At 71.1% G+C, this 111,902-nt stretch carries 114 protein-coding genes, 2 pseudogenes and 2 riboswitches (2 of these 118 running past the window's edge); of the genes and pseudogenes, 45 read left to right on the top strand and 71 right to left on the bottom strand.

Annotation, left to right across the window (positions count from 1 at the left end):
- Positions 1-41, bottom strand: partial view of a ferredoxin gene (locus ABGB18_RS22235; RefSeq protein ID WP_347697477.1) — the start only. 151 nt of this gene lie to the left of the window's left edge; 41 of the gene's 192 nt are visible here — the first part of the coding sequence; it begins with the start codon at positions 39-41; its stop codon lies off the left edge, out of view.
- Positions 42-47: 6 nt separating this feature from the next.
- Positions 48-1,235 (bottom strand): cytochrome P450, encoded by a 1,188-nt coding sequence (locus ABGB18_RS22230; RefSeq protein WP_347697476.1) that lies wholly within the window; start codon positions 1,233-1,235, stop codon positions 48-50.
- A gap of 95 nt (positions 1,236-1,330) precedes the next feature.
- Between ABGB18_RS22230 and ABGB18_RS22225 the strand changes: the two genes are divergently transcribed.
- Positions 1,331-1,936 carry a helix-turn-helix domain-containing protein gene (locus ABGB18_RS22225; RefSeq protein WP_347697475.1) on the top strand — a complete coding sequence of 202 codons (606 nt, stop codon included), beginning with the start codon at positions 1,331-1,333 and terminating at the stop codon, positions 1,934-1,936.
- A gap of 23 nt (positions 1,937-1,959) precedes the next feature.
- Complete coding sequence (locus ABGB18_RS22220) at positions 1,960-2,511, top strand: hypothetical protein (protein ID WP_347697474.1); 552 nt, start codon at positions 1,960-1,962, stop codon at positions 2,509-2,511.
- Positions 2,512-2,681: 170 nt separating this feature from the next.
- On the opposite strand, the gene ABGB18_RS22215 is transcribed toward ABGB18_RS22220, so the two are convergent.
- Entirely contained in the window at positions 2,682-3,506 is an 825-nt protein-coding gene (locus ABGB18_RS22215; RefSeq protein ID WP_347697473.1) for a L,D-transpeptidase family protein, read from the bottom strand.
- A 120-nt stretch (positions 3,507-3,626) separates the two neighbouring features.
- Here ABGB18_RS22215 and ABGB18_RS22210 point away from each other — a divergent pair, with 120 nt between their 5' ends.
- The 5 genes from ABGB18_RS22210 to alc all read left to right on the top strand — a co-directional run bounded on the left by ABGB18_RS22210 (position 3,627) and on the right by alc (position 8,387).
- Positions 3,627-4,103 carry a YbaK/EbsC family protein gene (locus tag ABGB18_RS22210; protein WP_347697472.1) on the top strand — a complete coding sequence of 159 codons (477 nt, stop codon included), beginning with the start codon at positions 3,627-3,629 and terminating at the stop codon, positions 4,101-4,103.
- Between the two features lie 10 nt (positions 4,104-4,113).
- Entirely contained in the window at positions 4,114-4,689 is a 576-nt protein-coding gene (locus ABGB18_RS22205; protein ID WP_347697471.1) for a GNAT family N-acetyltransferase, read from the top strand.
- 278 nt (positions 4,690-4,967) lie between these two features.
- Positions 4,968-6,137, top strand: a complete 1,170-nt coding sequence (locus tag ABGB18_RS22200) for a glycerate kinase (protein WP_347697470.1) — start codon at positions 4,968-4,970, stop codon at positions 6,135-6,137.
- Positions 6,138-7,442, top strand: coding sequence for an allantoinase AllB (gene allB / locus ABGB18_RS22195; RefSeq protein WP_347697469.1), 1,305 nt, complete (start codon positions 6,138-6,140; stop codon positions 7,440-7,442).
- Positions 7,443-8,387, top strand: coding sequence for an allantoicase (alc, locus tag ABGB18_RS22190; RefSeq protein WP_347697468.1), 945 nt, complete (start codon positions 7,443-7,445; stop codon positions 8,385-8,387). It abuts the gene before it with no gap.
- Between the two features lie 12 nt (positions 8,388-8,399).
- Here the strand turns inward: alc and pknB are convergent, their stop codons facing one another.
- From pknB to ABGB18_RS22170, 4 genes are all read right to left on the bottom strand, one after another.
- A complete protein-coding gene (gene pknB / locus ABGB18_RS22185) occupies positions 8,400-10,343 on the bottom strand; it encodes a Stk1 family PASTA domain-containing Ser/Thr kinase (protein ID WP_347697467.1) in 1,944 nt (647 codons plus the stop codon).
- A gap of 162 nt (positions 10,344-10,505) precedes the next feature.
- A complete protein-coding gene (locus ABGB18_RS22180; protein ID WP_347697466.1) occupies positions 10,506-11,261 on the bottom strand; it encodes a thiazole synthase in 756 nt (251 codons plus the stop codon).
- On the bottom strand, positions 11,254-11,454 hold the full coding sequence (gene thiS, locus ABGB18_RS22175) for a sulfur carrier protein ThiS (protein WP_347697465.1): 201 nt from the start codon (positions 11,452-11,454) through the stop codon (positions 11,254-11,256). The genes ABGB18_RS22180 and thiS overlap by 8 nt, the downstream gene beginning before the upstream one ends.
- A complete protein-coding gene (locus tag ABGB18_RS22170; RefSeq protein WP_347697464.1) occupies positions 11,451-12,779 on the bottom strand; it encodes an FAD-dependent oxidoreductase in 1,329 nt (442 codons plus the stop codon). The genes thiS and ABGB18_RS22170 overlap by 4 nt, the downstream gene beginning before the upstream one ends.
- Positions 12,769-12,885: riboswitch (TPP riboswitch) on the bottom strand. (Overlaps the previous gene by 11 nt.)
- 52 nt (positions 12,886-12,937) lie before the next feature.
- On the opposite strand from ABGB18_RS22170, the gene ABGB18_RS22165 reads away from it, so the two are divergent.
- The 3 genes from ABGB18_RS22165 to thiE are packed head-to-tail and all read left to right on the top strand — an operon-like array spanning position 12,938 to position 15,128.
- Positions 12,938-14,107, top strand: a complete 1,170-nt coding sequence (locus ABGB18_RS22165) for an FAD-dependent oxidoreductase (RefSeq protein WP_347697463.1) — start codon at positions 12,938-12,940, stop codon at positions 14,105-14,107.
- A gap of 30 nt (positions 14,108-14,137) precedes the next feature.
- Entirely contained in the window at positions 14,138-14,512 is a 375-nt protein-coding gene (locus ABGB18_RS22160; RefSeq protein ID WP_347697462.1) for an Rv2175c family DNA-binding protein, read from the top strand.
- Positions 14,490-15,128: a thiamine phosphate synthase gene (gene thiE, locus ABGB18_RS22155; RefSeq protein ID WP_347697461.1), complete on the top strand. Its 639-nt coding sequence runs from the start codon at positions 14,490-14,492 to the stop codon at positions 15,126-15,128. The genes ABGB18_RS22160 and thiE overlap by 23 nt, the downstream gene beginning before the upstream one ends.
- 153 nt (positions 15,129-15,281) lie before the next feature.
- On the opposite strand, the gene ABGB18_RS22150 is transcribed toward thiE, so the two are convergent.
- On the bottom strand, positions 15,282-16,349 hold the full coding sequence (locus tag ABGB18_RS22150; RefSeq protein WP_347697460.1) for a polyprenyl synthetase family protein: 1,068 nt from the start codon (positions 16,347-16,349) through the stop codon (positions 15,282-15,284).
- Positions 16,350-16,532: 183 nt separating this feature from the next.
- On the opposite strand from ABGB18_RS22150, the gene metF reads away from it, so the two are divergent.
- The gene (metF, locus tag ABGB18_RS22145) at positions 16,533-17,399 is read left to right on the top strand and encodes a methylenetetrahydrofolate reductase [NAD(P)H] (protein WP_347697459.1); all 867 of its coding nucleotides are present in this window, start codon (positions 16,533-16,535) and stop codon (positions 17,397-17,399) included.
- 145 nt (positions 17,400-17,544) lie between these two features.
- Here the strand turns inward: metF and ABGB18_RS22140 are convergent, their stop codons facing one another.
- The 8 genes from ABGB18_RS22140 to ABGB18_RS22105 all read right to left on the bottom strand — a co-directional run bounded on the left by ABGB18_RS22140 (position 17,545) and on the right by ABGB18_RS22105 (position 23,371).
- Positions 17,545-17,757: an EF-hand domain-containing protein gene (locus ABGB18_RS22140; RefSeq protein WP_347697458.1), complete on the bottom strand. Its 213-nt coding sequence runs from the start codon at positions 17,755-17,757 to the stop codon at positions 17,545-17,547.
- A gap of 74 nt (positions 17,758-17,831) precedes the next feature.
- Entirely contained in the window at positions 17,832-19,196 is a 1,365-nt protein-coding gene (locus ABGB18_RS22135; protein WP_347697457.1) for an 8-oxoguanine deaminase, read from the bottom strand.
- Complete coding sequence (locus tag ABGB18_RS22130) at positions 19,193-19,663, bottom strand: (2Fe-2S)-binding protein (RefSeq protein ID WP_347697456.1); 471 nt, start codon at positions 19,661-19,663, stop codon at positions 19,193-19,195. The genes ABGB18_RS22135 and ABGB18_RS22130 overlap by 4 nt, the downstream gene beginning before the upstream one ends.
- Positions 19,663-20,523, bottom strand: a complete 861-nt coding sequence (locus tag ABGB18_RS22125) for an FAD binding domain-containing protein (protein WP_347697455.1) — start codon at positions 20,521-20,523, stop codon at positions 19,663-19,665. Before ABGB18_RS22125 ends, ABGB18_RS22130 begins: the two co-directional genes overlap by 1 nt.
- A gap of 5 nt (positions 20,524-20,528) precedes the next feature.
- Positions 20,529-21,392 carry a factor-independent urate hydroxylase gene (pucL, locus tag ABGB18_RS22120; protein WP_347697454.1) on the bottom strand — a complete coding sequence of 288 codons (864 nt, stop codon included), beginning with the start codon at positions 21,390-21,392 and terminating at the stop codon, positions 20,529-20,531.
- Complete coding sequence (gene uraH / locus ABGB18_RS22115; RefSeq protein ID WP_347697453.1) at positions 21,393-21,692, bottom strand: hydroxyisourate hydrolase; 300 nt, start codon at positions 21,690-21,692, stop codon at positions 21,393-21,395.
- Positions 21,689-22,252, bottom strand: a complete 564-nt coding sequence (locus tag ABGB18_RS22110) for a 2-oxo-4-hydroxy-4-carboxy-5-ureidoimidazoline decarboxylase (RefSeq protein WP_347697452.1) — start codon at positions 22,250-22,252, stop codon at positions 21,689-21,691. Before ABGB18_RS22110 ends, uraH begins: the two co-directional genes overlap by 4 nt.
- A gap of 174 nt (positions 22,253-22,426) precedes the next feature.
- Complete coding sequence (locus tag ABGB18_RS22105; RefSeq protein ID WP_347697451.1) at positions 22,427-23,371, bottom strand: NADP-dependent oxidoreductase; 945 nt, start codon at positions 23,369-23,371, stop codon at positions 22,427-22,429.
- 162 nt (positions 23,372-23,533) lie between these two features.
- On the opposite strand from ABGB18_RS22105, the gene ABGB18_RS22100 reads away from it, so the two are divergent.
- Entirely contained in the window at positions 23,534-24,397 is an 864-nt protein-coding gene (locus ABGB18_RS22100; RefSeq protein ID WP_347697450.1) for a deoxyribonuclease IV, read from the top strand.
- A 340-nt stretch (positions 24,398-24,737) separates the two neighbouring features.
- Here the strand turns inward: ABGB18_RS22100 and ABGB18_RS22095 are convergent, their stop codons facing one another.
- The 5 genes from ABGB18_RS22095 to ABGB18_RS22075 form a co-directional block, all read right to left on the bottom strand.
- Positions 24,738-26,231: a cation acetate symporter gene (locus ABGB18_RS22095; protein ID WP_347697449.1), complete on the bottom strand. Its 1,494-nt coding sequence runs from the start codon at positions 26,229-26,231 to the stop codon at positions 24,738-24,740.
- The gene (locus tag ABGB18_RS22090; protein WP_347697448.1) at positions 26,228-26,515 is read right to left on the bottom strand and encodes a hypothetical protein; all 288 of its coding nucleotides are present in this window, start codon (positions 26,513-26,515) and stop codon (positions 26,228-26,230) included. The genes ABGB18_RS22095 and ABGB18_RS22090 overlap by 4 nt, the downstream gene beginning before the upstream one ends.
- Positions 26,516-26,537: 22 nt before the next feature.
- On the bottom strand, positions 26,538-27,278 hold the full coding sequence (locus ABGB18_RS22085) for a LytTR family DNA-binding domain-containing protein (protein ID WP_347697447.1): 741 nt from the start codon (positions 27,276-27,278) through the stop codon (positions 26,538-26,540).
- A gap of 66 nt (positions 27,279-27,344) precedes the next feature.
- Positions 27,345-28,502, bottom strand: a complete 1,158-nt coding sequence (locus tag ABGB18_RS22080) for a histidine kinase (RefSeq protein WP_347697446.1) — start codon at positions 28,500-28,502, stop codon at positions 27,345-27,347.
- Positions 28,503-28,557: 55 nt separating this feature from the next.
- The gene (locus ABGB18_RS22075) at positions 28,558-29,169 is read right to left on the bottom strand and encodes a molybdopterin-dependent oxidoreductase (RefSeq protein ID WP_347697586.1); all 612 of its coding nucleotides are present in this window, start codon (positions 29,167-29,169) and stop codon (positions 28,558-28,560) included.
- A 226-nt stretch (positions 29,170-29,395) separates the two neighbouring features.
- On the opposite strand from ABGB18_RS22075, the gene aroF reads away from it, so the two are divergent.
- On the top strand, positions 29,396-30,439 hold the full coding sequence (aroF, locus tag ABGB18_RS22070; protein WP_347697445.1) for a 3-deoxy-7-phosphoheptulonate synthase: 1,044 nt from the start codon (positions 29,396-29,398) through the stop codon (positions 30,437-30,439).
- A gap of 88 nt (positions 30,440-30,527) precedes the next feature.
- Here aroF and thiI read toward each other — a convergent pair whose 3' ends face one another.
- Entirely contained in the window at positions 30,528-31,724 is a 1,197-nt protein-coding gene (gene thiI / locus ABGB18_RS22065; protein WP_347697444.1) for a tRNA uracil 4-sulfurtransferase ThiI, read from the bottom strand.
- A 263-nt stretch (positions 31,725-31,987) separates the two neighbouring features.
- Between thiI and ABGB18_RS22060 the strand changes: the two genes are divergently transcribed.
- The gene (locus ABGB18_RS22060; RefSeq protein ID WP_347697443.1) at positions 31,988-32,857 is read left to right on the top strand and encodes an MHYT domain-containing protein; all 870 of its coding nucleotides are present in this window, start codon (positions 31,988-31,990) and stop codon (positions 32,855-32,857) included.
- 178 nt (positions 32,858-33,035) lie between these two features.
- Entirely contained in the window at positions 33,036-33,779 is a 744-nt protein-coding gene (locus ABGB18_RS22055) for an MHYT domain-containing protein (RefSeq protein WP_347697442.1), read from the top strand.
- Positions 33,780-33,916: 137 nt separating this feature from the next.
- On the opposite strand, the gene ABGB18_RS22050 is transcribed toward ABGB18_RS22055, so the two are convergent.
- Positions 33,917-34,942 (bottom strand): 6-phosphofructokinase, encoded by a 1,026-nt coding sequence (locus ABGB18_RS22050; RefSeq protein WP_347697441.1) that lies wholly within the window; start codon positions 34,940-34,942, stop codon positions 33,917-33,919.
- A 430-nt stretch (positions 34,943-35,372) separates the two neighbouring features.
- Here ABGB18_RS22050 and ABGB18_RS22045 point away from each other — a divergent pair, with 430 nt between their 5' ends.
- Positions 35,373-36,143: a Clp protease N-terminal domain-containing protein gene (locus ABGB18_RS22045; RefSeq protein WP_347697440.1), complete on the top strand. Its 771-nt coding sequence runs from the start codon at positions 35,373-35,375 to the stop codon at positions 36,141-36,143.
- Positions 36,144-36,261: 118 nt separating this feature from the next.
- Here the strand turns inward: ABGB18_RS22045 and ABGB18_RS22040 are convergent, their stop codons facing one another.
- Both ABGB18_RS22040 and ABGB18_RS22035 read right to left on the bottom strand, forming a co-directional pair.
- Positions 36,262-37,605, bottom strand: a complete 1,344-nt coding sequence (locus tag ABGB18_RS22040; RefSeq protein WP_347697439.1) for a N,N-dimethylformamidase beta subunit family domain-containing protein — start codon at positions 37,603-37,605, stop codon at positions 36,262-36,264.
- A gap of 52 nt (positions 37,606-37,657) precedes the next feature.
- Positions 37,658-38,563: a beta-propeller fold lactonase family protein gene (locus tag ABGB18_RS22035; protein WP_347697438.1), complete on the bottom strand. Its 906-nt coding sequence runs from the start codon at positions 38,561-38,563 to the stop codon at positions 37,658-37,660.
- A gap of 103 nt (positions 38,564-38,666) precedes the next feature.
- On the opposite strand from ABGB18_RS22035, the gene ABGB18_RS22030 reads away from it, so the two are divergent.
- Positions 38,667-39,509, top strand: a complete 843-nt coding sequence (locus tag ABGB18_RS22030; protein WP_347697437.1) for a helix-turn-helix domain-containing GNAT family N-acetyltransferase — start codon at positions 38,667-38,669, stop codon at positions 39,507-39,509.
- Here ABGB18_RS22030 and ABGB18_RS22025 read toward each other — a convergent pair.
- The gene (locus tag ABGB18_RS22025; protein ID WP_347697436.1) at positions 39,478-41,670 is read right to left on the bottom strand and encodes an MMPL family transporter; all 2,193 of its coding nucleotides are present in this window, start codon (positions 41,668-41,670) and stop codon (positions 39,478-39,480) included. The two genes, ABGB18_RS22030 and ABGB18_RS22025, sit on opposite strands and share 32 nt — an antisense overlap.
- Positions 41,671-41,765: 95 nt before the next feature.
- Between ABGB18_RS22025 and ABGB18_RS22020 the strand changes: the two genes are divergently transcribed.
- A complete protein-coding gene (locus ABGB18_RS22020) occupies positions 41,766-42,359 on the top strand; it encodes a TetR/AcrR family transcriptional regulator (protein WP_347697435.1) in 594 nt (197 codons plus the stop codon).
- Between the two features lie 63 nt (positions 42,360-42,422).
- On the opposite strand, the gene ABGB18_RS22015 is transcribed toward ABGB18_RS22020, so the two are convergent.
- Complete coding sequence (locus ABGB18_RS22015) at positions 42,423-43,445, bottom strand: alkaline phosphatase PhoX (protein ID WP_347697434.1); 1,023 nt, start codon at positions 43,443-43,445, stop codon at positions 42,423-42,425.
- A 483-nt stretch (positions 43,446-43,928) separates the two neighbouring features.
- A complete protein-coding gene (locus ABGB18_RS22010; protein ID WP_347697433.1) occupies positions 43,929-44,396 on the bottom strand; it encodes a DNA starvation/stationary phase protection protein in 468 nt (155 codons plus the stop codon).
- Positions 44,397-44,534: 138 nt separating this feature from the next.
- Between ABGB18_RS22010 and ABGB18_RS22005 the strand changes: the two genes are divergently transcribed.
- The 4 genes from ABGB18_RS22005 to mmuM all read left to right on the top strand — a co-directional run bounded on the left by ABGB18_RS22005 (position 44,535) and on the right by mmuM (position 49,424).
- Positions 44,535-45,332, top strand: coding sequence for a helix-turn-helix domain-containing protein (locus tag ABGB18_RS22005; protein ID WP_347697432.1), 798 nt, complete (start codon positions 44,535-44,537; stop codon positions 45,330-45,332).
- Positions 45,329-47,743, top strand: coding sequence for a VIT domain-containing protein (locus ABGB18_RS22000; RefSeq protein ID WP_347697431.1), 2,415 nt, complete (start codon positions 45,329-45,331; stop codon positions 47,741-47,743). Before ABGB18_RS22005 ends, ABGB18_RS22000 begins: the two co-directional genes overlap by 4 nt.
- Before the next feature lie 121 nt (positions 47,744-47,864).
- Positions 47,865-48,557, top strand: a complete 693-nt coding sequence (otsB, locus tag ABGB18_RS21995) for a trehalose-phosphatase (protein WP_347697430.1) — start codon at positions 47,865-47,867, stop codon at positions 48,555-48,557.
- Positions 48,558-49,424: a homocysteine S-methyltransferase gene (mmuM, locus tag ABGB18_RS21990; RefSeq protein WP_347697429.1), complete on the top strand. Its 867-nt coding sequence runs from the start codon at positions 48,558-48,560 to the stop codon at positions 49,422-49,424.
- Between the two features lie 7 nt (positions 49,425-49,431).
- On the opposite strand, the gene ABGB18_RS21985 is transcribed toward mmuM, so the two are convergent.
- A complete protein-coding gene (locus ABGB18_RS21985) occupies positions 49,432-49,860 on the bottom strand; it encodes a DoxX family protein (protein WP_347697428.1) in 429 nt (142 codons plus the stop codon).
- 83 nt (positions 49,861-49,943) lie between these two features.
- Here ABGB18_RS21985 and ABGB18_RS21980 point away from each other — a divergent pair, with 83 nt between their 5' ends.
- Positions 49,944-50,405, top strand: coding sequence for a MarR family transcriptional regulator (locus tag ABGB18_RS21980; RefSeq protein ID WP_347697427.1), 462 nt, complete (start codon positions 49,944-49,946; stop codon positions 50,403-50,405).
- Positions 50,406-50,448: 43 nt separating this feature from the next.
- On the opposite strand, the gene ABGB18_RS21975 is transcribed toward ABGB18_RS21980, so the two are convergent.
- Complete coding sequence (locus ABGB18_RS21975; protein ID WP_347697426.1) at positions 50,449-51,159, bottom strand: lysophospholipid acyltransferase family protein; 711 nt, start codon at positions 51,157-51,159, stop codon at positions 50,449-50,451.
- Between the two features lie 161 nt (positions 51,160-51,320).
- On the opposite strand from ABGB18_RS21975, the gene ABGB18_RS21970 reads away from it, so the two are divergent.
- Complete coding sequence (locus tag ABGB18_RS21970) at positions 51,321-52,079, top strand: alpha/beta fold hydrolase (RefSeq protein ID WP_347697425.1); 759 nt, start codon at positions 51,321-51,323, stop codon at positions 52,077-52,079.
- A gap of 46 nt (positions 52,080-52,125) precedes the next feature.
- Positions 52,126-52,590, top strand: a complete 465-nt coding sequence (locus ABGB18_RS21965; RefSeq protein ID WP_347697424.1) for a hypothetical protein — start codon at positions 52,126-52,128, stop codon at positions 52,588-52,590.
- Positions 52,591-52,677: 87 nt separating this feature from the next.
- Here ABGB18_RS21965 and ABGB18_RS21960 read toward each other — a convergent pair whose 3' ends face one another.
- The 7 genes from ABGB18_RS21960 to ABGB18_RS21930 form a co-directional block, all read right to left on the bottom strand.
- Positions 52,678-53,790, bottom strand: a complete 1,113-nt coding sequence (locus ABGB18_RS21960; protein WP_347697423.1) for a hypothetical protein — start codon at positions 53,788-53,790, stop codon at positions 52,678-52,680.
- A 37-nt stretch (positions 53,791-53,827) separates the two neighbouring features.
- Entirely contained in the window at positions 53,828-54,523 is a 696-nt protein-coding gene (locus ABGB18_RS21955) for an endonuclease/exonuclease/phosphatase family protein (RefSeq protein WP_347697422.1), read from the bottom strand.
- An 11-nt stretch (positions 54,524-54,534) separates the two neighbouring features.
- Entirely contained in the window at positions 54,535-55,467 is a 933-nt protein-coding gene (locus ABGB18_RS21950; protein ID WP_347697421.1) for an ROK family glucokinase, read from the bottom strand.
- A 15-nt stretch (positions 55,468-55,482) separates the two neighbouring features.
- The gene (locus ABGB18_RS21945) at positions 55,483-55,881 is read right to left on the bottom strand and encodes a DUF5304 family protein (protein ID WP_347697420.1); all 399 of its coding nucleotides are present in this window, start codon (positions 55,879-55,881) and stop codon (positions 55,483-55,485) included.
- A gap of 39 nt (positions 55,882-55,920) precedes the next feature.
- Complete coding sequence (locus tag ABGB18_RS21940; protein ID WP_347697419.1) at positions 55,921-57,129, bottom strand: ArsA family ATPase; 1,209 nt, start codon at positions 57,127-57,129, stop codon at positions 55,921-55,923.
- Between the two features lies 1 nt (position 57,130).
- A complete protein-coding gene (locus tag ABGB18_RS21935; protein WP_347697418.1) occupies positions 57,131-57,568 on the bottom strand; it encodes an SRPBCC family protein in 438 nt (145 codons plus the stop codon).
- A gap of 63 nt (positions 57,569-57,631) precedes the next feature.
- Entirely contained in the window at positions 57,632-58,399 is a 768-nt protein-coding gene (locus tag ABGB18_RS21930; protein ID WP_347697417.1) for a metallophosphoesterase, read from the bottom strand.
- A gap of 147 nt (positions 58,400-58,546) precedes the next feature.
- Between ABGB18_RS21930 and ABGB18_RS21925 the strand changes: the two genes are divergently transcribed.
- Positions 58,547-60,295: an AMP-dependent synthetase/ligase gene (locus tag ABGB18_RS21925; protein ID WP_347697416.1), complete on the top strand. Its 1,749-nt coding sequence runs from the start codon at positions 58,547-58,549 to the stop codon at positions 60,293-60,295.
- Between the two features lie 365 nt (positions 60,296-60,660).
- Positions 60,661-61,086, top strand: coding sequence for a hypothetical protein (locus ABGB18_RS21920; RefSeq protein ID WP_347697415.1), 426 nt, complete (start codon positions 60,661-60,663; stop codon positions 61,084-61,086).
- Between the two features lie 75 nt (positions 61,087-61,161).
- Here ABGB18_RS21920 and ABGB18_RS21915 read toward each other — a convergent pair.
- Positions 61,162-61,326, bottom strand: a pseudogene (locus tag ABGB18_RS21915) (DeoR family transcriptional regulator); the annotation flags it as partial.
- A gap of 92 nt (positions 61,327-61,418) precedes the next feature.
- Between ABGB18_RS21915 and ABGB18_RS21910 the strand changes: the two are divergent.
- Genes ABGB18_RS21910 through ABGB18_RS21900 form a run of 3 tightly spaced genes read left to right on the top strand, consistent with a single transcriptional unit; the run spans position 61,419 to position 64,491 of the window.
- Positions 61,419-62,705 carry an ABC transporter substrate-binding protein gene (locus ABGB18_RS21910; RefSeq protein ID WP_347697414.1) on the top strand — a complete coding sequence of 429 codons (1,287 nt, stop codon included), beginning with the start codon at positions 61,419-61,421 and terminating at the stop codon, positions 62,703-62,705.
- On the top strand, positions 62,705-63,577 hold the full coding sequence (locus ABGB18_RS21905) for a sugar ABC transporter permease (RefSeq protein WP_347697413.1): 873 nt from the start codon (positions 62,705-62,707) through the stop codon (positions 63,575-63,577). The genes ABGB18_RS21910 and ABGB18_RS21905 overlap by 1 nt, the downstream gene beginning before the upstream one ends.
- Entirely contained in the window at positions 63,574-64,491 is a 918-nt protein-coding gene (locus tag ABGB18_RS21900; RefSeq protein ID WP_347697412.1) for a carbohydrate ABC transporter permease, read from the top strand. The genes ABGB18_RS21905 and ABGB18_RS21900 overlap by 4 nt, the downstream gene beginning before the upstream one ends.
- 11 nt (positions 64,492-64,502) lie before the next feature.
- On the opposite strand, the gene ABGB18_RS21895 is transcribed toward ABGB18_RS21900, so the two are convergent.
- The 7 genes and pseudogenes from ABGB18_RS21895 to ABGB18_RS21865 all read right to left on the bottom strand — a co-directional run.
- Positions 64,503-65,600 carry a glycosyltransferase family 4 protein gene (locus tag ABGB18_RS21895; protein WP_347697411.1) on the bottom strand — a complete coding sequence of 366 codons (1,098 nt, stop codon included), beginning with the start codon at positions 65,598-65,600 and terminating at the stop codon, positions 64,503-64,505.
- Positions 65,597-67,177 (bottom strand): M48 family metalloprotease, encoded by a 1,581-nt coding sequence (locus ABGB18_RS21890; RefSeq protein ID WP_347697410.1) that lies wholly within the window; start codon positions 67,175-67,177, stop codon positions 65,597-65,599. Before ABGB18_RS21890 ends, ABGB18_RS21895 begins: the two co-directional genes overlap by 4 nt.
- Positions 67,178-67,201: 24 nt before the next feature.
- The gene (locus ABGB18_RS21885; protein WP_347697409.1) at positions 67,202-68,110 is read right to left on the bottom strand and encodes a hypothetical protein; all 909 of its coding nucleotides are present in this window, start codon (positions 68,108-68,110) and stop codon (positions 67,202-67,204) included.
- Positions 68,111-68,485: 375 nt separating this feature from the next.
- On the bottom strand, positions 68,486-68,986 hold the full coding sequence (locus ABGB18_RS21880; protein WP_347697408.1) for a C40 family peptidase: 501 nt from the start codon (positions 68,984-68,986) through the stop codon (positions 68,486-68,488).
- Between the two features lie 73 nt (positions 68,987-69,059).
- A riboswitch (cyclic di-AMP (ydaO/yuaA leader) is annotated at positions 69,060-69,225 on the bottom strand.
- Between the two features lie 541 nt (positions 69,226-69,766).
- Positions 69,767-70,741, bottom strand: coding sequence for a C40 family peptidase (locus tag ABGB18_RS21875; RefSeq protein ID WP_347697407.1), 975 nt, complete (start codon positions 70,739-70,741; stop codon positions 69,767-69,769).
- A 95-nt stretch (positions 70,742-70,836) separates the two neighbouring features.
- A complete protein-coding gene (locus ABGB18_RS21870; RefSeq protein ID WP_347697406.1) occupies positions 70,837-72,108 on the bottom strand; it encodes an NYN domain-containing protein in 1,272 nt (423 codons plus the stop codon).
- A gap of 784 nt (positions 72,109-72,892) precedes the next feature.
- A pseudogene (locus tag ABGB18_RS21865) lies at positions 72,893-73,099 on the bottom strand (LuxR C-terminal-related transcriptional regulator); the annotation flags it as partial.
- 196 nt (positions 73,100-73,295) lie between these two features.
- Between ABGB18_RS21865 and ABGB18_RS21860 the strand changes: the two are divergent.
- On the top strand, positions 73,296-73,751 hold the full coding sequence (locus tag ABGB18_RS21860) for a PH domain-containing protein (RefSeq protein ID WP_347697405.1): 456 nt from the start codon (positions 73,296-73,298) through the stop codon (positions 73,749-73,751).
- A gap of 157 nt (positions 73,752-73,908) precedes the next feature.
- On the opposite strand, the gene ABGB18_RS21855 is transcribed toward ABGB18_RS21860, so the two are convergent.
- The 3 genes from ABGB18_RS21855 to ABGB18_RS21845 form a co-directional block, all read right to left on the bottom strand.
- A complete protein-coding gene (locus tag ABGB18_RS21855; protein WP_347697404.1) occupies positions 73,909-75,537 on the bottom strand; it encodes a hypothetical protein in 1,629 nt (542 codons plus the stop codon).
- 80 nt (positions 75,538-75,617) lie between these two features.
- Complete coding sequence (locus ABGB18_RS21850; RefSeq protein ID WP_347697403.1) at positions 75,618-77,075, bottom strand: serine/threonine-protein kinase; 1,458 nt, start codon at positions 77,073-77,075, stop codon at positions 75,618-75,620.
- A complete protein-coding gene (locus ABGB18_RS21845) occupies positions 77,065-78,567 on the bottom strand; it encodes a serine/threonine-protein kinase (RefSeq protein ID WP_347697402.1) in 1,503 nt (500 codons plus the stop codon). The genes ABGB18_RS21850 and ABGB18_RS21845 overlap by 11 nt, the downstream gene beginning before the upstream one ends.
- A 75-nt stretch (positions 78,568-78,642) precedes the next feature.
- Here ABGB18_RS21845 and ABGB18_RS21840 point away from each other — a divergent pair, with 75 nt between their 5' ends.
- Together ABGB18_RS21840 and ABGB18_RS21835 are read left to right on the top strand one after the other, a co-directional pair.
- Positions 78,643-80,370, top strand: a complete 1,728-nt coding sequence (locus ABGB18_RS21840) for a DEDD exonuclease domain-containing protein (protein ID WP_347697401.1) — start codon at positions 78,643-78,645, stop codon at positions 80,368-80,370.
- 17 nt (positions 80,371-80,387) lie between these two features.
- Entirely contained in the window at positions 80,388-80,675 is a 288-nt protein-coding gene (locus ABGB18_RS21835; RefSeq protein WP_090930543.1) for an Lrp/AsnC ligand binding domain-containing protein, read from the top strand.
- Positions 80,676-80,892: 217 nt separating this feature from the next.
- Here the strand turns inward: ABGB18_RS21835 and ABGB18_RS21830 are convergent, their stop codons facing one another.
- From ABGB18_RS21830 to ABGB18_RS21815, 4 genes are all read right to left on the bottom strand, one after another.
- Complete coding sequence (locus ABGB18_RS21830) at positions 80,893-82,554, bottom strand: ubiquinol-cytochrome c reductase cytochrome b subunit (RefSeq protein WP_347697400.1); 1,662 nt, start codon at positions 82,552-82,554, stop codon at positions 80,893-80,895.
- Positions 82,551-83,663, bottom strand: a complete 1,113-nt coding sequence (locus tag ABGB18_RS21825) for a Rieske 2Fe-2S domain-containing protein (protein WP_347697399.1) — start codon at positions 83,661-83,663, stop codon at positions 82,551-82,553. Before ABGB18_RS21825 ends, ABGB18_RS21830 begins: the two co-directional genes overlap by 4 nt.
- The gene (locus ABGB18_RS21820) at positions 83,660-84,391 is read right to left on the bottom strand and encodes a c-type cytochrome (protein ID WP_347697398.1); all 732 of its coding nucleotides are present in this window, start codon (positions 84,389-84,391) and stop codon (positions 83,660-83,662) included. Before ABGB18_RS21820 ends, ABGB18_RS21825 begins: the two co-directional genes overlap by 4 nt.
- A 92-nt stretch (positions 84,392-84,483) precedes the next feature.
- Positions 84,484-85,134 (bottom strand): heme-copper oxidase subunit III, encoded by a 651-nt coding sequence (locus ABGB18_RS21815; protein ID WP_090930539.1) that lies wholly within the window; start codon positions 85,132-85,134, stop codon positions 84,484-84,486.
- Between the two features lie 219 nt (positions 85,135-85,353).
- Between ABGB18_RS21815 and ABGB18_RS21810 the strand changes: the two genes are divergently transcribed.
- A complete protein-coding gene (locus ABGB18_RS21810; protein ID WP_347697585.1) occupies positions 85,354-85,752 on the top strand; it encodes a hypothetical protein in 399 nt (132 codons plus the stop codon).
- Between the two features lie 6 nt (positions 85,753-85,758).
- Positions 85,759-86,796, top strand: a complete 1,038-nt coding sequence (gene trpD / locus ABGB18_RS21805; RefSeq protein WP_347697397.1) for an anthranilate phosphoribosyltransferase — start codon at positions 85,759-85,761, stop codon at positions 86,794-86,796.
- A 144-nt stretch (positions 86,797-86,940) separates the two neighbouring features.
- On the opposite strand, the gene ABGB18_RS21800 is transcribed toward trpD, so the two are convergent.
- From ABGB18_RS21800 to ABGB18_RS21785, 4 genes are all read right to left on the bottom strand, one after another.
- Entirely contained in the window at positions 86,941-88,152 is a 1,212-nt protein-coding gene (locus tag ABGB18_RS21800) for an Ig-like domain-containing protein (protein ID WP_347697396.1), read from the bottom strand.
- Between the two features lie 142 nt (positions 88,153-88,294).
- Entirely contained in the window at positions 88,295-88,708 is a 414-nt protein-coding gene (locus tag ABGB18_RS21795; RefSeq protein WP_347697395.1) for a cytochrome c oxidase subunit 4, read from the bottom strand.
- Complete coding sequence (gene ctaD, locus ABGB18_RS21790) at positions 88,708-90,372, bottom strand: cytochrome c oxidase subunit I (protein ID WP_347697394.1); 1,665 nt, start codon at positions 90,370-90,372, stop codon at positions 88,708-88,710. Before ctaD ends, ABGB18_RS21795 begins: the two co-directional genes overlap by 1 nt.
- Positions 90,369-91,127: a cytochrome c oxidase subunit II gene (locus ABGB18_RS21785; protein ID WP_347697393.1), complete on the bottom strand. Its 759-nt coding sequence runs from the start codon at positions 91,125-91,127 to the stop codon at positions 90,369-90,371. Before ABGB18_RS21785 ends, ctaD begins: the two co-directional genes overlap by 4 nt.
- 223 nt (positions 91,128-91,350) lie before the next feature.
- Here ABGB18_RS21785 and ABGB18_RS21780 point away from each other — a divergent pair, with 223 nt between their 5' ends.
- Complete coding sequence (locus ABGB18_RS21780) at positions 91,351-92,484, top strand: cysteine desulfurase family protein (RefSeq protein WP_347697392.1); 1,134 nt, start codon at positions 91,351-91,353, stop codon at positions 92,482-92,484.
- The gene (locus ABGB18_RS21775; RefSeq protein ID WP_043638353.1) at positions 92,481-92,726 is read left to right on the top strand and encodes a sulfurtransferase TusA family protein; all 246 of its coding nucleotides are present in this window, start codon (positions 92,481-92,483) and stop codon (positions 92,724-92,726) included. Before ABGB18_RS21780 ends, ABGB18_RS21775 begins: the two co-directional genes overlap by 4 nt.
- A 63-nt stretch (positions 92,727-92,789) precedes the next feature.
- On the opposite strand, the gene ABGB18_RS21770 is transcribed toward ABGB18_RS21775, so the two are convergent.
- Positions 92,790-93,776 (bottom strand): carbohydrate kinase family protein, encoded by a 987-nt coding sequence (locus ABGB18_RS21770; RefSeq protein WP_347697391.1) that lies wholly within the window; start codon positions 93,774-93,776, stop codon positions 92,790-92,792.
- Positions 93,777-93,876: 100 nt separating this feature from the next.
- Positions 93,877-94,230: an iron-sulfur cluster insertion protein ErpA gene (gene erpA, locus ABGB18_RS21765; RefSeq protein ID WP_090930529.1), complete on the bottom strand. Its 354-nt coding sequence runs from the start codon at positions 94,228-94,230 to the stop codon at positions 93,877-93,879.
- A 155-nt stretch (positions 94,231-94,385) separates the two neighbouring features.
- On the opposite strand from erpA, the gene nadA reads away from it, so the two are divergent.
- The gene (nadA, locus tag ABGB18_RS21760; RefSeq protein ID WP_347697390.1) at positions 94,386-95,567 is read left to right on the top strand and encodes a quinolinate synthase NadA; all 1,182 of its coding nucleotides are present in this window, start codon (positions 94,386-94,388) and stop codon (positions 95,565-95,567) included.
- A gap of 109 nt (positions 95,568-95,676) precedes the next feature.
- Here nadA and ABGB18_RS21755 read toward each other — a convergent pair whose 3' ends face one another.
- The 6 genes from ABGB18_RS21755 to ABGB18_RS21730 form a co-directional block, all read right to left on the bottom strand.
- A complete protein-coding gene (locus tag ABGB18_RS21755) occupies positions 95,677-96,279 on the bottom strand; it encodes an SIMPL domain-containing protein (RefSeq protein ID WP_347697389.1) in 603 nt (200 codons plus the stop codon).
- 98 nt (positions 96,280-96,377) lie between these two features.
- Positions 96,378-97,823, bottom strand: coding sequence for an alpha/beta fold hydrolase (locus ABGB18_RS21750; protein ID WP_347697388.1), 1,446 nt, complete (start codon positions 97,821-97,823; stop codon positions 96,378-96,380).
- Positions 97,824-97,878: 55 nt separating this feature from the next.
- Positions 97,879-98,433 (bottom strand): hypothetical protein, encoded by a 555-nt coding sequence (locus tag ABGB18_RS21745; protein WP_347697387.1) that lies wholly within the window; start codon positions 98,431-98,433, stop codon positions 97,879-97,881.
- Positions 98,434-98,440: 7 nt separating this feature from the next.
- Complete coding sequence (gene htpX / locus ABGB18_RS21740) at positions 98,441-99,340, bottom strand: zinc metalloprotease HtpX (RefSeq protein ID WP_347697386.1); 900 nt, start codon at positions 99,338-99,340, stop codon at positions 98,441-98,443.
- 5 nt (positions 99,341-99,345) lie between these two features.
- Positions 99,346-99,624 (bottom strand): hypothetical protein, encoded by a 279-nt coding sequence (locus ABGB18_RS21735; RefSeq protein ID WP_347697385.1) that lies wholly within the window; start codon positions 99,622-99,624, stop codon positions 99,346-99,348.
- On the bottom strand, positions 99,621-100,439 hold the full coding sequence (locus ABGB18_RS21730) for a PspA/IM30 family protein (protein WP_347697384.1): 819 nt from the start codon (positions 100,437-100,439) through the stop codon (positions 99,621-99,623). The genes ABGB18_RS21735 and ABGB18_RS21730 overlap by 4 nt, the downstream gene beginning before the upstream one ends.
- Positions 100,440-100,591: 152 nt before the next feature.
- Here ABGB18_RS21730 and ABGB18_RS21725 point away from each other — a divergent pair, with 152 nt between their 5' ends.
- Positions 100,592-101,176: a DUF3043 domain-containing protein gene (locus ABGB18_RS21725; protein ID WP_347697383.1), complete on the top strand. Its 585-nt coding sequence runs from the start codon at positions 100,592-100,594 to the stop codon at positions 101,174-101,176.
- A 42-nt stretch (positions 101,177-101,218) separates the two neighbouring features.
- Here ABGB18_RS21725 and ABGB18_RS21720 read toward each other — a convergent pair whose 3' ends face one another.
- Entirely contained in the window at positions 101,219-102,220 is a 1,002-nt protein-coding gene (locus tag ABGB18_RS21720; protein ID WP_347697382.1) for a hypothetical protein, read from the bottom strand.
- A gap of 56 nt (positions 102,221-102,276) precedes the next feature.
- Here ABGB18_RS21720 and ABGB18_RS21715 point away from each other — a divergent pair, with 56 nt between their 5' ends.
- Entirely contained in the window at positions 102,277-103,275 is a 999-nt protein-coding gene (locus ABGB18_RS21715) for an aldo/keto reductase family protein (protein WP_347697381.1), read from the top strand.
- A gap of 71 nt (positions 103,276-103,346) precedes the next feature.
- On the opposite strand, the gene ABGB18_RS21710 is transcribed toward ABGB18_RS21715, so the two are convergent.
- Positions 103,347-103,553: a hypothetical protein gene (locus ABGB18_RS21710; RefSeq protein WP_138693754.1), complete on the bottom strand. Its 207-nt coding sequence runs from the start codon at positions 103,551-103,553 to the stop codon at positions 103,347-103,349.
- Between the two features lie 243 nt (positions 103,554-103,796).
- Between ABGB18_RS21710 and ABGB18_RS21705 the strand changes: the two genes are divergently transcribed.
- On the top strand, positions 103,797-104,915 hold the full coding sequence (locus tag ABGB18_RS21705; protein ID WP_347697380.1) for a bifunctional adenosylcobinamide kinase/adenosylcobinamide-phosphate guanylyltransferase: 1,119 nt from the start codon (positions 103,797-103,799) through the stop codon (positions 104,913-104,915).
- Between the two features lie 166 nt (positions 104,916-105,081).
- On the opposite strand, the gene ABGB18_RS21700 is transcribed toward ABGB18_RS21705, so the two are convergent.
- Positions 105,082-105,882: an ATP-binding cassette domain-containing protein gene (locus ABGB18_RS21700; RefSeq protein WP_347697379.1), complete on the bottom strand. Its 801-nt coding sequence runs from the start codon at positions 105,880-105,882 to the stop codon at positions 105,082-105,084.
- Between the two features lie 34 nt (positions 105,883-105,916).
- On the opposite strand from ABGB18_RS21700, the gene ABGB18_RS21695 reads away from it, so the two are divergent.
- Positions 105,917-106,663 carry an adenosylcobinamide-GDP ribazoletransferase gene (locus ABGB18_RS21695; RefSeq protein ID WP_347697378.1) on the top strand — a complete coding sequence of 249 codons (747 nt, stop codon included), beginning with the start codon at positions 105,917-105,919 and terminating at the stop codon, positions 106,661-106,663.
- 83 nt (positions 106,664-106,746) lie between these two features.
- Here the strand turns inward: ABGB18_RS21695 and ABGB18_RS21690 are convergent, their stop codons facing one another.
- From ABGB18_RS21690 to ABGB18_RS21675, 4 genes are read right to left on the bottom strand one after another with little or no spacing between them, the layout of a single operon-like run.
- Positions 106,747-107,634, bottom strand: coding sequence for a CPBP family intramembrane glutamic endopeptidase (locus ABGB18_RS21690; RefSeq protein WP_347697377.1), 888 nt, complete (start codon positions 107,632-107,634; stop codon positions 106,747-106,749).
- Positions 107,631-108,083, bottom strand: coding sequence for a hypothetical protein (locus ABGB18_RS21685; RefSeq protein WP_347697376.1), 453 nt, complete (start codon positions 108,081-108,083; stop codon positions 107,631-107,633). Before ABGB18_RS21685 ends, ABGB18_RS21690 begins: the two co-directional genes overlap by 4 nt.
- Positions 108,080-108,466 (bottom strand): hypothetical protein, encoded by a 387-nt coding sequence (locus tag ABGB18_RS21680; protein ID WP_347697375.1) that lies wholly within the window; start codon positions 108,464-108,466, stop codon positions 108,080-108,082. The genes ABGB18_RS21685 and ABGB18_RS21680 overlap by 4 nt, the downstream gene beginning before the upstream one ends.
- Positions 108,463-108,810, bottom strand: a complete 348-nt coding sequence (locus tag ABGB18_RS21675) for a GntR family transcriptional regulator (protein ID WP_347697374.1) — start codon at positions 108,808-108,810, stop codon at positions 108,463-108,465. Before ABGB18_RS21675 ends, ABGB18_RS21680 begins: the two co-directional genes overlap by 4 nt.
- A 106-nt stretch (positions 108,811-108,916) precedes the next feature.
- On the opposite strand from ABGB18_RS21675, the gene ABGB18_RS21670 reads away from it, so the two are divergent.
- From ABGB18_RS21670 to sucB, 3 genes are all read left to right on the top strand, one after another.
- Entirely contained in the window at positions 108,917-110,386 is a 1,470-nt protein-coding gene (locus ABGB18_RS21670; RefSeq protein ID WP_347697373.1) for a leucyl aminopeptidase, read from the top strand.
- A 99-nt stretch (positions 110,387-110,485) separates the two neighbouring features.
- Positions 110,486-111,850: a dihydrolipoyl dehydrogenase gene (gene lpdA / locus ABGB18_RS21665; protein ID WP_347697372.1), complete on the top strand. Its 1,365-nt coding sequence runs from the start codon at positions 110,486-110,488 to the stop codon at positions 111,848-111,850.
- Between the two features lie 39 nt (positions 111,851-111,889).
- Positions 111,890-111,902, top strand: the 5' end (the start) of a protein-coding gene (sucB, locus tag ABGB18_RS21660) for a 2-oxoglutarate dehydrogenase, E2 component, dihydrolipoamide succinyltransferase (protein ID WP_347697371.1). 1,451 nt of this gene lie beyond the right edge of the window; only the first 13 of its 1,464 coding nucleotides appear in the window; the start codon lies at positions 111,890-111,892; its stop codon lies beyond the right edge, outside the window.

The raw sequence follows: 111,902 nt of genomic DNA, 5'->3' as shown, positions 1-111,902 counted from the left end.
CCCGCACCGATGCACACCGTCGTATCAGCCTTGATTTCCATTGCGACCTACCAAGTGACAGGGAGGCGGTGCACTCCATAGATGGTCATGTCCGAGCGCATCGGCACCTCCTCGGGTGTTACGGCCAAGCGTAGGCCAGGGAAGCGGCGCAGCAGCGCGGGGTAGGCCAGGCGCATCTCCGCCCGCGCGAGCTGCTGTCCCAGGCACTGGTGGATGCCGTGGCCGAACGTCAGGTGCCCGCCCGCGGGACGGGCGAGGTCGAGCTCGTCGCCGCCGGCGAAGCGGGACGGGTCGCGGTTGGCGGTGGGCAGGTGGATGGCGACCGTCTCGCCCTTCTTGACGAGGTTGCCGTCGATCTCGACATCCGTCAGCGCGGTCCTGAACGGGCCGAGGTGGATGATCGTGAGGTAGCGCAGCAGCTCCTCGACGCCGTTGTCCACCACCGCCGGGTCGTCCCGCATGGCGGCGAGCTGGGCGGGGTTGGTGAGCAGCGCGTACGTCCCCAGCCCCAGCATGTTGGCCGTCGTCTCGTGCCCGGCCACCAGCAGCAGGAACGCGATCCCGGCCAGCTCGTCGTCGTTGAGCTCCCCGCCCTCGATGAGCCCGCCGAGCAGGTCGTCGGCCGGCTCAGCGCGCTTGCGCGCGATCAGCCCGTACAGGTAGGCCATGACGCGGCCCAGCGCCGCGACCGCCTCCTCGACCTTGGTCTCCAGGCTGACGAGGAGCTTGGAGTCCTCCTGGAACTGCGCACGATCCTCGTACGGCACCCCGAGCAGCTCGCAGATCACCAGCGACGGGATCGGCAGCGCGAACGCCTGCACGAGGTCCACGGGACCGCCGGCCGCGGCCATCTCGTCCAGGCAGGCCTCGGTGATCTCCGCGATCCTGGGTTCGAGCAGCTTCATCCTGCGCACCGTGAACTGACCGGTGAGCAGTTTGCGGTACTTCGTGTGCTCGGGCGCGTCCATGCGCAGGAAGAAGCCCGGCGGCACCTTGAACTGGTCGCGCTCCACCAGCCTCCTGGCCGGAATCGGCGGATGCATCAGCTCCGGCCGGGTGCTGAAGTCCGGGTGCGCCAGCACGGCGCGGGCGGCCGCGTAGCCGGTCACGAGCCAGCCGACATGGCCGTCGGCGTAGGTCATCCGGTGCATCGGCGCCTGCTCGCGCAGCCGGATGGCCTCGTCGGGCGGGTCGAGCGGCCGCTGCCGGAGGGTGGGATAGGTCAGTTCGGACATGAACGGCTCCTCTCCTGTTGACCTCTCCAGAAAACATCATTCAATGCAAAATTGCAACAGATGAAAAACTTCCCACCTTGCCGTATAGTTCCGGCATGGTAGGACTGCGGGAGCGCAAGAAGCAGCGCACGCGCCGGGCGCTGATCGAGGCGGCGCTCCGGCTGTTCGAGGAGAAGGGCTTCGAGGAGACGACGCTCGCGGAGATCGCGGCCGCGGCCGACGTCTCGACACGCACGTTCTTCAGCTATTTCGCGGCCAAGGAGGACGTGCTCTTCTACGACACGGGCTCCCGGATCGAGCTGGCCATGTCGCTGCTGGCCGGCAGGGCTCCCGAGGAATCCCCGGCCGACGTGCTGATCAAGCTGATCGACGGGAGCCTGCAGATGGCGGCCGCGTACGAGGAGCTCACGTTCGAGGACGCCGAGCTGCGGATGCGGCTCATCCTCACGGAGCCGGCACTGCAGGCCAAGGGGCTGCTGGTGCTGTTCGACACCCAGCTCCAGCTCGCCAGGGCGCTGCACGACGCCTATCCCGACCGGCTGAGCCCGACCGAGGCGGCCGCGGCGGTGGGGGCGCTGGTCGGCGCGGTGAAACTGGCGATCATCGCCAACCTGGACAACTGCCGGTCGCTGCAGGAGATCTGGGACACTGGTCGCCGCGCGGCGGAGGTCACGCTGGCCGGGCTGCGCTCCCTCGGCTGAGCGCGCACACAGGAGGAGAGCCGATGGCGGGGACGGGTCGGGGGCGGCCGGTCGGCCTGGTCCTGCTGGCGCTGGGACCGGTCCTGGCGGCGGCGTACGCGGCCGCCGGCCATGCCGCCATCCGCACGGCGGTGCGCGCGCAGACCACCGGGCCCGGGTGGGAGGGCCGGGTGGACGCCGACGGGATGACGGCGGTGGGCGTGGACACCTGGCGGCTGGTCTGGTGGACCACGCTGTTCGCGGGACTGCTGGCGGTGGCCTTCGTGGTGATCGGCGTGCTGCTGCGGCGCTCCGGCCGGGGCCGCACGTTCCTGCTCGTGCTGTCCGGGGTGCTGATCGTGCCGTACGTCGCCGTGCTGGTGGTCGCGTTCCTCAACCCGGTACGGCTGCTGGCGGGGCTCTACGACGAGGACGGCTTCGCCGGCGGCCTCCCATCGTGGCAACCGAGCCTGGCCTTCGTCCTGGTCGCGGCCGGGCTGGCGCAGGCCGCGGGGCTGGCACTGGCGGCGGGGACACGCGGGCTCCCGGCCGCGGCGCCCGACCCGGAAAGCGCCTCACCCGGCGGGAGCGCCTAGAAGCCGGCGGTGCGGGACGAGCGGCAGCGGGTGTTCCGCCCTGGCAGCAGGTCGAGCCGCTCAGGTCGGCGTCCGGCCCTCCAGCGGGCGACGGGCAGGCAGCGGGGCGCCCTTCACCACGAGCGCTTACGCGGGCGTACTGGGTCACGCACGCCCGCGTACGTCACGGGTCAGGCGCGCCGGAACTTGCCGCGCACGTGGACCGGCACGCCCTTGCCGAGCATCCCCGGCAGAACCTCGGCCACGTTCATCGGCATGCGCACGCACCCGTGCGAGGCCGGATGAAGCGGCACCGACAGCGCCCCGTGGAGGGCGATCCCACCGTTGAAGAAGATCGGGTTGTAGAGCTCGCCGAGGTAGGACTTGTGCCAGCCGCCCGTGCGCCACGTCGTCCGGTAGTTGCCCGTCGGCGTGCCGGCCGAGCCGCAGAACCGCTGCTCCTTGCCCTGCCACACGGTGGTCTCGCAGTAGGGGACGTTGCTGCCGGAGGACACGTGGCTGATCAGCCTGGCCTCGCCCCGGACGTACAGGACCATGATCTGCTTGGTGAGGTTGATCTCGACGCGGGTCGGCTTGCCGTTCTTGACCAGGACCCTGGGGGCTTCGGGGGCTTCCAGGGCCTCCCAGGTGCGCCTGGCGATGGTGGAGGTCGGCCTGATGTCGTTGACCTTCTGGAACGCCCACACGGCCGCCAGCGTCGTCCCGCCGTACTGGCCGTCGACCTTGCCGGGGCGGTAGCCGAGTTCGGTCAGGCGCCGCTGCATCCAGGCGACGTTCTTGCCCTTGGCGCCGAGTTTGAGCGTCTTGCGCGGCGCGGCTACGGGAGCCTCGGTGGAGGGGGTGGCGGACGGGCCGGACCGGGCGGCCCCGGACAGGTCCGAGGGCGTGCCGGCCGGGGCCGTGGAACCGGTTAACGAGGAGGCCGGTGCGCGCTCCATCGTTCGCGTGCCGCAGCCCGTGAGAGCGACGGCGCCAGCCGTCAGAAGTACAGCCATCCCGGGCACCCGTCGAGCCCTCACCCGTACCACCTCTCATATCATTGACGAAGATCAGTGGACCCTACACCACTGCCCATGAATGGGTAATGAAGCGGTCAATCTGTTTAGAGTGTCTTCATGTCTGAGAACCTGCCGGCGAATGCCGTCGTCGTGGAATCCGCCTTGCGCGAGCTTGGTGCCTCCGGGGAGATCGTCGTCCTGCCGGAGAAGGCTCCGACGGCCGCGATCGCGGCGGCCCAGGTCGGCTGCGAGGTCGGGGCCATCGCCAACAGCCTGATCTTCGACGCGGACGGGGCGCCGCTGCTGGTGCTGACCAGCGGCGCGCACCGCGTGGACGTGGCGTTGATCGCCCGTACGGTGGGCGCCGAGCGGGTACGCCGGGCGACCCCCGAGTTCGTCAGGGCCGCCACCGGCCAGCCCATCGGCGGCGTCGCCCCGGTCGGGCACCCGGCGCCGGTCCGGACCCTGGTGGACAACTGGCTGGGCAAGCACGAGGTGGTGTGGGCGGCCGGCGGGCATCCGCTGACGGTCTTCCCCACGACGTTCGACGAGTTGGTGCGCATCACCGGCGGCACCCCGGTGGACGTCGAGTAGTGTGCGACGAGTGATCGAGTTTCGCGGGGCGGGTCCGGCCGAGTTCACCGAGCGGCTGGAGACGGTGATCGGCATTTACACGGCGGCCATGAACCCGCCCGCGGAGCAGATCTCCGGCCGCAAGGCCATCATGCGAAATCACGGGACATATCCCCATTTTCAGTGCTATTTCGCCGAATTGCGTGAATCATCCCCCGGCTCGCCCGCCCTTGAAACCCCCAGAATCGTGGGATTCGCCTACGGTTTCCGCGGCACGCCCGGGCAGTGGTGGCACGACGTGGTCCTGCGGGCCCTGACGGAGCGCTCGGGCCGGGAGGCCGCCAACGCCTGGCTGGGACACGCCTTCGAACTGGCCGAGATCCACGTCCACCCCGACTACCAGGGCAAGGGCATCGGCCGGGCGATGATCCGCACGCTGTGCGCGGGCCGCCGGGAGCGCTCGGCCGTCCTGTCCACCCACGACCAGCCGACGGCCGCCCGCCACCTCTACGGCGCCCTGGGGTTCCAGGACCTGCTGACCTCGTTCGTCTTCCCGGGGGGCCACGAGGAATACGCGATCGTGGGCCGCCCCCTCCCCCTGCCCTGAGCGCTCCTGACACTGACGTGACGTCTGGGTTTGACGGGCATGACCATGGGCATCTTTCATTACAGAAAGTAACTGACACTTTACCCGTCGGCTACTGTCCCCTGCCCGTCACCCGCCCGGTCCCCCTGCGGGCGGGTGGCGGGCCCCCACCCGCGGCCCCCGCCCGCGGCCCCCGCCCGGCGGGGTTCCCCGGCGGCGGCCAATGTCAGGATGATGAGTCACGCCTTCCTGCCCGCTCGCACCGGGCAGGAAGGCGTGTCAGGACATTGTTCACCATCGTGTGGGGGTTCGTAGTGGTTCAGCACGTTCTTGTCGCCCCTGACAAGTTCAAGGGGTCACTGACCGCGGCCGAGGTGGCCTCCCGGGTGTCGGCGGGGCTCGGGGTGCCGACCGTCGAGTTGCCGGTCGCCGACGGCGGTGACGGCACGGTGGAGGCCGCCGTCGCGGGTGGCTTCACCCGGGTCACGATCGAGGTGACCGGGCCCACGGGCGAGCGGATCCCGGCCTCGTACGCCTGGCAACCCGGCTCCGCGGACGCGGTGGTGGAGCTGGCCGAGGCTTCCGGCCTGCGGCGCCTCCCCGGCGGGCTCCAGCCCCTGACCGCCACCAGCCACGGCACCGGCGAGCTGATCGCCGACGCGCTGCGCCGCGGCGCCCGGCGCGTGGTGCTGGGCCTGGGCGGCAGCGCGTGCACCGACGGGGGCGCGGGCATGGCGCAGGCCCTCGGCGCGCGCCTGCTGGACGCCGAGGGCGGCGACCTGCCCCCGGGCGGGGCCGCGTTGCGTTCCCTCGACCGCATCGACATGTCGGGCTTCGTCGACATCGCCGGGGTGGAGTTCGTGGTGGCGAGCGACGTGGACAACCCCCTGCTCGGCCCGCACGGCGCCGCCGCCGTCTACGGACCGCAGAAGGGCGCCACCCCCGAGGACGTGAAGACACTGGAAGCGGGTCTGTCCAGGCTGGCGGCGGTGGCCACGGCCACGCACGGGCTGATGGGGGCCGTCGAACATGACGACGTTCCGCGCGCGATGGGGGTGGCGGGGGCGCCCGGCGCCGGGGCGGCGGGCGGGGTGGGGTTCGCGGCGCTGGCGTTCCTGCATGCCGAGATCCGGCCCGGCATCGACTATCTGCTCGACCTGCTCGGGTTCGGGGAGCAGGTCGAGGGCGCACGGCTGGTGATCACCGGTGAGGGTTCCCTGGACGAGCAGTCGCTGCGCGGCAAGGCGCCCATCGGCGTGGCCCAGGCCGCGGCCAAGGCGGGCGTGCCCGTGGTGGCCGTCTGCGGCCGGCGCACCCTCACCGACGCCGAGCTCAAGGCCGCGGGCATCGAGGCCGCCTACGCCCTCACCGACCTGGAGCCCGACCCCGCCCGCTGCATGGCGGAGGCCGGCCCGCTGCTCGAACGCCTCGCCGCCCGGCTGGCCTCCGTCCATCTGGCAGGGGCATAGATGATCGACCTGGTGATCCGCTCACGCAGGACCGTCACGCCCGAGGGCGAGCGGCCCGCGGCGGTGGCCGTCCAGGGCGAGCGGATCGCCGCTCTCCACGACTACGCCGCGCCCCTCGATGCCGCCGCCGACATCGACCTGCGCGACCTGGCCCTGCTCCCCGGCCTGGTCGACACCCACGTGCACGTCAACGAGCCGGGGCGTACGCACTGGGAGGGCTTCGACTCGGCCACCCGGGCGGCGGCGGCCGGCGGCGTCACCACACTCCTGGACATGCCGCTCAACTCGCTGCCGCCCACCGTGAACGTGGCGGCGTTCGAGGCCAAGCTGCGGGCCGCGCGCGGGCGGTGCCACGTGGACGTCGGGTTCTGGGGCGGCGCCGTGCCCGGCAACGTCAAGGACCTCGCTCCCCTGCGCGAGCGCGGGGTCTACGGGTTCAAGTGCTTCATGTCGCCGTCGGGGGTGCCGGAGTTCCCGCCGCTCGGAGCGGAGGGGATGCGGCGGGCCATGGAGGAGGTCGCCGGGATCGGCGGGGTGATGGTGGTGCACGCCGAGGACCCGGCGCTGCTCGCGGAGCCGAACGGCCCGACATACCGGGAGTTCCTGGACTCCCGGCCCGGGGCGTCGGAGCGCAGCGCCGTCGCGCGGGTCGTGCGGCTGGCCGGGGAGACCGGCGCCAGGGCGCACGTCCTGCACGTCTCCAGCGCCGACTGCCTGGACGTGCTGGCGGCGGCCCAGGCCGGCGGCGTGGCCGTCACAGCCGAGACCTGCCCGCACTACCTGACGCTGGCGGCCGAGCAGGTGCCCGAGGGGGCCACCGCGTACAAGTGCTGCCCGCCGATCCGCTCCGCGGCCAACCGCGACCGGCTGTGGGACGGCCTGGCCGCGGGGGTGCTGAGCTGCGTCGTGTCCGACCACTCGCCGTCGCCCGCCGAGCTGAAGGTGCCCGACTTCGCCACCGCCTGGGGCGGGATCGCCTCGCTCCAGGTCGGCCTGGCCGCGATCTGGACGGAGGCCGCGCGCAGGGGGTACGGGCTGGCGGACGTGGCCCGCTGGATGTCGGTCAATCCCGCCTCGATGGCCGACATCCCCCGCAAAGGGGGTATCAAGGCCGGAAACGACGCCGATCTGGTCGCCTTCGATCCGGCCGCCGAGCACCTGGTCGACGCCTCCCTCCTGCACCACAGACACCCGGTCACCCCGTATCACGGCAGCAGGCTGCGCGGCGCCGTACTCACCACCTGGTTGCGCGGCCGGCCCGTGGACGGCGAGCCGCACGGACGACTCCTGTTGGGAGAGCAGTAGATGCGAGCCTTCACCATCCTGCCCGACCTCGCTCTGCGCACCCTCGGCGGCTCCGTCGTGGCGGCCAGCGACGAGTCTTTCGCCGAGAAGGAGAGCCTGGTCAAGCCGGGCCGGCCCGGCTTCCGGGCGGCGACGTTCGGCCACAAGGGGCAGGTGTACGACGGGTGGGAGACCCGCCGCCGCCGCGAGCCCGGCCACGACTGGGCCCTCGTACGGCTCGGGTTCCCCGGCGTGATCCGCGGCGTGGTGATCGACACGGCCTGGTTCAAGGGCAACTACCCCCCGCACGCCTCCGTCGAGGCCGCGGCCGTCGAGGGCCATCCGTCACCGGCCGAGCTGCTGGCCGCCCCGTGGACCGAGATCGTCCCGCCCGCCGCGCTCAAGGGCGACGCCGAGCACCACTTCGAGGTGGCCGGCGACACCCGCTACACGCACGTACGGCTGAACATCCACCCCGACGGCGGCGTCGCCCGCCTGCGCGTGCACGGCGAGGCCCGCCCCGACCTGTCGATCTACGAGGGCCTCGGCCTCGACCTGGCCGCGCTGGCGAACGGCGGCCTGGTCACCGCCTGCTCCGACGACTTCTACTCGGCCCCGAACAACGCCATCTCCCCCGGGCTCGCCCGCCACCAGGCGGAGGGCTGGGAGACCGCGCGCCGCAGGGACGGGGGCAACGACTGGCTCCTCATCCGGCTGGCGGGCCGCGGCGTGATCGCGCTGGCCGAGATCGACACCACGAACCTGCTGTTCAACGCTCCCGCGGCGGTCTCGCTCACCGGGATCGACGGGGACCGGGAGGTCGAGCTGCTGCCCAGGACCAGGCTCCAGCCCGACACCCCGCACCGCTTCCGCCTCCACCACCGGGACCCGATCACCCACGTACGTGTGGACATCCACCCGGACGGCGGCCTGGCCAGGGTCCGCCTGCACGGACACCTGGCCTGAGACCGTCGCCCGTCAGTGCCAGAGGTAGACGGTGCTGCCGGCCGGGCGCTCGCTGTTGGGCAGCGGCCGCTGATACTGCACCACGCCGCCGTTGCCCAGCCGCTGCACCCGCACCCGGAACCCGAGCGCCTTCAGCTCGGACTCGGCGTCCTTGACGTCCTTGCCGATCACCTGGGGCACCAGGCTGGCCTGCTGGTCGTCCCGGGCTTCGTGGTCACCGCGGCCGAACCAGTCCCAGAAGTCCGTCTGGCACCGGGCCACCGTGATCATCGCCGCCGCTCCCTTGTCCACCTCGGCCTTGGCCTTGGGCGCCTGCGCGATGACCGTGCACGGCTCGGCGTCGTCGTCGACCTCGTTGACCTGCACCTGGAAGCCCTGCCCGCCGAGGTATCCGGCGGCCTCGTCCTTCGTCATGCCGGTGACGTCGGGCATGACGAGGCCGGCGCTGACGTAGATGTCGACCTTCGTGCCCTCCTTGACCCGCTCGCCCACCTGCGGCGAGGTGCGGATCACCTTGTCGCGCTCGACCTGCTGGTTGGCCAGCCGCTTGACCGAGCCCACGGTCAGCCCGGCCCTGGCCACCGTGGAACGCGCGTCGTTGCCGGTCATGCCCGTGGTGTCCGGCACGACCACGCGCTTGGGCCCGAGCGAGGGCACCAGCGTGATCGTGGAGCCGGTCTCCACCTCCGACTGGGGCACCGGATCGGTGCTCAGGATCAGGCCCTCGGCCACCTTCTCGCTGTATTGGCCCTGGGCCGTGCGAACCTTCAGATCGAGCGAGGCGGCGTTCTTCTCCGCCACCACGAGGTTCTTGCCGATCAGGTCGGGGACGCGGACGTAGTCGGCCTGTGAGAAATACCACCCGGTCAGCCCGACCGCCACCACCATCACGGCGACCAGCGCCACCAGGAACCAGCTCAGCCGGAAACCGCGCCGCGCCGCCCGTGCCTCCGCCCGTGCCTCCGCCCGCGTCTCCGCGCGCGGCTGGATCAGCGTGTGCGCCGGCGCGGCCTGCGGCATCGAGGGGGGCATCGGCTGGGACACCGTCGGGGCCGCGTGCGCCGGTCCGGCGTGGGACCGGACGTTGGACGCCTGCGGGTCCGTCGTGCGCGGCAGCATCCGGTGCGCGTCCACCGCGGCCACCAGCATCGCGGTGGCGTCGGCGGGGCGGTCGTGCGGCTCGCGCGCGGTCGCGTGCGCCACCAGCGTGTCGATCAGCGGCGGCACCTCGGGGACCAGCGTCGACGGTGCCGGGACCGTGTCGTGGACGTGCCGGTAGGCCACCGACATCGGGGTCGCGCCCTCGTAGGGCTGCTGGCCGGTGACCAGCTCGAACAGCATGATGCCGGCGGCGTAGACGTCGCTGCGCACGTCGGCGGCGCCCATGGTGACCTGCTCGGGCGCCATGTAGCCGATGGTACCGATCATCATGCCGGTGCGGGTCTGGTTGGTCGCCTCGATGGCCCTGGCCAGGCCGAAGTCGACGACCTTGACCCGGCCGTCGTCGGTCATGAGGACGTTTTCCGGCTTCACGTCGCGGTGGACCATCCCGGCCTGGTGGGCCGCGCCGAGGGCGGCGAGCACCGGGATGAGGATCTCCAGCGCCTCGCGGGCGGGCAGCCGGCCGCGCTCGCGCAGGATGTCGCGCAGTGTCCTGCCGGGCACGTATTCCATCGACAGGTAGACGATGTCCTGGTCGGTGCCCTGGTCGAAGACGTGCACCACGTTGGGATGGGACAGGCTGGCAACCGACTTGGCCTCGCCGATGAACCGCCTGACGAACGCGGGGTCGTCGGCGAGCGAGCGGTGCATGACCTTCAGCGCCACCGTCCGGTCGAGCCGGATGTCCAACGCCAGGTAGACGGTCGCCATACCGCCCCGGGCGATCCGGCTCTCGATGCGGTAGCGCCTATCGAGAAGCCGTCCGACCAGGGGGTCCGCAGTCGTCGTATCCACCCGGCTGAGTTTACGGGCGTTTCGCCACTGGCAGGGCCCCGGCGCCCGAAACCGATGCTGAGACGTTCTGATCGGCACGTCGAAGCCGCCCGGCGAAACGGGCACGGCTTCACTGGCGTCCCAGCCCCGGCAGGGCGTCCTGTCGGGGCTGTGACCATTCCGTCAGGGGGTCATCGGTGAGGACGCCTCGGCGTAGCGCCTGCGCGGGATGCGGCCCGCCTGCCGCGCCAGCCGCCCCGCCACCACGGCCGCCTTCATGGCCGCCGCCATGAGATCGGGCCGTTGCGCCCTGGTGACCGCCGTGGCCAGCAGGACGGCGTCGCAGCCCAGCTCCATCGCCAGGGCGGCGTCGCTGGCCGTCCCGATGCCCGCGTCGAGGATCACCGGCACCGAGGCGGCCTCCACGATCAGCTCGATGTTGTGCGGGTTGCGGATGCCCAGCCCGGAGCCGATCGGCGCGCCCAGCGGCATCACGGCCGCGCAGCCCGCCTGCTCCAGCCGCCGCGCCAGCGCCGGGTCGTCACCGATGTACGGCAGCACCACGAACCCGTCGGCCACGAGCCGCTCGGCCGCGTCGAACGTCTCGATCGGATCGGGGAGCAGCGTCCGCTCGTCGGCGATGACCTCAAGCTTGACCCAGTTCGTGCCCAGCGCCTCCCGGGCCAGCCGGGCGGTCAGCACCGCCTCACCCGCGGTGAAGCAGCCCGCGGTGTTGGGCAGCACCTTGATGTCGCGCTCGCGCAGCACGTCCAGCACGGAGCCGCGGGCGCCGGGGTCGAGCCGCCGCATGGCCACCGTGGTCAGCTCGGTCCCGGACGCGGCCAGCGCCTGGTCCAGCACCTCCAGCGAGGGCGCGCCGCCGGTCCCCATGATGAGCCGGGAGGAGAACTTCTCCCCGGCGATGATCAGATCATCCACCTTGCACCGCCGTCAGAACCTCCACGCGGTCGCTGTCGCCGAGCACCGTCGTCTCCCACGAGCTCCGCGTGACCACCTCGTCGTTCACGGCCACCGCCACTCCGGTGGTGGCCACGGTCAATGTACGTACGGCCTGCGCCACCGTAATCCCGTCGGCCACCTCATGGGCGGCCCCGTTGATCGTCACAATCATGAAATTTCCCGAAATCTCTCTGGCGAGCACAACTCCGCCAACTCACCGTCGTCACCCACCGCCGCATCGGCCGCACCGCCTCCACCGGCCCCACCGGCTCCAGGGAAAGCGGCAGGCCCGCCCGCCGTGTCCGCCGCCACGGCGTCGGACACGAGGGCCGCCGTGAGGGGGGCCAGCAGCACGCCGCCGCGGTGGTGTCCCGTGGCCAGGACGAGCCCCGGCGTACGGGCCGGGCCGATGAGCGGCAGGTTGTCCGGCGTCCCCGGGCGCAGGCCGGCCACCACGTCGGCGACCTCCAGCTCCGTCACGCCCGGCACCAGCTCCCTGGCGTCGCGCAGCAGCTCGTAGAGCCCGCCGGCCGTCACCCTGGTGTCGAACCCCAGCTCCTCCTGTGTGGCCCCGACCACCAGCTCGCCGTCACCTCGGGGGACGAGGTAGACCGGCGAGCCGTGCACGGTCCCGCGCACGCACCGGCTGAGCAGCGGCTGCGGCGAGCGCAACCGCATGATCTGTCCCTTGATCGGCCGGACCGGCACGTCGGCCAGCTCGGTGCTCCAGACCCCGGCCGCCAGGATCACCCGGTCGCCCCGGATCTCCGGCCGCCAACCGGGTCCGGGCTGTTCGGGGTCCGCCAGGCGTACTCCGGCGACCCGCTCGCCGTCGCGCAGGAGCCCGCTCGCGCGCGCCCGTACGAGCGGCACGCCCAGGCGGTCGAGGGCGGTCAGCAGCGCGGCCGTCACCCGGCGCGGGTCCACCCAGGCGTCGCCGGGGGCCAGCAGCCCGCCGCGCACGGAGGGGGCCAGCATGGGCTCCAGGCGGCGGCACTCGCGGCCCGTCAGCCGCTCCACCCGCAGCCCCAGCTTGTCCATGAACGCCGCCAGCTCGTCCAGCGCCGCGAGGTCGTCGGCCCCGAACGCCACGTCGAGCGTCCCGTCCGCCCGCAGATCCAGCCCGGCCCGCGCCCGCGCGCTGATGCCGAACCCGCCGCCCGCGCCGTCCCCCGCGAGCCCGCCGGAGACGCCGGGATCGACATCACCCGCCGCACGCCCGCCGGGACTGGGAAGACCCGGGTCGGCGGCCGAGAAGCCCGCGTCGGCGGCCAGTTCGGCGGCGAAGGAGGGCCAGCGGCGCAGAGAGGCGACGCCCAGCCGCAGCAGCGGCCCCTCCGTGTAGGTGACCTCGCTCACCGGGGCCAGCATCCCGGCCGCCGCGTGCGAGGCTCCGCCGGCCGGGGCCGGATCCACCACGGTGACCGGCCGCCCCTCGCGGGTCAGCCGCCAGGCGATCGACAGCCCGACGACTCCGCCACCCACGATCACATCCATTCGCGCTCCCTTCGCCGGCATGATCCGGATCAGGTGTCTTGCGGTCGAAGGCCCGATGACGCCTTCCTCTCAGCCCGGTGACGGCCGGACTCCCGCGCGGCTTACGTCCCCAGCCTACGGCCTCGGTGCGACATCCAGGCACCGCCCCCGTTATGGTCATGAACGTGAACCATGTCGTGGTGGTAGGAGCGGGCCTGGCCGGCCTGCGGACGGTGGAGGCGCTGCGCGGGCGCGGATTCAGCGGCAGGATCACGCTGATAGGCCAGGAGCGGCACCGTCCCTACGATCGCCCGCCCCTGTCCAAGGCCGTGCTGCTCGGCGACGCCGACACCAGCTACGTGGACACCGATCTGGCCGCGATCGAGGTGGACTTCTGGTCCGGCGTCACGGCCAAGGCCCTGCGCCCCGGCGTCGTGGAGACGACGGAGGGCGAGCTGGGCTACGACGGCCTGGTCATCGCCACCGGAGCCGAGCCGATCAGGCTGCCCGGCGACGGCCCCCAGCACGTGCTGCGCACCCTCGACGACGCCCACGAGCTGCGGGCCATGCTGGTGCCCGGCGCCCGCGTCGCGATCATCGGCGCCGGCTGGATCGGTGCGGAGGTGGCCACCGCGGCCCGCCGCGCCGGGTGCGTGGTGACGGTGATCGAGGCCGGCCCCGCCCCGCTCGCCACCGCCGTCGGCGCCGAGATCGGCGCCCGCACCCAGCGCTGGTACGACGGCATCGACCTGCGGCTCGACACCATGGTCGAATCCGTGGACGAGGGCGGCGTGCGGCTGCTGGACGGCGAGTTCGTCGAGGCGCACGTGGTCGTCACCGGCATCGGCGTGCGCCCGGCGCTCGAATGGCTGGCCGCCGCCGACATCGACCTGCACAACGGGGTCGTCGTGGACGAGCACCTGCGCGCCTCGCTGCCGAACACCGTCGCCGTCGGCGACTGCGCCGCCTGGTGGTCGCGCCGCTGGCAGACCAGGCTCAGGGTCGAGCACTGGGACACCGCGCTCAACGCCCCCGAGGTCGCCGCCGCCACGCTGCTGGGCGAGGACATGGTCTACGATCCGGTGCCGTACTTCTGGTCGGAGCAGTTCAAGCACATGGTGCAGTACGCCGGGCACCACCCGGCCGGGGAGCGCCTCATCTACCGCGGCGACCCCGAGGGCCCGTGGTCGGCGGTCTGGCTCACGGCCGAGGAAACCCTCGCCGCGGTGCTGGCCGTGGACCGGCCGCGTGATCTCGTACAGGGGCGCAGGATCATCGAAGCCGGTCACCCTCTCGACGCGGAACGCCTGGTAGATCCAGAAGTCTCCCTACGGGATTGTGTTGTTTGAGCAAGCACGGCATGTGGTAGTTGTGGTTTCGTGACGCTTTCTGTTGCACAGATCGACCGGGAGACCGAGCAACTCGTCGACGAGTGGCTCACTCTCCCCGAAGTGGCCTCGCGCCTGGACCTATCGCTGGGGCGTGCCAAGCAACTCCTCAAGGACCACAAGCTCCTCGGAGTGCGCCGCGGGAGCGGCGGGCCTCAGGTGCCCGCGGTGTTCCTGGACGGCAAGGATGTGATGAAGGGCCTGCCCGGCACGCTGACCGTGCTGCAGGACGCCGGCTATGACGAAGTCGAGTCGCTGCGCTGGCTCTTCACCCCTGACGAGTCGCTGCCCGGGTCGCCCATCCAAGCGATCAAGGCCGGTCGCCACACGGAGGTCAAGCGACGTGCCCAAGCCCTCGGTTTCTGAGGCCCGCCTCTATCTCTGCACCGACGGCCGCCGTGACCGCGGTGACCTGGCGGAGTTCCTGGACACGGTGCTGGCTTCCGGCGTGGACATCGTCCAGTTGCGGGAGAAGGGTCTTGAGGCGCGTGAGGAGCTCGCGCTGCTCGAGGTGTTCCGCGACGCCTGTGACCGGCACGGCAAGCTGCTGGCCGTCAACGACCGGGCGGATCTGGCCTACGCCGCCCGGCCCGACGTGCTCCACCTGGGGCAGGACGACCTTCCCTTGACGGTCGCGCGAGAGATACTCGGCGACGACATCGTCATCGGACGGTCCACCCACTCCGCCGCCGAGGCTTCCGCCGCGGCCGTGGAGGAGGGCGTCGACTACTTCTGCTGCGGCCCTGTCTGGCCCACGCCCACCAAGCCCGGCCGCCCCGCGCCCGGCCCGCCGCTGCTCCGGCACGCGGCCTCGCTGGGCACCTCGCGGCCGTGGTTCGGGATCGGCGGCATCGACCTCGACAACCTGGACGAGGTGATGTCGTGCGGAGTGAGCCGGGTGGTGGTGGTGCGGGCGATCACCGACGCGGACGACCCGGGAGCGGCCGCCGCGCAGTTCGCCAAGCGCCTGGCTCAGCGCTGACCCCGGAGGGGCGCCCGGCACGGCGCCTCGCCGGCGACGGCCCGCCGAACGCGGTCCCCGCCTGCCCGCCGCTCAGCGCGGGCAGGCGGGGCCGGTGGCTCCCCATCGCCGGGTCGGGGACATGCCGGCGGCGGGCGGGGCTTGTGGAGGCGGTCAGGTCTTGCGGCTGGTGGCGGCGATGGCCAGCTCGGTGAGGGCCGCACGGGCCTGCGCCGTGACCGGGGCCGCGTCCAGGCCGGCCAGGGCCCTGGTCAGGTAGTCGCCGATCAGGTCCTCGCACTCCTGCAGCGCGCCCGTCTCGGCGATGATCTGCCGCAGCGTCTCCACCCCGTCCTCGTCCAGCCCCGGATCCCCGAGCAGGCGCCGCACGGTGTCCGCGGCGGACGGCGAGGCGGCCGCCAGCGTACGGGCGACGAGCATCGTGCGCTTGCCCTCGCGCAGGTCGTCGCCCGCGGGCTTGCCCGTCTGCGCCGGGTCGCCGAACACCCCGAGGATGTCGTCGCGGAGCTGGAACGCGATCCCGACCCTGGTGCCGAAGCCGGTGCACAGCTCGTCCATCCACGGCGCGAGCTCGGCCGTCGCGAGCACCAGCCCCAGCCTCAGCGGCTGCTCCACCGAGTATTTGCCGCTCTTGAACAGCGCCACCCGCAGCGCGGACTCGAAGGTGTTCTCCCCGTGGGCCTGCTCCAGCAGGTCGAGGTATTGCCCGCACATCAGCTCGGTGCGCATGTGGTCGTGCACGGGCTGGGCCGCGTCCAGGGCCTCGCGTGACAGGCCGCTGGTGCGCCACATCTCGCCCGACCAGATCAGCAGCAGGTTGCCCAGCAGGATAGCCGCGCCCTCGCCGAACTGGGCGGCGGAGCCGTGCCAGCCGGACTTCTCGTGAATCGCCTGGAAGCGGCGGTGCGCCGACGGCATGCCCCTGCGCAGGTCACTCCTATCCATCACGTCGTCGTGCACGAGCGCGCTGGCCTGCAACAGCTCCAGCGAGGCGGCCGCGGTGAAGATCTCCGGCACGTCGGTGCCGCCCGCGCCGCGCCAGCCCCAGTAGCAGAACGCGGGACGCAGCCGCTTGCCGCCGGCCAGCAACTCGGCGGCGAACGTGCTCAGCGGGGCGAGCTCGGGGTCGCCGGGGTCGGGCAGCCGCCGTGCGACGAACTCCCCGAGGGCCTGCTCCACCCGCGTGCGCAAGACGTCCATGCCGGCGGCGTCAGTGGTCATGCCTTGAGCGTAGTCGCCGGGTGGAGGAGATCGAATCCCCAGGTACGCCTCCCGGCCGCCACTCCGGCACCACCCGGCCCGGATCGGGCCGCGGTCGCCGTTTGAGCGCGTACCTGTAATCTTGGGGCCATGGCGCTTGGTCGATCCTCCATCCGGCCGGATCGTGTGCCCATCGTCCGCGACATGCTCGCTTCCGGTGGCCACACGTTCTCGTTCGAGTTCTTCCCGCCGAAGACCGACGAGGGCGAGCGGCAGCTCTGGCGGGCGATCAGGGAGCTGGAGTCGCTGCGGCCGACGTTCGTGTCGGTGACCTACGGGGCCGGCGGCAGCACCCGTGACCGCACGGTCGACATCGTCGAGCGCATCGCCCACGACACCACGCTGACGCCGGTGGCGCATTTCACCGCGGTCAACCACTCGGTGCGCGAGCTGCGCCACCTGGTGGGGCGCTTCGCCGACGCCGGGGTGCGCAACATCCTGGCCGTCCGCGGCGACCCGCCCGGCGACCCGATGGGCGACTGGGTGCGGCATCCCGAGGGCGTGCTCTACGCCGAGGAGCTGGTGCGGCTGATCCGGCAGGCGGGCGACTTCTGCGTGGGTGTGGCCGCCTTCCCCTACAAGCACCCGCGCTCGCCGTCCATCGAGTCCGACACCGAATACTTCGTCCGCAAGTGCCGCGCGGGCGCCGACTACGCGATCACGCAGATGTTCTTCGAGGCCGACGACTATCTGCGGCTGCGGGACCGGGTGGCGGCCGAGGGGTGCGACACCCCGATCATCCCGTGCATCATGCCGGTCACCCGGACGAGCACGATCGCGCGTTCCGAGCAGTTGTCGGGGGCGCCGTTCCCGCCTGCCCTGGCGGCCCGTTTCGAGGCGGTGGCCGACGACCCGGTGGCGGTGCGGCGGCTGGGCATCGACCACGGGGTGGAGATGTGCCGGCGGCTGCTGGCCGAGGGCGCGCCGGGCATCCACTTCATCACCTTCAACCAGTCGAGCGCCTCGCGCGAGGTGTTCCAACGGCTCGACGGGATCTCCGTCTCCGCCTGACCGTCCACGGGCAGGGGGCCGTCCGGGCGGCTCATCCGCGCCGGCGGCACGCCGGCGCGGATGAGCCCGCGACGCGGCGCGCGTTGTTCGGCGGCGCCCGCCTGGCGCGGCCACGGCGGGCCACCGCAGAGGAGCGGGAGGCGGCTCAGGAGACCGCGCGGATGAACTCCTCGAAGGAGTAGCGGCCGTCCTGGTCGGAGTCGGCCTCCTGGCTCATCGCGCCCAGAGCCTCGGCCGGGAGGTCGGGGAAGTGGTTCTTCAGCTCGGCCTCGCTGATGTAGCCGTCGCCGTCGGTGTCGATCGACGCGAAGGTGTTCTTGAGCTGCGCCAGCCGCTCGCCTGAGATTTCCGCCGTCACTGGGCCGCCTTTCGGTGCTTGTTTCCAGACATTTCCAACGATAGCCATCGTCGGCTTGTGCCTGGTCAAAGCGTCTATCTCCCGGTGTCCTCCGCCAGCCGCATCAGCCGCCGGCGCGCGTCGGCCCCGGCGCGGCCGGCGGCGTCCTGGGAGACGGTCCTCAGCTCGCCGTCCACCACCACGCTCCGCCCGCCGACCAGCACCCGGGCCGGCGTCGGCACCGGCCCGAGGACCAGCGCGCAGACCGGGTCCGTGACGGCGGCGGTGAACGGCCCGTCCACCCGCCACAGGACGAGGTCGGCCAGCTTGCCGGGTTCGAGCGTGCCCAGCTCGTCCTCGCGCCCGAGGTTGCGGGCGCCGCCGAGGGTGGCGAGCTCCAGGGCCTGCCGGGCGGTGAGCGCGTCGGGGCCGTGCCGGGCGCGCTGGAACAGCAGTGCCTGCCGCATCTCCCCCGCCAGCAGGGTCAGCTCCGAGGAGGCGCTGCCGTCCACCCCGAGCCCCACGTTCACGCCCCGGCGCAGCATCTCCGGCACGCGGGCGATGCCGGCCCCGAGCCGCCCGTTCGAGGAGGGGCAGTGCGCCGAGCCGGTGCCGGTGGCCGCCAGCTTGCCGATGTCGGCGTCTCTCAGGTGCACGGTGTGCGCGAACCACACATCCGGCCCCAGCCAGCCCAGCTTCTCCATGTAGTCGACGGGACGCATCCCGAACTGCTCCATGCAGTGCTCGTCCTCGTCGAGGGTCTCGGCGACGTGCGTGTGCAGGCGTACGCCCGCGGCCCTGGCCAATGCGGCGGACTCGGTCATCAGCTCGGCGCTGGCCGTGAACGGCGAGCACGGCGCGACGGCCACCCGCACCATCGAGGAGAACGAGGGGTCGTGATGGGCCTCGATGGCCGCGGCCGTGGCGGCCAGGATGTCGTCGAGCCGCTCGACGACCACGTCCGGCGGCAGCCCGCCGCGCGACTCGCCCCTGTCCATGGAGCCGCGCGCCGGATGGAACCTGATGCCCACCTCGCGCGCGGCCTCGATCGAGGCGGCGAGCAGGTCGCCCCGGCCCTGCGGGAAGACGTAGTGGTGGTCGCTGGAGGTGGTGCAGCCCGACAGGGCCAGCCAGCCCAGCCCCGCCGTGGCGGCGCCCTTGACGACGTCGGCGTCCATGGCGGCCCACACCCGGTAGAGCGCGACCAGCCACTCGAACAGGGTGGCGTCCTGGGCCAGCCCCTGCGAGGCCCACTGGTACAGGTGGTGGTGGGTGTTGACCAGGCCGGGTGTGGCCAGGCACCCGGTGCCGTCGATCCGGGTGGCGCCGCCGGGACCGCCGGGCGCGGGTCCCGGGCCCAGTGCGGCGATACGGTCCCCCTCGATCCTGATATATCCGGACTCGATCTCCGGTCCGGCGACGGGGGCGATGTACGCGTTCTCAATGATGATCTCGTTCATCGGGCCGCCTTCCGCGCGGCCGCCAGCCGTACCGCGTCGAGGATCTGCTCGTAGCCGGTGCACCGGCACAGGTTGCCCGCCAGCGCCTCCCTGATCTCGGCGTCCGACGGGCGCGGCACCCGCTCGATCAGGTCGTGCGCCTGCACGATGAGCCCCGGCGTGCAGAACCCGCACTGCACAGCCCCGCACTCCGCGAACGCCTCCTGCACCGGATCGAGCCGGTCCCCGTCGGCCAGCCCCTCGACGGTACGCACCCGCCGCCCCTCGGCCTGCCCCGCCGCGACCAGGCACGCGCAGACCGGCAGACCGTCCAGGTAGACCGTGCACGAGCCGCATTCGCCCTGCTCGCAGGCGTTCTTGGAGCCGGGCAGGCCGAGGCGTTCGCGCAGCACGTACAGCAGGCTCTCGCCCTCCCAGACGTCGTCGGCGCTCTCCTCACGGCCGTTGACGGTGAACCTGACGCGCATCAGGCGGCCCTCCTTGCCAGATGGTCGTTCCAGGCCCAGGTCAGCGTGCGGCGGGCCATCACGGCGATGGCGTGCACACGGTAGGCGGCGGTGCCGCGTACGTCGTCGATCGGCGCGGCGGCGGCCGCGCACAGCTCGGCGAAGCGCCCGGCCAGCGCGGGGTCCAGCGGCGCGGCCCAGTCGAGCTCCCGGGCCAGCAGGTCCTCGGCCTCCGGCGCCCGGCGCGGGGTGGGCGCGGCCGAGCCGATCCCGGTGCCGACCCGCCGCTCGCCGGGATGCAGCGCGAGCGCGAACGAGCACACCGCGATCACCATGGCGTTCCTGGTGCCGATCTTGGAGAAGTATTGTGGCCCGGTGGCGGGCCTGACGTGCACGGCCCTGATCAGCTCGTCCGGTTCCAGCGCACTGCGCTTGACCCCCAGGTAGAACTCCTCGGCCGGGATCATCCTGACCCCCCGCGCGCGCGACTCGACCTCGACGGCCGCGCCGGCGGCCAGCAGCGGCGGGTGGCTGTCCCCGGCGGGCGAGGCCGCGCCCAGGTTGCCGCCGACGGATCCGCGGTTGCGGATCTGCGGCGAGCCCACCGTACGCGCGGCCTGCGCGAGCCCCGGCAGCGGCCCGCCCAGCTCCCGGATGACCTCCGCGTACGACACCCCGGCCCCCACCCGGCACGCCCCGTCCACCATGGCCCATTCCCGCAGCTCGGCCACCCGGTTGAGGTCGAGCAACGCCGGCGGCCTGCGGCGGTCGAAGTTGATCTCGACCATGACGTCGGTGCCGCCCTGAACGGGCACCGCGTCCGGCTGGTCCGCCTTGGCGGCCAGGGCCTCCCCCCACGTCGTGGGGCGCAAGAAGTCCATCTCCCCTACTCCCAGGCGAATCCGGCATCGGGCGCGTCCTCGCGCAGCACGGCGCCCTCGATCAGGCCATAGGGGCGGTCGGCGGCGTGGAAGACCTCGTTGGCGTTGTCCAGCCCGAACGGCGACAGGTCCACCGGGAAGTGGTGCCTGTTCGGCAGGGACAGCCTGACCTCGCAGATCTCCGGGCAGGCCGCCAGGGCGCGCTCGCCCATGGCGTAGAGCGTCTGCTGGAGGGACAGGCTGTGGGTGCCGGCGAAGGCGTCCAGCAGGCCGCGCCGCACGTCCTCGTACGACCTGCCGAAGGAGGCGACGGCCGGGCCCGTGTGCCGCCACCACGCGGTCACCGCGGTGGCGAGGATGCGGTCGTCGGTGGGCTGGAGCGTGGTGTACTCGTCCACGAGGAAGCCGTGGAACTCCGACCCCGCCGAGTTCAGCACCACCAGGTCAGTCAGCCCCGACACCACGGTGGCCCGGCCGTCCGCGTCGTGGTGCGCGACGCACGTGCGGACCTCGCCCCCCTCGCGCACGAACGAGTGGGGGCCGCGGCGGCTCCAGGCGTACTCCTCGATCGCCACCCTGGCATGGTGGATCGTCGGCTGCGACTCGGCGAAGTGCCGGGCCAGCAGCAGCGCGAACTCCTCGATCTGCCCGACGCCGTGTTTCGCGGCCAGGGCGTAGACGGTGTTCTTCTGCGTGTCGGTGGGCAGGACGGCGGCGTTGTCGCCGGTCAGATGCGCGGCCTCCATGTCGCCGGAGAGCGAGGTGCTGACGCTGAGGTCCTTCAGGTGGTGCACGGGGCCGTCCCTGACGACGCGGACGAGCCTGGTTTCCGCCTTGCCGTAGCGGTTGGAGCCGAGCTTGACGGACATCTAGCTCCCTCGGTAGGTGGAGTAGGCGTACGGGCTGAGCAGCAGCGGCACATGGTGGTGCCGGCTCGGGTCGGTCACCGTGAAGGTGACGACGACCTCGGGGTAGAACGTGTCCGCCAGGTAGGAGCCGGTGTCGAAGACGACGCGGTGGACTCCGGCGCCCGGGTGCCAGCCCTTGATGCGGCCGTCGTCGTCGGTGCGGCCCTCGGCGACGACACGGCCGTCGTGCTCCAGGCGTACATGGAGGCCGGCCGCGGGGAGCCCGGTGACCGCGTTGAGCACGTGCGTCGAGAAGCTCATCGTGCCTCCTGCCCCATCGCCTTCGCGATCCGCAACCGGGTGATCTCGGCCAGCTCGTGGCGGACGACGCCGCGCTCGGTCTCCTCGTCGTTGCCCAGCCGCTCGCGGAGCCCGGCGAGCAGTTGCCCGCCGGTCAGCCCGGTGGCGCAGACCAGGTAGACGTGGCCGAAGCGCGCCTCGTAGGCCCGGTTGTGGCCGGCCAGCGCCGTGCGCAGCTCCTCCGCCGAGCCCGACTCCCCCGGGCCCGACTCCCCCGGGCCCGACTCTCCCAGGCCCGGCTCATCCAGGCCCGACTGCTCCTGCCGCGACCACGCCGCGGCCCGGCCGGCGCCGCCCGCGCGCTCGCCGATCCTCGGGTGCGCGGCGAGCGCCTCCAGCACGTCGGCCCACCCCAGCCCGCGCACGGCCGCCACGGCGGCGGCGCTCAGCCCGCCGACGTCCCGGAACGGCCGCCGGGCCGCCACCTCGGCGGCGAAGGCGCGGGAGTGGCAGCAGGCGAGCAGCTCCGCCTCGGCCTCGGCCGGGGAGCCCGCGTTGAACGCCTCGAGCGCGGTGGGCATGTCAGCAGTACACACATGTGCCCCGTGCCCGGTCCATGCGCCATAACTCCCAACTGCCCGCCCCGTTCGCCGCGGCTTTTCGTGTCATGCTCCAAGTGCGCCTTGCCGCAGCCCTCACATCGTGAACCCTCACATCGTGAACCCTCACATCGTGAACCCTCACATCGTGAACCCTCACATCGTGAACACCGTCTTGCCGCGGGCGCCGCGCCCCGGCAGCTCGCGTAGCCTGGCGGCGGCCTGCTCCAGCGGCACCAGCGACTCGACGCGCACGCGCAGCTCGCCGCTGTCGATGACGTCGGCCAGCTCGGCCAGGACGGGGCCGGTGACCTGGTTGACGATGTTCACGCCGCGGATCTCCCTGGCGGCCAGGGCCTGCGGGTCGAGGGCGTGGATGGCGCTGCAGATCACCCCGCCGGGACGCAGCAGCCCGGCGACGGCCTCGATCGCGGCGGGCGGGGTGACCAGGTCGAGCACCGCGTCGATGCCCTCGGGGTGGGCCGTGAGCACCCGGCCGGGCATCGAGCCCTTGGTGTGGTCGATGATCTCGGTCGCTCCCAGGGCGCGCATGAGGTCGACGGCGTCCGGCGCGGCGGTGGCGATGACGCGGGCGCCCCGCAGCGCCGCGAGCTGGGTGGCCGCCTGGCCCACGCCGCCGGTGGCCCCGACGATCAGGACGGTCTGGCCCTCGTCCAGGTCGGCGGCCTCGACCAGGTCGCGGGCGGTCACGGTGGCGGTGGGCACGGCCGCGGCCTGCTCGGGGAGCATGCCCTTGGGCATGAGGGCGACCGGCCCGCCCTGCGCCACCACGCCGTACTCGGCGAAGCTGCCCAGGCCGCGCGAGGGGTCGGCGAAGCGGCCGTAGACCTCGTCGCCCGCCTTGAACCCGGTCACCTCGGCGCCCATGTCCGCCACCACCCCGGCGCCGTCCTGGCCCATGATCAGCGGGAAGCGGGGGGACATCCGGTCCCGCATCGCGCCGCTGGCGATCTTGGTGTCGACCGGGTTGTAGCCGGCGGCGCGCAGCCGTACCAGCAGTTCGTCCGGGCGGGGCACGGGCTCGGGAACCTCGATGAGCTCCGGGTCCGCGCCGAAGTCGGAAATGGCGATGGCACGCATGGACTGTCCCCCGTCTGGCCTGCGGCTGTGACGAGGTAGGGCGTTCCCCGCGCCCTCCCCGGGCAAGTGGGGGCGGGCGGGCTCTTGGAGCAAGCTTTGTGCAGCGTGCCGCGATGCCGGCCGGGGAGAGTGTCGGCGGCTGCCCCTAAACTGTGACCCATCATGACCCCAACATCCCTGATCGGCGGGCACGTGCTCGTGACGGGCGGCCTGGCAACGGGCGGCCTGAGATACATGGCCGAGATCGGCGCCGAGATGATCCAGGTGTTCGTCACCAACCCGCGCGGCTGGGCCCTCACGGAGGGCCGGCCCGACGAGGACGCCAAGCTGGCCGAGTCGGGAGTCGACGCCTTCATCCACGTGCCCTATCTCGCCAACTTCGGCTCGCCCAGCACCGAGACGCTGGCCAACACCATCGCGATCGTCCGGCACACGCTGCGGCGCGGGGTGGAGACCGGCGCCAAGGGCATCGTGGTGCACACGGGCTCGGCGGTGACGCAGTCACGCGAGGACGCGCTGCGCCAGACGCGGGAAAACCTGCTGCCGCTGCTCGACGAGATCCCCGACGGCGGGCCCGACCTGCTGCTGGAGCCGATGGCGGGCCAGGGCGCCATGCTGTGCGCCACCGTCCAGGACCTGGAGCCCTACCTGGCGGCGCTCGACTGGCATCCGCGGGCCAACGTCTGCCTCGACACCTGCCACGCCTTCGCCGCCGGGCACGACCTGGCCGCGGCGGGTGGGGTGGAGGAGACGTTCGACGCCCTGCACAAGATCGCTCCCGGGCGGCTCAAGCTGATCCACGCCAACGACTCGAAGGACGTGTGCGGCGCCAAAAAGGACCGGCACGAGAACATCGGGGCGGGGCACATCGGCAGCCGGCCGTTCGCCGAGATGATGCGGCACCCGGCCGTCGCGGGCGTGCCCATCTGCATCGAGACCCCGGGTAAGGCCCCCGGGCACACCGAGGACATCGCGCTGCTGAAGCGGCTGCGCGACAGTGATCTCGACACCGGCCAATCGGGATAAGACGCTCGATCAACCGGAAAGCGTGACAGGGGCACCCGCTCGCGCGATCCGGCCGCCCCCGAAGGCCGGATCACGGGGCCGTTCTCGCGGCCTCGGCGGGTGCCCCCTCACCGGATCGGCATGGCGGGCCCTACCCCCGGACGAGGGCCCGGCAGCCGTGGCGACCTGCGCGGTCACCGGTGAATCCGGCGCATCCGACCTGCCTGAGCCTGCCGGCTCCGTCCCCCGATGCGCCGGGTGGCTTTCCGATGCCGAAACACTACGGTCGCGATCTTGTGGGAGAAGCCCTGTTTACGGCCAGCTCGTCGAACGGTCTGTAGTCATCGACATACGGAGCGTATCAGTGCGATGAGCGGTCCGCCGGAGGCGGCGAGCGGTAGCTTCCTGGGTCCGCGAGTTGCTCCGGCAGGTGCATCCTGGCCATCATCCGCCCCACTCCCCGGGGCACCCGACCCGGCGTGACCAGGGATATCCCTATCATCGCGGCAAAGGCGACCGGCACGGCGACCGGTGCGGGGTAGGAGGTCAGTGCGCCCATCTTCACGCCCGCCTCCGCGCAGATCACGAGCGTGACCGTCACGCCCCCGCCGAGCGCGAACCCGGCCGCCACCGCCGCGTCCGTCAGCCGCCGCCACCAGATCCCGAGCACCAGCAGCGGACAGAACGTGGCCGCCGAGAGGCTGAGGCCGAGCAGCACCAGCGCCACCGAGGCCCGCGGGCTGGTGACCGCCGTCAGGACGAGCGCGGTCAGCAGGACCGCGCCCACGGCGGCGCGGAAGGCGCGGACGCCGGTCCGCGTCAGGCATGCCGACACCGCGCCCCCGACCGCGACCAGCACCCCGCCCGTGGTGGCCAGGAAGGCCGCGAACGCCCCCGTGGCCAGCACCCCGGTCAGCAGCTCGCCCACCAGCCCAGGATGCATCCTGGCGGGCAGCAGCAGCACGATCTCGTCCGCCTCCGCCCCGGTGACGTGTACGTACCCCAGCAGCCCGTAGAGCGGCGGCACGAAGCAGAACAGGGCCAGCATGACCTGCGTCGCCACGATCGACCTGCGGGCCCCGTGGCCGTCCCGGTTGGTGTAGAGGCGGACGATCACGTGCGGCAGCCCCATCGTGCCCAGAGCGCACGCAAGCAGCACGGTCAGCACCCCCGGCAGCGACGGGTCACCAGTGCCCGCCAGCTCCGCGGTCCCGCGCCGATAACCCTCCGCGAACCAGGAGACGGGCCGCGAGCCGGACACCCACCAGCAGGCCACCCCGACACCAAGGAAGACGACGAGCTTCAGCCAGAACTGCACGGCCTGCACACTCGTCACGCTGCCCAGCCCGCCCGCGAGTGCCACGGCCAGCGTCGCCGTGGCCACGGCCGTCCAGCCCAGCCAGGGCGGCAGCCCGGTCAGCAGCCGCACCGCGGTCCCGGCCGCGTGCAACTGGGCGACCAGGAAGGTCAGCCCGATGAGCAGCACGAACCACGTGGTGAAGCGGCGCAGCCTGACCGACCCCAGCCGCCATTCGGCGAAGTCCGGCAGCGTGTACGTGCCCGACCGCCGCAACGGCGCCGCGACCAGGGCCAGGATGACGACGAAGCCCGCGGCGGCGCCCACCGGATACCACAGCATCGGCCCGCCCCGGGTGGCGATGAGCCCGGCGGTGCCCAGGCAGGCCGCCGCCGAGGTGAACTCCGAGGAGATCGCGGCGCCGTTCCACCAGGGGGGAACCGCCCTGGCCGCCACGGAGAAGTCGGAGACGCCGCTGGCGCGGCGTGGTCGCGCGGCACCCACCATGACGCCCAGAACCAGCACGAAGGCGATCCCGGTCAGCACCGCGACGGTCATTTCTCCAGCCGCTCCGCCCGCTTCAGCTGCAGCACGGCCAACCCCACCCACACGCCCTGCACGGCCATCGACAGCGCCACCCACACCCCGGCGTCGGGCACCCACAGGGCGACCACCGGGACGCCCATCAGCAGCCCGGCCACGGCGCCCACGGTCAGCAGCGCCTGCCGTAACTGCCGCCGCATGACGGCCCGCACGTCGGGACAGTCCTCCGCGGGGTCCGGCCGGCCGCGCGCTCCGAGCGCGGCCGGCCGCCGCGAGACGACCACCCGCCGCGCGATCACCGCGGAACGCCCTGGCCGGCGGTCACGACATCACGTCCCGGTGCTGGCGGACAAGCTGCTCGCGGACCTGGCGGCTGTGCCGCCTGCTGACGTGCAGGATCTCGGTGCCGACGGTGAGCATCACCCGGCCGCCCTCGAATCTGAGCTCGCTGACGTGCCGGGCCGAGACCAGGGTGCTGCGGTGGATGCGGATGAACCCGGCCTCCGACCAACGTCGCTCCAGCGCGGCCAGCGACATGCGCACCAGGTAGCTGCCATCGACGGTGTGCAGGCGCACGTAGTCGCCCTTGGCCTCGGCGAACCAGACGGACTGCTGCGGCACGAACCTGGTGCGCCCGCCGAGCTCGACCGGGATCACCTCGTCCTGGCCCGGCTCGGAGCCCGGCGAGGTGGCGGCCTCCAGCCTGCGCACGGCCTCGGACAGGCGCTCGGCCCTGACGGGCTTGAGCAGGTAGTCGACCGCCTCCAGTTCGAACGCCTGCACCGCGCAGTCCTCGTGCGCCGTCACGAACACCAGCCGGGGCGGGCTGGGGAAGCCGCCGACGAGCCGGGCGAGGTCGAGGCCGTCCATCCCGGGCATCTTGATGTCCAGGAACACGCCGTCGAGCCGCTCACCCCCGCCGATCATCTGGACCATGTCCTGCAGCGCCGTGACGCCGTCGGCCGCGGTCGTGACGTGCTCGATCCTGTCGTCCTGGCGCAGCAGATAGGCGAGCTCCTCCAGAGCGGGCACCTCGTCGTCGACGGCCAGGACTCTCAGCATGTCCTCCACGCTGCCGTATATAAGCAAAGGTCACAAGCGACACGCCAGCCCGGCGTAATCATTCGACTACAATGTGGTGAGTTGTGTCTTGGGCACCCGGAGCCGCACCTTGGTGCCCGCGCCCAGCGCCGTCTCCACCACGAGCCCGTAGCCGTCGCCGTAGATCTGGCGCATGCGCAGGTCCACGTTGGCCAGCCCGATGCCGCTGCCCTCGCGGGCGGGGTCCTCGTCGAGCATGCGCCGCGCGCAGTCGGGGTCCATCCCGCTGCCGTCGTCCTCGACGGTGATGTGCGCCTCGGGGCCCGCGTCGCGCACCACCACGCGCACTTCGCCGCCCCCGCCGCGGCCCCGCATGCCGTGCTTGATGGCGTTCTCGACCAGCGGTTGCAGGCACAGGAACGGCACCGGCACGGGCAGCACCTCCGGCGCCACCTGCATGCTGAAGCGCAGCTTGTCGCCGAAGCGGGCGCGCTCCAGCAGCAGGTAGCGGTCCACGCAGGTCAGCTCCTCGGCCAGGGTGGTGAAGTCGTGCGCCCGGCACAGGGCGTATCGGGAGAAGTCGGCGAAGTCGAGCAGCAGTTCGCGGGCGCGCTTGGGGTTGGTGCGGACGAAGGAGGCGATCGTGGTGAGCGCGTTGTAGACGAAGTGCGGCGAGATCTGCGCGCGCAGGGCCCGCATCTCGGCCTCCAGCGCGCGCCGCCGCGAGGCGTCCAGCTCGGCCAGCTCAAGCTGGCCGGAGACCCAGCTCGCGACCTCGGTGACGGTGCGTACGAGCGCCGCGCTCACCTCGTCGTCGAAGGCCGCCAGCGTGCCCACGACCGTGCCGTCCACGGTCAGCGGCACCACCACGGCCCCGTGCGGCTCACCCGCGAACACCTGCGCCCGCCCGGCGGCCAGCGTGGCCCTGGCGTGGGTGAGCACGCCGTCGGTGCACGGCCCGTCCCAGGCCAGCGCGGCCTCGGTGGAGGTGATCGCGACGGCGTGGGTGCCGAGGAGCGTGTGCAGGTGGCGTACGGCCTTGCGGGCCGAGTCGCGGTTGAGCCCGGCGCGCAGGGCGGGGGCGGCCATCGCGGCGATGTGCAGCGTCGTGAAGGTCGCCTCGTCCGACCTGCGCCCGCAGGGCGGCGCGGCGCGGCGCCACCGGGCCCGGGCGACCCCGAGACCGGCCAGGGACCCCGCGAGGAAGGACAGGCAGGACAGTGCCACGCACGCGGCGGTCAGCATGCGGGCAACCGTAGCCAAGAACGGACCGTGTCCGAGGCAAAACAGGGCGTGAAGTCTATGGGGGCCCTTCGCCGGGTTCTTCCTGGTAGGAGTAACGCTGCTCACGCCACGGGTCGGCCACGTTGTGGTAGCCGCGCTCCTCCCAGAAGCCGCGGCGGTCCTCAAGGAGGTATTCGATGCCGCGCACCCATTTGACGCTCTTCCACGCGTAGAGGTGCGGCACCACGATCCGCAGCGGGAAGCCGCGGTCGAGGCTGAGCGGCTTCTCGTCGAGCCCCGTGGCGAACAGGGTGTCAGCCGCCGTGAGGTCGGACATGCGCAGGTTGGCGCCGTAGCCGTATTCGGCCCAGATCATCACGTGGCGCACACGGGGATCGGGCGGGGCGGCCTCCATGATCGTGGCCGGGGCGACGCCGCGCCACTCGTTGGCCATGAGCGAGAACTTGGTCACGCAGTGGAAGTCGGCGATCCGGGTCGTGCGCGGCAACCGCTCGAACTCGCTCCAGGTGAAGCAGTGCTCCTCGCCCGAGGCGGTGGCCCCGGAAACGCGCAAGTCCCAGCTCTCCGGGTTGAACCGGGGCACCCTGCCGTAGTGGATGACGGGTCGGCCGCGCGGGACGTACTGGCCCGGCGGCAGGCGCGACTCCTCCACGATCACTCCCCTCACCGATCTCACGTCTTGAGCCATCCTGCCATCGGATCGCCGATGGCTCGCGGGCGGGTGCGGTGCGCTACGATTGGCTCTTATGCGCACCGCGTTCCTGTTTTGGTATGGCGACGGACCCGAGTCCGTTCGCCATCTGACGCTGCGCTAGCAGACAGGCGAACGAAGGCCCCGGGTCCACCAGGACCCGGGGCCTTCGTCATTTCCGGACTCAGAAGGAGAGCAGCACATGGTGATCGTGATGGGGCCCGAGGCCACCGCGGACGATCTGGCGTCCATCGTGTCGGTCGTGCAGGCGGCCGGCGTGGAGGCGTTCGTCAGCAAGGGGGTGCGGCGCACGATCGTGGGGCTGGTCGGCGACGTGACGCAGCTCGACGCGGCCGCCCTGCGCGGGATGGGCGGGGTTCGCGACGTCATGCGGGTGTCGACGCCGTACAAGCTGGTCAGCAGGGAGAACCATCCGGAACGCTCCACGATCCACGTGGGCGGCGTGCCGATCGGCCCCGGCACCGTGACCCTGATCGCGGGGCCGTGCGCGGTGGAGACGCACCAGCAGACGCTGGAGGCGGCCAGGATGGCGCAGGCGGCGGGCGCCTCCCTGCTGCGCGGCGGGGCCTTCAAGCCGCGCACCTCGCCGTACGCCTTCCAGGGGCTGGGCGAGCAGGGCCTGCGCATCCTGGCCGACGTACGCGAGGAGACCGGGCTGCCGATCGTGACGGAGGTGGTCGACGCCCGCGACGTGGAGCTGGTGGCCTCCTACGCCGACATGCTGCAGGTCGGCACCCGCAACATGCAGAACTTCGCACTGCTGCAGGCGGTCGGCGCGGCGGGGCGGCCGGTGATGCTCAAGCGCGGCATGAACGCCACCATCGAGGAGTGGCTGATGGCCGCCGAGTACATCGCGCAGCGCGGCAACCTGGACATCGTGCTGTGCGAGCGGGGCATCAGGACGTTCGAGACGGCGACCCGCAACACCCTGGACGTCTCGGCGGTGCCGGTGGCGCAGCGCCTGTCGCACCTGCCGGTGATCATCGACCCGTCGCACTCGGGCGGCCGGCGGGAGCTGGTGCTGCCGCTCACCCGGGCGGCCGTCGCGGTGGGCGCGGACGGCGTGATCATCGACGTGCACCCGCGGCCGGAGCAGGCGCTCTGCGACGGCCCGCAGGCGCTGCTCGACGCCGACTTGGGCGAGCTGGCCCAGGTCATGACCGATTTCCCGGCGTTGCTCGGCAAGTCCGCGGCGGTCCGGGCAGACGGCTGGGTGACCGCCTGATCTGATGCCGCCCCACCTGCCACGAGCGTTCGGGTACGGCCGCCGCCGCCACAAGCCCCCACCGGCCGTGCCCGAGGACCAGGGGCGCTTAGAGCGTGTACTCCTGGATCGAGTCGGCGAGCTGCACGCACAGCTCCTCCGCGTCGAGCCGCTTCTCGATCTGCCGCAGATCCTCGATCTTGGCCCGGGTCTCCGCCCGCTTGGGCGCCAGCAGCGTGCAACAGTCCTCGTCGGGCAGCTCCGAGATCTCCAGCGTGCCGATGCGCCGCGCCTCGGCCATGATCTCGGTCTTGTCCCAGCCCACGAGCGGCCGCAGGATCGGCAGCTCCACCGCGTTGTCCTGGGCGGTGATGTTGGTCAGGGTCTGGGAGGAGACCTGGCCGAGCGCGTCGCCGGTGATCAGCGCGGAGGCGCGGATGCGGTGGGCGACCTCCTCGGCCGTCTTGAGCATGAGCCGCCGCTGCGCGATCACGGCCAGCCGGTCCTCGCCGGAGGTGCGGATCGACTGCTGCGCCTTGCCGAAGGGCACCACCCACAGCCGTGACCGGCCCTGGAACCTGTCGAGCCGCCTGACCAGCGCGTAGGCCTTGTAGATCGACTCGGAGGTGGTGAACGGGATGCCGGAGAAGTGCAGGAAGTCGACGTGCAGGCCGCGCCGCATCATCCGGTAGGCCGCCACCGGCGAGTCGATGCCACCCGACATGAGCACCAGCGCCCGGCCGCTGCTGCCGACGGGCAGGCCGCCCTGGCCGGGGATGCCGCCGGTGAAGACGAAGACCTCGTCCCGGTCGACCTCGATGAACACCGTCAGCTCGGGGTTCTTCAGGTCGACGGGCAGGCCGTACTCGTCGTTGATGGCGCCGCCCACGAACCGGTCGAGCTCGTTGGAGCGCAGCGGGAAGCGCTTGTCGCGGCGGCGGGAGCGGACCGCGAAGCGGGCGCCCCGCTTGGCCTCCTCGCTCTCGCCGACCAGCTCCAGCCCGGCCTTGAGCACGGTGTCGGGGTCTTTGGCGACCCGCCAGGCCTGGTGGATCCACACCAGTCCGGGCACCTCGGCGACCCGCTCGGCCACGGCCCGCGCCTGCTCGGCCGAGGCGCCCTGAGGCAGGAAGATCGCGATGACGCCGTGCCGCTTACGCACGTCGACCTTGAGCTCCAGGCTCTTGAGGGCGTCGCGGATGTTGGCGATCAGCCGGCGTTCGAACAGCTCGCGGTTCTTGCCTTTGAGGACGATCTCGCCCAGCTTGAGCAGAACGCACGGCTCGCCCAGGGCGGACATCGTCATGGTGGAACCTCCGGGAAGACGGGGATATGCGCGCGCTGATGGCAACGTCGCGCCCCATCGAGTTTAGTCCGCGTCCCGTCCCCGCTCGATCGCGTATCGCGCCGGCTCCGCCCGCCCGCGCGGCGGAGGCGGGCCGGACGGGCGGACCGTGAGACACCCTCACGCCCCGACATCACCAGTTGACAGATAGTTGCAGTATCCATGCGAAAGGGACAAGCCGGATGCCAGAATCCGGGAATCCCGAATGCAAGGAAGCACCGCAGATGACTGATGTGAACCATTTCACCTATGGCCTGCTCACACCGCTGCTCGCCTACGTGATGTCGTGCATCGGTTCGATGCTCGGACTGCGGCTCACCGCCCAGGCGCACGCCTCGCGTGGCGGCGCACGCGTGCGCTGGCTGCTGGGCGCGGCCGTGTCCATCGGCGGCACGGGCATCTGGGTCATGCACTTCGTCGCCATGATGGGCTTCGAGGTGGAGGGCACCCAGATCAAATATGACGTGTGGCTGACCGCGGCCTCCGCCGTGGTGGCCATCGTGGTCGTCGGGACCGGGCTGCTCCTGGTCTCCTACGGCCGCGGCCGGGCCGTGGCGCTCCTCGGCGGCGGCCTGCTCACCGGGCTGGGCGTGGCGTCCATGCACTACCTCGGCATGTACGCGATGAACATGTCGGCCCACGTCGCCTACGACCGCGTGACCGTCGGCCTGTCCGTGGCCATCGCCGTGGTGGCGGCCACGGTGGCGCTGTGGTTCACGCTGCGGGTCAAGAAGACCGTCTGGATCACCGGCGCGGCCCTGGTCATGGGCGTGGCGGTCTCCGGCATGCACTACACCGGCATGTACGCGATGCACGTCACGGTCGACGCCGAGCCCGGCATGGTCTCCGGCGCCGACGCCCTCGACTTCCTCGTGCCCCTCATGACCGTCATCAGCCTGATCACGCTGACCATGCTCCTCATGGTCATCCTCTCCCCCAGCGAGGAGGAGTTGCACGAGGACGCCGAGCTGGTGGCCAAACTCGAGCTCCGGCGGCGCGCCACCGAGCAGGAACAGCTCTCCTATCCCACGCCCGCGCCCGTCACGCCGCTGCCCCAGCGCCGGCAGTCGCCGGCCCAGGCCCGCCGACGATAACGGCAGCCGAACCGCAGCCGAAGACCGACTCCAGATAGTTGCGCTAGATGACGAGCCCTGCTCATACTCCCTTATCGATCGGTGCGTAAGGGATGGGTGGGGAATGTCACCGGTAGATCATTTTTCCTTTGGGCCGCTAACGCCCGTGCTCGCATACGTCATGTCAAGCGTCGGTTCCATGCTGGGGCTCCTGCTGACGTCCCGCGCCCGCCTGGTCGGCGGGCGTGAAAGGAGGTACTGGCTGGTCGGGGCCGCGGTGGCCATCGGCGGCACGGGTGTCTGGACGATGCACTTCATCGCCATGATGGGCTTCTCCGTGACCGGCACGGTGATCCGCTACGACGTCCCGCTGACCGCCGCCTCGGCCCTCATCGCGATCGTCTTCGTGGGCATCGGCCTGTTCCTGGCCTCGCACGGCGGCGAACGATCGATGTTCCTGCTCGGCGGCGGCGTGCTGACCGGCTTGGGGGTGGCGGCCATGCACTACCTCGGCATGGCCGCCATGAACATGTCCGGTCGCGTCTCCTACGACCCGCTGACCGTCGTGATCTCGATCCTCATCGCGGTCGCGGCGGCCACCGTGGCGCTCTGGTTCACCCTGCGGGTGAGCGGCGCCCTCAGGATCGGCGGTGCGGCGCTGGTCATGGGTGTGGCGGTCTCCGGCATGCACTACACGGGCATGTACTCGATATCGGTCACCACGCACGCGGACATGGTGCCCGTACCGGGCGCCGAGGGCATCGACTTCCTGCTGCCGCTGATCATCGGGATCAGCGTGGTCACCGTGGGGCTGCTGCTGGCGGTCATGCTCTCGCCGTCGGAGAAGGAGTTGCGCAGCGAGGCCGAGTTCAGGGAGCGTCTGCGCCAACACGGCGAGGGCGTGCCGGAAGGGGTGGATCTCTTCGGCACGCCCCGCGGTTGAGCTATGTCAGAGGTACGACCCCGCTTCGCATGGTGGGCCGCCAACTCGCTGCGACGCGGAGCCGTACCTTGAGGGGGTTGTTGTGGTAACCCCGCTGATACAGAAGTTACGGCCCTCCGCTTGCAAGCGGCTTTCAGTCAGCCGAAGAAGACCTCCGCCTCGGAGTAACGCGACACCGGAACCGTCTTCAGCTCGGCCGTGGCCTCGTCGAGCCCGACGCGTACGATGTCGGTGCCGCGCAGCGCGACCATCTTGCCGTAGTCGCCCTCGTGGGCCGCGTCGATGGCCTGCAACCCGAACCTGGTGGCCAGCACCCGGTCGTAGGCCGTCGGAGTGCCGCCGCGCTGGATGTGGCCGAGCACCGTGGTGCGGGCCTCCTTGCCGGTGCGCTTCTCGATCTCCTTGGCCAGCATCTCGCCGATGCCGCCCAGCCGTACGTGGCCGAACGCGTCCAGCTCACCCGCCTGCAGCTCCATCTGGCCCTCGATCGGGTGCGCGCCCTCGGCCACCACGATGATCGGCGAGTAGCGGGTGCGGAAGCGGGACTCGACGTATTCGCAGACCCGGTCGATGTCGAAGGGCTTCTCCGGGATGAGGATGACGTTCGCGCCGCCGGCCATGCCCGCGTGCAACGCGATCCAGCCGGCGTGGCGGCCCATGACCTCGCAGATGAGCGCGCGGTGGTGGGACTCGGCGGTGGTGTGGAGCCGGTCGATGGCCTCCATCGCGATGTTGACGGCGGTGTCGAAGCCGAAGGTGTAGTCGGTGCCCGACAGGTCGTTGTCGATGGTCTTGGGCACGCCCACGACGTTGACGTCACGGTCGTAGAGCTGTTTGGCGACGCCCAGGGTGTCCTCGCCGCCGATGGCGATCAGCGCGTGCACGCCGGTGGAGGCCAGGTTTTCCTTGATCCGGTCGACGCCGCCGTCGATCTTCATCGGGTTGGTGCGCGAGGAGCCCAGTATGGTGCCGCCACGCGGCAGGATGCCGCGTACGGACTGGATGTCGAGCGGCATGGTTTCGCCCTCCAGCGGACCGCGCCAGCCGTCGCGGAAGCCGACGAACTCGTGGCCGTAGACGCTCACCCCCTTCCGCACCACTGCCCTGATCACAGCATTGAGACCGGGGCAGTCGCCGCCTCCGGTGAGCACTCCTATACGCATGGCGGGTTCCTCCCGATGGGGTTCACGAACCGGACCGCAGTGTTCAGACTCGCATTCTGCCCGTCGGCGCTGGCAGTGGTCTAGACCAAACGCCACGCTGCGCGGTCCAAACCCGCGGCGGGAGGCGATTTCGCGACTGTGTCGGCCATCGCCGCCGGGACAACTCGGGTGACCACTCTCGTAGTTACCTAAAACGGGCAAATCCCGTCGCGGGCTACGAGGCGTTCGCCCGGCATTTCCCTTCCCCGGCGAGGTGGCGCACAATCCCTCGGGGAATCGCGGGGGCACCCCCGCGCCCCCCGCGCGAATGCGGATGAGGGTGAGGCTCCATCGCACACCCCTCTCAGACACACGCGCTCCGCCCATCCTGTGCACCGAGCTCGTCAACCCGAGGTTGACGTTGGCGAGTCGTCAACTTATGGTTGACGGCATGGATGGAACCGTTCGTCTTGACGACCTCATCAACGTGATCAAGGTCCGCCACCCCGACGGCGACCCGCTCGGCCAACTGTCCGACGCGGTACAGCTCGGTGAGCACATCGGCGAGGTGGCCGACCACCTGATCGGCCACTTCGTGGACCAGGCCAGGCGCTCCGGCGCGTCCTGGACCGACATCGGGCGCAGCATGGGCGTCACCAAGCAGGCCGCGCAGAAGCGGTTCGTGCCCAAGGAAGGCGGCTCGATGGCCGAGGACCTGCGCGCCTACTCCCGCTACACCGCCCGGGCCCGCCACGCCGTGGTGAAGGCGCAGGCCGAGGCGCAGGAGACGGGGCACAGCCACATCGAGGTCGGCCACCTGGTGCTCGGCCTGCTGGTCGAGCCGGAAGGGCTGGCGGCCAAGGCCATGGTGACGCTGGGCGCCCCGCCCGAGCGGGTCAGGGAGGCCGTCACGGCCGTGCTCGGGCCCGGCGGCGAGAAGTCCGCGGACCCGCCGCCCTTCGCGGCGCAGAGCAAGAAGGTGATGGAGCTGACGCTGCGCGAGGCGTTGCGGCTGGGGCACGACTTCGTCGGCACCGAGCACCTGCTGCTCGGCGTGTTGTCGCTGGAGGAGGGGCCGGTGCTGCGGGCACTGGCTGAGCTGGGGGTGACGAAGGAGGCCGCGGAACGCGAGATCACGCAGGAGATCGACAAGATCCTCGGCCCGCTGAGCCCCACCCAGCGCCTCACGTCCGACTCCTCGAAGGACGACAGCACGTCCTGACCCTCACTCTCCACGGCCAGCCCCTCGGGGGACAAACCCCTCACGGCATCCGTCCTGACCCACGAAGGCTCCCGCGTCCTGAACTCCGGGCGGTAAGGCCGTCCCGGGGGCCGGTGGGCTATGGGAGGCCGGCAGGGCCGCGGGCGAAGCGGGTCAGGAGGTTGATCGTCGAGCGGCGGGTGAAGGCGGCCGCCGAGTCGGTGACCCCGTGCCCGCACCTGCTCCCCCGCAGCGCGCACACCCAGCGCATCGTGCCCGAGGCGAACACCCCCGCCCCGCCGGGCGCGACGTAGTACGTGCTGTGGCTGACGGTCGCCCGCCCACCGCAGGAGAACGGCGATTCGGCCAGCACCTCGACGTTCGCCGGTGACCCCCGCGTCACCTTGTCGGTCTCCACCCCGAGGAGCCCGGGGAAGCGCCGCCCCTTCGTGCCCTCGAAGATCCAGTGCCCGGGCCTGCTCACCTGGTAGGCGCCCTCGGCGGGGAAACAGTCGTACATCTGCCCCACGAGCGCGCTCTCCGGCCGCGAATCGCGCCACAACCGGCACAGGAGCTCCTTGTCGCAGGCGACCTCCCTGCCGTGCAGGCCGATCCGCCAGTAGACGGCGTTCGCGCCGAGGAAGGCCAGGTTGGTGCCGCGGTCCCGGGCCTGGGTGACGGTCCTGCGCATCTCCGGCGACCAGTACTCGTCGTGCCCGAGCGACACCACCGCGCGGGCCCCGTCGAGGGCGCCCGGCCCGAGGTCGAGATTGGTCAGGTACGCCAGCGGCACCTTGCTCTGCTCGGCCACGGCCAGCGCCTCCTGCTCGAAGGCCAGGAACAGCCGGGCCCCCGCGCCGTCGTACGGACGGTCGAACGTGACGGTGCGCGAACGCCCGGCGAACCCGCCCGGCCCCTCGTAGAGGCTGCGCCCGCCCCACAGGTTGTACGCCTGCCAGGTGGTGACCGCGTTCACCAGCACCACGCGGCCCGCGGTGGTGGCCGAGCGCACGGTGACCGGGACGTAGCGCTGGGCGCCGGAGGAGGCGTCGAGCCTGATCAGGTACGCGCCCTCCGGCCAGCCCTCGGTGTCCACGGTCAGCGAGGAGGCCCAGTGCGCGGCGGTCACGGCGCCGTCCACGACCCGCGCCGGCGGCTGCCGTACCCCGCGGACCTGGGCGGACTCCCACACCTTGACCGGGTTCGCGCCCATCCGGAAGGCACCGGCGGAGAAGCGCCGCGCGGTCGTGGAGACGTGCAGCCGGAAGCGCTCGCCCGGCAGGACGCTGACCCGGTCGGCGTAGCCCTCGATCTCGTGGTCGGCGCCCCGCTTCGTGATGCGCCACGACTCCTGCACGTCCACGGCGGGCTCGCGGGCGTCCACCACGGGCGGCGGGGACGGCCTGGCCGGGCGCGGCGCGACGGGCGCGCCGGCGGCGCACCCGGTGGCCAGCAGGAGGAGGGCGACGACGATCTTACGCACAGGCCCATGGTCATGACCGGCCACCCGGACGGGACGCGACTTGGCGAACTCCTTACATGATCAGCACGCAGGCCGGGCTTTCCACCTCGTACGCCTGCCCGGCGGGGGCGGGCACGCCGTCGTCCAGCGTGAAGGTGGTGACGGTGCCGGAGCGCTGGTTGGCCACGTACAGCCGGTCGCCGCCGATGGCGAAGTGCCGGGGCCAGTCGCCGCCGGAGGGGACCTCGGCCACCGGCGACAGATCGGCGGCGCGCAGCACCGAGATCGTGTCGGGGCCGCGGTTGGCGACGTAGACGAGGTCGCCGTCGAGCTGGAGGTGGGAGGGGGCGTTCGGCCCCTCGTGGCGGGAGGCGGGCACGGTCGTGCGGTGCTCGCCGTCGATGAGGGTGACGCTGCCGTCCAGCTCGCCGGCCACGTAGAGGCGCGGCCCGTCGAAGGCGAAGTGGCGCGGGCCGGTGCCGGGGGCCAGCCTTATCGGCTCCAGCGCGGTGCCGTCGTGACGGTAGCGGCGGATCTCGTCGGTGCCGAGGTCGGAGACGTGCAGCAGCCCGTCGTGGAAGACGGCCTGGTGGGCGTGCGGGCCCCGCTGGCGGTCGGGGTCGGGGCCCGAGCCCTGGTGGCGCAGCACGATCGGCTCGCCCTCGAACGCGCCGCGGGAGTCGAGCCGGTAGAGGATCGCGGTGCCGTCGCCGTAGTTGGCCGCGGCCAGCAGGCGGCCCTCGGGGTCCACGGCGACGTGGCAGGGGCTCTGGCCCTCGCTCGGCCGCTCGTCCAGCGGGGCGAGCGTGTCCGTGGCCTTGAAGGCGGTCAGCCAGCCGCGTTCGAGCTCGCCGACGGCGTACAGCACCGGCAGGGAGGGGTGCGCGGCGAGGAACGACGGCGCCGCCACTCTGGTCAGGCTCCCGTCTCCGGCGGTGACGATGCCCGGCCCGTATCCGCCGATACGCAGGTGCTTCACAGCGGGGATCCTCTCATGGTTGACTATGACAATGAATTCGTTGACAGAGGCAAGGGTCTCTGAGGTCCGAGCCTTCAACCGGTTCTATACGAAGGTGATCGGTGTGCTCCAGGCAGGCATGCTCGACTCGCCCTACTCGCTGACGGAAGTGCGGGTGCTGTTCGAGCTGGCGCGGGCCGAGCAGATGGAGACCGGCGAGCTGCGCAGCCTGCTCGACCTCGACGCGGGCTACCTGAGCCGGATCCTGACCCGCCTCGACGGCGACGGGCTGATCGTGCGCGAGCGCTCCGCCTCCGACGCGCGCCGGCAGCTCGTCCGCCTCACCCCGGCCGGCTCCGGCACGTTCGCCGCGCTCGACCGGCGCTCCGCCGAGGAGATCGAGCGGCTCCTGGCCACGCTGACCGGGGAGGACCAGGCGCGGCTGGTCGAGAGCATGGCGACGGTCAGGCGGCTGCTGGGCGCGGCCGAGCCCGGCCGCGAGCCCTTCGTGATCCGGCCCCCGCGCACCGGCGACCTGGGCTGGGTCGTCTACCGGCACGGCGTTCTCTACGCCGAGGAATACGGCTGGGGCACCGAGTTCGAGCAGCTCGTGGCCAGGATCACCGCCGACTTCGACCCCGCGCGGGACGCCGGGTGGATCGCCGAGGTGGGCGGGGAGCGGGCCGGGTGCGTGTTCTGCGTACGCCAGGACGACCAGACGGCCAAGCTGCGGCTGCTGCTGGTCGAGCCGTCCGCGCGCGGTCTCGGGCTGGGGCGGCGGCTGGTGGAGGAGTGCCTGCGGCACGCGCGGGCCGAGGGCTACAAGCGGATCACGTTGTGGACGCGCGGCTGCCTGACGAGCGCGCTGCGCATCTACCAGGCGACCGGTTTCGAGCTGGAGTCGGAGCAGCCGGGCAGGGAGAACGGGCTCGAGGTCACCGACCAGGTGTGGTCGCTCGACCTCTAGCGCGCCCGCCCGGCCACCAGTTGAGCGGGCCCGCCAGCCGCATCAGGCTCGGCACCAGCACCGCCCTGACCACGGTCGCGTCCACCAGCACGGCCACCGCCATGCCGACGCCCAGCAGCTGCACGAACACCACCTCGGCGGTGGCGTACGCGGCGAACGTGAGCGCCAGGATGCCCCCGGCCGCCGTGATCAGTGGCGCGCCCCGCTGCAGGCCGGCGGCCACGGCCTGCTCGGTGTCGCCCGTCCTGTCGTGCTCCTCCTTGATCCTGGACAGCAGGAAGACCTCGTAGTCCATGGACAGGCCGTAGGCGATGCAGAGCATCAGGATCGGGATGCTCGGGTCGAGCGTGCCCGTCGGGGTGAAGCCGAGCAGGCCCGACAGGTGGCCGTCCTGGAAGACCCAGACGACGGCGCCGAACATGACGCCGAGGCTGAGAAGGTTCAGCAGGGTCGCCTTGACCGGGAGGATCACGCTCCTGGTCATGAGGGTCAGGATCAGGAACGTGACGCCCAGCATGAGTGCCAGCACGAGCGGGAGCCGGTCCACGACCGAGGCCCGGTAGTCGGCCAGCTCGGCCGGATAGCCTCCGACCAGCATCTCGAACGGGGGCTCGACGGCGCGTACGGCCTCCACCAGCCGCACCGGGTCGCCGGCCAGGACCGCGGCGGAGGGGACCACGGACAGCCAGGCGCCCTCTCCCTCGAACCTGGCCGGGACGCCGTCGCCGGCTCGCCGGCCGTTCGCGTAGGTGCCCGCGGCGGAGTCGACCTGGGCGACGCCCGGCAAAGCTGACAACGTCGCCGCATACTGCGAAATATCGCCTGACACCGCATTTTTCGATATCACTTGGATGGCGTCCGTTTCCTCCGCTGGGAAGGTCTGGCGGATGACCTCCTGGACCTGCCGGGCGGGCGCCTGCGGCGGCAGGATGCGGTCGTCGGCCACGCCGAAGCGCAGTCCCAGGAGCGGCGCGGCGAGCAGCAGCAGCACCGCCGTGGCCAGGCCGCCGAACAGCAGCGGGCGGCGCATCACCCGGGTCGCCAGGCCGTGCCAGAACCCTGTCCCGCGCTCGGGCCGGATCCGTTTCCGCAGCATCGCGCCGCCGATCGAGGCGAGCACGGCGGGCAGCACGATCACCGCCGCGACCAGCCCGCCGATGACGACGGCGATGCCCGCGTACGCGAAGGACCGCAGGAAGTCGAACGGCAGCGCGAGCAGCACCACCAGCGACGAGGCCACGGTGATCCCGCTGAACAGCACGGTCCGGCCCGCGTGCTCGACGGCCCCGGCGATCGCGGCCGCCCGGCCGGCACCGCGCCGCGTCTCCTCGCGGAAGCGCTGGATCACGAACAGGCAGTAGTCGATGCCCAGGCCGAGTCCCATGGCCAGGGTCAGGTTCAGGGCGAAGGTGGAGATCTCGGCGAACGGCAGCACGGCGCTCAGCAGCGCCAGGGCGATGACCATGGCGAAGACCCCGGCCAGGATCGGCACCAGGGCCGCCATGGCGCGCCGCTGGTAGAGCCAGAGCAGCACGAAGGCCAGCGGGAAGATGACCAGCTCCGCGCGGACGAAGTCCTGGCGGGCCAGCGGCACCGTCTGCCTGAAGACCTCCTCCCCGCCCCCGGCCCGCACCTCCAGCAGATCGGTGCCCCGGGTGATCTCGGGCACCAGCCGGGGCAGCACCTGGTTCCGCACGTGGTCGGCGTCGCCGGGGACGCGTACCAGGATCAGGGCGTGCCGGCCGTCCCGGCCGCGCAGGGTGGCGGGCTCGCCTCGGGTCCAGTACGAGGCCGACTCGGCGACGCCGTCCGCGCGGCCGACGCGGGCGGTCAGTTCCCTGCCCTCGGCCGCGACGGAGGGGTCGTCCACGGTGCCGCGCTTCGCGGTCACCAGGAACAGCAGGTCGGGGCTGCCGGTGCCGAAGCGCGCGGCCAGCTCGGCCCGCGCCGTGTCGGACTCCGAGCCGGGCGCGTCGAACCTGGCCAGCGACAGGCGCGGCACCACCCCCGCCGCCAGCGCGCCCGCGACGACCAGCGCGGCCAGGGTCAGGGACAGGACGAGCCGGCGGCGGCGTACGAGGAGGAAGCCGAGCCTGCGCAGCCGGGGCCCCCGCCCCCGCTCGCGGGCGTGGGGGCTGCGCGCGGCGAGCGCGGTTCTCATGGGGGCCTCCCGATCAAAACTCGGTAAACTACTCGTGTTTTGCTTCCGGAGCCAGAAATACAAGTAAATGCTCGCATTTGTCAACGAGGAGACCCATGCCTGAACGCACGGTCCGCCGGCAGGCGCGCGGCCTGAAGCGCATGGCCGAGATCCTCGACGCCGCCGAGGCGATGATCACGGAGGTCGGCTTCCCTGACCTGACCACCAACCAGGTCGCCGCGCGAGCGGGGATGTCGCCGGGGTCGCTGTACCAGTTCTTCCGCAACAAGGACGAGATCCTGGACGGCCTGGTGGCCCGCTACACCGACGAGCGGCAGGAGTTCTGGGCCGCCCGGCTGGCCGCCGTCACCCCGGACGTGCCGCTGGAGGTGCTGGTCGGGCAGTTGGTGGATGAGAGTGTCGCGTTCAAGGGCGCGTCGCCGGCGTACTGGTCACTGCTCTACGGCTCCGCCACCGGCGACCGGCTGGCCGCGGCCTCGCGGCGGCTGCACGACGACGTGGCCCGGCGGATCGCCGCCATGCTGCGCCGCCGCTCCCCCGGCCTCACCGAGGACCGTGCCCAGCTCGCCGGCACGATGACGCTCGCCGCGGTGAAGGCGGTGATGCCGCTGGTCGCCGCGGCGGCGCCGGAGCGCGCCGCCGAGCTGGTGAACGAGCTGAAGGTGCTGCTGGTGCGCTATCTCACCTGACCGGTCCGGCCCTCGAACGTGCGGTCCTATGCGCGAAGGGCCCGGCACCTCGAACGTGCGGCCCTACGCGCGGAAGGGCCCCGACACCTCGAAGGTGAGGCCCTCCGCGCGGCCGCGCCTGGCCGAGAAGTAGAGCCGGTCACCGGCCGGGGAGAAGGCCAGCCCGGTCAGCTCGAACCCGTCGTGCCCGTCGAGCCTGAGGAACGGCGTGACCGCCCGGTCCGGCGCGATCACGTCGATCTCCGTCGTCTCCCTGGCGACGTAGAGGTCGCCCGAGGGCGCGGCGGTGATGGCCCGCGCGCCTCCGCACAACCGGTCGAGCGTGCCGGTCTGCGCGTCGTACGCCCACAGCCCGGTGTCGCCCTTGGTGGTGAAGTAGCAGACCCCGCCCGCGTAGTGGCAGCCGTCGCCGCCGTCGAAGTGGCGGGCGCCCTCGACCTGGTGACGGGCGGCCTTGAGCAGGGCGGCCGGCGAGGGCACCACCTGCCAGTGCCCGGAGGCACACAGGACCTCCAGCGTGCCCTCCGTCAGGTCGCCCCAGTCACTCGGCCGGAAGCGGTAGAAGCACCCGTCGGGCTCGTCCTCGGTCATGTAGACCACGTGCCGCTCCGGGTCGCAGGCGGCGGCCTCGTGTTTGAAGCGGCCCATGGCCAGGCGGGGGCGGGCGGCCCGGGCGCCGTAGGGGTCGCATTCGAAGACGCGGCCGCGGTGGCCGAGCTCGCACGACAACCAGGTGTGCCACGGCGTGGCGCCGCCCGCGCAGTTGAGGTCGGTGCCCGACAGGATGCGGTAGGCGTCGGCGACGGTGCCGTCGGCCCGGAACCGCAGCGCCGAGGCACCCCCGAGCAGGGGCAGCTCCGAATTGGACACGTAGATCCAGCCGCCTCCGTCGGGGAAGCAGGCGCCGCCGTCGGGCGCGGCGTGCCAGGTCAGCCCGGCCACCTTGTGTCCCGAGCGGGCCACGATCCTGCCGCTGAAGCCCGAGGGCAGCGCGAGAGCGTCGGCGCCCGGCAGGCCGAGCGCTCCGTACGGGCTCAGGCCGCCCTGCAAGAGCGGGCCCGTCCGGAGGAGAGTCTTGTGCGACATCGTGGGGCCTCCCTCTAGGTGCCACGCTAGTCGACCGCACCGACATGAATGACAGGGACTCGCGACACCAAACTCTGCGCAAACCTCGTGCCCCCACTCCGCGATCATCCCGATCACGGTGACGTTCCGCAGGCCGAGCGCGGGAAAGCGGCCACCGGCCGCCGCCCTCATGAGCGCAGAAAAGCCATCTGCCACCGCGTCGTCCACGTCGGTGAGGCACGGCATCGCGGCGGTGGGTGTGGCGCCGACGGCGTCCAGCGCGTCCGCGGCCGACTCGGCCACCTGGGCCGGCGTGTACGGCGGTGTCAGGCGGGTCTTCACGCGTCCGGGCCGCGGCCGTTCGGCGGCCCGACGATCGCGTGCGGTTGCCCATGCCCCCGCACGCCAGGTCACAGGGGCGGGCCGGCTCTTGTGTGCCGGTGACGACACGCGAAAGCCCGGGCGCCGTACGCCGGCTTCCCGGGCCTTCCTCGCGTTCCTCGCTCAGCGCTGGGCCTGGAACATCCAGTGCTGCTCGTCGATCTCCTGGGCGACGGCGATGAGCAGGTCCTGGGTGACCGGGTCCGGCTCGTCGGTGGTGCGCACGCGCTCGTGCATGCGCTTGCTGATGCCGTCCAGCAGGTCGGTCATGGTCGCCACGACCTTGCCGTCCTCCAGCCAGCCGCCCTCGGGCTGCGGCAGCTTCGTGGTCCTGGCCACCGTGGCCGCGCGGCCGTCCGGGTTGATCCCGAGCGCCACGGCGCGTTCAGCGATCTCGTCCATGTGCTTGCGGGCCAGCTCGGTGACTTCGTCGAGCTGCAGGTGGATCGGGCGGAAGTGTGGCCCCACCAGGTTCCAGTGCGCCTGCTTGGCGACCAGCGAGAGGTCGATCAGATCGACCAGGGCGCCCTGCAGGGCTTCCGCGACGACGTTCTTGGCCTCACCCGAGATCGGGCCCGTGATTGCTGCCATTGTCCTTGTCCCTCCCCGTAGGTCGGACGTTCCCCACATCGGTCGGACATTTCCCCCATAAGAACGAAATATGCACTGCCGTTCTTCCGATCCCCCCGCTAGTTGACAGTGCAATAGTGACAGTGTCATTGTGAAGGTATGAGCGACACCTGGACCATCGGCGAGCTGGCCGCGCACGCGGCCCGGGAGCTGCGTGCCACCTCGCCGCAGGGGGCCAACGGCCGGGTCCGCGACCTGCCCGGAGAGCGGCTGATCAGGTGGTATACGACGATCGGCCTGGTGGATCCGCCGCTGACCAGGCGCGGCCGCGTCGCCCGGTATGGGCGGCGGCACCTGCTGCAACTCGTGGCCGTCAAGCGACTGCAGGCGGCCGGGCACTCGATCGCCCAGATCCAGGCGGCACTGGCGGGTGCGACGGACCACATGCTGGAGGCGGCCGCCGACCTGCCCCCCGCCGGCGCGGCCCTCGACGCCGCTCGCCCCACGGGCGCGCCCTTCGACGCCGCTCACCCCGCGACCGCGCCGCTCGCGGACGCTCCACTCGGTCCCGTCCCCGTCCCCCAGCCTCCTCCCCCGGCGGCCGGGCCGGAAGACGGAAACGCCCCCTCGCCCCGCGCGGGCCACGCGGCCGCCCACGACGCCGGTCACACCGGCACGGGCGGCTCGCGGACCGAGCGCGGGACGGACCCCGGTGAGCCGGGGCGCGGGCGGTTCTGGGCGGAGCGGCCACGAGAGAGCGCCGCCCACCTGGGTACGCGTTCCGGTGACGGCGAGGCTCCCGTCCGGGGCGGGGCCGTGGTCACGGGGGTGTGGTTGGCGGACGGGGTGCGGCTCGTGCTGGACGCGGGCCGGATGCCGTCCGCGCAGGACGTTCAGGCGGTGCTGGCGGCGGCGGGTCCGCTGCTCGCGGTGCTCGAAGAGAGGGAGCTGATATGAAGATCACTTCGCTGGAGCCCGCACGGTGCCTGCCGGTGCCGGACGCCGGGTTCGGCGCGCTGCGGACGGAACGCGGCAATCTGCCGCTGGAGAGCGTGGACGTGACGGCGGACATCTCGGGGCTCATCGCCGGGGTCGAGGTCACGCAGGGGTTCCGAAACCCGTTCGACGTCACGCTGGAGGCCACCTACGTCTTCCCGCTGCCCGACCGGGCTGCGGTGACCAGGTTCCGGATGGAGGCCGATGACCGGGTGGTCGAGGGCGTGCTGAAGGAGCGCGGCCAGGCCAGGGCGGACTACGACCGGGCGCTGCGCGAGGGCAGGCGGGCCGCCATCGCCGAGGAGGACCGGCCCGACGTGTTCACGATCCGGGTGGGCAACATCCTGCCCGGCGAGCGCGTCTCGGTCCGGCTGACCATGAGCCAGCCGCTCCCGTACGAGGACGGCGCGGCCACGTTCCGCTTCCCGCTGGTGGTGGCCCCGCGCTACATCCCCGGTGGCCCGATCGACGGCCCGCCCGCCGGGGACGGCGCCGCGCCCGACACCGACGCCGTGCCGGACGCGTCCAGGATCAGCCCGCCCGTCCTGCTGCCCGGCTTCCCCAGCCCCGTCCGTCTCTCGCTCGCCGCGAGCGTGGACGCGGCGGGCCTGGAGCTGCGCGAGCTGGCCTCCAGCCTGCACGTGGTGGAGGAGGAGGCTCACACGGTACGCCTGCGCCCGGGCGAACGCCTCGACCGCGACTTCATCCTGCGGATGTCGTTCGACGCATCCACATCGTTGCAGCTCGACAGGCCCTCCGAGGGGCCGGGCACGTTCGCGCTCACGGTCGTGCCGCCGCCCGTACAGGGCACCCGCACGCCGCGTGACCTCGTCCTGCTGCTCGACCGTTCCGGCAGCATGGGCGGCTGGAAGATGGTCGCCGCCCGCCGGGCCGCCGCGCGCATCGTCGACACGCTGACGCCGCAGGACAGGTTCGCGGTGCTGACGTTCGACTCCGTGGTGGAGCCGGCGTTCGAGGGGCTCGTGGAGGCCTCCGACCGCAACCGCTTCCGCGCCGTCGAGCACCTGGCGCGGGTGGACGCCCGCGGCGGCACCGAGCTGCTCGAACCGCTGCGCCAGGCCATCGCCCTGCTCGGTGCCGGGACCGAACGCGAGCGCGTCGTCGTGCTGGTGACCGACGGCCAGGTGGGCAACGAGGACCAGATCCTGGAGCAGGCGGGCGGCCCGCTGTCGGCCATGCGCGTGCACACGGTCGGCATCGACAGGGCCGTGAACGCCGGGTTCCTCGGCAGGCTCGCCGGGCTGGGCGCGGGCCGGTGCGAGCTGGTCGAGTCGGAGGACCGGCTGGACGCCGCCATGGACCAGATCCACCGCAGGATCGGCGCTCCCTTGGTGACCGACCTGTCGATCAAGGGCCTCGAGGTCGAGCCCGGCACGGTCACGCACCTCGGCTCGATCTTCCCGGGCGTGCCGCTGCGCGTGTACGGGCGCCACCGCGAGGGCTCCTCTCTGACCGTACGCGGCATGGCGGCCGGCACACCGTGGGAGGAGCACGTCACGGGTGTGGTGGCCGACAATCCGGCCCTGCGTGCCGTCTGGGCCCGCGCGCACCTGCGCGAGCTGGAGGACCGGTACGCCATGGGCGAGCACGACCTGGAGCCGCAGATCGTGCGCACGTCCCTGGAGCACGGCGTGTTGTGCCGCTTCACCGCCTATGTGGCGATCGACACCCGGCAGGTGGCGGACGGTGGTCCCGAGCACCGGGTCATCCAGCCGGTCGAGCCGCCCAGTGGCTGGGAGCCGCCGCAGGCGCCACCGCTGATGGGCGGGTTCGCGGCGCAGGCTCTCATGGCGGCACCGGCGGGGTTCGGGCGGATGCGGACACCGGCACCCGGGCTCGACGCCTCCGGCATGGACCAGGGTCTCATCGCCGGCGGGCCGGGTGACGCGTACGGCGGGCCGGTTCCGGCGGCCGGCGGGATGCCGCCGATGCCGGGCCAGGCACCTCCGCCCGCTCCGGGAGTGACCCGCGGCCGGCTGCCAGGGACCCGGCGGCCGGCGGCGCACCCGCTGGACTCGGTCCGGCCGCAGCTCATGACCGAGCTCGACCGGCTCAGGGCGATGCCCGTGCCCGACCTGCCGTACCTGGCCGACCTCGGATCCCGGCTGGCCGCGCTGGCGGCCTACCTCGGGGGCGAGCAGAGGCTGGAGTCGCTGGCCCGCGAGCTGGAGGCGGCCGAGCAGCCCGGCGCGGACGCGCGGGCCCTGCACGACCGCGCCGTCGAGGTCCTGACGGCCCTGGTCGGCGGCGGCTCCGCACCGGGGGCCGGCGGAACTCCCGGTTCCGGCGGTTCGCGAGGTCCGGGCGGCTCACCGGACACCCGCCGCAGCCCCTTCTGGAAGCGCTCCTGACCCACCGACCGCCTCCGGGGACGAGCGCCTTGTCAGGCCACCCGTCCCAGGGGGCGGGCGGCTCCGGGAGCCCTGCCCGCAGGAGGGGGTCAGCCGGTCACGCTGCTCTATCTTCCTGAGCATGGCGACCCCACGCGCCCAGCTCCGCTTCGCCGAAGCGGTGTCCGCCACCCTCGCGCAGAGCACGAGGTCCGGCTTCTTCTTCGGCTTCGACGGCACGATCGCGCCGATCATGCCCGATCCCGGCGCGGTGTTCCCGGTGGCCGGCACGGTGGAGCGGCTGCGGGCGCTGGCCACGCTGGTCGGCAGGGTCGCCGTCGTCTCCGCCCGCCCCGCGGCGTTCCTGTACGACCGGTTCTCGCGCGCCCCGCAGGTGCGCCTGTTCGGCCTGTACGGCATGCAGACCGTCGAGGACGGCCACGTACGCACGGACGCCGAGGCCGAGCCGTGGGCCCCGGTCATCCGGCGCGTGGCCGAGGAGGCGGCCCGCGACCTGCCGGGCGGGATCCTGGTCGAGGACAAGGCGCTGGCGGTGGCGCTGCACTACCGCGCGGCGCCGTCGTTGCGCGGCGCGGTCGAGCGGTGGGCCTCGCGCAAGGCGGCCGAGCTGGGGCTGAAGGAGCAGTACGGCCGCATGGTGGTCGAGCTGAAACCGCCGCTGGAGCGCGACAAGGGCACGGTCGTCGCCCGCGAGAGCGAGTCCCTGGCCCGGGCCGCGGACTTCACGGTCGGCTCGCCACAGGGCACGCCGGCCCTGCTCGACCAGGTCATCAGCGCGTTCCCCGGCACTCGGGCGGGCTCATACCCTGGATGAGTGACCACACTCGTCCTGGACGGCGGCCTGTCCACCCAGCTCGAACGGCTCGGCGCCGACCTCGGCGACGAGCTCTGGTCGGCCCGGCTGCTGGTGGAGAGGCCCGAGCTGATCCGGCGGGTGCACGCCGACTATTTCGCCGCGGGCGCCGACGTGGCCACGACCGCCGGCTACCAGGCCACGATCCCGGGCTTCGTCCGCCGCGGGCTCGGCGTGGCGGGGGCCGAGCGGCTGATCAGGCTGTCGGTGGAGCTGGCCGGGCAGGCGCGTGACGAGGCGGGCCGCGGGCTGGTGGCCGCCTCGGTCGGCCCGTACGGCGCCTACCTGGCCAACGGCGCCGAATACACCGGCGACTACGACCTCGACGAGGACGGCCTGTTCGCCTGGCACCTGCCGCGCTGGGAGATCCTCGCCTCGGCCGGCGCCGACCTGCTGGCCTGCGAGACGATCCCGTCCTACGCCGAGGCGCGGGCACTGGCGCGGCTGCTCGACGTGACGCCCGGGGTCAAGGCGTGGGTGAGCTTCTCCTGCCGGGACGGCGAGCGGATCAGCGACGGCACGCCGATCCGCACGGCGGCCGCCCTCTTCGGCGGAAACTCGCAGGTGGTGGCCGTCGGCGCCAACTGCACGGCGCCGAGTCACATCCCCGGGCTGATCTCCTGCCTGTCGGGCGGCCTGCCCGTGGTGGTCTACCCCAACTCGGGCGAGACGTGGGATGCCGACCAGCGCCGCTGGCTGGGCCTGGCCGATCCGGTCGAGTTCGGCCAGGCCGCCCGGGAGTGGCAGCGGGCGGGCGCCGCGCTGATCGGCGGGTGCTGCCGCACCACCCCCGAGCACATCAGGCAGATCCGCGCCCACCTGTCGTGAGCGGGTGTCAGGCGGGCGCGATGATGGCGCGGCGGCGTCGGCCGATCAGGTTGTCCAGGGCCAGCGCGCCGCCCCCGGTGAAGCCGATCGCCAGGCTGGCCGCGCCCAGCGCCATGACGAACTCGTAGCCGCCGCCCTCCGCGCCGAACCCGTTGCCGCCGTGCACGTACAAGATCGCGCCCAGCATGTCGATCGCGAGCAGCGTGCCGACGATCGGCAGCCCCGCGCCCAGGATCAGCGCCAGGCCGCCGACGACCTCCAGCGCCGCCACGGCCGGAGCGGCCAGGCCGGCCATCGGAATGCCCACGGACTCGAAGAACTTGGTGGTGCCCGCGATGCCCATGGTCGCGAACTTGTGGTAGCCGTGCACGAGGAAGATCACGCCGAGGGTGATCCGCGCGATCAGCAGTGCGACGGGACGCGCCTGGTCGAGCATGCGCACTCCTTGGAAGTCGTTCAGATTTGAACATCACCTTAGCACCGAATGTTCAAATCCGAACGAGAAGTAGACTGTGGCGGGTGACAGACACGCGATGGCTGGACGCGACGGAGATGGCGGCCTGGCGCGCCTTCCTGTCCACGTCCCACCTGCTGGAGCGACGCATCGAGGAGCAGCTCAAGGCCTCGGCCGGGCTGACGCATCCGCAGTATGAGATCCTGGCGCGCCTCGCCGAGGCCCCCGGCCGCCAGATGCGCATGACGGAGCTGGCCAAGGGTGTCGTGGCGTCGAAGAGCGCGCTGACGTACCAGATCACCCAGCTGGAGAAGGCGGGGCTGGTGGAGCGCGCCACGTGCCCGTCCGACGACCGAGGCGTGCTGGCGGTGCTCACCGAGGCCGGCGCGCGCTGCCTGGCCCGGGTGGCGCCCGGGCACGTGGAGGTCGTACGCGCCTATCTGATCGACCGGCTCACCCGCGAGGAGCTGCACGCGATGACCAGCGCCATGCTGCGGACCGAGCAGGCGTTACGGGCCACCGCCTGACAGGCACCGCACCACCGGCCCCCACGCGGAAGCCGTCGCCTGGCTAGTTTTTCGCGGCCGCGGCCGCGCGTGCCGCGCGCTCCATCTCCACCCGGGCGCTGGCGGCATATTTGTCCACGTATTCCTGCCCCGACAGCTCCATGAGCGCGTACATGATCTCGTCGGTCACGGCGCGCAGCACCAGCCGGTCGTCCTCCATCCCGTAGTAGCGGGAGAAGTCGAGCGGCTTGCCGAACCGCACGCCAGGCCGGATGCCGAGCTTGGGCAGCGGCCGCCCCGGCGGCATCATCTCGTAGGTGTTGACCATGGCCCACGGGATCACCGGCGCCCGCGACTCCAGGGCGAGCCTGGCCACGCCGGTCTTGCCCTTGTAGAGGCGGCCGTCGGGCGAGCGGGTGCCCTCCGGGTAGATGCCCAGGACGTTGCCCTCGCGCAGGATGCGCAGCCCGGTGCGCAGCGCCGCCTCGCTGGCCTTGCCGCCCGAGCGGTCGATCGGCACGGTGCCGACGCCGCTGAAGAACAGCCGGGTGAAGAAGCCCTTGATGCCGCGCCCGGTGAAGTAGTCGGCCTTGCCGAGCGAGATGACCTTGCGGCGGATCTGGAGCGGGCCGAAGAAGTGGTCGGCGAACGAGAGGTGATTGCCCGCCAGGATCGCGGGCCCCTGCCTGGGCACGTTTTCCGCGCCCTCGGTCCACGGCCGGAAGACTGCGAGGAGCATCGGACTCAAGATGGCCTTGACCACCCAGTAGAACACCCCGGCACCTCTTCTCCAGCGCGACGTCGGTGGGCAGAGTCATCTTCCCATCCCGAACGTCATGGTCCTACATCAGCACTCGCACAAATACCCCAAAACGTGCGACGATCGGGCCGTTCCGGGATGAAATTGCCGGAATGAAATCGCATGGAGGAGCTGTTATGCCGCTCATGCCAGGCGCGGAGCCCTATCACCACGACGCGGGACAGGTCGGTGTGCTGCTCTGCCACGGATTCACCGGCACACCGCAGTCGCTGCGGCCGTGGGGCGAGTTTCTCGCCGGGCACGGGGTGAGCGTCTCGCTGCCCCGCCAGCCCGGGCACGGCACGCGGTGGCAGGAGATGAACCGGACCCGCTGGGAGGACTGGTACGCCGAGCTGGAGAAGGCGTTCAGGAATCTGCAGGGCCTTTGCCCGGAGGTGTTCGTGGCGGGGCTGTCGCTGGGCGGCTGCATGGCGCTCCGGCTCGCCGAGGTGCACGGCACGGCGATCAGGGGCGTGATGGTGGTCAACCCGTCCATCGCGAACGACGTACCGCTGCTGAGGCTTGCCCCGCTGCTCAAATGGTTCGTGCCGTCGGTGCCCGGCGTCGCCAACGACGTCAAGAAACCCGGCGTGACCGAGCTGGCCTATGCCCGTACCCCGGTGAAGGCGGCCGCGTCGCTGCCGAGCCTGTGGTCGCTGGTGCAGGCGGACCTGGCGAAGGTGACCCAGCCGCTGCTGGTCTTCCACAGCACGGAGGACCACGTGGTGAAGCCGACCGGTGTGGCCATCATTCGCGATAAGGTCCCGCAGGCCACGATCGAGGAGCTTACCGATAGCTACCATGTTGCGACGCTGGACAACGATGCCGACAGGATCTTTGCCGGGAGCCTCGACTTCATCCGGACACATGCCTCGGTACCCTTGCAGAGGGACTGATCGCACCCAGGGGGAAGTCGCGATCGTTGCGGAGAGGCCCATCTAGGTGACGCCCCAGAGTGATGAGGACGAGGTCTGGCGGCAGATCGTCGCGTCCTTCAACGACACAGCCGAGCGCGACTCGGCGGATCAGCCGTGGCCGGACAGCGAAAACGTCCCCGCAGAGCCCACCCGCCGGGTGGTCAAGCCCTCCGAGGAGCCCGACGGCGAGGACGCGGCGGCCGACACGGAGGACGAGGAAGACGCCGACGGGGAGGACGACGAGGGGCACTTCGAGCCGCCTCCTCCGCCGCCGCTGCCCAAGCTGGACCTGCCGACCAAGCTGGCGTGGGTGGCGCTGTTCGGCGGTCCCGCCTACCTGCTGGTGGCGGCCATGGCGAGCTGGCACATGGAGGGCTGGGCACTGTTCACGGCGGTGGCGGCGTTCATCGGGGGGTTCGTGGCGCTGGTGGTGCGCATGGGCGACGACCGGCCCAACGATTCCGGCTGGGACGACGGCGCGGTGCTCTAGCCCGGCTCAGCGGTGCTCCAGTCCGGCTCGGCGGTGCTCCAGTCCCACTTCGGCGGGCTCCCAGCCCGGCTTCGCGGGGCTCCCGCTCTAGGATTTCGCCGTCGTGCTCTTGGGCGCGAACGTCTCCACGACGTCGGTGTAACGGTCGGCGGTGTCGACCGCGTGCCCGACCGCCCAGACCGTGCCCTTGCCCGCGAGGTAGGCCACCGCCTGCAGGCGCACGCTGCTCCTGCCCCGCTGGGTGGCGCCGCGGATGACCTCGCAGTCGGCCTTCTCGCAGCGGATCATGAATGGCTCGGCCTCCCGGGAGGGGTCGTAGCCGACCATCCAGTAGCGGCCCTTGCCGTCGCCGGTCACGCCGTAGAGCCGGGCGTCGGACTCGGGCACCTGCTGCCGCCGCCAGCGCTTGCCGTTCCAGGTGAGCACGAGCGGCGAGATGTCGCCGGGACCCCGGTATATGCCCCCCACGGCCATCGCCCGCTTGGAGTTGTCGACCTGCACGTCGCGCAGGTAGCCGCCGGGAATGGAGGGCAGCGGCATCGTCTTCCAGGCGCCGCCGGAGTTGTGCACGATCAGCGGCTCCTCACCGGTGTCGCCGACGGCGAACCCGCCGGCCACCGCGTAGAGCGCGCCGTCCTCCTCGACCTCCTGCACGGTCCAGGAGTTACCCTCGCCGGTGAGGACCAGGCCCTGTTTGTCCCTGCTGCCGACCGCCACGACCTTCCCGGACCTGGCGTCGATGCCGCCGAGCCAGTCGCCGGCCCGCAACACCGGCGGCCTGACCCGGTCGAACCCGGCCGTGTCGCCGTGTGCCAGGTAGGGCACCCCGTCGTGCCCGTCGCCGACCGCCCACACGTCGGACGGCGTGACGGCGGCCAGCCCGCGCAGATTTCCCGCGGCCGTGGCGTCGCGCACGGGCACCTCGGCCCACGCGCTGCCGTTCCAGTGCCGGATGGTGCCGCGGTTCTTCCAGACGTCCCAGATCTCCTGCTGGCCCACCGCCCACACGTCGCTCGGCGAGATCGCCAGCACGTCGGAGAGCGAGGCGTCGGTCTGCAGGCGCACGCTGGTCGACTGCTGCCACGCCTCGAGGTTGGACGGGCGGCGGGGATCGGCATGCGCGGCGGGCGTGACCTGAGACCAGGCCACGGACGTCGCCAAGATCAAGGAGATCGCACGCCGCTGAGAGCGACGGGTCATGAACAAATGCTACGGGTTGGCGGGCCCCGCATGCCCGTCAGACCCCAACTCGCAACTCGGCGACGACCGGCAGATGGTCGGAGGCGGCGGCCAGATCGGCGCCCTGGGCCTCCGCTCTCCCGCAGGACACGACCTGCGTCTCGCGCGCGGCGAACACCCCGTCGATGCGGACCGCGGGGTGGCGGGCGGTGAACGTCGGGCCGTCGCCCTGGGGTGCCGCCGCGTAGCAGTCGGCCAGCCGCCCGGCGAGAAAGCGCCAGGCCGGCTGGTGCGCCTGCTCGTTGAGATCGCCGCCGACCACGATCGCCGCGCCGAACCGGGCGGCGGCCCGTTCCATGATCGCCATGGCCTCGGCGGCGTGGTGCACCCTGGCCGGGTCGTTGAGGTCGAGGTGGAGCGAGCCGACCGCCAGCCGGGCCCGCTCCGCCTGCACGACGGCCACCGCCAGCCCGCGCGCCTCCAGCCCGGCGAAGACCCGCAGCGGATGGGTCTCGGCGTGCAGGACGGCGACGCGCGGCCCGGTGAGCACGGCCACGCCGCCGACCCTGCCCGGCGTCGCCACCCGCAGCCCCGCCGCGGCGGCCAGCGCCTGGCGCCTGGCCCGCCAGCGCACCAGCCTGGGCGCCTCCTGCACGCACAGCACGTCGGCCCGCAGGGAGGTGATGACCCTGGTCAGCGCGGCCGCGCTGTCGCGCAGCCCGCGGACGTTGTAGGTGGCGACCCTGACCTGCACCTGCGCGGGCTCTACCGCAGCCGGGCCAGGTCGGCGGCGCCCACCATGCCGGCGGAGGCGCCCAGTTCGGCCAGCCGGATCTCGGCCAGCGGCCGGTGCCCGCGCCCGGTGAGCCGTTCGGCGTAGGCGCCGCGGGCCCGGTCGAGGAACAGGTCGGCGGCCCGGGAGACGCCGCCGCCGAGGATGAAGCAGCCGGGGTCGAGCACGGAGGCCAGGTCGGCCATGCCCTGGCCGAGCCAGTCGGCGAAGCTGGCGAACGAGGCCAGCGAGGCCTCGTCACCCAGCCTGGCCGCCTCGGTCACCTCCTCGCCCTCGATCGTGCCGCCGGCCAGCTCCAGCAGGATCCGCGCCCGCTCCGGATGGGCCGCGGCGATCTCCCTGGCCTCCTTGACGAGGGCCTGGCCGCTGGCGTACTGCTCCCAGCAGCCGACGTTGCCACAGCCGCACGGACGCCCGCCGGGCAGGACCTGCATGTGGCCCATCTCGGCGCCCATGCCCCAGCGGCCGCGATAGAGGGCGCCGTCGAACACCAGGCCGCCGCCGATGCCGGTGCCGAGCGTGATGCACACCACGTGGGACTGGCCCCGGCCGGCGCCGAACCTGGTCTCGCCCCAGGCCATGGCGTTGGCGTCGTTCTCCACCACGACCGGCAGGCCGACCAGGCCGCTGATCTTCTTCTGCAGCGGCTCCTCGCGCCAGGCCAGGTTGGGGGCGAAGCGCACCATCGACCGGGTCTCGTCCACGAACCCGGCCGCGCCGACCCCCACGGCCTCGATGTCCCTGCCCGCGGAAAGCTCGCGAACGACGTCGGCCACCGTCGCCGCCACCACGTCGGGACGGTCGGCGGCGGTCGGCCTGAGAGTCTGTTCGACGATCTCGCCGTTCTCGTCGACCACACCCGCGGCGACCTTCGTCCCGCCGATGTCGACACCGATCGTGAGCATTGCCCCGTTTTCTCCCTATCCCAGATCTATGTGTTCGACATCGCGGCGCCGGTCACGATCGCGGTCGCCGTCGCGGGGCCCGCGGGGGGCCGGCCTGCTCAGCGCGTCGAGCGCGCCGCGGAAGGCGGCGAACAACTCGCCGCCCGCGGCCACCAGGTGGCCGGTCACGTCGGAACCCGACTCACGCTGGGCCGCGATGGCCCGGCATACCGGGCAGGCGCGGCAGATGTATTCGTCGTGGGGCTCGGACACGGCCTCCTCCCACACGTCCCGCTCCCTGCGCCCGCCGCCGGTGAACGAGTTGAGCACACTCTTGCCGACCTGGCGCGTGGCCCGCCCCTGGATCGACTCGAACAGCTTGCGCGCCTCGTCGGCGACGGTCCCGATCGGGTCTCTTTCGTTACTCTCGGTCATCTGGCCCTCCCTGCTCATGGGGTCGCTCATCCACTCAACTCATGAAGTGCCGGATTCGCTCCCCGAGGTAGACCGTAATCCAGTGTCCGCGTCTTCGGGCGCGTCTTCCGGCGCGGCGAACCGGACGCGGAGGGCGCCGTCGCGGAGTGTCGCGCCACTGATCCGCCTGCGGGCCAGCGCCGCGGGCAGGGCCAGGATCCGCCGGTACGGCCCGGCGGTGACGATCAGCTCGTCGCCCTTGCGGGCCAGGTCGACCTCGCCCCGAGCGGCGCCGGGCAGGGCCAGGGCCAGCTCGTCGGCGCCCAGCCGCAGCGGCGGCTCGACGGCGTGGGGGGCGAACGGGTCGCGCCCGCCGTACATCGCCTCGCCCAGCTCCGTCAGAGCCTGCCTGCCGACGGGCTCGGCGGGCAGGTAGGGGACGACGTGGATGGGCAGCGGCGCGAACGACTGCTCCGCCTCGGTCAGCAGCCTGGACTGCGCCTCCACCCACTGGGTGCGCCAGTCGTCGGCGCCGCCCGGGGGGAAGACCCGGTTGGCGATGACGGCGTCGACGCGGTAGCCGTAGAGACTGAGGGAGGTCAGGGTGCGCCTGGCCTCGGCGAGCACCACGGACTCCGGCGTCAGCACGAGCCGCACGGAGGCGTGGTCGCCGGTGAGCAGCTCGCGCACCTCCATCAGGCCGCGGTGGAAGCGCTCGCCCGCGCTCATGACCTCCTCGCCGGGGGCGCTGACGTGGGCCACGCTGCGGACGAACGGCGACACCAGCCGCATGACCCTACGGCCGACCGGCATGAGTTTGGTGACGTGCCAGTCGAGCGCCTCGGGCAGGGCCAGCAGCCGCAGCGTCTCGGCGGTGGGCGCGCAGTCGACCACGACCACGTCCCAGCCGTCATGGGCGTGCTCGCGCAGCTCCAGCAGGGCGATGATCTCCTCGGCGCCGGGCAGCACCGTGATCTCCTCGGAGGTGACCTCGTCCAGGCCCAGCTCGGCCAGCAGCCCCTGGGCGTAGTCGCGCAGCTCGCCCCAGTGGCGCTCCAGCGACTTCTGGGTGTCCACCTGGTGCAGGTGCAGCCCGGGGGCGATCTCGCCCGGCTCGACGGCGAGCGCGTCGGCCAGCGAGTGGGCGGTGTCGGTCGAGACGATGAGCGTCTTGAGGCCGCGCCCGGCGGCGAGCGTGGCGGTGGCGGCGGCGGCGGTGGTCTTGCCGACGCCGCCCTTGCCGGTGAAGAGCAGGACCCGCGGACTCAACTCAACGCCCCTCGACGCGCTTCTTGAGACCCTTGAGCGCGGTGTCCACGATGACCTTCTCCGCCTTGCGCTTGATCATGCCGATCATCGGAACGCTGAGGTCGACCGTCAGCTCGTATGTCACGTCGGTGCCACTGCCCGTCTCCGTGAGCCGGTAACTCCCGCGCAACTCGGCGACCATCTTGCCCGGCTCGACCACCTGCCAGCTCACGCCGTCGCCGGCCTGCCAGGTGTAGCCGAGGGTGTAGGTGTCGCTGATCATGCCGGCGTCGAGGGCGAACCGCACCGTCTCGGGCCTGCCGTCCGCGTCCGTGGTGAGGACCTCGGCGCTCTTGACCTGCCCCGCCCATTCGGGGTAGCTGGGGAAGTCCGCGATGACCGCCATGACCTCGGCGCGATCGGCGCTGATGGTGGTACTCGACGTGGTGCGATCTGCCATGCGACCACGGTAGTGCAGAATCCGCCGGTTGCGGCGGAACGCCGGACTCGCGGTCCGGGCAGGTCACCATTCGAGCACGTACGGAACGCCTCTCCCCCGGAAGTGGCCCACGTTCACGCATTCGGTGCGTCCCACGCGCGTGCGCCCGCGCAGGGGGTTGTGCACGTGGCCGAACAGCGCGTATCGCGGCTGGGTGCGCCTGATCAGCTCCAGGGTGGCCTCGCTGCCCCGCTCGAACCGCCTGGCCACCACGTCGTAGAGCAGCTCGGGCACCGCCGGCGGGATGTGGCAGCACAGCACGTCCACCTCGCCGACCGCCTCGACCTTGGCCGCGAACTCCTCGTCGGCCAGCTCGTACGGAGTGCGGTAGGGGGTCTTCAGCCCGCCGCCCACGAACCCGAACCGCAGCCCGCCGATCTCCGCCACCTGCCCGTCGAGCACGTGGTGCCCGGGACGCGCGTAGTCGGCCCACAGGCGGGGGATGTCGACGTTGCCGTAGGTGAGGTAGGCCGGGGTGGGCATGGCGGCGAAGAGGGTTTCGTACTGGACGCGTACGTTGCGCTCGATGTGCTCGCGGGGGTCGCCGTCGAGCGTGGCCCACAGCCGCGCGGACAGGGCTCTGGCCTCGTCGAACCGCTTGGCCGTGCGCAGCCCGATGAACTCGGCGGCGTTCTCCTCGCCGAACAGGTCGGCGAAGATGCCCTGCGCGTGGTCGGCGTAGTCGATGAAGAGGATCAGGTCACCCAGGCAGACCAGGGCGTCCGCGCCGTCGCCCGCCCTGGCCAGCGCCTCGGCCCGGCCGTGCACGTCGCTCACCACATGGACCCTCATGGGCAAATCCTAGGCGCCCACGCCTGGGCGCCCGGCGCGGCGGTGGCTGCTAGCGTGAGGAATGCCCCACGAACGGCGGCAGACAGGCTACCGGCGCGTAACTTTACCCGGTAACGTCCAGGCGTCCCCTGGAAGAGGAGTTTGTTCGTGCGCGAGTACAGCGTTCCCGTTCTGGTCGATGTGCCCGCCTCCGCGAGCCTGGCCGACACGGTCTTCAAGCGGGCCGTGCAGGAGCCGGGCGCCGTGGTGATGCGGCGCAAAACCGACGCCGGCTGGCCGGTGGTCACCGCGGCGGAGTTCCGTGACCAGGTGGTCGAGGTGGCCAGGGGTCTGATCGCGGCGGGCATCGAGCACGGCGACCGGGTCGCGCTGATGTCGCGCACCCGCTACGAGTGGACGCTGGTCGACTACGCCGTCTGGGCGATCGGCGCGGTCACCGTGCCGATCTACGAGACGTCGTCGGTCGAGCAGGTCAGGTGGATCCTGTCCGACAGCGCGGCCAAGGCGGCGTTCGTCGAGCTGGACGCGCACGAGCAAACCGTCCGCGAGGCGGCGCCCGAGCTGAAGGCGATCTGGCGGGTGGACGGCACGCTCGCTGGCGGGGAGGTTCCAGGCTCGGCGGTCGAGGAGCGCAGGAAGCGGGTCACCGTCACCGACCTGGCCACGATCGTCTACACCTCCGGCACCACGGGCCGGCCCAAGGGCTGCCGGATCACCCACGACAACCTGCTGTTCACCGCCCTCAACGTGCTGCGCGGGCCGCTGGAGCCGCTGTTCGCCATCAAGGAGCCGGCGGCACTGCTGTTCCTGCCGCTGGCGCACATCTTCGCGCGGATCATCCAGGTGGTGCTGATCGAGGCGGGCGCGATCATGGCCCACACCCCCAACATGAAGAACATCGCCCCCGACCTGCAGGACTTCAAGCCGACGTTCCTGCTGGGCGTGCCGCGCGTGTTCGAGAAGGTCTACAACGCCGCCGAGCAGAAGGCCATCGCGGGCGGCAAGGGCAAGATCTTCGCCCGCGCGGTGGACACGGCGGTGGCCTGGAGCCGCGCCGAGAGCGCCGGCGGCGCGCCGCTCGGGCTGCGGCTGCGGCGGGCACTGTTCGACCGGCTGGTCTACGGCAAGCTGCGCGCGGCCACCGGCGGGCGGCTCTTCGCGTCGGTGTGCGGCGGCTCGGCGCTGGGCGACCGGCTCGGCCACTTCTTCCGGGGCGTCGGCATCGAGGTCTTCGAGGGCTACGGCCTGACCGAGACCACCGCGCCGTGCTCGGTCAACATGCCGGGCGCCAACAAGATCGGCACCGTGGGCAAGCCGCTGCCCGGCGTCTCGCTGCGCATCGCCGGCGACGGCGAGATCCTGGCCAAGGGCAGGCACGTCTTCCACGGCTACTGGAACAACGACGCCGCCACGGCCGAGGTGATCGACCCCGACGGCTGGTTCCACACCGGCGACGTGGGCGAACTGGACGCCGACGGCTACCTGCGGATCACCGGGCGCAAGAAGGAGATCCTGGTGACGGCGGCCGGCAAGAACGTCGCCCCCGGGCCGCTGGAGGACGCGCTGCGCGCCCATCCGCTGATCTCCCAGGCCATGCTGGTGGGCGACGGACGGCCCTTCGTGGCGGCCCTGATCACCCTCGACCCCGAGGCCCTGCCGGCCGGCGCCGCCGCCAAGGGGCTCCGCTCGGACCCGAAGGTGCTGGCCGAGATCCAGGGCGCGGTGGACCGGGCGAACCTGTCGGTGTCGAAGGCCGAGCAGATCAAGAAGTTCGTCATCCTGGACAGGGACCTCACGGAGGACAGCGGGCATCTCACGCCGACGCTGAAGGTCAAGCGCAACCTGGTCATGCGCGACTTCGCCCAGGAAATCGACGACCTGTACGACACGCACTGACCCTCCGTACGACACGCGCTCCCGCTTGCCGCCAGGGTGCGGGGCCTGACCCACGCCAGGTCCTCCACCACTGCTGGCTGCCGCTCTCCGACGTCGCCCTTCGCGCACACGAGGCCGCCGACTTCAGTTTGCCGGATTTTTTACAGAATAACCCCATAAATAGCGCTATGGCCATCTGAAAATTGACGTCATGACATTTGGGGATGATTTCAGGCGCAGACCCCCAACATGCCTCCTGACCAGGGGAATCTTCTTTCGACTCTGGCCTTTGAGCGATGATCCGAGGGGTATCCTCTTGGCAAAGAAGCGGGACCGGAGATCGCTAACATCCCCGGTCCCTTACCCACAAGATAGGGGAGATCAACATGAGCATCAAGGAAGCCGGCCTCGAATTCGGCACGAAGATCGAGAATGAACTGATCCAGATCCGGACCGACCTGCAACTGCTCGGGGAGGATCTCACGCACCGCATCAACGGCGTCGACAATCGCGTCAAAGAGCTCGACGCCAAGTGCGAAGCCAGATTCTCGATGATCGATCTCAAGATCGTCGACCTACAGGAGCAGGTGCAGGCCCTCCAGGAAGGCCAGAAGACCCTCCAGGAAGGCCAGAAGACCCTGCAGGAAGGCCAGAAGGAGTTGCAGGAAGGCCAGAAGGTCACCTCCGCAAGCCTCAAGACCCTGCAGGAAGGCCAGAAGAGCCTGCAGGAAGGTCAGAAGGCGTTGCAGGTGACTCAGACTGAGATGATGCAGATTCTCGTCGCCATGCAGCGCAAGCTGGACGTCAACTGATCTTGCGCTGAAAGGCGGGCCTGGTTTTCACAGGCCCGCCTTTCTCGTGTCCGCCGGGGCGTCGCTGCCGGTGGCTCAGCCGGGTTCGATGGTGGCGAGTTGCACGAGCAGCGCCGTACCGGGTGCCCGCACCCGATGGGGCTCGGCGTCCGTGATGAGCACGTCGGCCTCCCCCAGCTCGGCGATGGTGCTGATGCCCACCGTGCCCCACTTGGTGTGGTCGGCGGGAACGACGAGGCGGTGCGTTGACAGTCGGAAATGTTCGCTTTTCGATGAATGAAGGTGAGCGAACTCGGGGGAATTTGAAGGGTCCGGCAAGGGAGGAACCCACCATGGACCAACGTCTGCCGATCTCCCGCCGCCATCTCCTGCTTGGCGCGGCCGCGTTCGGCGTCCCCGCCGCCCTCGTGGGATGCGGCTCCGACACACCCGCCCCCGCCCCGGGCGGCCCGGCCTCGGGCAACCTCAGCACGGTCACGATCGGCTCGAACGCCTCCGACGAGATCCCGAAGAAATCCCTCGGAACCCAGGTCAAGGCCTTCACCCAGGCCGCGACGAAGATCAACACTGTGGACCACAACACCTTCCAGGAGAACATCAACCGCTACCTGCGGGGCACGCCCGAGGACGTGTTCACCTGGTTCGCCGGATACCGCATGCAGTTCTTCGCCGAGCAGGGGCTGGCGATCGACATCTCGGACGTGTGGCGGGAGATCGGCGCGGACTACACGCAGGCGTTCAAGGACCAGTCGACCGGCACCGACGGCAAGCAGTATTTCGTGCCGTCCACCTACTATCCGTGGGCGGTCTTCTACCGCAAGAGCCTCTGGCAGGAGAAGGGGTACAAGCCCCCGGCCACCCTGGACGAGTTCACCGCGCTGGCCGGGAAGATGAAGGCCGACGGGATCATCCCGATCGCCTTCGCCGACAAGGACGGCTGGCCGGCCATGGGCACGTTCGACATCCTCAACATGCGCACGAACGGCTACGACTTCCACATCTCGCTCATGGGCGGCAAGGAGTCCTGGACCGACCCGAGGGTCCGGCAGGTCTTCGACACCTGGCGCGGGCTGATGGAGTTCCACCAGCCCGCCGCGCTCGGCCGTACGTGGCAGGAGGCCGGGCAGTCGCTGGCGCAGAAGAAGACCGGGATGTACCTGCTCGGCATGTTCGTGGCCCAGCAGTTCCCCGAGGCCGACCGCGACGACCTCGACTTCTTCACCTTCCCCGAGATCAACCCGACGTACGGCACCGACTCGATCGACGCCCCCATCGACGGCTACATGATCTCCGCCAAGGCCAAGAACGTGGACGGCGCCAAGGCCCTGCTCAAGCACCTGGCCCAGGCCTCCTCGCAGAACATCGCCACCAAGCTGGACCCCGGTACGCTGGCGGCCAGTTCCAAGGCCGACACCTCCGGCTACAGCGCCCTGCAGAAGCGCGGCGCGGAGCTGGTGTCGCGGGCCACGCACATCGCGCAGTTCCTCGACCGCGACACGCGGCCCGACTTCGCCTCCACCGTGATGATCCCGTCGCTGCAGACGTTCGTCGGCAAGCCGGACGAGATCGACCCCTTGCTGGTGAACATCGAGAAGCAGAAGGCCAACATCTTCCGCTGATGGCCGCCAAAACCCGTCGCTACTCCGCCCGCGACGTGACCATCCTGGTCATCGGGCTGGGGGTGGCCGTCGTCGTCAACGTTGGCCTCATCTGGGGGCCCACGCTGGCCTCCATCGGGCTGTCCGGCACCGACTGGAGCGGCATCGGGCCCATCGAGTGGGTGGGCGGGCAGAACTACCACGATCTGTCCGCCGAATATCCGCCGTTCTGGTCGGCCGTCCGCAACAATCTGCTGTGGCTGGGCTTCCTGGGCCTGATCGCGACCCCGTTCGGGCTGTTCTGCGCGGTGCTGCTGGACCGGCGGCTGCGGTTGTCGCGGGTCTACCAGAGCGCGCTCTACATGCCCGTCGTACTATCGCTCGCCGTAGTCGGCTTCATCGCCCAGCTCGTCTACTCCTCCGACTACGGCGTGCTGAACGCGGTGACCGGGCTGAGCGTGGACTGGCTCGGCGACAGCTCCATCAACATCTGGGTGGTCATGGTCGCGGCCGCCTGGCGGCACGTCGGCTATGTCATGATCATCTATCTCGCCGGGCTGAAGGCGGTCGATCCGGCGCTGAAGGAGGCGGCCGCGATCGACGGGGCCAACGAGCGGCAGTCGTTCTTCCGGGTGGTCTTCCCCACCCTGCGGCCCGTCAACGTGATCGTGCTGGTCATCACGGTGATCGAGGCGCTGCGCGCGTTCGACATCGTCTATGCCATCAACAAGGGCAGGAACGGGCTGGAGCTGCTGTCCGTGCTGGTCACCGAGAACATCGTGGGCGAGGCGAGCAGGATCGGCTTCGGCTCGGCGATCGCGGTGATCCTGCTGGCGATCTCGCTGGGGTTCATCGTGACCTACCTGTCGCAACTGTTCAAGGAGGAGCGATGACGCCCACCGCGCCCGCCGCCGCCCCTCCCTCCCAGGCCCAGCCTCCCCCGGCGCGGCGTCCCGTGCGGCCGCTGCGGGTGCTGCTGCACGTCTTCCTGGTGCTGGTGGCGCTGGGGTGGCTGCTGCCGCTCGCCCTCGCCGTGTACGCGTCGCTGCGCCCCTACGAGGAGACCGCCCGTCTGGGCTACCTCTCGCTGCCCGAGCACCTCACACTCGACTACTACGGACAGGCGTGGAGCCAGGCCGAGCTGCCGCACTACTATCTGAACACGTTGATCATCGTCGTGCCCGGCGTGGTGATCACGTTGTTCCTGGCGTCGTTCACGGCGTTCGCGATAGCCCGGCTGCGCGTCCCGGGGCGCAAGATGCTGCTGATCGTGTTCACCGCCGGGAACCTGCTGCCGCCCCAGGTGCTCATCACGCCGCTCTACACCGTCTACACCCTGATCCCGCTGCCCGGGTGGCTGTCGGACTCCCAGTCGCTCTACGACTCCTACCTGGGGTTGATCCTCGTCCACGTGGCGTTCCAGTTCGGTTTCTGCGTCTTCGTGATGGCGAACTTCATGCGCACGATCCCCGAGGAGATCAGCGAGGCCGCGCTGGTGGACGGGGCGGGGGTGTGGAAGCGGTATTGGCGGCTGACGCTGCCGCTGTGCCGGCCGGTGCTGGCGGCGCTGTCCACCCTCCAGTTCACCTGGATGTACAACGACTTCCTGTGGGCGCTCGTACTGATGTCCTCGGGCGACAAGCTGCCCGTCACCTCGGCGCTGAACAACCTGCGCGGCCAGTTCTTCACCGACTACAACCTGCTGGCAGCCGGGTCGGTGCTGGTGGCGCTGCCGACGCTGATCGTCTTCCAGCTCCTGCACAAGCAGTTCGTCGCCGGCCTGACGCTGGGGTCGACGAAGGGCTGAGGATCCCCGATTCAGAGGAGGGTGTGGAAGCGGGCCGCGACCTGGTCCCAGGCCCATTCGCGGGCGATCCAGTCGCGGCCGCGCGCGCCCATCTTGCGCGCCTTCTCCGGGTCGCCCAGCAGCTCGACCACGGCCTGCGCGATCTCCGCCACGTCCGTGCCGTCCACGACCAGCCCGGTCTCGCCGGGCCTGACGGCGTCGGGCGCGCCGCCGGACGCTCCCGCCACCACCGGCAGCCCGGTCGCGGACGCCTCCAGGAACACGATCCCGAGCCCCTCCACGTCCACCCCGTTCCACCGGGTACGGCACGGCATCGCGAACACGTCGGCGGCCGCGTAGTAGCCGGGCAGGCTCGCGGCCGGCACCGTGCCGGCGAACCTGATCGACTCCCGCCCCGCCGCCAGCCGCTCCAGGGTGCCCCGGTAGGGGCCGCCGCCCACCAGCAGCAGCACCGCCTCCGGCACCGACCGCAGCACCAGCGGCCAGGCCCGGATGAGCTGGTCCTGGCCCTTGCGCGGCACCAGCCGGGACACGCAGGCCACGACCGGGCGGCCTGCCAGGCCCAGCTCGGCCTTGGGTGCTCCGGGGTGGAACTGGGTGACGTCCACGCCCGGCGCGAGCCGTACGAGCTTGGCCGGCGGGATGACGGCGGCCAGCCGCTCGCGCGTGTACTCGCCGAGGTAGGTGACCACGTCGGCGTGCTCCCCGATCCTGCGCAGCGTGGCGCGGAACCCCGGCGCGCTCGCCCACGACGCCTCGTGCCCGTGGGTGAGCATCACCACGCGCCGCGCGCCCGCCCTGCGCAGGCGCGGGGCGAGCAGGCCGAGCGGCGCCGCCGCGCCGAACACGACGGTTTGCGCGCCGTGCTCGGCCACCAGCCCGGCCGCCCGGCGCGCGACGTCCGGGGTGGGCAGCATGAGCCGCGTCGGGTGCCGGACGACGGAGAACGGCTGGCGCCGGTCGAACTCCGCGCAGCCCGGCCAGGCGGGAGCGTAGACGACCAAGCCCGGCGTGCGCAACGCCAGCCCGTGCACGAACGACTGGATGCCGCCCGGGCGCGGCGGGAAGTCGTTGGTGACGATGACCACACTGGTCGCGGCGCCTGTCACGGCACTGGGACGCCGTTCAGCTTGGCCCATGCGCGAGCCATGGCGATGCGCTCGGGGCTGGAGGGATGGGAGGCATACAGGACATATTCCACCCCGTCCGGCGACAAGTCGGAAATATTAGTGATCGCCAGGCGCTTCTGCATGGCGATGAACGTGGCCGGATCCCTCGTGATGTCCAGCGCGTGGGCGTCGGCCCGGGCCTCGATGTGCCGGCTGATCAGGTTCTGGGCAGGGCCCATGAGCAGCGAGCCCAGGGTCATCAGGCCCATGAGCGCGCCGACCGCGCGCGGATCGATGATCGAGGTGACGCCGGCGCTCCGCCGTACCGGGCCGAAGACCAGGAACAGCAGGATCGCGCCCAGCGCCGCGCCGAGGCCGCCGACGAACGTGCCGTAGAGCACGTCGTTGTGCTCGGCGTGGCCCAGCTCGTGCGCCACGACCAGCTCCACCTCGGGCTCCGGGGCCTTGAGCAGCGTGTCGTAGACGACGATCCGGCGTGTGGCGCCGAAGCCGGACACGTACGCGTTGAGCGCGGTCGTCCGGCGCGAGGCGTCGGCGACCAGCACGTCCTCGACCGGTACGCCGTCACGCGCGGCCATGGCCAGCAGGTTCGTCCGCAGCGAGCCCTGGGGCATGGACGTGAAGTCGTTGAACACCGGCTCGATGACCACCGGATACACGAACGACGCCACCACCACCAGCCCGAACACCCCCGTGGCGGCCGGGATCCACCAGCGCCGGACCTTGCGCGCCAGTGCCACCAGGACCAGCAGGGTCAGGGCGAGCAGGAACGTCTCGATGCCGAAGTTCTTGAGCCGGTCGGCGGACCAGCCCGCCCAGTCCTGGGTGGACAGGCCGTAGTCGCGCAGAAGCGTCTCCGACCACATGCCGAGCGGCCACTTGATCACCTCGGCGATCAGGCCGATCATCACGACGCCCAGGATCACCCGCAGCCACCGCGGGCCTCTCAACCGGCCCAGGACCTTCGCTCCGAACGGGGTGGCGACCAGCACCGCCGCGAACGCGATGGTGATGATCAGCGAGAGGTGGCCGGGCAGGCTCGTGGCCGCGTCGAACGCCTGCGCCCGGGCGATCTGCGCGGCGGTGAAGTCCCTGGCGGGGTCGGGGGGCCCCGCGGCCAGCACGTTCCACGGGGTGCCGAACCCGGCCACGGCCACGGCCCCGGCGGCCAGCAGCGCCAGCGCCACCCCGGCCTGCCGCCTCAGCCGCGGGCCGTCGGCCCCCTCGTACCTCAGCCCTTCACCGCTCTTCACGGACACGCCTTCAGGATGCCCCCGCCCAACCCCCTCCGTCTCCGCCACACCCCGTCCAAGCCCCTGTGTCTCCCCGGCGTCCTGCCACTCCGCCCCTGGAGCGGCCCGCCCGTCGTCCAACCGGTCCACCCCTGCCGGGCGCGCCCCGCCCCCGGGCCGCTCCACCCCCGCGGGGCTCGCGCCGTCGCCGGGCCGTTCGGTGCTCGGCCGGGCGGTGTTCGGGGTGTCGGTGGCGGCGGGGGATGGAGCGCCGGGATGGGCGCCCTCCTGCGATGGGTCGTCCGTTTCTCGCCGTTCGCTCATCTGCCTCCCCCTAACGTGAGCTCTTCACGCGAGCCGGTCCCGCACGTAGTCGCGCCACCGTGCCGTCAGCGTGGCCGTGGAGAGCCCCAGCGAGGCGAGTGCCTCCTCGACGCCGGTCGCCCGGGCCGCGCGGTAGAGCCTCACCAGAGTCTCCTCACCGAACCGGTCAGCCAGGAACCGACACGCCAACCAAGCCTCTTGGTACGCCCGCGCAAGCCGTGCGGGGTCCCGCCCGTCCACCGCAAAAGCCGCGGGTCCGGGCAAGGCACTAGGCAGGCGCCCGGCCCGCACCTCGGCGGCGAGCTCGGCGGCCGCCGTCTTCACGGGAAGCCCGGCGTCACGGTAGCCCACGTAGTCGGCCAACCCCTCGTAGAGCCAGGTGGGCAGACCGTCGGTGCCCGCCACGACGTGCGTGAGCTCATGGGTGAGGACCACATCCTTGCCCGTGGAATTGAGCATGGCGAAGAACTCGGGCACGATGATCACCCGGCCGCCGTCCGCCACCGCGGCCAGCCCATCGACGTGCTCCACCCCGGCCAGCTCTGCGGCCTCACGTGCGGTCCGCGGAACGACCACCAGGGGAAGCACCGGCCCGCCGAGCACACTCGCCACCCGCCGCCCGGCCGCGTCGGCCCTGCGCGCCAACTCGTCGAGCGAACCGGGCGCGGCGCGGTGGCCGACGACCAGCGAGTGCTTCCCCCGGGACACGGTCATGCCGTCGGACCAGCGGGCACGCAACCCGGACGGAACGACGGGGACCGAAACCCCGCCGGGGACCGGGCTACGGGCGGGGCTGGAAGTGCCGGCGGGACTTGTGGCCGCCGTCCCGCTACCGGTGGAGGTCAAGGTGTCGGTGGGGACGCTGGCGGTGGTGATGAAGGCGAGGAGCAGTAGCCCGGTCGCCACGCCTGGTCGCCTCACCTGCACGGACACGCTGCCCGATCGTAGTCGGCCCGGACCATCGCCTGCGCCCTCTCCCGGTCGGTCCACTGCGCGTTGGTGCGTGGCTCCCTGTGTGGCTGTCGTGGGATAGGTACCCGAGAAGGCCGTAGGCGGCCCACATGTGGAAGCTTGAGGGGGCCCACACGTGGGAGCTCGGGCGGCCCACTGCTCGCCCGGTATTTCCGTGCGCCGTTACGGCGGGCCATGGGTGGCGGTCAGCGGGCGTCTCCCTGGACATGGCCGGCCACGTACGGCGGGTGGCGTGACGTCGGCTTGCCGTACAAGATCGTGTTTATGAACGTGCCGTACAAGATCGCGTTTATGAAAAACAGCGGCCCCCGCCCAAGCGACGGGCGGGGGCCTGCACTACATGCCGGGGCGGACCGCGCCGACGAACGACGACCTACGCCATCCGTCCAGTTTTTCGATGCGCACCCGTTCGCCCGTCCGCGGCGAATGGATCATTCTGCCCTTGCCGACGTACATGCCCACGTGGCCGAGCCCGCTGAAGAACAGCAGATCACCCGGCTGGAGATTCCGCCAAGAGATCTTGGTCCTGGTGCGGACGAACTGGCTGCTCGCCACGCGCGGGAGTTTCACTCCGGCCTTGCGCCAGGCGAACTGGACAAGACCGGAGCAGTCAAACGAACCAGGGCCTGTGCCTCCATAACGGTACGGGTCACCGATCTGGTTTTTGGCCACGGCGACGGCCTTGCGGGCCTTCGCTTTCTGACGGGCGACCCTGGCCGTGCTCGAGGTCGCGGCGGTTGAGGCCACCGCGGCCGTGGAGGTCCGGGCCGAATCGCTTGTCGTCTCCGCCTGAGCCGTCGGGGCATGGAGGACCAAACCTCCGGCCGTCACGGTCATCGTCAGCGCTACACCACTCAGGGCAAGGCGGGACAGACGGGGGTTTTGCAGGGAATCAGACAGGATTTCTCCTTGTGTCTTCCACGAATGCCTACCGGGTTAGCTGACGGATTCGGGCCTGGAAGTAGCCCTACGGCGCGATATGCGCGCCGATTCACCCCTGATCCCTTGGGGAATGTGGGATCGCTGGGTCCCCGGCTCCGTGCCTCCTGGCTGCACGGATTCGGCGGGTCGCCGCCCGACTTATGTGTCTGAATGGTGATATCGACGGCGACCAGCGGATCTTTATCTGTCTCACATCGGAGGGGACCGATGCCGGTTCGCGGCGACATGGCTTGTGCACCGCGACGACGCCAGAAGCTACGCCGAAAGGTCAAGGATCAGCAAAGCGACAGTCATGCTGTAAAGATCAAATAAAGGGGCCAGTAAAGGCAGAAGTCCCTGCTGGAGCCCCAAGCGCCGTTATCAAAAAGTGACCCTGCTCACACTTCTGAACACAGCGCCCTGTCAGGTGCCGATTGTCGCTTTTGTCACAGCTTTCACGCTTCTATCGCGAGCCCCACTCGTGGGAACGCTCCCGCGCGCAGCCGTACGCCCATCGGCGCGGCCGGATTCGGAATGGAGACCGGAGACCTACTATCCGACATAGTTGAAGAGGGCATGCCTGCGACACAACGCGACACGACAAGAGGACCTGGAGTAGCCCGAAAAGCGCCCCACCGCCGACCGAAACGACCTGCCGACAGGCTCCTCAGCCGGAAACCCGCACCAAGGCGGACGTTACGGGCGGACGGCGCCGACGATGGAGCGAGCGTTGCCGGAGAGCGGGACGACCTTGACCACGTCCCCGGTCTGCGGAGCGTGGACGATCTTCCCGTTCCCGGCGTAGATGCTGACGTGCCCCAGCCCTTCGCTGAAGATCAGGTCACCGGGCCGGAGAGAGCTGAGGGAAACCTTGCGGCTGGCCCCCCACGCCCACTGCTGCCACGTCGTACGGGGCAGCGACACCCCGGCCGCCCGCCAGGCCGCCTGGGTGAGCCCCGAGCAGTCGTAACCCCCCGGCCCCGTCCCGCCGAACACGTACGGCTTGCCCACCTGCGCGAACGCGAACCGCAGCACCGCTGCGGCGTTACCCGAGGCCGGCCCGGTGTACTGGATGCCGGTGCTGTTCGGGTTGCCCTGGTTGTAGGCGCCCAGCTTCTTCAGCAGCTTCTTCTGCTGGACGATCAGCTTGAGAACCTCCGAGCGCTCCTTCTCGACGGAGTCGCGCTCCTTGTCCGCCGACTGCAGCGCTTTCTGAGCCTTGTCCCGGTCGGCCTTCAGCCCGCGGTTGGCCCGGTCGAAGGCCGCCAGTTTCTGGGCCCGCTCCCGCGACAACTGCTCGGCCAGCGCCAGCCCCGCCAGTCGGTTCTGGGGGTCGGTCGTGCCGACCAGCCCCGGCCAGGAGGTGACGTCGTTGCCCATCGTGTAGGTCTCGACGGCCATGTTGATCACCTGAGCCCGCAGGTCCGCGACCGTCGCCAGCTTGCGCTTGTAGCTGTCGTTCAGCTCGGTGTAGGAGGTCTTGGCCTTCTTGTAGCGCTCATTGGCCGTGTTGAACCGGTCGACGACCTTGTCAGCCTGATGGTTGAGCTTGTCGAGCTTGGCCTTCGCCTGCCCGATCGTGGGCTTCGGGTCGGCCCCCGCGGGGCCCGTCGGCAACAGCACCAGGCCGATCGCGAGACCAGCGGCTACCGGCACCCGGCCAAAACTCACAGCGTCGCCTCCCAGGGATTATATCTGGGGCGAAATAGTACAGAAGTGGCCGGTGAGGTTGCCCTAAATCCAGCGAAAACTCAGCAACTCGTAACTTAGCCGCGGCCCAGTCTTCGCAGCAGCAAACCAGACGTAACGGGTCTGGCGCCCATCCGCCTGACGGACTCGGCGACCTCGCGGTCGGACGAGACCACGGCGATCGCCCGGCCGGGCGGCTCGGCGCGTACGAGCTGGCGGATCAGGTCGTCGGCGATCTCCCCCGGCGCGCTGAACAGCACCCGCACCCCCCGCGGCGCCACCACCTGCACCGGCGAGTTGAGCTCCGCGCCGTCGAACACCACGGTCACCTCGATCCTGGTCTGCGCCACCAGCCCGCCGAGCCCGGCCATCAACCGGTTGCGCTGGTCGGCGAGGGTGAGCGTGCCGTAGCCGGTCTTGGTGACGTTGTAGCCGTCGATGATCAGGTGCACCTGCGGCAGCGCCAGGAGCTGGTCGAGGAGTTGCGGGTCGTCGTCGGCCAGGGCACGGGCGGGCACGCCGCGCACGCCCGGGCGCTCGCCCGTGATCGCCGCGACCGAGTCGGCGGGCCGGCTGATCGTGCTGGGCAGGGCGAGCTCCCTGCGCAGCCCGGCGGAGGCGTCCTGCAGCGCGTCGAGCAGCACCCTGAGGCGTGCCTCCTCGATGCTCCTGCCCTCGCGGGCGGCCCGCCGCGAGGCCTCAAGCTGCTTCTCCACGTCGGCCAGCCGCTCGCGCAGCCGCCGCAGCTCCGCCTCGCCCGCGCTGCCCGCGGTCGAGGCGGCCAGCCTGGCCTCCTCCGCCGTCCGCTCCATCTCCTCGGCCCGGCGCATCGCGCTCTTGGCCCGCTCGCGGGCGTCGTGGAGCTTGCGGCGCAAGTCGGAGTTTTCCGCGCGGGCCGCCTTGATCTGCTCGCGCAGCCGGTCGGCGTCCTCCTTGGCGGTGTTCTTCTGGGTGGCGAGCTGCTCGCGCAGCCGGGCGACCACCTCCTCGCGCTCGGACCCCTCGGCGGCCACCGCCAGCTGCTCCAGGTCCGTACGGGCGGACTCGATCATCTCCGCCCACCCCGGCGGCCGGGTCAGATAGGCGGCCGCGGCCACCAGCACGGGATCGGCGGCGGGCGGGACGTTGCCGTCGGCCAGCGCCACGACCAGCTCCGGCCAGCCGGCCGCCACCGACTCGGCGACCAGCTCGCGGAACTTCTTGTCGTTCTCGAGCTGCGCGGCTATGGGCGCGCTGCCCAGCTTGGCCCTCTTGCGCGGATCGAACTTGGCGATCCCGCGCAGCGGCGGCGGGATGGAGGCAGCGGGCACCGACCCCAGAACCTGGGCCGCCAGATCGACGACATTCACCCGCACCTGCTCGGGAAGCGGGCGAGACAGGCCTTCACCCGCTGAACTCATCCCACTTGTCCCTTCGTGACATGCCCTTTCAGACAAGGGTACGGCTGCCGCGTACCTGACCGTAACGGCCACCTGAATATGGACAAGCGCTTGGTGGGGGTTGTACGACTGTCCCAGGACAGGTGTTCACCCTGGAGGCGGACCGTGACCGACCAGATGCGTACCTCCACCCGCGACCTGGAAAAACTTCGCCGGCAACTGGCCGGCTGGCTCGGCGACCGGCTCGGGGAGACCGCCACGGTGTCCGAAGTGTCCAGACCGTCGGAAAACGGTATGTCAAGCGAGACCCTGTTCTTCACCGCCACCTGGAGTCAGGGCACAACGCGCTGCGTAGCCAGGCTGGCACCTGCGGTAGAAGCCGTTCCCGTCTTTCCCGCCTACGATCTGCGGGCCCAGTTCGCGATCATGCTACTGGCCAGGGAAAAAGCTGGGATCCCAGCGCCGCGGGCCCTCTGGTTCGAGCCCGAACCCGGACCGCTCGGCACGCCGTTCTTCGTCATGGAACGCGCGGACGGTGACGTGCCGCCGTACACGTTCGGGGGCTGGCTGCACGACGCCGCCCCGGCGGACCGGCGCAGGCTGCAGGAGGCGAGCGTGGCGCCTCCGCCACGGCCTCATCATGGCCAGGATCTGGCAGCGCAGGATCCACTTCGGCGAGCAGCCCAGCCCCGCCGACCCCGACGGCCTGGTGCTGCACCGGGCCACCATCGAGGAGCTGCCGGCCCGCTGACCGTCACTCCCCGGCGTCGTAGACCAGCAGCGCGACCTGCACCCGGTTGTTGAGGTCCAGCTTGGTCAGGATGCGCGACACGTGCGCCTTGACCGTCGGCACGCTCATGTAGAGCTCCCGCCCGATCTCGGCGTTCGACCTGCCCCGCCCCACGGCCAGCGCCACCTCCCGCTCGCGCTCGCTGAGCCGCCCGAGCAGCCCGCGCGCCCTGGCCGGGCGCCTCGCCGCCGACATCGCCGGCACGAACGCCCCGGCCCTGACCGGCCGGCCTGGCCCCACCCCGCCGCCGAACCACCCCACCAGGCCCGGCCTCTCCACGAGCGCCACCGTCCCGGTCGGGTCCGAGCTGGTCGGGTCCGAGCTGGTCGGGTCCGAGCTGGTCGGGTCCGAGCTGGTCGAGCACCCGGTGGCAGCGCGGCGCAGGCGGGTCGTGCGGGCGGTGGTGACGGCGGCGGTGCTGGCCGCGGGAGCGGGGACGGCCGCCTGGCTGCTGCCGGGACCGTGGCGGGCCTGGGTGTGGCTGGTGCCCGCGCTGGCCCTGGCGGCCGGGCTCCGGCTCGCCGTGTCGAGCGCCGGGAGCCTCGGGCACGCGCTCGGCGACCGGCACCTGATCTCCAGGAGCGGCGCGATCGTACGCCACACCGTTGCGCTCGACCGCGGGGGCATCTCCGGCTGGACGATCAGAGAGTCGTTCTTCCAGCGGCGTTCCGGCCTGCTGACCGTCTCGGCCACCACCGCCGCCGGCAAGGGCAGCTACGACGTGGTGGACGTGGGCCGCGGCGACGGGCTGGAGCTGGCCGCGCACGCCGTACCCGGCCTGCTGGAGCCCTTTCTGGTGCGGCAAAAGCAAAGAGCCGCGTGATCCCCGCTGCTTGCCCATGCCCCTGTACTGGACAAACACGATCTCGCGGCTCAACTGCTTGCTGAGATAACCGTATTTGTCCCACTTGCAGCCGGGTTGCAGCCTCTTTAACCCCGCATGCGAATCCCCTGTCAGGGCCGGCGATCCGCATCCCGCACTAGCTGCCCACCGGCTGCGCGTCCAGCTCCGCCAGGTACGCCCGGGCCAGGTTGAGCACACCGGCCACCGCTTCCTTCTCGGTCATGAACTCGACCTTGGGCGAGTTGGTCGGCTCGTCCTTGGGCCGCTGGTGCCCCGAGTAGTCGACCCTGATGACCAGCGACCCCTTGGATATGATCACCGTGGCGCTGGAGGCCGACACCTCGCCGTTCCTGGTCTGCACGAACTGCCGGTACGCCTCGTCGCCCAGCCCGTCGGCGTCGATCAGCTTGCCCCAGGTGATGCCGCCCATCGAGGAGTTCTCGGTGTTCTTGGCGCTGCCCTTGCCGCTGACGTAGTACGCCTTGGCCGCGGGCGCGTCAGGCTCCCCCGCCCGGTTGGAGAAGCGGTGCACGGTGATCAGCGCGCTGCGGATCTTCGTCTTCCCCGGCCCGCCGGGCAGCTCCCGGTTGAGCCAGCGGCACTCGGTCTGCTTGTCGCCGCCGTCCTCGACGCCGCGCGCGCGGGTGGTCGCCTCGGGCACGAGCCGGGTGGCCGTCTCTCCGATGGCCGTGCACTCCGCCGGGAACGCGGCCAGGACCGTCGGCGAGGGCGTCGCCTTGACGGTCGGCGTGGAGGGGGGCCGCGACTGCTCCGCCTTGGCCAGCACGTTGGGGTTCGCGGTCTGCCAGGCGGCCACTCCCTTGGCGAAATACCCGATCAGGGTGGAGACCTCGCGGATCGCGTTCGCCTCCGTGATGGACTGCGTGGTGTCGTTGGACAGGATCGCCGCGTCCTTGCGCTGCTGGCTCGCCTGGTATTTGACCTCGATCGTCATGTCGCCCACCCGGGCGAACGCCTGGCCGTAGGAATACCACAGCAGGTTCCCGTCGCGGCTCCAGGTGTATTGCGCGAACGCGCTGTCGCCCACGCCCTGCAGGTCCTTGACCGGGGAGACGTACCGCTTCTCGTCGGGTTCCATCGACGGCGTGGCGGTGGCGCCGTACTTGCCGCCGCGGTAGTCCACCTCGTACGAGTTCTGGGCCATGGACCGGCCGGTCTTGACCCCCTCGCCCTTCCACTGGTCGATCCTGACGCCGATCTCCCTGGAGCGCCAGAACTCGCCGTACGAGATGCGCTGGTTCTGCCAGTTGCAGGTGAAGGAGATCGTGTAGTCGCCGTCGTCCCGGGAGGAGCGGCCCACGGTGGCTTCGGGCACCAGCCGGTCGACCTCGTCCTTGGGCAGCATGGCGCACACGTCGGGGGCCTTCGCCGCGGTGGCCGCGGGCCGGGAGGATTCGGGCCGTTGCCCGGACGGCGTGTCGCGGGACACCTTCTCGTAGACGAGGAAGGCGCCGACGCCGCCCGCCGCGACCAGCACGACCAGCGCGGCGGCCAGCGTGGGCAGCAGCCAGGCCGGGCGCCGGGGCGCCTGGGCCGGCCAGGGCGGCACACCCTGCGGCATCGTCGGGGGCATGTTCGGCGGCGCGCCCTGCGGCACATTCCACGGTGCGCCCGGCGGGGCATTCCGTGGCGCACCCTGCGGCATGTTCGGCGGCGCACCCTGCGGCATGTTCGGTGGCTCGAACCGCCCGCCCGGCACCTGGTCGGGGGTGGGAGGCGGCTGGTACTCGCTACCGGGATTCACGGAGACTCCTGGGGTTGCCCTGACTTGCGGGGAAGGGATGCTAGTGGCATCTCTTGCAAGGTGCTTGCACCCCGCGACGATCATTTCGACAGCGCCGCGGAGACCAGCCGGGCGGCGGCGACGGCCGTCTGCTGATCCGCCGGGGCGGCGGCCGGCACGTCCTCACGATGCCAGATCACTTCGTTGAGCAGATTACTCGTCCGGAAAAGCAGTGTGCTGTCTGAAGAGCCGCTTTCGCTGCTGTTGAGGTAGAAGCGAAAGGAGTTCTGGACGATCGCCGTCTCGCCGACTCCGGTGACGTCCTTCACCTGGCCGTGGGCGGAGCGCAGGATCTCGCCCTTGGACGCGCTGCGACTGCTCCGCTCACTGGCGAAGCGCCGCTGCGCCACCTCGGGGCCGTCGAGGTCGCCGGTGGGCTTCTCCGCCCAGGTGCGGACGATGATACGGCGGCCGTTGTCCGAGCTCTCGATCAGCCACTGGCACTCGCCCGGCCTGGTCAGGCTGCGTCTCGGGGTGCCCTTCATCAGCTCGGCGACCTGGGCGTCGCTGAGGAGCTTGCACGGGTCGGGCGCCTGGACGAACTTCCCGGGGTAGGGGTCACCGGTAAGCGCGGCGGCCGCGTACCAGCCGCCCGCTCCCACCGCCAGGACGGCGGCGAGCCCGGCGGCCAGCAGCCGGCCCCGGCCGCCACGGTGGGGGCGGGGCGGCCCGGCCGGGCCGGTGGACGGACCGGTCATGGCGCTCAGCGCCTGGCGGACCTGTGCCGCCGTGGGGCGGGCCGCGGGGTTCTTCGCGAGCATGGCCATCAGCAGGCCGCCGAGATCGCGGCCCGCCCTGGCCGGGAACGGCGGCTCGTGCAGCAGCACCGCCGCCGCCACCGCGGCGGGCAGGTCACGCTCGAACGGCGCGCGGCCCTCCACGGCGGTGTAGAGGCCGGCGCCCAGCGACCACAGGTCGGACTCCGGTCCCGAGGGCTGCTCGTTGAGCCGCTCGGGGGCCATGTAGCCGAGTGAGCCCCCGCCGCCGAACCTGGCGCCGTGCCCGCCCATGGAGACCGCGATGCCGAAGTCGGTGAGCATGGCCGAGCCGTCGTGGTCGAGCAGGATGTTGGCCGGCTTGACGTCCTGGTGCAGCATGCCGTGCGCGTGGGCGACCTCCAGCGCCGACAACACGCGCAGCCCGACCGCGGCCACGAACGCCGGGTGCAGCGGCCCCTGCTCCTTGATCACCTTGTCGAGCGAGCGGCCGGTGACCAGGTCCATGATGATCCACGGCTGGGCGCCCTCGAGGACGACGTCGTGCACGAGCACGATGGCCGGGTCGCGCAGCCGGCCGGCGGACCTGGCCTCGTGGATGGCCCGGTCGGTGAATTCGGCCCGCTCACGCGGGCTCAGCCCCTCCGGCACGCGCACCTGCTTGACCGCCACCTGCCGGTCGAGCAGTTCGTCGATCGACCGCCACACCGTGCCCGCGCCGCCCTGCCCGAGGCGCTCGATCAACCGGTAACGGCCCGCCAGCAGGTAGAGGTCACCCGGCATCGCGTAACATCCGTTCGCTCGTCTGTGCCACTCTCAGCGCCGACTGCTTGATGTCCTCATCGGTCGGTCTGTCGGCGATGGTGGCGAACTCGGCGGACACCACCAGGTTGGCCAGCCGGTAGTAGACGTAGGCGGTGACGATCCGGCCCGTGGGGCCCTTGAGCTCGAAGGCGAACGCCTCCTCCCCGACACCGTTGACCTGACGCAGTGGGGTGCGCTCGACCTTCAGCTCCTGCTTGACGCCGATCTCGGGCCAGGTCCACTGGAGCTCGTCGTACCTCTCCCAGAAGCGCTTCTGGTTCTGGAACAGCGTGCGGGCCGACGCCGTGGTCATCGACCACGGGTCGACGGTGTCGGAGTCCTTCTGCACCTGCAGGCCGACGCCGGTCTCGGAGATCGGCCAGCCGCACGTGGGGCCCTTCTCGTCGGCGCTCGGCTGTGCCTTGGGCGGCTTCTGGGTGCGCAGCAGCCCGCCGAGGTCCTGCGCGGGCATCAGCGTGCACACGTCCATGGGCGCGGTGAAGGCCACCGGTGTCCCGCTTGCCCGCTCGCTCAGAACGACGTAGCCCCCGGTGCCGGCCGCGACGACGGCCACCGCCCCGGCGGCGATCCAGAGCGCGAGCCGGCCGGGCCGCCTGATCTTGCTGGGTACGGTCGCGTCCTGGTTGACCGTCAACCGCGGGGCCTGGCCACCCGCGGCGACCTGCCGGAGCGCCTCGACGACCAGGCGCGGGTCGGGGCGGGCGGAGGGGTGCTGCGCCATCATGGCCGACACGACCGGCCCGAGCGGCCCCGGCAGGGCCGGGGCCGGCTGGGTCAGCGTGGCCCTCACCCGCTGGGCCGCCGACCCGTCGTAGGCGGGGACGCCGGTCAGCGCGACGTGGAGGGTGGCGCCGAGCGACCACAGGTCGCTGGCCGGGCCGCCGGGCTGGCCCTCCAGCCGCTCCGGCGCGATGAACCCGGGCGAGCCGATCATCAGGCCCTGCTCGGTGAGCGTGGCCTGGCCCTCCTGCCTGGCGATGCCGAAGTCGGTGAGCACGACCCGGCCGCTGTCGGTCAGGAACACGTTGCCCGGCTTGACGTCCCGGTGCTGCATGCCCTGGGCGTGTGCGGCGATCAGCGCCTCCAGCACGTCGGCGCCGATCCGCGCGGCATAATCAGCCGGCATGGGTCCGAACTGGGCCACCGTCTCGGCCAGCGTGCGGCCCCGCAGCAGCTCCATGACCAGCCACGGCCGGTCGTACTCGACCAGGACGTCGTGCAGGGCCACGATGCCGGGATGCCGCAGCCGCGCCGTGGCCTGCGCCTCGCGCACCGCCCTGGTCACCGAGTCGGCCCGCTCCTTGGGGGACATGCCCTCGGCAAGCGTGAGCTCCTTGACCGCGACCTCGCGAACGAGCATCTCATCCCTGGCCAGCCACACTTTTCCCATGCCGCCTGCGCCCAGGGGGCGGAGCAGGGAGTAGCGGCCGGCAAGTCTTCCCGCGGACATAAAGGGAAGGGTAACTAAGGATCAAGAGGGATGGTTATTCGTTCCTGTCGGTCGCCGACTCTATGGTCTTGGTTCGTGGACCCGGTTCAAGGCACTCTCGACGAGCTCGGCACCCCGCTGAGCGAAGTCACGTTCGTCGTGTTCGACCTCGAGACGACCGGCGGCGCCCCCGCCGACGACGCGATCACCGAGATCGGCGCGGTCAAGGTGCGCGCGGGCGAGGTGCTCGGGGAGTTCTCCACGCTCGTGGACCCCGGGGGGCCGATACCGCCGTTCATCTCCGTGCTGACCGGCATCACCGACGCCATGGTCGTGGCCGCGCCGCGGATCGAGGCGGTGCTGCCGAGCTTCCTGGAGTTCATCCGCGGGGCGACCCTGGTGGCCCACAACGCCGGGTTCGACACCCGTTTCGTCAAGGCCGCCTGCGCCGCCCACGGCTATCCCCCGCCGGCCAACCCGGTCGTCGACACCGTCGACCTGGCCCGCCGGGTGCTGACCCGCGACGAGACGCCCAACGCCAAGCTCGGCACGCTGGCCAGGTTCTTCCGCAGTCCCGTCGAGCCGTGCCACCGCGCCCTGCAGGACGCCAGGGCCACCGTGGACGTGCTGCACGGGCTGATCGAGCGGGCCGGCTCGTTCCAGGTGCACACGCTGGAGGAGCTCAAGTCGTTCGTCCGCGCGCCCACGCCGGAGCAGCAGCGCAAGCGCCACCTGGCCGACGCCGTCCCGCACGCGCCGGGGGTCTACCTGTTCGAGGACTCGCGCGGCGAGGCGCTCTACATCGGCAAGAGCACCAACCTGCGCAACCGGGTCCGCTCCTACTTCACCGCCGCCGAGACCCGCCCCCGCATCCGCGAGATGATCGGCATCGCCGAGCGGGTGCGCCACATCGTCTGCTCGACCGCCCTGGAGGCGGAGATCAGGGAGCTGCGCCTGATCGGCGGGGCCAAGCCCCGTTACAACCGCCGCTCCCGCTTCCCGGAGAAGGTCGTCTGGCTCAAGCTCACCATCGAGCCGTTCCCGCGTCTGTCGATCGTCCGCGAGGTCAAGGACGACGGCGCCACCTACCTCGGCCCGTTCAGCAACGCGCGGCTGGCCGACGAGGCCCGCATCGCGCTGCACGAGGCCGTCCCGCTGCGCCAGTGCACCCAGCCGATCACGTTGCGCACCCGGCGGGCGGCCTGCGTGCTGCACGAGATGGGCCGCTGTGGGGCGCCCTGCGCGGGCGGGGAGAGCCAGGAGGAATACGCGGTCCACGTGGAGAGCGCCCGGCGCGCGATGACGCTCGATGCCTCCATGGTCTTCAGCGCCGTGTCGGCCCGCATGGAGCGCCTGTCGGTGGAGCAGCGTTACGAGGAGGCCTCCGTCGACCGCGACCGGCTGGCCGCGTTCGTCCGGGCGGCGGCCCGCATGCAGCGGCTGACCGCCATCACGCGCATCCCGCAACTCGTGGCCGCCAGCCCGACGTTCGACGGCGGCTGGGACATCCACGTGGTCCGCTACGGGCGGCTCGCGGGAGCCGGGGTCATGCGGCGGGGCACCCACCCTGCCCCCTTCGTGGCCTCCCTGACCGCCACGGCCGAGGCCGTCATCCCCGGCCCCGGTCCCGTCCACGCCGCCAGCGCCGAGGAGACCGAGTGCATCCTGCGCTGGCTGGAGTCCCCCGGGGTGCGGCTGGTGGAGGTGGACGGCCAGTGGAGCCTGCCCGCCCGCGGCGCGGGCCGCCACAAGGCCCGCATCGATCTGGCCTACCGGCACCTCGAACAGCGGCGTGGGCGGGAGGAAGGACGACCTTTGAGGTGACCCGATACAGTTGGTCCATGGTCACGGCTATCGTCCACATTAATGCAGAGGTAGACCGGATCCCGGAGGTCGCCCAGACGATCGCCGAGATCGACGGGGTCAGCGAGGTTTACTCCATCACCGGCGAATACGACCTGATGGCCATGGTCCGGGTCGCCGCCTACGAGGAGATCGCCGAGGTGGTTCCCGGGCGGATCAACAAGGTGGCCGGGGTGCTGCACACGGAGACGCACATCGCCTTCCGCGCCTACTCCAGGCACGACCTCGACGCCGCCTTCTCCATCGGCTTCCCCGAAGCCGACTGACCGCCGGCCGGAGCCCAGGACCCGGCCACCACCAGGCACCGCTCCGCACTACAGCGCGAACGCCACCAGGCGTGGCTCAGCGCAGAAGCTCAGATCCCCAAGGGCACGCCCAGCTCGTGTGCCGTGGAAGGACCGCCAGGGATGCGGCGGCGGGGCCGACACGCCGACGGGCCCGCCCGGAAGGTTCCGGGCGGGCCCGTGCGGTGTGGCGATGGGGTCAGTGGGTGAGGCTGCGGTCGTCGTTGCCGCCCGACCCGATGGCGGCGTGCTCCTCGTCGTGCCCATGCCCGTGTCCGTCGTCCAGCGGGATCTTCTCCCCGCCGTACGCCTTCGACATGCGGGCGCGCAGCTTGCCGAGCGGCCCGCGCATCCCCTTGGGCAGGATGCCCGCGCCGTCCTCGGCCACCGGCAGCATCAGCACCGGCTCCTTGCCACGCATGTGAGCCTCGATGTCCTCCGCCACCGGCGTGTGCACCTCGATGAACTCACCGTGCGGCAGCCGCTTGATCACCCCGGACTCGACCCCGTGCCCGATGACCGCCTGGTCCGAGCGCTGCAGGCCGAGGCACATGCGGTAAGTGATCATGTAGGCCAGCGCCGGCAACACGAAGACCAGCACCCGGCCGCTGTAGGTCGTCCAGTTGAGGCTGATGTGGAAGTTCGCCGAGATCTCGTCGTTGGCGCCGAGCAGCCACAACACGCCGTAGAACGTGATGGCCGACATGCCGATCGAGGTCCGGTGCGGGTTGTTGCGCGGCCGGTCCGCGATGTGGTGCTCGCGGTGGTCGCCCGTCACCCAGCGTTCCAGGAACGGATAGAGCGCCAACCCGGTCATGATGATGCCCATCGGCACCAACGCCGGGATGATGACGCTCAGTGGCAGCGTGCCGGCATGGGCGGTGCCGAAGAGGTTGATCTCCCACGGCACCATGATGCGTAGCGCGCCTTCGAGGAAGCCCATGTAGAAGTCCGGCTGCGAACCGGCCGACACGTCGGCGGGTGTGTAGGGCCCGAACAACCAGATCGGGTTGATCTGGGTGAACGTCGCCAGCCCCGCCACCACGGCGAGCGTGAACAGGAAGTACGCGCCGGCCTTGAGCATGAAGGCCGGGTAGAACGGCGCGCCCACCACGTTCTTGTTGTCCCGCCCCTTGCCGGGCATCTGGGTGTGCTTCTGCACCCACATGAGCACCATGTGCGCCGAGATCAGCGCCAGCAGGATGCCCGGGATCAGCAGGATGTGCAGCGAGTAGAACCGGGAGATGACATCCTCACCCGGATATTCCCCGCCGAACAAGAAGAACGTGATGTACGTACCGACCAGCGGCAGCGAGATCGCCACACCCTCGGTGATCCGCAGACCGGCACCGGACAGCAGGTCGTCCGGCAGCGAGTAGCCGGTCAGACCCTCGGCCAGCGCCAGCGTCAGCAGCAGCACGCCGATGATCCAGTTGAGCTCGCGCGGCTTGCGGTATGCGCCGGTGAAGAACACCCGCAGCATGTGGACCATCATGCCGGCCACGAACAGCAGGGCCGCCCAGTGGTGCATCTGCCGGATCAGCAGGCCACCGCGGACGTCGAAGCTGATCTCCAGCGACGACGCGTAGGCCTGCGACATCATCACGCCCTTGAGCGGCGCGTAGGAGCCGTCGTAGGCGATCTCCATCATGCTGGGCTTGAACCAGAACGTCAGGAACGTACCGGTCAGCAGCAGGATGACGAACGAGTAGAGCGCGATCTCACCCAGCAGGAAGGACCAGTGGTCGGGGAAGATCTTGCGCAGGTTGCGCTTGAGGAAGTTGGCTCCGCCGAGCCGCTCGTCGAGGAAGGTCGCCGGACCCTCGACGGCCTTGGGGACGGTCTTCAGGTCGTCGCTCATGCCTGCCCTCCCTTCGCCCTGGCCTCGGCCTCGGCGTCACCGCGCTCCCAGTAGCTGGGGCCGGGCGGCACTTCGAAGTCTCCCTGGGCGATGAGGTATCCCTCCTGGTCAACCGTGATCGGCAGCTGCGGCAGCGGCCGCGCGGCCGGGCCGAAGATGACCTTCGCACCGTCGGCGGCGTCGAACGTCGACTGGTGGCACGGGCACAGGATGTGGTGAGTGTTCTGCTCGTACAGGGCCGCCGGACAGCCCACGTGGGTGCAGATCTTGGAGTACGCCACGATGCCGTCGTGCGTCCAGTTCTGCCGTACGCCGCTCTTGAGCTCCTCCGGCCGGAACTTGATCAGGATCAGCGTGGCCTTGGCCAGGGCGTTGAGGTCGTGCTCGTAGCCCTCGGGGACGACCGACAGGATGCCGCCGGGCGAGTTGAAGTCGGCGGCGCGGATCGGCTGCCCCGTGCCCTCGACCACGAGCCTGAGCGGCTTGCCCTCCTTGGTCTTCGTGCCCCAGACCGTGTGCCGCAGCATCTTGTTGAACTGGGCGCCGGGCATCTTGCTGTTGTCGAGGTCACGCAGCAGCACCAGCGGCACGAGGCCGAGCGGCGCGGTGGCCAGCAGCAGCGTACGGCGCAGCATCTTGCGCTTGAGGAAGCCGCTCTCGTTGGCGCCCCGCACGAACGTGTCGGCCACGTATTCGCGGTCGTCCTCGGCGGAGGCCATCGGGTGGCGCTCCTGGACCAGGGAGTATTTCGGCATGATCTGGCGGACCCAGATCACGATGCCGACCGCCAGCCCCAGGACGGCGACCGTCAGCGAGGTGCCCAGCGCGAAGTTCGACACCCCGGTCGCCTCGGGGCTGCCGACCTGGAACACCACGTAGGAGATGATGAACGCGATGGCGGCCAGGAAGGTGACCATGAAGCAGAGCGCCACGATCCTCTCGGCCTTACGGGCCTTGGCCTCGTCCGGCAGTATGACCCCGGGGATCTCCTGGTCGGCCTCCGCCACTTCCGCGGTGCCGAGCATCGAGGTGCCAGGCGGGGGGGTGCCGATGACACGCTTGGGTATGCGCTCTTCCGGCTGCTCGATCTCGTGCTCGTTGTCTGTCATGACTTCTGTCGCTTCTTCGCGGTGATCCAGATGGCGGCGAGTGCGAGGGCGCTGAGCCCCACTATCCACGCTACGAGACCTTCGGTGACGGGGCCAATCCTGCCCAGCCCGAAACCGCCGGGGTCCTTCTGCTCGCGAACCTGGGTGATGTACGCGATCATGCTGCGCTTCTCTTCAGGCGTGATCGTCGTGTCGTTGAAGACCGGCATCGCCTGCGGGCCCGTGACCATCGCCTCGTAGATCTGCTGCGGGGTCGCCTGGTTCAGGTTGGGCGCGTATTTGCCCTGCGTCAGCGCACCGCCGGCGCCGACCCAGTTGTGGCACTGGATGCAGTTGGCCCGGAAGAGCTCGCCGCCCTTGCCGGCGTCGCCGAGCTTGGGGTCGACCTGTTCGGCGGCCGGCACCTGCGGGCCGCCGCCGAGCGACTGCACGTAGGCGGCGATCTGGCGGGTCGTGTCCTCGTTGACCCAGCCGGCCGGGGGCTTGCGCGGCGCCTGCGGCCCGGGGGCGGCGGCGGGCATGCGTCCGGTGCTCATCTGGAAGTCGACGGCGGCGGCGCCGGCGCCGATGAGCGTGGGAGCGGACGTGGTGCCCTGCGCGTTCATGCCGTGGCAGCTCGCGCAGTGCTGGACGAACAGGCTCTTGCCCTCGGCCACGTCATCGACCTTGCCGGCCGCCATCGCCGCGTCGGCGGGCTTCCCCGCCTGGGCAAAGGCGGTGTATACCATCCCGACCAGCGCCAACGCCAAAATCAGGACGGCATATCTCGCGAGGGGATGCCGCCGCCAAGCGGTGATCCTAGTCACAGAGATCCCGTTCCTTAACGAATGATGTAGATGGTCGCGAAAAGACCGATCCAGACGACATCGACGAAGTGCCAGTAGTAGGACACGACGATCGCGCTGGTGGCCTGCTCATGCGTGAAGCGCTTCGCGGCGTACGTGCGTCCCAGCATGAACAGGAACGCGATCAGGCCACCGGTCACGTGCAGGCCGTGGAAGCCCGTCGTCAGGTAGAACACCGAGGTGTAGGCGTTAGCGGACAGGGTCGCGCCCTCTGACGCCAGCTCGCCGTACTCGTACAACTGCCCGGCGACGAAGATCGCGCCCATGAGGAAGCTGACGATGTACCAGAAGCGGAGCTTTCCGACCTGCCCCTTCTCTGCGGCCCACACACCGAGCTGGCACGTCACACTCGACAGAACCAGGATGATCGTGTTGACCGTCGCGAACGGGATGTTCAGGTGAGCGCCTTCGGCCTCGGCACCGACGGGCAGGAACGCGGGTCCCCACTCGATGCCTTTGCCCTCGCTCACCGACCGGATGGTGAAGTACATCGCGAACAGCGCCGCGAAGAACATGAGCTCGGAGGACAGCCACACGATCGTCCCGACGCTGACCAGGTTTGGTCGTCGGGACGACTGGGCTGCCGTCGTCGAAGTTATTGCGGATGCTGTCGCCACGGGCAGCATTATTGCGGCTCCGGTGGTCGGTCCGGCGCACGACCCCCCGTTAGCAGGTACAAACCACCAAGCAACCTGGGATAATTATCAGAAATCCCCCAGGAACCCGGCGACCGGCCGGGCGGCCTGGGATTGCACGCCGCCGCACCGGTACGATCCCAGGTGACCCTACCCCTTCGAGCGATAGCGAGCGCGACAGTGACGTCCACCGGGAGCACCGACGACACGATGAGGGTCCTCGTCTACAGTGACGACGCCGCCACCAGGGCCGAGGTGGTCCAGGCCATCGGCAGGCGGCCCGCGGCCGACGTGCCTCTCGTAGAGATCGTGGAGTGCGCCACGGAGCCCAAGGTCCATCAGTGGCTGGGATCGGGCGAGATCGACGTGGCCGTCCTCGACGGCGAGACGCAGCCGGCGGGCGGCATGGGCGTCTCCCGCCAGGCCAAGGACGAGGTCTACGACTGCCCGCCCATCCTCCTGATCATCGCCCGGCGGGACGACCGCTGGCTGGCCGACTGGTCCAAGGCCGACGCCGTCGTGCCGCAGCCTCTGGAGCCGATGGTCCTGGCCGACACCGTGGCCGACCTGATGCGGCGCCGTTCCTCCACCCGACTCAACGCCAAGTAGGTGCCCATGGACTCCCGGACGACCTGGCCCACCCTGCTTTCCGCTCTCCTGTCCGGAGAGCACCTCACCGCCGACGAGACGGCCTGGGCGATGCGGGAGATCATGTCCGGCGCCGCGACCTCCGCCCAGATCGCCGGCTTCGCCGTGGCCCTGCGCGCCAAGGGTGAGACGGTGGCGGAGGTGGTGGGCCTGGCCCGGACCATGCTCGACCTGGCCACGCCGCTGACGGTGGAGGGGCCGGTGGTGGACGTCGTCGGCACCGGCGGCGACCGCGCCCACACCGTCAACGTCTCGACGATGGCCGCCATCGTGGCCGCGGCCGCGGGCGCCCGGGTGGTCAAGCACGGCAACCGGGCCGCCTCGTCCTCGTGCGGCGCCGCCGACGTGCTGGAGCACCTGGGCATCCGGCTCGACCTCACGCCGGAGCAGACGGCGCGGGTGGCCGAGGAGGCGGGCATCGCGTTCTGCTTCGCCCCGGTCTACCACCCCGCGCTGCGCTTCGCCGGGCCGACCCGCAAGGAGATCGGCGTCCCCACGGTGTTCAACTTCCTGGGCCCCCTCACCAACCCCGCCCGCCCCGCGGCCCAGGCCATCGGCGTGTTCGACTCCGGGATGCTGCCGGTGCTCGCGGGCGTCTTCGCCGAGCGCGGCGTGTCCGCCCTGGTGTTCCGTGGCGACGACGGCCTGGACGAGCTGACCATCGCCGGCACCTCGACGGTCTGGGTGGTCAGGGACGGCACGGCGACCCAGCGGAGCTTCGATCCGGCGGTGCTCGGCATCGCGCGCGCCGACGTGGGCGCGCTGCGCGGCGGCGACGTGGCGTTCAACGCGCAGGCGGTGCACGACCTGGTGGGCGGCAAGACCGGCCCGGTGCGCGACGCCGTGCTGCTCAACGCCGCCGCGGCCCTGGTGGCGCTGCACGGCCCCGGTGACGATCTCGACGCCGCCATGATCGACGGCTACGCCCGCGCGGTCGAGGCCGTCGACTCCGGCGCCGCCGCGGCCATCCTCGACCGCTGGGTCCAGGTCAGCAGCTCCAACTGACGCCTCGGCGGCGCCGTTGAGGGTCAGCCACCGCCCCTCTCGGCGGTGCCGCTGACCCAAGAGCGCCCGCTGGCCCCCAAGCCCACGTCCGATTCCCCTCAGAGGGCCTCAGACGGCTCCTGAGGGCCGGTCCGGGGTCGGGGGCTACAGGAGGGCCATCGTCGAGGCGTCCTTCAGCACGCTCCACTTGAGCCATTCTTTCCAGGTCTCCTGCCAGTGCCCCCAGCCGTTCGTGGGCTCCAGCTTGCGCGGTCCCCCGGTGAGGATGATGGGGTCGCCGATCAGGGTGTTCTTGAGGAACCAGATGGCGTTGGACGGGCTGATGTTCACGCATCCGTGGCTGACGTTCGAGTTGCCCTGCGAGCCCACCGACCAGGGCGCGCTGTGCACGTACTCGCCGCTGTTGGAGATGCGGACGGTGTTGTACACCATGAGCGAGTAGTAGCCCGCCTGGCCCGGGCCGATGCCCGGCGACGTCATGAGCGTCGCCGACTCGCGGGACATCGCCAGGTGGATGCCCGAGGTGGTGTGGTACTTCCACGCGCCGCCCTGGCCGGCGCTCATCGGCATCTCGCGGATCTGCTTGCCGTCCCGCCGTACGTAGAGCACGTGCTCGTTGAGGCTCCCCTTGGTGATCTGGGAGCGGCCGATCTTGAAGTCGAGCTTGACGTCGCGCTTGCCGTACATGTTCGGCCCGCCGCGTACGCCGGCCAGCTTCGCCTCCACCCGTACCTTCGTGTGCGCCGGCCAGTATTTGCGCGGCCGGAAGTCCACGTGGGTGTCGTCGAACCAGTGCCAGGCGCCCTCCACCGGCTTGGAGCTCTGGACGGACAGGTTGCGCTCGACGGACAGGCGGTCGGCGACCGGCTGGTCGAAGGTGATCATGATGGGCATGCCGACGCCGACCGTGAGGCCGGTGTCGTCCTTGTTGGGGGTGATCGTCTTGATGTCGAAGGTCTTGGTGCCCTTGACCGTCTGGAACGTGCTGGTGGTCTCGTTCTGCCGGCCCGCGGAGTTCACGGAGACCGTGGTGACGGTGTAGGTGGAGTTGGGGCGGACGTTGCCGAGGCTGCGCCAGCGGGTACGGTCGGCGCTCAGCTCGCCCGCCAGGATCCCGGACTTGCCGCCGTCCACCCGTACGCTCTTGAGCGTGCCGCCCTGGGCCGACACCACGACGTCCCGGTCCGTGGTCACGTTCCGGCTCTTGTCCTGCGGGAAGACCGTGACAGACGCCGCCTGGGCGCCGGCCACGCCTACCCCCTTGGGTTCCTCGGCCGGTCCCGCCGAGCACGCTGAGCACGTCGTCAGCAGCGCCAAGGCCAGCAGGCCGGACGATCCATACGCTACGCGCCCCACGAGTGACTCCCTCGTCCAAGATCGAACCCCTTCTGCCTCCTTTACTACCCTGAGTGATCGAATCACCACATCCGTACTCTGGCAAAGAACACCAAAAAGCGGGCGTCCTCCCCCAAGAGAGGCGCCCGCTTCGGTGGATACTTCAGTGCGAGAAGTGACCCCGGTAGTACTGGAACACGAACCCGATCATGGCCATGATCACCATGAAGACGCCGATCAGGAACATCCAGAAGCCGATCACGAACCCGGCGAAGGCGAAGGCCGCGGCCAGGCACAGGAACAACGGCCACCAGCTGCTCGGGCTGAAGAACCCGAGCTCGCCCGCGCCGTCGCTGATCTCGGCCTGCTTGTCGTCCTCCGGCTGCGCGCCGATGCGGCGCGCGGTGAACATCAGGTAGTAGCCGACCATGAACGCGAACCCGACCGAGATGGCCATGGCGGTGGTGCCGACCGGCTCACCGTGACCCGTCTCGGCCTTGGTCCAGAACCAGTAGGCGATGTCGACGCCGGCGAAGAACACTCCGCACAGCAGGAACAGCCAGCCTTGGACTTTCATCAGGCCTCCACCTCCGCCTTGGCGGGCTTGGCGGACACGTGCGGATAGTGCAGGTCGAACGCGGGGCGCTCGGACCGGATGCGCGGCAGCGAGGTGAAGTTGTGCCGCGGCGGCGGGCAGGAGGTCGCCCATTCGAGCGAGCCGCCGTAGCCCCAGGGGTCGTCGACGGTGACCTTGGGCGCGCTGCGCCAGGTCTTCCAGACGTTGTAGAAGAACGGCAGCATCGAGGCGCCCAGGATGAACGCGCCCACCGACGAGATCATGTTGAGGTCGGTGAAGCCGTCGGCCGCGCTGTAGTCGGCGTAGCGGCGCGGGAAGCCCACCATGCCGAGCCAGTGCTGCACCAGGAACGTGGTGTGGAAGCCGATGAACAGCAGCCAGAAGTGCAGCTTGCCGAGTTTGTCGTCGAGCATCCGGCCGGTGAACTTGGGCCACCAGAAGTAGAAGCCCGCGAACATGGCGAACACGACCGTGCCGAAGACCACGTAGTGGAAGTGGGCCACCACGAAGTAGGTGTCGCTGATGTGGAAGTCGAGCGGCGGCGAGGCCAGGATGACACCCGTCAGACCGCCCAGCAGGAACGTGATGAGGAAGCCGACCGAGAACAGCATCGGCGACTCGAACGACAGGTGCCCGCGCCACATCGTGCCGACCCAGTTGAAGAACTTCACACCCGTCGGCACCGCGATGAGGAACGTCATGAACGAGAAGAACGGCAACAGCACCTGCCCGGTCGGGAACATGTGGTGCGCCCAGACCGTGATCGACAGACCCGCGATCGAGATCGTCGCGCCCACGAGGCTCATGTAACCGAAGATCGGCTTACGGCTGAAGACCGGCAGCACCTCGGTCACGATGCCGAAGAAGGGCAACGCGATGATGTAGACCTCGGGATGGCCGAAGAACCAGAACAGATGTTGCCACAGCAGCGCCCCACCGTTCTCCGGGGCGAAGATATGGGTGCCCAGCTTACGGTCGGCCTCCAGGGCCAGCAGCGCGGCGGCCAGCACGGGGAAGGCCATCAGCACGAGCATGCTGGTCAGCAGCACGTTCCAGGTGAAGATCGGCATGCGGAACATGGTCATGCCGGGAGCGCGCATGCAGATGATCGTGGTGATGAAGTTGACCGAGCCGAGGATCGTACCGAGACCGGACAGGGCCAGGCCCATGATCCACAGGTCGCCGCCGATGCCGGGCGAGTTGATCGCGTTGGACAGCGGCGTGTAGGCGAACCAGCCGAACGAGGCCGCGCCACCCGGGGTGAAGAAGCCCGACACGGCGATGATGCTGCCGAACAGGTAGAGCCAGTAGCTCACCATGTTGAGCCGGGGGAAGGCCACGTCGGGGGCGCCGATCTGCAGCGGCATCAGCTCGTTGGCGAAGCCGGCGAACAGCGGCGTCGCGAACATCAGCAGCATGATCGTGCCGTGCATGGTGAACAGCTGGTTGAACTGCTCATTGCTGGTGAACTGCAACCCGGGCTGCGCCAGCTCGGCCCGCATGACCAGCGCCATGACGCCGCCGATCAGGAAGAACGCGAACGACGTGATCAGGTACAGGTGCCCGATGATCTTGTGATCGGTGGAGGACAGCCACTTGGCGATCACTTGGCCCTTGCTGTGGGGCCTCGCGGGCGCGATCAGTGGTTCTTGTATGGCGGTCACTGGGCACTCCCAGCCTGGTGGGTCGCGATGTACTGGTCGAACTCAGCCTGCGGAACGAGCTTCACCGAGAACAGCATCCGGCTGTGGTCGACGCCGCACAGTTCGGCGCACCGCCCGGCGAAGACGCCGGGCCTGTCGAGTGTCGTGATCTCGAACTTGCGGCCCGGGTTGTCCTCGGAGAGGCCGGGGATGACGTCCCGCTTGAAGAGGAACTCCGGCACCCAGAACGAGTGGATGACGTCGTCGGTCGACAGGTCGAACTCGATCTTCGACTTGGTCGGCAGGACAAGCTGGGGACCCTGCTTGTAATCGCTCACGGGCACACCGGCCACCGGCTGCAGCGTCTTGCCGTTGACGGTCGTGGTGAAACGCCAGCTCCACTGGAACGCCTCGACCTTGACCTTGACCGGCGCGTTGCCGTCCACGCGGGTGAGCACGTCGCTGTCACGGGCGGTGAAGAAGAAGAACACCGACACCATGACCAGCGGGATCAAGGTGTAGAGCATCTCGATCGGCAGGTTGTAGCGAACCTGCGGCGGGAGCTCGGCCTTGGCCTTGCGCTTGCGGTGGAAGATGGCCGCCCACAGGATCAGCACGATGACGACGGCACCCGTGGCGAGTGCGGCGATCCAGGCCCCGTTCCACAGGCTCTGCACCACGTCGCCCTGCTCGGTGACGTGGTCAGGAAGAAGGCCGCGAGACCAATTGGCCTCGGGGACGTCATTAGCACACGCCGTCGCGGTAGCCAGCAGCAACGCCAAAGCGGCGGCGCGTGGCACCCTGCGCCGGGCCAACGAACGCCGTGTCGTACGGCGAGTCGGACTCACGGATCGCCTACCCCACAGATGAAGCCCAAGAGTCTTTCCCTTGGGCGCTCGTATTTCCAGATGCACAGCTGATTGCAGACACATTAGCGTGCAGGTACCTCGCCCTCCCGCGCGACCCCTCGATGGCGCCGCAAGTGGGACGATAAGTCTCGTGGCGTATTTCGACGCGGCTTCGAGTGAGCCGCTCCACCCTCAGGCGCGCGAGGCGCTGCTGGCGGCGATCGACGTCGGCTGGGCCGACCCCGCGAGACTTTACGGCCAGGCCCGCCGCGCGCACCTGCTGCTCGAACAGGCCCGCACGGAGGTGGCCGAGGCACTCGGCGCGCGGCCCGACGAGGTCTCATTCACCTCATCCGGCACGCAAGCCGTGCATCTCGGCGTCCTCGGCACCCTACACGGCAGACGCAGGGTCGGGCGCCATCTGGTCACCAGCGCGGTGGAGCACTCCAGCGTCCTGCACGCGGGCGGCGTGCACGAACGCGACGGCGGCACGGTGGAAACCGTGGGCGTGGAGCTGAGCGGACGGGTGGACGTCGAGCGGTTCGCCGCGGCGGTGGCCCGGCCGGGGACCGCGCTGGCCTGCCTTCAGACGGCCAACCACGAGGTCGGCACCCTGCAACCGGTGGCGGAGGCGGCCGCCGCCTGCCGGGCGCAGGGCGTTCCGCTGCTGGTGGACGCGGCGCAGACGGCCGGTCGCATGCCGATCCCGCCCGGCTGGGCGGTGCTGACCGCCAGCGCCCACAAGTGGGGCGGCCCGGCCGGCGTGGGCGTGCTGGTGGTGCGCAAGGGCACCCGGTTCCGCTCGTTCCTGCCGGAGGACGAGCGGGAGCGGCGGCGGGTGCCGGGGTTCGAGAACGTGCCGGGCATCGTCGCGGCCGCGACCGCGCTGCGCGCGATGGTCGCGGAGGCGGCGCAGGAGCAGGCGCGGCTGTCGGAGCTCGTCGGCAGGATCCGCGACATGGTGCCGAAGACCGTCCCCGACGTGGAGGTGATCGGCGACCCCACCGACCGGGCGCCGCACATCGTGACCTTCTCGTGCCTGTACGTTGACGGGGAGGCGTTGCTGACGGAGCTTGACAAGGCCGGTTTCGCCGTATCGTCCGGAAGTTCGTGCACCGCTAGTACGCTTCGTCCATCGCACGTTCTTGAGGCCATGGGCGTGCTGACGCATGGGAATGTCCGGGTGTCGCTGCCCAGGGGCACGTCCGCGGCCGAGGTCGACAGATTTCTCGCCGTGCTGCCCGAGCTGGTGCGCCGCATCCGCCAGGACGCAGGAGTCGCATGACCGAGGTTACCCAGCCGGCTTTGACGATCGACGCGCTCGGCAAGAAATGCCCGATCCCGATCATCATGCTCGCCGAGCAGATCAACTACGTCCCGCTGAACGCCGTGGTGGCCGTGCTGGCCGACGATCCGGCGGCCTACACGGACGTGCCGGCGTGGTGCAGGCTGAAGTCACATCGCCATGTGGGGTCGTACGAGCTGCCGGAGGGCGGCTGGGCGATCCACGTCAGGCGTAATTACTGAGCCCTGGTCATCGGTCCCCGCCGCGCGCCGCGTGACGCTCGCGGCGGGGAACCCGGCGCGCGCTCAGGGGTGGTAGCAGCGGATGTGCTCGGCGATCTCCTCGGTCGCCTCGGCGCCGTAGGCCGAGCGGAAACGCTCGAGGAAGCCCTGCTGGCCGAGCTCGTATTCCTGGCCGCCGACGCGTTCGAGCACGTGGGTGGCGGTGAGGTTGCCGAGCTGGCCGCACCGCTCCAGCGACAGCCCCCAGGCCAGGCCGGACATGAACCCGGCGCGGAAGGCGTCGCCGACGCCGGTGGGGTCGGCCTTGCCGTTCTCGGGGGCGGGGGCGACCTGGATGGACGGCTCGCCCGCACGGTCGATGACGGCCCCCTTGGGGCCGAGCGTGGTGATCCGGACACCGACCCGGCCCAGGATCTCCTGGTCGGACCAGCCGGTCTTCTGCTCGATGAGCCCCTTCTCGTAGTCGTTGGAGAACAGGTAGGCGGCCCCGTCGACGAGCTTGCGGATGTCCTCGTCGGCCATGCGCGCGAGCTGCTGGGAGATGTCGGCGGCGAACGGGATGCCGCGCTGCCGGCACTCGTCGGTGTGGCGCAGCATGGCGTCGGGGTCGTTGGGGCTGATCAGCACCAGGTCGAGCCCGCCGACGCGGTCGGCCACGGGCCGCAGCTCGATCAGCCGGGCCTCGGCCATGGCGCCGGTGTAGAAGGAGGCGATCTGGTTGTGGTGCTCGTCGGTGGTGCACAGGAAGCGCGCGGTGTGCCGGGTCTCCGAGACGTGTACGGATCCGCAGTCCACGCCGTGGCGCTCCAGCCACGACCGATAGTCGGCGAAGTCGTTACCGACGGCACCGACGAGGATCGGCTGGAGGCCCAGGCAGGCCATGCCGAAGGCGATGTTCGCGGCACAGCCTCCGCGGCGGATCTGGAGGTCGTCGACCAGGAACGATAGTGACACCCGGTCGAGCTGCTCGGCGATGAACTGCTCGCCGAAGCTCCCGGGGAAAGTCATCAGGTGGTCTGTCGCGATGGAGCCGGTGACGGCGATGCGCACGGGATTCTTCTTCCTCGTTGTCGGCAGGCCAAAATGGGCTCCCCGAGAATACGCGAAGGTCCCGCGCGCACAAAGGCGGGCGGGACCAGATCGCCATCGACTAGTTGAACGAGTCGCCGCAGGCGCACGACCCCGTGGCGTTGGGGTTGTCGATGGTGAAGCCCTGCTTCTCGATGGTGTCCACGAAGTCGATGGACGCGCCCATCAGGTAGGGGGCACTCATGCGGTCGGTGACCACGCTGACCCCGCCGAAGTCCGACACGACATCGCCGTCCATCGAGCGGTCGTCGAAGAAGAGCTGGTAGCGCAGCCCCGAACAGCCCCCCGGCTGCACCGCGACACGCAACTGCAGGCCCTCTTCACCCTGCTGCTCCAGCAGGCTCTTGACCTTTGCGGCGGCCGCGTCAGTCAGGATCAGGCCCTGCGTCGTGGTCTCGCTGCTCTCAACCGTCATCTGCTGACTCCCTACCCAGGCTGTCTGGTTGACGTCCTACTAATGACGCTACCAACACCTGCGCCATGCCACACATTCCCGGGTCACCTCCCCCCGGAATATCCACGTTTGCCGGTGTGTCATCATGAGTATCGTCAAATCGACGATAAGGGGGTATGGCAATGGCGACCCGTACTGACCTGCCGCTGTTCGTCCTCGGCCAGGGCACCGATCCGCACAGCGAGAAGGGGGTGGACTGTCCCGGCGAGCTGCCGGCGGCCTCCGACCCGGCGCTGGTGGAGCGGGCGCGCAAGGCCAAGGAGGCGCTCGGCGACCGCCTGTTCGTGCTCGGCCACCACTACCAGCGCGACGAGGTCATCCAGTTCGCCGACGTGACGGGCGACTCCTTCAAGCTCGCCCGGCAGGCCGCCGCCCGGCCGGAGGCGGAGTTCATCGTGTTCTGCGGCGTGCACTTCATGGCCGAGTCCGCCGACATCCTGACCTCCGGCGGCCAGAAGGTGATCCTCCCCGACCTGGCGGCCGGCTGCTCGATGGCGGACATGGCCACGTTCGACCAGGTCGAGGAGTGCTGGGAGGCTTTGGAGGACGCGGGGCTGGGCGATCGGGTGATCCCGATCACCTATATGAACTCCAGCGCCGACATCAAGGCCTTCTGCGGCCGGAACGGCGGCGCGGTCTGCACCTCCTCCAACGCCCGCCGCGCCCTGGACTGGGCGTTCGAGCAGGGGGATGACGCCTGCCGGGCGACGGCACCAAAGGTGCTGTTCCTGCCTGACCAGCATCTGGGGCGCAACACGGCGGTGCTGGAGATGGGCATGTCGCTGGAGGACTGCGTCGTCTGGAACCCGCACCGGCCGGGCGGGGGGCTCACCAGGGAGGAGCTGGAGCGCGCCCGCATGATCCTCTGGCGCGGCCACTGCTCGGTCCACGGCCGCTTCGCGGCCGGCTCGGTGGACGAGGTACGCGCCCGCATCCCCGGCGTGAACGTGCTCGTGCACCCGGAGTGCCGCCACGAGGTCGTGCTCAAGGCGGACCACGTGGGCTCTACGGAGCACATCATCGAGACGCTGGAGGCGGCGCCTGCGGGTTCGAGCTGGGCGGTCGGTACGGAGCTCAACCTGGTCAAGCGGCTGGCGCAGCGGTTCCCCGACAAGAGCATCTCGTTCCTCGACCGGACGGTCTGCTACTGCTCGACGATGAACCGCATCGACCTGCCGCACCTGGTGTGGGCGCTGGAGTCGCTGGTGCTGGGCGAGGTCGTCAACCAGATCACGGTCGACCCGGACACCGCCCACTGGGCCAGGGTCGCGCTGGACCGCATGCTGGCCCTCCCCTGACCCCGCCGACGTGAGCCCGGTCGCGCGGGCCCCAGCGGCCAGCCGAGCCTCGTTACCCGAGCCCGTCGAGAGCCCCGGCCGGGGCGAGCCCGGGCGGCGCGAGCCCGGGTTATGCGGCGAAGTCGTAGCCGACCTCGACCGTGACCGAGAGGGTCTGGCGGCCGGGGCTGACCGAGGCCCTGGTCTCGGCCGCCTCCAGCGCGGCCCTCATCGGCACCGGGCCGCCCCGGACCTCCTCCTTCACCGAGACCACCCGGCCCAGCGGCCGCCCGGCCAGCTCGGCGTACTGGGCCGCCTTGGCGGCGGCCTCCCGGAACGCCCTCGTCCTGGCCTCCCGCAGCGGGGCCGAGGGATCGGACAGCTCGAAGGCCACACCGTTCAGCCTGGCCTCCTCGCCCACTCCGGCCACGGTGTCGATCACGTGGTCGGCCCGGGCGAGGTCGCGTACGACCACCTCCACCCCCTGCGCCGCCCGGTAGGAGGTCACCTTCGGGTACGCCTCGTACTCAGGGCCCAGGGAGAGCTCCACCGTGCGCACGTCATGCGCCGCTGTTCCCGCCCGGCTCAGCGCCTCGGCCAGCCGGGCGGCGGCGGCCCGGACGGCGGTGAACGCCTCCGCGGCCGACGCCCTGCGGACCTCGACGCCCGCGTGCAGCCGCAGGATGTCGGGCGCGGCCAGGACGGCGCCCTCGCCGACGACGGTGATATCCACGCCAACCCCCTCTTTGTGGGTTCCGCCTTGATCCTAGGGATGCCGGTGGCGAAGGACTACCCGGTACGGCTGAAGCCGAAGCCCATGTCGTCCCTCCGTCACACGTACCCGCGGCCCGGCGGGGAGGGCCCCGGACCGTTCGGGAGCACGGCGGACACCGCCTCCACGATCGCCTCCGGGGCCTGGAGGGTGACCTGGCGCCGGGACACCCGCAGGCGTACGAGCCGGGCGCCGAGCATGGTCGCCAGCTCTCGCCGGCATGAGTCCCGCGCGCCGGTGCTGATCACGATGACCGGTACGCCGGGGAACGGCTTGCCCTCCCGGAGCCGGCACAGGTCGGCGGCCATGTCGCGGCGGGCCAGCCACTCCCCCGCCATCGCGAGCGGCACCTTGCCCATGCTGTAGGTGCCCGACGGGTCGGGCCCTCCCGTGAGCAGCCGGTGCGCGACCGGCCCCGTGAGGCGGGCCAGCGCGGTCGCGCCCCATGTGCCGCCCAGGGCGGGCAGCCACTGGCCGGCCCTCCCGCTCAGCGCGAGCCGCCGGCGCCGGACGGCGCAGGCCGGGTCCACCAGGACGAGTCCGGCCACGCAGAGCGGGTGCAGGCGGGCGAAGGCCTCCGCGTGCCAGCAGGCCACGCCGTGGGCGAGCACGGTGACGCGTTCCGGGTGGGCGGGCGCCAGCGCGGCCAGGCGGGCGACCTCGGCGTACAGGGTGGGCGGGGCCGGCGAGCGGGGGCTGAGGCCGAGGCCGGGGCGGTCGAAGCGGATGACGCGGCGGCATCCGGCCAGCCGCGCGGCCACCCGGTCCCAGTGGAACCAGGCGCCCCCGGGCCCGGCCGTGACGAGCACCACGGTCCCCGTACCCTGTTCGACCACGTGCGGCCGCCCGTACCCGTCCCATCTCGCCACGCTGCCGGACCGGGCGGCCGCCCGCGGCTCGTCCCGTGCCGGCTGAAAGTGGTCGTCGTCGGAGATGAGCAGGTGGACCGCCGCGTACACCAGCCAGACCGCGATCAGCGTGAGCTGCGCCCGGTGCGCGATCCCCACCCCGTGCCGGTCGGCGTGCGCGGCCACGGTGAGCAGCGTGGCGGCCAGGCTCAGCCAGGTGAACAGCCATGACACCCACGAGCGCCACCGCAGGCTGAGCACCACCATGGCGGTCAGCACCGCGAGCGCGCCGAGTGGCCCTGCCAGCATGTGCGCCCGGTGCCCGAACGACATGCTCGTGTGCCCGCAGGCCGGGTCGCTCAGCGCGGCGCAGTCCAACGGGAACAGCCCGGCCAGGAAGGTGAACAGCCCGAACGCGGCCAGCGCCAGCCAGCCCGGCCACTCCCGCGCCACCCTCGGCACCAGCGCCACGCCCAGCGCGCAGGTCAGGCCCGACAACCCTTCGCTGACCCGGAACAGCCGCGTCCACGGCTGGTTCCGGGCGGCCAGCTCGCCGACGTACCCGTCGATGCGGTCGACCGCGGGCGTGGTGAACTGGCCGGTGATCCACGCGCTGCCCAGGACCGCCGCCACGACGAACGCGGAAGCCGCAAGCACCAACAACCTTCGCTCCACGTGACAATTAGAACACCGAGCGTGACGAAGATCGGAGTCAGAGCCCGGGAGCGCCCCACACCGGGAACCAGCGAGTGAGATCCTTCTCCAGCGGCAACTCGCCCGCCAGGGCCGCCCTGGCCTGCAGTTCGAGCGCGTTGTCGCGGCGCTGCCCGGGCACCGGCGCGAACGGGTAGAAAGTGCCCCGCTTGTACAGGTAGACCACCGCGAGCCGCCCCCCGTCGCCGGCGAAGGACACCAGCGAGCACAGCAGCGAGGGCCCGAACCCGGCCGACTCCAGCGAGGAGTTGACCGCGTGCAGCTCCGTCACCAGCTCGCTCAGCGCGTCGGGCGGGCGGCTCACCAGCAGCCAGGTGTAGCCGTAGTCGTCATGGGACTCCTCGACACGCTCCCCGAGCAGCGCCTTGACGTCGCGTTCGAGCGTGGCGAAGGCGCCGCCCTCCGCGGCCCGGAACGCCACCGAGCCGAGACCGGTGGGGACGAGACCGGTCGCGGCCTGCAGCGTCACGGCCGCGGACGGCAGCGCGAACAGCGCGTCGAGGTTGGGCTTGACCGGCTTGGAGCGCCCCAGCAGCGCGTCGAGCCAGCCCATCGCCGGATCACCCCCTGCCGACCTGCTTGGAGATGTCCGCCAGTTGCTCCAGCCGCCGTTCGAGCGGCGGGTGCGTGGCGAACAGGGTGGCCAGCGACGTGCCCTTGGCCAGGGCGGGCGCGAAGTAGAACGCGTTGAACGGCTCCGCCTCACGCAGGTCGCGGGTCGGGATCCTGGCCATGTCGCCGGTCACCTTGACCAGCGCGCTGGCCAGGGCCGACGGGCGTTGCGTGAGCAGCGCGCCCGCGCGGTCGGCGGCCAGCTCGCGATAGCGCGACAGGGCGCGGGTGAGCAGGAAGCTGACGGCGTAGACGAGGGCCGACACCAGAACGATGATCAGCCCGATGGGAATCCCGCCCTGGTTGCCGCTCCGGCGCCCGCCGAGCCCCGTGAAAAGCGCGAACCTGGTCATGAGCCCGGCCACGATGCCCAGGAACGAAGCGATCGTCATGACGGCGACGTCGCGGTGCGCGACGTGGGAGAGCTCGTGGGCGATCACGCCCTCGAGCTCCTGGGGCTCCAACCGGCGCAGAATGCCGGTCGTCACGCAGACGACCGCCCTCTTCTGGTTGCGGCCGGTGGCGAACGCGTTGGGGACGTCGGAATCCGCGATCGCCACCCGCGGCTTGGGCATGTCCGCGAGGGCGCACAGCCGGTCGATCAGGCCATGCAGCTCCGGGGCCTCCTGCGGGGTGACCTCCCGCCCGTGCATCGCGAACAACGCGATGCGGTCGGACAGGAAGTACTGCACGAGCAGCAGACCTCCGGCCAGCACGAGCACGGTCAGCGCCCGGACGCCCAAGGCGACCAGGACGCCGACGAACACCACGTAGAGCAGCCCGAGCAGGAACATCGTCACGACCATGCGGCTGGTCAGGCCGCGGTCGGACGCGAACCTCGTACGCACGGGACTCAGCCCGGGATGAGACCTTGGTCGCCCAGCATCTCCCGGACCTCCTCGATCGAGGCGTCCGCGGGGGGAAGGATCAGCTCTGACGGCTCAAGGCTGTCGTCGGGAAGCGCCTTGCCCACGTGGCGCACCTTGTCGAGCAACGCGTGCAGCTTGACGCGGAACGCCTGCTCGTCGCTCGCGTCGATGGCCGCTTCCAGCTCGTTGTCCAGCTCGTTGAGGATCGAGATGTCGTCGGCGGAGATCTCCACCTGGCCCTCGCCCATGATCCTGACAATCATGCGCCCTCCCCGGGCTGGCGGAACTGCTGGGTCTGGCCACCCTGGTGCTGCTGCGGCTGGGCCTGCTGCTGCTGCGGCGGCTGCCCCTGCTCGATGGCACTCTTCGGGGCCGGGCCCTGGCCCAGCTCGGCCTTCATCCGGGCGAGCTCCAGCTCGACGTCCATGCCGCCGCCCATGCGGTCGAGCTCGGCCTGGATGTCGTCACCACGGGTGCCGCTGAAGTCGTCGAGCGCGCCGCTGGCCAGCAGCTCGTCGATCGCGCCCGCGCGGGCCTGCATCTGCGCGGTCTTGTCCTCGGCACGCTGGATCGCCAGTCCGACGTCGCCCATCTCCTCGGAGATGCCGGAGAACGCCTCGTTGATCCGAGTCTGCGCCTCGGCGGCGGTGTAGGTCGCCTTGATCGTCTCCTTCTTCGTACGGAAGGAGTCGACCTTGGCCTGCAACCGCTGGGAAGCCGTGGTCAGCTTCTCCTCCTCGGCCTGCAGGTTGTCATGCTGCACCTTGAGGTCGGCCATCTGCGACTGCAGATTGGACCGGCGCTGCAGCGCCTCGCGGGCCAGGTCCTCACGCCCGACGGACAGCGCCTTACGGCCTTGCTCCTCAAGCCGCTGGGCCTGCTTCTCCAAGCCCGTGACCTGCAATTCCACCCTTTTGCGCGAGGTGGCGACGTCGGCCACCCCCCGGCGCACCTTCTGCAGCAGCTCCAATTGCCGCTGGTAGGAGTAGTCGAGGGTCTCGCGCGGATCCTCCATCTTGTCCAAGGCCTTGTTGGCCTTGGACTTGAAGATCATCGAAAGTCTCTTCATCACGCTCATGCGCGTCGGCCGTCCCCTTCTAGGTCGTGCTGGTGTTCTCCCAATGCAGCGCAACCGCCTTGGGATTACCCTACGCATAACGCACGGGGGCGTCACTAAGTTGCACTCCAGGTAGGGTTGAGGTCGTGTTGCGACGCCGTTCCCAAACCTCTGTGGACGACACCCCCGTCCCCGTTGACGATCCTAAGCCCCAGGGTAAAGGTCGTCCCACACCCAAGCGCCGAGATGCCGAAGGCAGGCGGCGCCAGCCGGTCACGGCTCCCAAGGACCGCAAAGAGGCCTACCGGCAGATGCGTGCCAAGCAGGCCGCCGAGCGCGATCGGGCCCGCCGCGGCATGCTCGCAGGCGACGAGCGGTATTACCCCGCTCGTGACAAGGGCCCCGCGCGCAAGCTGGCCCGTGACTGGGTCGACTCCCGGCGGCTGCCGAGCCAGTATTTCCTGCCGTTCTCGCTGGTCATCCTGCTGGCGACGTGGGTGCCCTGGCCCATCGAGATCCGGGCCGCGGTGCTCAACATCGTCATCGCGGTGGGCTGGCCGATCATGATGGTCGGGGTGCTCTTCACCTCTCTCTATGTCGCGTGGCGGATCAAGCGGCTGGTCGCGGAGAAGCTGCCCAACGAGAGCGCCAGGGGCGTGGGCTTCTACGCGGCGATGCGGGCGCTGCAGATCCGCAAGCTGCGTTTCCCGCCGCCTCAGGTGTTGCCGGGTGGTAAGCCGGTTCCTGCCAAAAAGTGACAGAAATTTTCCGAAATTTCGGTCACTTCTTCCAGTCGGCCGTCACGGAGCCTTCCAGCGCAGCACGCCGCGCGCGACCGTGGGCCGCCAGCCGTCGATCGCCGTGCCCTGCTCCAGGGCGTCGGCGACGGCCCGCATGAGCGCGTGGTAGGACGGATGGCGCGGCGCCATGCCGCCTATCCCGTCGTCCCAGCCCACCGCGCCTCCCACCGAGTCCACCACGGCGAAGGGCGACTCCTCCGAGTCGCGCTCCACGTAGGCGAGGAACGGGATCATCCTGCCGTTCCAGTACTCGATGCCGGGGTCGGTGCCGAGGTCGGTGCGCTCCCACGAGCACATCCAGCGCCAGGCGTCCCTGATCTGGCGCGTACCGAGGTTGGCCGCGCCCCCGGACCAGAACCCGAACCCGAACGCCCCCGCCCCGCGCGAGCCGTCGTGCCGCAGGAGCGAGGCCCGCAGGTCGTCGGGGAAGTCCACGCCCATCTGGGACTCGGCGACGGCGATCGTGCGCGCCCTGCCCGGCGCGCCGAGCGTCCGATACGTACGGGGCGCGTTCTCCTTCAGCCAGCCCTCGATCCGCCGCCACTGCCGATCCACCGCCCGCCTGACCTTCGGGTCGACCGGCCGCAGGGCGACGGGCCGGGGCGTGGGCGAGCAGTGGGGATCGGGGATCTCCTGCTGCCCGGTGCTCGCCGGGCCCGGCGACCAGGTGGCCGCCGGAAGGCTCGCCGGCGGCTGCTCGGCCTGCTCCCGCAGCAGCTCGGCGGTCATGGCGTCCTGCTTGGCCTGGTAGGCCCGAGCCTGCGCCGCCGCGTCCTGCTGCGCCCGGGTGGGGACCAGCGCGGCCACCAGGACGACGGCCACGATCGCCGCGATGCCGGCCCACACCAGGCCCATCCGCAGGCCCCCGAGGTTCCGGCGCGCCCGCCGCGGCGCCGGGGCCGCGGGCTTCCCCGCCGCGCGCATGCGGGCCCGGCGGCGCAGCCGTATCCCGATCGCGGTCAAGACGGCAGCCGTCAGCGCCAGGCGTACGAGCTTCAGCACGCCGCGCACCCTATCCCGAAACGAATCATCCCATGCATGGGCATAGGGTCTGTTCCATGGAATTCCGACACCTTGGTCGCAGCGGCCTCAAAGTCAGCGAGATCAGCTATGGCAACTGGCTCACCCATGGCTCTCAGGTCGAGGAGGACGCCGCCAAGCAGTGCGTGCAGGCGGCCCTTGACGAAGGCATCACCACGTTCGACACCGCGGACGTCTACGCGGGGACGAAGGCCGAGGCGGTGCTCGGCCGGGCGCTGAAGGGCGTGCGCAGGGAGTCGCTGGAGATCTTCACCAAGGTCTACTGGCCGACCGGCCCTGGCCAGAACGACCGCGGGCTGTCGCGCAAGCACATCACCGAGTCGATCCACGCCTCGCTGCGTCGCCTGCAGACCGACTATGTTGACCTCTACCAGGCGCACCGTTTCGATTTCGAGACGCCGCTGGAGGAGACCCTCAAGACGTTCGACGACCTCGTACGTCAGGGGAAGGTCCTCTATGTCGGCGTCAGCGAGTGGACCGCCGAGCAGATCTCCCAGGCGTTGAAGATCGCTGACGAGATGGGCTTCGACCGGATCGTCTCGAGCCAGCCGCAGTACTCGATGTTGTGGCGGGTCATCGAGGCCGAGGTCGTGCCGTTGAGCGAGAAGGAGGGCATCGGTCAGATCGTCTGGTCGCCGATCGCCCAGGGCGTGCTCACCGGCAAGTACGTGCCCGGCCAGCAGCCGCCCGCCGGCTCCCGGGCGACGGACACCAACGGCGGCGCCAACATGATCTCGCGGTTCATGAACGACGACGTCCTCACCCGCGTGCAGGAGCTCAAGCCGATCGCGGCCGACCTCGGCCTGACCATGGCGCAGCTGGCCATCGCCTGGGTCCTGCAGAACCCGAACGTCTCCAGCGCGATCGTCGGCGCCACCCGCCCGGAGCAGGTGAGCGACAACGTCAAGGCGGCCGGCGTCAAGCTCGACGACGAGGTGCTCCGCCGGATCGACGAGGCACTCGGCGACATCGTGGAGCGCGACCCCGCCAAGACCGTGAGCCCGCGCAACCGCTGATAACCCCGGCACCCCAACAAAAACCCCTTGAGCCGCAATGGCGCTCAAGGGGTTTTCAGGTTTCCGGGCCCTTACTCAGGACGCAATGACAATCCCGCGTATTCAACGCGGTCCTCATCCAGCAAGGCCACCTGTTCGACTCCGGATTCGAGCAGGTCACGCCAGTTTTCGCCGAGCCAGGACTCGGCGTCCGCCTGGCTCGGAAAAACCTCTCGCGGCAAGGGGCGATCGGTTACCTCACCACCGTTTGCATTTTCATAACGCCACCGCCATGTCATGCCATACGCTCCTTTTTCTGCGGGTTCGCCGGCGCACCCTCCGCAGGCACTGGAACCCTACTCCCGAGCTCGGAGTTTGATCGATCCCGCACGCATATCGTGTCGCACCCAACCCACCCCCGGGGGCCTGGCGGGCGCCGAGGCCCTCGGGCCGCTCGGGGGCGGCACGCCGGGTGGCCGCCCGCCGCCACACCCAAGCCCCGCCAAGCCGGCACATCCCACGGCCTTTGTACGCTCGGCGCGGTGAAAGTCCTTCTCTCCGGTACGGGCGGCGCGGCGGGCTGGCCGGAGCCCGGCTGCCGATGCGCTTCGTGCGCCGGCCTGGCGCCCGGCCATCGCCGCCCCTTCGAGCTGATCGTGGACGACGTGGTCCGCTTCCCCGCCACCGAACCGCCCCCGGGTTACCGGGCCTGCGCCGGCGGCCTGGGCCTGCTCTGCCCCGACGGGACCAGCCTGCTTCACCTTCCGTCGGGCAGCCCGGTGCCCGACGACGGACCGGCCCGCTACGACGTGGTGCTGATCGACCTCCTCGACCACCCGGAACGGCTCGGTGCGCTGCGCCGGTCGGGACTGGTCGACGACGCCACCCAGGTCGTGGCCGTCGGGCTCGACCACCGGGTGCGCTCAGAGGCGGAACTCACCAGGCGCCTGCGCCCCTGGGGCGCCCGCACCGTCCCCGACGGCACAGAACTCACCACGGCCACCACCCTGCCCCCAGGCACACACCTCGCCCCCAGCACAGACCCGGCCCCAGGCACCGGACCTGCCCCGGGCGTGGAGCCGGCACCCAGCGCCGAGCAGGCCGTCGGGGCGGGTGTGGCGCTGGAGGCGGTGGGCGGGCGGCAGCCGCGGCGGGCGTTGCTGCTGGGCGGGTCGCGATCGGGGAAGTCGGCCGAGGCCGAGGCCAGGCTGGCCGCCGAGCCCCACGTCACCTACGTCGCCACCGGCCCGGACGGCGCGGGCGACGGCGAGTGGGCGGCACGGGTGCGGGCTCACCGCGGGCGGCGGCCGGTGCACTGGGCGACGGCCGAAACCACCGACCTCGTCGGCATGATCGGGCACGCCACCACGCCACTGCTGATCGACGGGCTCGGCACCTGGCTGGCGGCGGTGTTCGACGAGCACGGGGCCTGGGAGGGCGACCGAGCCCCGGTCGAGGCCCGGTGCGACGAGCTCGTGGCGGCCTGGCGGCAGGCGCGCCGGCCGGTCGTGGCGGTGTCCGACGAGGTGGGGATGGGCGTGGTGCCCGCCACGGCCAGCGGGCGGGCCTTCCGGGACGCCCTGGGGCGGCTCAACGAACGCCTCGCCGCCGAATCCGAGTACGTGGCACTGGTGGTCGCGGGCCGCGTGCTCGAACTCTGACCGCCCGCAACCGACGGACGGCGAGCCGGCCAACCCGGCCACATGATCGAACCCCGGCGGCCGCGACAGGCCGGGAGCCGGCCGATAAGCCTGACCACGTGCCCGAAACCCGAACGGCCGTGACGGGCCGGAGGGCGCCGGACAGGTCGGCTGGGCTCGTGGGGGGTTACGGGCGGATGGCGCGGGCGTACCAGCGGCCGGCGAGGCGGTCCACGTGGAGGGGACGGCCGAAGCAGTCGGAGAGGTTGGCCGAGGTGAGCACGTCGGCCACCGGCCCGGCGGCGAGCACCCGGGCATCACTCATCAGCATCGCGTGCGTGGTCGTCGCCGGCACCTCCTCCAGATGGTGGGTCACCGTCACGGTGGTGAGCACGGGCCGGGTCGTGGCCAGATCCTCCACGGCGTTGATCAGGTCCTCCCGCGCGGGCAGGTCGAGCCCCGCGAACGGTTCGTCGAGCAGCAGCACGGCCGGGTCCGCCATGAGCGCCCTGGCCACCCTGATCCGGGCCCGCTCCCCCTGCGAGCACACCCGGAACGGCCGCTCGGCCAGGTCCTTGCACCCCAGGTCGGCCAGCAGCCGGTGGGCCCGGTCACGCTCGGCCGTGCCATATTTCTCCCACAGCGGAGCGCTCGTCCCCGTGTGCCCGGTCAGCACGACGGTGTGCGCGGTCGCGCCCTCCTCCTCCATCAGCTCCTCGTCGATCAGCCGCTGGCTGGATGCGACCAGGCCGATGTGGCGGCGCAGATCCCGCACGTCCACCCGGCCGAGCTGGTGACCGAGCACCCGTACCGTGCCCTCGCTGGGGTGCCGCACGGCACCCGCCAATGACAGCAGCGTCGTCTTGCCCGCGCCGTTGGGGCCGAGGATCACCCAGTGGTCGCCGTAGTCCACCCGCCAATCGACCCCGACGAGCAGCGACTTGCCGACGACTCGGACTCCCACGCCTTCCAGTTCAACCACGTGCATCCCGCCACACTAGTGGGCCCTAGGATCGCGCGTTATGCGGCTGATGCACGGGATGCGAATGGCCGTCGGCACGCTCAGCGTCTTCCCGGTGCGGGTCGAACGGGTGGACCGGGAGGTCGCGGGGCAGGCGATGGTGCTGGCCCCGGCTGTCGGGCTGGCGCTGGGCGGGGTCGCCGGGCTGCCGGCGCTGCTGCCGGGATCCCCGCTGCTGGGGGCGGCGCTGGCGCTGGGGCTGCTGGCCGTGCTGACCCGGGGCCTGCATCTGGACGGGCTCGCCGACCTCGCGGACGGACTCGGCAGCGGCAAGCCCGCCGGCCAGGCGCTCGACATCATGAAAAAGTCGGACATCGGGCCATTCGGCGTGATGGCGCTGGTCTTCACGCTGATCATCCAGGTGGCCGCGCTGGCGGAGACGGGGTACGCGGCCCTGGTGACGGCCTGCGTGGCCGGGCGGCTGGCCCTGACATGGGCCTGCCGCGCGGGCGTCCCCGCCGCCCGGCCGAGCGGGCTGGGCGCGATGGTCGCGGGCACGGTACGCCCCTCCGCCCCCTGGCTCGCCACCCTTGCCGCCCTGCTCGCCGCGGCCGGGATCGGCGCGCTGGGCCCCGGGACCGGGGGCGCCGTCGCGCTGCCGCTCGGCCTCCTCGCCGGGCTGGGCGCCGCCCTGCTGCTGCTCCGGCACGCCAGGCGGCGCCTCGGCGGCATCACGGGTGACGTCCTGGGCGCGCTGGTGGAGACCGCCACGGCCGCCACGCTGGTGGTGTGCGCACTGCTCGGCTGAACCAGGCCGGGCCCAGCCTGCCGGCGAACCAGGCCGGATCCAGCCGACCAGCCGGCCGGGCCGGCCGGTGAGCCAGGCCGGGGTCAGCCGACCGGTTGCGGCCGGCGTGCCGGATAGAGGCGGAGCAGGGCCGCGCCGGTCAGGGCCAGCAGCACCCATCCCGTCAGACCCGTCAGCCCCGCGAGGAACTCGTTGGGCGGGGCCGCGGCGTCACCGAGCAGCAGGGTCTGCGGGACGATGGCGTTCAGCGAGCCGTGCGCCACGACGGCGGGCCAGATGCTGCCGGTGCGCAACCGCAGCCAGCCGAGCAGCATCCCGGCCAGCACGCAGAAGCCGATGAAGCAGAGCGCCGCCCAGGAGCCGAGCCGCGGGTAGTTGTAGCCGAGCAGGGTGAGCGGGGCGTGCCAGAGGCCCCACACGGCGCCGGAGAACACGAGCCCGATGAGCACCCCGTTGGAGGACACGAGCCGGGGCACCAGCCAGCCGCGCCAGCCCCACTCCTCACCGAACACCAGGACCGCGTTGAGCACCGGCCCCGCGACCGTCGCCACCACGAGCTGCAGGACGGCGGCCGTGCCGAGATCGGCGGGGGCCCTGACGCCGCCCGCCTCGATCGCCGCCCGGTAGAGGCTGAACTGCCCGAGGTCCAGCGACACCAGCCCGAGGACGGCGCTGACGCCCACGGCCAGGAGCGCCAGCGCCGGAACGCCGAGCCAGGCGGCCAGCACCAGCCCGCCGGTGCGCCGCCTGCGCTCGCCCAGCGTCAGGCCGGTCTGCCCGGCCCACTCGCGGGCGGGCGTGCGCGTGACCGCCCACACGCCCAGCACACCCAGGGTGGGCGTCAGCATCATCAGCGGCGCCGACAGCGCCATCAGCGGCGAGCCCAGCCCGCCGTCGAACCACACGGGCGACATGATCGCCCAGCTCAGCCCGAAGGCCAGGAGGATGAAAACGAGAAGCGGTCTTTTCACGGTTGCACTCGCTCCGCGATGAGGGCGTTGATGAGGGATGCGCCGCGGGCGGCGTCGTCGATGCTGATCGCGAGCCGACCCCCCGAACGGTAGCGGATGATCAGGCACTCGCCGCCGCGCGACATGATGGTGGCGCTGCCGGGCATCCCGCGGAAACCCCAGCCGCCGACCTGGCTCGGGAAGCGGGTCTCCGGGTAGGCGGAGAGGATCTGGGACAGCCGGATCCGGCGCACGGGCCACCCCAACGGCCCGAACCCGATCGCCAGCCCGTCCTCGCTCACCCGGACGCTGAGCGAGGCGGTCGCCGGCGCGACGGCCAGCGCGATGAGGAGCGCGGGCAGCGCGATGCCCGCGGCGGCACCGGGCAGGGCGCCGACGAGGCCCAGCACGACCACCACGGCCAGGGCGGTGACCCCTGTCACGGACACCGCGACCAGCGACCGGTTCACGATGCGGCTGACCCAGACCGTGCGCTCGCCCGGCCGCAGGCGCAGGCTCGGCGGCCGCTCGCCCGCCGGGCGCGGCTGGTCCGGCTCGCCCCGGCCCAGAAGCTCCAGAAGGCCACCCCGCCGCACCAGTAGATCTGGCTGAGCCGGCGGGCCAGCACCTGGCCGCGCAGGGCCAGGGCCAGCGCGGCCAGCCAGGGGACCACCCAGAACAGCGCGTTCGCGACCAGGGCCACGGAGAACGACGACGAGCCGTCCGCGCCGCCGGACCCCCAGTGCACGGCCATCGGATCGGGCAACCGGTCGCGCAGGGCGGGCGGTATCAGGAGCAGGGCGACCGTGACCAGCAGGCCCCACACGAGGGCGACGACAACTCGGGGATTCATGACAACTCCTCCAGGATGGTGATGAGGTCGTCACGGTCGTAGCCGTGCCTTCTGGCCTCCTCCAGCAGGTCGCGCGCCCGCTGCACGAGCAGGGCGCGACCGTCCGCGCGACCCGCCACGCTGACCCCGCGGCCCCGCCGGAACTCCAGCAACCCCTCGTCCCGCAGGTCGCGCAGCGCGCGCAGCACGGTGTTGGAGTTGATGCCGAGCGCCAGGGCCAGGTCTCGGGCCGGCGGCAGGCGGTCTCCCGGGCGGTAGGAGCCCTCGCCGATGGCCCGGCGGATGGCGCCGGCGACCTGCTCGTGCAGGGGGCGCGGATCATTGAGGTCCAGCGTCAGCAACATGGTGCTAATGACATTAGCACCATGTTCGCGAGGAACGGTGACCATTGATTGGTAGGATGAACCCCTGTTTGTGAGTACGTAGAAACCGTGGATAGCATCGGTTTACGTGACCACTGTGCGGCTGAACTCAGCAGATCCAGTCTCCATCGACACCGACGCACTGATCGTCGGCTTCAGGTCCGGCCCGGATGGCCCCCGGCCCGCGACGGGCGCCGAGGCCCTCGACGCGGCCTTCAACGGCAAGCTCGCCGACATCCTCGACGCCGTCACCTTCTCCGGTAAGGCTGGTGAGCTGGCCAGGCTGCCCACGCTCGGCGCCATCGCCGCCCCACTGCTGGTCGCCGTCGGTCTGGGAGAGTCTCCCGACGCAGAGGTCCTGCGCAGGGCCGCGGGCGCGGCCGTCCGCTCCCTCGCCGGCACCGCGCGTGCCGCCCTCGCCCTGCCCGCGGACACCCCCGAGGAGGCCGAGGCCGTGGCGCTCGGCGGGCTGCTCGGCGCCTACGCCTTCACCCGCTACCGCACCAAGGGCGAGCAGAGGCCCCCGGTCGCGGAGCTCACGGTGATCTCGGGGCAGTCGGAGGAGGCCGCCCGCCGCGCGGACGTGCTGGCCGACTCCGTGGCCCTCGTCCGCGACCTGGTCAACACGCCTCCCTCCGACCTGTCCCCGGCCCAGTTCGCCGAGATCGCCGAGCAGGAGGCCGAGAAGGCCGGTGTGAGCGTCGAGGTGCTCGACGACCAGCAGCTCAAGGAGGCCGGCTACGGCGGCCTCGTCGGTGTCGGCCAGGGCTCGGCCAACGGGCCGCGGCTGGTCCGCCTCTCCTACACCCACCCCGACGCGACCAAGACGCTGGCGTTCGTGGGCAAGGGCATCACGTTCGACTCGGGCGGCCTGTCGCTCAAGCCGGCGGCCGCCATGGACCTGATGAAGTCCGACATGGGCGGCGCGGGCGCGGTGCTCGGCGCGCTCGTCGGCATCGCCAGGCTCGGCCTGCCGGTCAACGCGGTCGGCTACCTCTGCCTGGCGGAAAACCTGCCCGGCGGCACCGCGCAGCGCCCGTCCGACGTGCTCCACAGCTACAGCGGCAAGACGGTCGAGGTGCTCAACACCGACGCCGAGGGCCGTCTGGTGCTCATGGACGGCATCGCCCGCGCCGCCGAGGACGGGCCGGACCTCATCGTCGACATCGCCACGCTCACCGGCGCCCAGATCGTCGCGCTCGGCTGGCGCACCGCCGCCGTCATGGCCAACGACGACGCCGTCAGGGAGCTGATCGTCGAGACCGCGGGCGCGGCCGGCGAGGGCATCTGGGCCATGCCGCTGCCCGAGGAGCTGCGCAAGGGCCTCGACTCGTCCGTCGCCGACATCGCCAACGTCAGCCCCGAGCGGTGGGGCGGCATGCTGACGGCGGGCATCTTCCTGAAGGAGTTCGTGCCCGATGGGGTGCGCTGGGCGCACATCGACATGGCCGGGCCCGCCTTCAACAAGGGCGAGGCGCACGGCTACACCCCCCGGGGCGGCACGGGCGCCATCACCCGCACCCTCATCGCGCTCGCCGAGCGGCACGAGAGCCTCTGAACGCCGCGGCACGTGGGCATCTGCGGAGAGCGGCACGCGAGCGTGTGAAACAAATGAAAAGATGACGGCATCACGAACACCCCGACAAGGAGCCTTCCTGTGGCCTATGACATCGTCGTCCTAGGTGGCGGCAGCGGCGGGTACGCCTGTGCGCTTCGGGCGGCTGAGCTGGGCAAGTCGGTCGCCCTGATCGAAAAGGACAAGATCGGCGGCACCTGCTTGCACCGGGGATGCATCCCCACGAAGGCCCTGCTGCACTCCGCCGAGGTCGCCGACGAGACCCGCGAGAGCGAGTCGTTCGGCGTCAAGGCGCGCTTCGACGGCATCGACGTCCCTGGCGTGCACGCGTTCAAGGACAAGATCGTCACGCGCGCCTGGAAAGGCGTGCAGGGCCTGCTGAAGGCCGCGGGCGTGACGATCGTCGAGGGCGAGGGCCGGCTGACCGGCGCCAACAGGGTCCAGGTGGGGTCCGAGGTCTACGAGGGCCGCAACCTCGTCCTGGCCACCGGGTCGGCACCGAAGACGCTGCCCGGCCTGGAGATCGACGGCGTGCGCGTCATCACCAGCGAACACACGCTGACCATGGACCACGTGCCCAGCTCCGTGATCGTGCTGGGCGGCGGCGTGATCGGCGTGGAGCTGGCCAGCGTCTACCGCTCGTTCGGGGCCGAGGTCACGATCGTCGAGGCGCTGCCGCACCTGCTGCCGACCGAGGAGGAGTCCAGCTCCAAGCTGCTGGAGCGGGCCTTCCGCCGCCGGGGCATCAAATACGAGCTCGGCGTCTTCTTCGACAGCGCCAAGACCACCGAAACCGGTGTGGTCGTCACGCTCGCCAACGGCAAGACCCTCGACGCCGAGCTGCTGCTCGTCGCCGTGGGCCGGGGCGCGGTGTCGGCGGGCATGGGCTTCGAGGAGCAGGGCATCGCGATCGAGCGCGGCGCGGTCGTGGTCGACGAGCACTGCCGGACGTCCGTGCCCGGCGTCTACGCCATCGGCGACCTGATCCCGACGCTGCAGCTCGCGCATGCCGGGTTCGCCGAGGGGATCATGGTGGCCGAGCACATCGCCGGCCTCGACCCGCTGCCCATCGACTACGCGGGCGTGCCCCGGATCACCTATTCCGACCCCGAGGTGGCCTCGGTCGGGATCACGTCGGCGCAGGCCGCCGAGCGCGGCATCGAGATCGTCGAGCAGGTCTACGACCTCGCGGGAAACCCCAAGAGTCAGATTCTCGGCACCTCGGGCGCCGTGAAGGTCCTCGCCCAGAAGGACGGCCCGGTCGTCGGTGTCCACATGGTGGGCCGGCGCATCGGCGAGCTCGTCACGGAAGGGCAGCTGATCTACAACTGGGAGGCGCTGCCCGCAGAGGTCGCCCAGCTCATCCACGCACACCCGACCCAGTCCGAGGCCGTCGGTGAGGCGATGCTGGCCCTGGCCGGCAAGCCGTTGCACGTACACAACTAGTCCCAGCCCTCGAGATCAGAACGCGAGAGAAGAATAACGATGCCGGTCTCCG

The sequence above is a fragment of the Nonomuraea sp. B12E4 genome (genome assembly GCF_039871825.1).
GTDB lineage: Bacteria > Actinomycetota > Actinomycetes > Streptosporangiales > Streptosporangiaceae > Nonomuraea.
This window is presented reverse-complemented; position numbering and strand designations above follow the sequence as displayed.

Coding starts and splice junctions, on each gene's coding strand:
- ABGB18_RS22230 (WP_347697476.1), bottom strand. CDS start 1,235: ATGTCCGAACTGACCTATCCCACCCTCCGGCAGCGGCCGCTCGACCCG.
- ABGB18_RS22225 (WP_347697475.1), top strand. CDS start 1,331: ATGGTAGGACTGCGGGAGCGCAAGAAGCAGCGCACGCGCCGGGCGCTG.
- ABGB18_RS22220 (WP_347697474.1), top strand. CDS start 1,960: ATGGCGGGGACGGGTCGGGGGCGGCCGGTCGGCCTGGTCCTGCTGGCG.
- ABGB18_RS22215 (WP_347697473.1), bottom strand. CDS start 3,506: ATGGCTGTACTTCTGACGGCTGGCGCCGTCGCTCTCACGGGCTGCGGC.
- ABGB18_RS22210 (WP_347697472.1), top strand. CDS start 3,627: ATGTCTGAGAACCTGCCGGCGAATGCCGTCGTCGTGGAATCCGCCTTG.
- allB (WP_347697469.1), top strand. CDS start 6,138: ATGATCGACCTGGTGATCCGCTCACGCAGGACCGTCACGCCCGAGGGC.
- alc (WP_347697468.1), top strand. CDS start 7,443: ATGCGAGCCTTCACCATCCTGCCCGACCTCGCTCTGCGCACCCTCGGC.
- thiS (WP_347697465.1), bottom strand. CDS start 11,454: ATGATTGTGACGATCAACGGGGCCGCCCATGAGGTGGCCGACGGGATT.
- ABGB18_RS22170 (WP_347697464.1), bottom strand. CDS start 12,779: ATGGATGTGATCGTGGGTGGCGGAGTCGTCGGGCTGTCGATCGCCTGG.
- ABGB18_RS22165 (WP_347697463.1), top strand. CDS start 12,938: ATGAACGTGAACCATGTCGTGGTGGTAGGAGCGGGCCTGGCCGGCCTG.
- ABGB18_RS22150 (WP_347697460.1), bottom strand. CDS start 16,349: ATGACCACTGACGCCGCCGGCATGGACGTCTTGCGCACGCGGGTGGAG.
- metF (WP_347697459.1), top strand. CDS start 16,533: ATGCTCGCTTCCGGTGGCCACACGTTCTCGTTCGAGTTCTTCCCGCCG.
- ABGB18_RS22135 (WP_347697457.1), bottom strand. CDS start 19,196: ATGAACGAGATCATCATTGAGAACGCGTACATCGCCCCCGTCGCCGGA.
- ABGB18_RS22130 (WP_347697456.1), bottom strand. CDS start 19,663: ATGCGCGTCAGGTTCACCGTCAACGGCCGTGAGGAGAGCGCCGACGAC.
- ABGB18_RS22125 (WP_347697455.1), bottom strand. CDS start 20,523: ATGGACTTCTTGCGCCCCACGACGTGGGGGGAGGCCCTGGCCGCCAAG.
- pucL (WP_347697454.1), bottom strand. CDS start 21,392: ATGTCCGTCAAGCTCGGCTCCAACCGCTACGGCAAGGCGGAAACCAGG.
- uraH (WP_347697453.1), bottom strand. CDS start 21,692: ATGAGCTTCTCGACGCACGTGCTCAACGCGGTCACCGGGCTCCCCGCG.
- ABGB18_RS22110 (WP_347697452.1), bottom strand. CDS start 22,252: ATGCCCACCGCGCTCGAGGCGTTCAACGCGGGCTCCCCGGCCGAGGCC.
- ABGB18_RS22105 (WP_347697451.1), bottom strand. CDS start 23,371: ATGCGTGCCATCGCCATTTCCGACTTCGGCGCGGACCCGGAGCTCATC.
- ABGB18_RS22100 (WP_347697450.1), top strand. CDS start 23,534: ATGACCCCAACATCCCTGATCGGCGGGCACGTGCTCGTGACGGGCGGC.
- ABGB18_RS22095 (WP_347697449.1), bottom strand. CDS start 26,231: ATGACCGTCGCGGTGCTGACCGGGATCGCCTTCGTGCTGGTTCTGGGC.
- ABGB18_RS22085 (WP_347697447.1), bottom strand. CDS start 27,278: ATGCTGAGAGTCCTGGCCGTCGACGACGAGGTGCCCGCTCTGGAGGAG.
- ABGB18_RS22080 (WP_347697446.1), bottom strand. CDS start 28,502: ATGCTGACCGCCGCGTGCGTGGCACTGTCCTGCCTGTCCTTCCTCGCG.
- aroF (WP_347697445.1), top strand. CDS start 29,396: ATGGTGATCGTGATGGGGCCCGAGGCCACCGCGGACGATCTGGCGTCC.
- thiI (WP_347697444.1), bottom strand. CDS start 31,724: ATGACGATGTCCGCCCTGGGCGAGCCGTGCGTTCTGCTCAAGCTGGGC.
- ABGB18_RS22060 (WP_347697443.1), top strand. CDS start 31,988: ATGACTGATGTGAACCATTTCACCTATGGCCTGCTCACACCGCTGCTC.
- ABGB18_RS22055 (WP_347697442.1), top strand. CDS start 33,036: ATGCTGGGGCTCCTGCTGACGTCCCGCGCCCGCCTGGTCGGCGGGCGT.
- ABGB18_RS22050 (WP_347697441.1), bottom strand. CDS start 34,942: ATGCGTATAGGAGTGCTCACCGGAGGCGGCGACTGCCCCGGTCTCAAT.
- ABGB18_RS22045 (WP_347697440.1), top strand. CDS start 35,373: ATGGATGGAACCGTTCGTCTTGACGACCTCATCAACGTGATCAAGGTC.
- ABGB18_RS22025 (WP_347697436.1), bottom strand. CDS start 41,670: ATGAGAACCGCGCTCGCCGCGCGCAGCCCCCACGCCCGCGAGCGGGGG.
- ABGB18_RS22020 (WP_347697435.1), top strand. CDS start 41,766: ATGCCTGAACGCACGGTCCGCCGGCAGGCGCGCGGCCTGAAGCGCATG.
- ABGB18_RS22015 (WP_347697434.1), bottom strand. CDS start 43,445: ATGTCGCACAAGACTCTCCTCCGGACGGGCCCGCTCTTGCAGGGCGGC.
- ABGB18_RS22010 (WP_347697433.1), bottom strand. CDS start 44,396: ATGGCAGCAATCACGGGCCCGATCTCGGGTGAGGCCAAGAACGTCGTC.
- ABGB18_RS22005 (WP_347697432.1), top strand. CDS start 44,535: ATGAGCGACACCTGGACCATCGGCGAGCTGGCCGCGCACGCGGCCCGG.
- ABGB18_RS22000 (WP_347697431.1), top strand. CDS start 45,329: ATGAAGATCACTTCGCTGGAGCCCGCACGGTGCCTGCCGGTGCCGGAC.
- otsB (WP_347697430.1), top strand. CDS start 47,865: ATGGCGACCCCACGCGCCCAGCTCCGCTTCGCCGAAGCGGTGTCCGCC.
- ABGB18_RS21985 (WP_347697428.1), bottom strand. CDS start 49,860: ATGCTCGACCAGGCGCGTCCCGTCGCACTGCTGATCGCGCGGATCACC.
- ABGB18_RS21970 (WP_347697425.1), top strand. CDS start 51,321: ATGCCGCTCATGCCAGGCGCGGAGCCCTATCACCACGACGCGGGACAG.
- ABGB18_RS21960 (WP_347697423.1), bottom strand. CDS start 53,790: ATGACCCGTCGCTCTCAGCGGCGTGCGATCTCCTTGATCTTGGCGACG.
- ABGB18_RS21950 (WP_347697421.1), bottom strand. CDS start 55,467: ATGCTCACGATCGGTGTCGACATCGGCGGGACGAAGGTCGCCGCGGGT.
- ABGB18_RS21945 (WP_347697420.1), bottom strand. CDS start 55,881: ATGACCGAGAGTAACGAAAGAGACCCGATCGGGACCGTCGCCGACGAG.
- ABGB18_RS21935 (WP_347697418.1), bottom strand. CDS start 57,568: ATGGCAGATCGCACCACGTCGAGTACCACCATCAGCGCCGATCGCGCC.
- ABGB18_RS21930 (WP_347697417.1), bottom strand. CDS start 58,399: ATGAGGGTCCATGTGGTGAGCGACGTGCACGGCCGGGCCGAGGCGCTG.
- ABGB18_RS21920 (WP_347697415.1), top strand. CDS start 60,661: ATGAGCATCAAGGAAGCCGGCCTCGAATTCGGCACGAAGATCGAGAAT.
- ABGB18_RS21910 (WP_347697414.1), top strand. CDS start 61,419: ATGGACCAACGTCTGCCGATCTCCCGCCGCCATCTCCTGCTTGGCGCG.
- ABGB18_RS21905 (WP_347697413.1), top strand. CDS start 62,705: ATGGCCGCCAAAACCCGTCGCTACTCCGCCCGCGACGTGACCATCCTG.
- ABGB18_RS21900 (WP_347697412.1), top strand. CDS start 63,574: ATGACGCCCACCGCGCCCGCCGCCGCCCCTCCCTCCCAGGCCCAGCCT.
- ABGB18_RS21890 (WP_347697410.1), bottom strand. CDS start 67,177: ATGAGCGAACGGCGAGAAACGGACGACCCATCGCAGGAGGGCGCCCAT.
- ABGB18_RS21880 (WP_347697408.1), bottom strand. CDS start 68,986: ATGACCGTGACGGCCGGAGGTTTGGTCCTCCATGCCCCGACGGCTCAG.
- ABGB18_RS21850 (WP_347697403.1), bottom strand. CDS start 77,075: ATGCCGGGTGACCTCTACCTGCTGGCGGGCCGTTACCGGTTGATCGAG.
- ABGB18_RS21845 (WP_347697402.1), bottom strand. CDS start 78,567: ATGTCCGCGGGAAGACTTGCCGGCCGCTACTCCCTGCTCCGCCCCCTG.
- ABGB18_RS21835 (WP_090930543.1), top strand. CDS start 80,388: ATGGTCACGGCTATCGTCCACATTAATGCAGAGGTAGACCGGATCCCG.
- ABGB18_RS21830 (WP_347697400.1), bottom strand. CDS start 82,554: ATGAGCGACGACCTGAAGACCGTCCCCAAGGCCGTCGAGGGTCCGGCG.
- ABGB18_RS21825 (WP_347697399.1), bottom strand. CDS start 83,663: ATGACAGACAACGAGCACGAGATCGAGCAGCCGGAAGAGCGCATACCC.
- ABGB18_RS21820 (WP_347697398.1), bottom strand. CDS start 84,391: ATGGTATACACCGCCTTTGCCCAGGCGGGGAAGCCCGCCGACGCGGCG.
- ABGB18_RS21815 (WP_090930539.1), bottom strand. CDS start 85,134: ATGCTGCCCGTGGCGACAGCATCCGCAATAACTTCGACGACGGCAGCC.
- ABGB18_RS21810 (WP_347697585.1), top strand. CDS start 85,354: ATGAGGGTCCTCGTCTACAGTGACGACGCCGCCACCAGGGCCGAGGTG.
- trpD (WP_347697397.1), top strand. CDS start 85,759: ATGGACTCCCGGACGACCTGGCCCACCCTGCTTTCCGCTCTCCTGTCC.
- ABGB18_RS21795 (WP_347697395.1), bottom strand. CDS start 88,708: ATGAAAGTCCAAGGCTGGCTGTTCCTGCTGTGCGGAGTGTTCTTCGCC.
- ABGB18_RS21775 (WP_043638353.1), top strand. CDS start 92,481: ATGACCGAGGTTACCCAGCCGGCTTTGACGATCGACGCGCTCGGCAAG.
- erpA (WP_090930529.1), bottom strand. CDS start 94,230: ATGACGGTTGAGAGCAGCGAGACCACGACGCAGGGCCTGATCCTGACT.
- nadA (WP_347697390.1), top strand. CDS start 94,386: ATGGCAATGGCGACCCGTACTGACCTGCCGCTGTTCGTCCTCGGCCAG.
- ABGB18_RS21745 (WP_347697387.1), bottom strand. CDS start 98,433: ATGGGCTGGCTCGACGCGCTGCTGGGGCGCTCCAAGCCGGTCAAGCCC.
- ABGB18_RS21735 (WP_347697385.1), bottom strand. CDS start 99,624: ATGATTGTCAGGATCATGGGCGAGGGCCAGGTGGAGATCTCCGCCGAC.
- ABGB18_RS21730 (WP_347697384.1), bottom strand. CDS start 100,439: ATGAGCGTGATGAAGAGACTTTCGATGATCTTCAAGTCCAAGGCCAAC.
- ABGB18_RS21715 (WP_347697381.1), top strand. CDS start 102,277: ATGGAATTCCGACACCTTGGTCGCAGCGGCCTCAAAGTCAGCGAGATC.
- ABGB18_RS21710 (WP_138693754.1), bottom strand. CDS start 103,553: ATGACATGGCGGTGGCGTTATGAAAATGCAAACGGTGGTGAGGTAACC.
- ABGB18_RS21700 (WP_347697379.1), bottom strand. CDS start 105,882: ATGCACGTGGTTGAACTGGAAGGCGTGGGAGTCCGAGTCGTCGGCAAG.
- ABGB18_RS21695 (WP_347697378.1), top strand. CDS start 105,917: ATGCGGCTGATGCACGGGATGCGAATGGCCGTCGGCACGCTCAGCGTC.
- ABGB18_RS21680 (WP_347697375.1), bottom strand. CDS start 108,466: ATGAATCCCCGAGTTGTCGTCGCCCTCGTGTGGGGCCTGCTGGTCACG.
- ABGB18_RS21675 (WP_347697374.1), bottom strand. CDS start 108,810: ATGTTGCTGACGCTGGACCTCAATGATCCGCGCCCCCTGCACGAGCAG.